Below are 113,227 nucleotides of genomic sequence, written 5' to 3' on the forward strand. Positions count from 1 at the left end.
GCCGCGATCTTCGCGAGCGAGCCGCCGAATTTGCCGACCGCGGTCCGCGCGGCCGATACGATCACTACGTCCGTCATTTCCGTTTCCTCCGGGCCCGCACGACACGGCGCATCGCTACCGGCCCTGTTAAAAAAACTGCGGTGCATCGGACAGCGTGCGCCGCTGTCCGGTTTTCGTCAATCGCGCTGCAATACGTAGCGACCCGGCGCCGGCTCGATCACCGGGAACTGCTCGCTCCCGGGCTTGGCGGGCGGCGCGACCTTGCGGCCGCCGTACTGGTCGAGCCACTCGACCCAGGTCGTCCACCAGCTGCCGGGCTGCTCGGTCGCACCGGCAAACCAGTCGTCCGCCGATGCGGGCAGGTCGCTGTCGTTGACCCAGTAGCTGCGCTTCTTCTTCGCCGGCGGATTGATCACGCCCGCGATGTGACCCGACGCGCCGAGCACGAACTTCAGCGGGCCCGTCAGGATCGACGTCGATGCGTAGGCCGTCTGCCACGGCACGATGTGATCCTCGCGCGACCCGTAGATGAAGGTCGGCACGTCGATGCGCGACAGGTCGACGGATTCGCCGCACACCGTCAGCGCACCGGGCACGCGGAGCTTGTTCTCGAGATAGGTATTGCGCAGGTACCACGCGTACATCGGCCCCGGCAGGCTCGTCGAGTCGCTGTTCCAGTACAGCAGGTCGAACGCGGCGGGCGTGCGGCCCTTCAGGTAGTTGTCGACGACGTAGTTCCACACGAGGTCGTTCGGCCGCAGGAACGAGAACGTGTTCGCGAACTCGACGCCGCGCATCAGCCCCGGCGCGGCGCCGTTCTTGCCGCCGATGGTCTGCTCGCGCATCTGTACGTGCGCCTCGTCGACGAACACGTCGAGGATGCCGGTGTCGGTGAAGTCGAGCATCGCGGTCAGCAGCGTCATCGACGCGGCCGGATGTTCGCCGCGCGCGGCGAGCACCGACAGCGCGGTCGCGAGCATCGTGCCGCCGACGCAGAAGCCGAGCGTGTTGATCTGCTCGCGGCCGCTGACCTGCTGCACGGCGTCGATCGCCGCGAGCAGCCCTTCGTTCATGTAGTCGTCCCACGTCTTGTGCGCGACCGACGCATCGGCGTTGCGCCACGACACGAGGAACACCTGATGGCCGCTCGACAGCGCATGCGCGACGAGCGAATTCTCGGGCTGCAGGTCGAGGATGTAGAACTTGTTGATGCACGGCGGCACGATCAGGAGCGGCCGTTCGAACACCTTGTCCGTCTTCGGCGCGTACTGGATCAGCTGGATCAGGTCGTTCTCGTAGACGACCGCGCCTTCGGTACACCCGAGGTTCTTGCCGACCACGAACTGCGATTCGTCGGTCTGCGAAATTTTGCCGCGCTGCAGGTCGCCGAGCAGGTTCATCATCCCCTGCCGCAGGCTTTCGCCCTGCGTCTCGAGGATCGATTTCTGTGCGTCGGGATTGAGCGCGAGGAAGTTGCTCGGCGCCGCGGCGGCCGTCCATTGCTGAACGGAGAAACGGATGCGTTCGCGCGTCTTCGGGTCGGTCTCGAGCGCGTCGGCCAGCTCCTGCAGGTAGCGCGCGTTGAGCAGGTACCACGCGGCCGCGAATGCATGCGCGGGCGACGCCTTCCAGGCATCCCCGCTGAAGCGGCGGTCCTTCAGTTCAGGCGACTCGAGCTTCGCGGCGGCGGCCTGCTGCATCAGCGTCATGCAGTCGCGCGCATAGTCGGCCTGCAACTTCTGGAGCCGTTCGGGCGGGATCGCGGCTACCGGCAGCTTCAGCCCCGCGAACGGCGAGGCCAGGCCGCCGAAGGCGCCCAGATCGGGCATCGACGGCATCTGGAACGGAACCGATGTCGGGAACTGGAATGCGGCGAATGGATTCGCGGTGGTCGACGCCGTTGCGGCGCGCGCCGGATCGGCGAAACCGCGCCACGCGTTCAGCCATGCCTCGAACATCTGCTGCATCGGCTGGGCAGCCTGGCCGAACCCGGCGTTGCCTGCGGAAGTGCCCGCCTGAGCGGACGTCGACGAATTTTTCGATGCTGTCATTACCTGCCTTACCGGTGATTCGTGAGCGTCAATCGTGAAATCCTGCTCGCGCGCGGCATGCCGGTTGCGAGCCGGGCCGTCATGCTCTGGAGAGGCGTCTCCAGATTCTGCCGCAGTGCGGTATTTTTATCATTATCGTTTTCCCCATGTGAAGCGCTGCATCAAACCGCTGAACATTTCTGCTCGAAGATAATCCGCGCGCAACAGGCGGGACAAGGCTTCCGGCGAAACATAAAACATTTTGATTGACTTGACTTCGCGATTATTCATTCGGTTGTCCATGCAACGCCGCATTGCCTCGCCAATATCGAGATAAGCCGATTTCGCAACGCAACAAACCGCGCGCGCAGACGCACGCGGTCAGCCCTCAGTCGGCTTTCAATCGGCCAGCCAGATCGCCGCCGCCATGCGGCCGGTCACGCGGTCGCGCCGGTACGAATAGAAGCGTGCGGGTTCGTTGACCGTGCACGCGCGCCGGCCGCTCACGTGCGCCACGCCTGCGCGCGCGAGGCGCAGGCGCGCGAGCGCATGGAGATCGGCGAGGTACTTGCCGGGCGCACCGTCGATCGCGACGAACGCTTGCCGCGTCTCATCATGCTCCGACTGCGGAGCGGTGTCGAGAAACGCCTCGCACACGTCGGCGCCGACTTCGAACGCCCGCGGGCCGATCGCGGGCCCGAGGTACGCATGCAGCGCATCCGTCGCGCCGCCGGCGAGCGCCGCGACGCGCGCCGCGGTCTGCTCGACGATGCCGGCCGCGAGCCCGCGCCAGCCTGCGTGCGCGGCGCCCACCGCCCGGCCCTGCGCATCGCACAGCAGCACCGGCAGGCAATCCGCGACCATCACGACGCAGACCGCCCCCGTGCGGTCGGTCACGCTCGCGTCGGCCTGCACGGGCGCCGAGCCAGCCGGCGCGGCCTCGATCACCTCGTCCGCACGCACGACCTGCGCGCCGTGAACCTGCTCGAGCCATGCCGCGCGCGCCTGCCCCGCCAGCGCGAGCAGGCGCGCGCGATTCGCCGCGACATGGGCCGGATCGTCACCGGTATGAAGGCCGAGATTCATCCCGCCCGGCAACGCGGCGCCGTCCTGCCAGCGCCCGTACGGGCCTTCGCTCACGCCGCCGTCGCGCGTCGTGATCAGCGCACGCACGCGCGGCGCCACCTGCCAGTCGGGCTGCACGCAGTCCTGCCACGTCAACGGCGCCAGATTCGTCATCGGCACTCACTCCTCCTCATCGTCGTAATCGTCGTCGTGATCCCGATAATCGCCGGCGAAATCGTCATCGTCGTAGACACCGTCTTCATCGTCGAATTCCTCGTCGCCCTGCCCGAAGCCCAGCGCCGCGACGAGCGCGTTCATGTCGTCCGGCAACGGACAGCGCCACTGCATCGTCTTGCCCGTGACCGGATGCACGAGGCCGAGCCGCCATGCGTGCAGCGCCTGCCGCGCGAACCCGTCCGGCAGCGGCGCGACCGAGCGCTTGCCGCGCGCGCGCCCGTACACCGGATCGCCGAGCAGCGGATGCCCGACATGCGAGCAGTGCACACGGATCTGATGCGTGCGGCCGGTTTCGAGGTCGCACTGGATCGCGGACACCGGCTGACGTTGCCACATGCATGTGTCAACCGTGCGGAAATGCGTGCGCGCGGGCTTGCCCGACGCGCCGGTGACGACGGCCATGCGCGTGCGCTCGCGCGGATCGCGGCCGATCGGCGCGTCGATCGTGCCGTCCTCGGGCATCGTGCCCCACACGAGCGCGAAATAGCGGCGCTTCACCGTACGCGCCTGCAGCTGGCGCACGAGGTCGGTCTGCGCGGCGAGTGTGCGCGCAACCACCATCAGGCCGGACGTCTCCTTGTCGAGCCGGTGCACGATGCCCGCGCGCGGCAGGCCGGCCGCCGCGTCGCCGTAGCGGTGCAGCAGGCCGTTGAGGATCGTGCCGCTCCAGTTGCCGGCGGCCGGGTGGACGACGAGGCCCGCCGGCTTGTTGATGACGACGAGCGCGTCGTCCTCGTAGATCACGTCGAGCGGCACCGGCTCCGGCGTGAACGCCAGCTGCTCCGGCAGCAGGTCGGGCACGAGCTCGATCCTGGCGCCGAGCGGCACCGGCTGGCGGATCTTCGCCGGCGCGCCGTCGACCAGCACGCGTTGCGCCTCGATCCAGCTCTGCAGGCGGCTGCGGGAGAATTCGGGGAACAGTTGGGCGAGCGCCTTGTCGAGGCGTTCACCCGCCAGCGACAGCGGCACTTCGACGACGCGCGGCGCCTCGTCGGCCGCCGCGGACGGCACCACAGGCGGCTGCATCGCGCCTGCAGCCAGATCGTCATCGGGGGAATCCCCCGAGGCAGCGTCGGCGGGCCGATCGCTTGGGCTATAATCTTCGCGATTTGACTTGCCCCGCGGGGCATTCTGCGAACTTGAACGGGTCATTTAGACTGGGTCACCGAGACTTGAAGCTAGGACATGCGAGCATGATGAATTCGACCAAACGTACGGCCAAAACCGTCGCCGCCCGAGCTGCGGTGGTAGCGGCCGCGGCCCTCATCGCCGGCTGCCACGGCTTGCCGCAGAAGCAGGACGAGACGGCTACCTGGTCGAACAACAAATTATACTCAGAGGCCCAGGACGCACTGTCCGGCGGCGACTGGGGCAAGTGCGCGAAATATTTCGAATCGCTGCAAGGCCGCGATCCGTTCGGCCATTTCGCGCAACAGGCGCAGATCAACGTCGCGTACTGCAACTGGAAGGACAACGAAGCGGCAGCCGCCGACCAGGCCGTCGACCGCTTCATCCAGCTGCACCCGGATCACCCGGATATCCCGTACGCGTACTACCTGAAGGGGATGATCCACTTCAACGACGATCTCGGCCTGTTCGGCCGCTTCTCCGGCCAGGACATGAGCGAGCGCGATCCGCAGGCACTGCGCGAATCGTACGACGCGTTCAAGGTCGTCGTCGACCGCTACCCGAAGAGCAAGTACGCGCCGGACGCCGCCGCCCGGATGCGCTACATCGTCAACGCGCTCGCGTCGCACGAAGTGCACGCGGCCGACTACTACTATCGGCGCGGCGCCTATGTCGCGGCGATCAACCGCGCGCAGCTCGCGATCAAGGACTACAAGGGCGCGCCAGCGATCGAGGACGCGCTGCACATCATGATCCTGTCGTACGGCAAGCTGAACCAGCCGGAGCTCGCGGAAGACACGAAGCGCGTGCTCGCGGGGACTTTCCCGGACAGCCCGTACATCACCGGCCACTCGCGCCCCGGCACGAAGAAGTCGTGGTGGCAGTTCTGAGCGACGCCCGTGCATCAATAAAAAACCCGGCCATCGAGCCGGGTTTTTTGTTGATGCCGCCCGTAGCAGGCGGCGGCGCGGTCATGCGCGCTTTTCCGCGCGATGCTCGTCGAAAAAGTCCTGCACGACCGCGATCTCGCGGGTGCGCTTGAACGGCGGCAGGCTCTGCCAGATCCGGCGGCCGTAAGGCTTGTCGACGAGCCGCGTGTCGCAGATCATCAGCACGCCGCGATCGGTCTCCGCGCGAATCAGGCGGCCCGCACCCTGCTTCAGCGTGATCACGGCCTGCGGCAGCTGGTGAACCGCGAACGGGCTCAAGCCCTTCTTGGTCAGCGCGTCGAGCCGCGCGGCCAGCACCGGATCGTCGGGCGGCGCGAACGGCAGCTTGTCGATCACGACGAGCGACAGCGCGTCGCCGCGCACGTCCACGCCTTCCCAGAAGCTCTGGCTGCCGACGAGGATCGCATTGCCGTACGAACGGAAGCGGTCGAGCAGCTCGGTGCGGCTGGCGTCGCCCTGCACCAGCAGCGGCATGTTCCAGCCGCGCGACTCGATCACGTCGCGCAGCTTCGACGCGATCCGGTCGACCGCACGCAGCGTCGTGCACAGCATGAAGACGCCACCGCCCGACGCCTCGATCGCCGGCAGCGCGGCGTCGAATACGGCGTCGGTAAACGCCGGCGACGACGGCTGCGGCAGGTTGCGCGGCACGTACAGCAGGCCCTGCGTCTGATAATCGAACGGGCTCGCGAGCGTCATCGAGCGCCGCGAGCTGAGCCCCATCTGGGCCGCGTAGTGCGTGAAGTCGCCGCGCACCGACAACGTCGCCGACGTAAAGACCCACGCGCGCGGCACGCCGGCGCGCTGCTTCGCGAAAATCGGCGCGACCGACAGCGGCGTTTCGTGCAGCTGGACGGTATGCGCGAACACCTCGACCCAGCGCACTTTCTCGTTCGGGTCGTCGGCGGCAGCCTTGTCGCCGGCTGCGGCGGCATCGGCCTTCGCGGCCGCTTCCGCCGCACCGGGCGCGACCCAACCCGCGAGCAGGTCCTGCAGCTCGCGGGCGCGCCGCAGGCACGCGCCGAGCGATTCCGCCCGCTCGGCCTGGCTCGCGAGCGCCGAGGCAAGCGCATCGAGCGCCACTTCGAGCGCATCGAGCGCGCCGAACATCGGATGATCGTCGCCCAGTTGCGCGAGCGACATGCGCACGATCTGGTCGTTCGCGAACGCGAGGCGCAGGTCGCGCGCCGCACGTTCGAGATCGCCGCCGAGCTTCACCCACTCGACCGCATCGCGCGCATGGCTCAGGCCCTCGGCGACCGTGTCGCGCGCGAGTTCGAGGATTTGCGTGGTCGACAGCGTCTCGCCGAAGAACAGCGTGGCCGTTTCCGGCAGCTGGTGCGCTTCGTCGAAGATCACCGTGTTCGCGTTCGGCAGCAGTTCGGCCATCCCGGTGTCGCGCAGCATGATGTCCGCGAAGAACAGGTGATGGTTGACGACGACGACGTCGGCCTGCTGCGCCTCGCGCCGCGCCTGCATCACGAAGCATTCCTTGTAATGCGGGCACTCCTGGCCGAGGCAGTTGTCGCGCGTCGACGTGACCATCGACCACACGGGCGCCGTCTCCGGCACGCTCGCGAGCTCGGCCTTGTCGCCGCTCTTCGTGATCTTCGCGAACCGGACGATTTCCTGCAGGTACGCGGTGTCCTGCCGCGACGGCAGGCGGCCGTTGTCGGCCGTGCGCTGCAGGTAGTAATGGCACAGATAGTTCGAGCGGCCCTTGAGCATCGCGACCGTCACCGGCACCGCGAGCGCGTTGCGCACCGTCGGGATGTCGCGCTGGAACAGCTGGTCCTGCAGGTGCTTCGTGCCGGTCGACACGATCACCTTGCCGCCCCACAGCATCGCGGGCACCAGGTATGCATAGGTCTTGCCGGTACCGGTGCCGGCCTCGACGATCAGCGTGTTGTCGCCGGCGTCGGTGTCGGCGGCTGCGCCGTCCGCGGCGGACTCGGCCGCCTGGTCGCCTTCGCCGAGGCGGCGCGCCGGCCGCTTGCGGGTCTCGAAGATTTCCGGCTCGGGCATCCGGCGCGCGGAGGCCTCCATCGCGGACGCGACCGCGCGCGCCATTTCGATCTGCGACTGGCGCGGGTGATAGCCGTCCAGCGCGCGCGCGAGCAGTCCGCCTTCACCGAAAATCGTGTCGAGTTCGTCGACGCGCTTGCGGCTCAGCTCGAAGGTGCCTTCGGGCGCACGAACGCGCCCGGCGGACGACGCGTCACGCCGGGCATCGGGGTTGGCTTCAAGCGGTGAATTCAAGGCAAGCGTTCCTGTGTCCAGCGCCCGGGCGGCGCCGGCGCTTGCCAGGCCGCGCTCAGGCGCGCTTATCCGGTTCCAGCTGCGATTGCAGCAAAATGATTTTGTCCTTGGCCGCCAGCTTTTCCTTCTTCAGCCGGTGCAGCGTGATGTCGTCGATGTCGGAGTGTCCTTCCTTCAGCTCGATCTCCCGAGCGAGCTGCTGGTGCTGCTCCTGCAATGCTGCCAAACGGTTGTGCAATTCCTGCTGCTGTTCCGTGGGACGGTTTTGCATATGCGCCTCCTCATCGAAGCAGCGCGCCGACTGGCGTGCCGGCACGCACGAGACTGACTCCGGATCAATCCAACACGTTACTGCCCCTGCTGTTGCTGCTGCTTGGCCTTGTCGGCCGCTTCCTGCTGACGCCGTTCGACATCGGCCTTGTGCTGGGCGGCTTCCTTCTGCTTCTGCTCGTAGCGCGCGGCGTTGTCCGCCCGCTCCTGCGCCTTCTGCGCGCCCTGCTGGCGCGCCTGGTCGAGCTTGTGCTGGAAATCCGCCTGCTTCTGGTCGTATGCCTGCTTGTTCGCGGCGCGCTGCGGCCCTTCCGCGCCACGCTGCGCCCGCTTCAGTGCATTCTGCTCCTGCTTGTCGCGGAACGCAGCCGCGTTCGCCGCATCGTTCGCCGCGCGCTGCGGCGCTTCCGCCGCATTCTGCGCCTGCTTCAACGCCTGCTGCTGGTCGCGCTGCTGCGCCCGCACCGCGCGCTGCTCGTCGTCGAGCGCGAGCTGTTCCTGACGGATGCTCGCCCGCTCCTCGCGCATCCGGTCGCGCGCCACGCCGAGACAGTGATTGACGAAGAACTTGCTGTAGCAATCGTGCTCCGCCACGGCATAACGATAATCGTTTTCCGCGGAACGTTGATTGAGCACTTTTTGACGGGCGTCGAAATCCTGCGTGGCGGAGGCTGCAACGGGCGCGGCGACAGCGGCGTCCGGCGCGGTTGCGCCCGATGCCTGTGCGTACGCGACGGTGGACCCGGCGGACAAAGCCGCGGCAAGCGCTGCGCCGAGCGCGACGAGAGAAATGCGGGAAGTTGGCAACGTCGTAGGAAAGCTGCGGGACATGTGTCAAATTCTATCACCCCCGGCTGGACGCTCCGCCATTTATGGCAAAATGCCCCGCTTCACTCACCCGCGGCATCTGGTCCGGCGGGCCCGTCTCGCAGCCCGCCGCGCGGTCTGCCGGCCCGCGCCGCGATTTCAGCAGGCAGATCATCCACGACATGACGGAAACCGTAGCACTCAAGATCGTACAGCGCATCGCCACCGAACTGTCCGTCCAGCCGCGCCAGGTCGCGGCGGCAGTGCAACTCCTCGACGAAGGCTCGACCGTTCCGTTCATTGCCCGGTACCGCAAGGAAGTGACCGGCAACCTGGACGACACGCAGCTGCGCCAGCTCGAGGAACGCCTCCTGTATCTGCGCGAGCTCGAGGATCGCCGCGCGGCGATCCTGTCGAGCATCGACGAACAGGGCAAGCTGACCGACGAACTGCGCGCCGCGATCGACGCGGCCGACAGCAAGCAGGTGCTCGAAGACCTTTATCTGCCGTACAAGCCGAAGCGCCGCACGCGCGCGCAGATCGCCCGCGAAGCCGGCCTCGAGCCGCTCGCTCAGGCACTGCTCGCGAATCCGCTGCTCGACCCGCAGACGGAAGCCGCCGCCTACGTCGATCCCGACAAGGGCGTCGCCGACGTGAAGGCCGCGCTCGACGGCGCGCGCGACATCCTGTCGGAACAATTCGGCGAAACGGCCGAACTGCTCGGCAAGCTGCGCGACTACCTGCACAGCCAAGGCGTCGTGTCGTCGGCGGTCGTCGAAGGCAAGGAAAACGAGGAAGGCGAGAAGTTCCGCGACTACTACGACTACGCGGAAACGATCCGGACCGTGCCGTCGCACCGCGCGCTCGCGCTGTTCCGCGGCCGCAACGCCGGCGTGCTGACCGTCAAGCTCGGCCTCGGCGAGGAACTCGACGCGCAGGTCCCGCATCCCGGCGAAGCGATGATCGCGCGCCATTTCGGGATCGCGAACCAGGGCCGCCCGGCCGACAAGTGGCTGTCCGACGTGTGCCGCTGGTGCTGGCGCGTGAAGGTGCAGCCGCACATCGAGAACGAACTGCTCACGCAACTGCGCGAAACGGCGGAAGCCGAAGCGATCCGCGTGTTCGCCCGCAACCTGAAGGACCTGCTGCTGGCCGCGCCGGCCGGCCCGAAGGCCGTGATCGGTCTCGACCCCGGCCTGCGCACTGGCGTGAAGGTCGCCGTGGTCGACCGCACCGGCAAGCTGCTCGCGACCGACACGATCTACCCGCACGAGCCGCGCCGCGACTGGGACGGCTCGCTCGCGAAGCTCGCGCGCATCGCCGCGCAGACGCAGGCCGAGCTGATCAGCATCGGCAACGGCACCGCATCGCGCGAAACCGACAAGCTCGCGAGCGAGCTGATCTCGAAGCACCCCGAACTGCGGCTGCAGAAGATCGTCGTGTCGGAGGCCGGCGCGTCGGTCTACTCGGCGTCCGAGCTGGCCGCGAAGGAATTCCCGGAACTCGACGTGTCGCTGCGCGGCGCCGTGTCGATCGCCCGCCGCCTGCAGGACCCGCTCGCCGAGCTCGTGAAGATCGAGCCGAAAGCGATCGGCGTCGGCCAGTACCAGCACGACGTGAACCAGCGCGAACTCGCCCGCTCGCTCGACGCGGTGGTCGAGGATTGCGTGAACGCGGTCGGCGTCGACGCGAACACCGCGTCGGTCGCGCTGCTCGCGCGCGTCTCGGGCCTGAACGCCACGCTCGCCCGCAACATCGTCGACTATCGCGACGCGAACGGGCCGTTCCCGTCGCGCGACCACCTGCGCAAGGTGCCGCGCCTCGGCGACAAGACCTTCGAACAGGCAGCCGGCTTCCTGCGCATCAACGGCGGCGAGAATCCGCTCGATCGCTCGTCGGTCCACCCGGAGGCCTACCCGGTCGTCGAACGCATCCTCGCGAAGATCAGCAAGCGGATCGACGACGTGCTCGGCAGCCGCGACGCGCTGGCCGGCCTGTCGCCGGCCGAATTTGTTGACGAACGTTTCGGCCTGCCGACCGTGCGCGACATCCTGTCCGAACTCGAAAAACCGGGTCGTGACCCGCGCCCCGAATTCAAGACGGCAACGTTCCGCGACGGCGTCGAGAAGGTCTCCGACCTGATGCCGGGCATGCTGCTCGAAGGGGTCGTGACGAACGTCGCGGCATTCGGCGCGTTCGTGGATGTCGGCGTGCATCAGGACGGCCTCGTCCATGTGTCCGCGATGTCAACGAAGTTCATCAAGGATCCGCACGAAGTCGTGAAGGCCGGCCAGGTCGTCAAGGTCAAGGTGCTCGACGTCGACGTGAAGCGTCAGCGCATTGCGCTGACGATGCGCCTCGACGACGAAGCGGCCGCGCCCGGCATGGCGCCGCGCGGCGGCCAGGATCGCAGCAGTGCCGGCCGCGGCGGCAGCGCCCGTCCGCAGCGTTCGCGCGAACCGGAACCGGCCGGCGCGATGGCCGCGGCGTTCGCGAAGCTGAAGCGCTGAGCACGCGAAGGCTGTTGACGTATAAAAAAACCCGCCGAAAGGCGGGTTTTTTTATTGCTTCAGCGAGCGCGCAGCCAGATCGGCATGGGCCGCATGCGCGGCCACTGCGCGCACCGGTCAGATCTCGATCTTGGTCCCGAGCTCGACGACGCGGTTCGCCGGGATCGAGAAGAAGTCGGTCGGCTTCGCCGCGTTCTGGTGCATCCACGCGAACACGCGTTCGCGCCAGATCGACATGCCGGGCAGATGCGTCGGCACGACCGTTTCGCGCGCGAGGAAGAACGACGTGTCCATCAGTTCGAACGTCATGTCGTGCGTGCGGCCGAACTCCTCGAGCACGGCCTTCACGTCCGGCGTCTCGTTGAAGCCGTACTGGGCCTTGACGATGTACAGGCCGCCACCCGCGTCGCGCGAACTCAGGCGCTTGTCGTCGCGCACGTACGGAATGTCGCGTGTGACGAACGTCAGGAAGATGGTCCGCTCGTGCAGCACCTTGTTGTGCTTCAGGTTGTGCAGCAGGCTGACGGGGACGAGCTTGTCGTTGCCGGTCAGGTAGATCGCGGTGCCCGACACGCGGTGCGGCGGATGCGCGAGCAGCCCCTGCAGGAACGGCTCGAGCGGGATACCGTCGGCGGCCGTGCGCTCCTTGACGATATGGCGGCCCTTGTACCAGGTCATCAGCAGGAAGAACAGCAGCGCGCCGATGCCGAGCGGCAGCCAGCCGCCCTGCGCGACCTTCAGCAGGTTCGCACCGAAAAAGCCCAGGTCGACCGCGAGGAACACGGCGATGATCGCGCCGACGAGCAGCCGGTTCCAGTTCCACACCTTCACCATCACGACGGCAGCGAGCACGGTCGTGATCACCATCGTCGCCGTCACCGCGATGCCGTACGCAGCGGCGAGGTTGTCGGAACTCTTGAAGCCGATCACGATGCAGAGGATCACGAACAGCAGCAGCCAGTTCACGACCGGCACGTAGATCTGGCCGATCGCCAGCTCGGACGTATGCAGCACCTTCATGCGCGGCACGTAGCCGAGCTGGATCGCCTGCGACGTCAGCGAATACGCGCCGGAAATCACGGCCTGCGAAGCGATCACGGTCGCGACCGTCGACAGCACGACGAGCGGCAGCAGCGCCCACTCCGGTGCCAGCAGGAAGAACGGGTTCTCGATCGCCTTCGGATTCTCGATCAGCAGCGCGCCCTGGCCGAAGTAGTTCAGCACGAGCGACGGCATCACGAGCCCGTACGCGGCGAGGCGGATCGGCTTCGCGCCGAAATGGCCCATGTCCGCGTAGAGCGCTTCCGCACCGGTCAGCACCAGCACGACCGAACCCAGCACGACGTAGGCCTGCAGCAGGTGGTCCGCCATGAACGACGCCGCGTAATACGGGTTGATCGCCGCGATGATGCCCGGCACGCGCACGATGTGATATACGCCGAGTGCCGCGATCACGACGAACCACAGCACCATGATCGGCCCGAACAGCTTGCCGACCAGCGCGGTGCCGTGACGCTGGATCCAGAACAGCGCGATCAGGATCACGATCGTGATCGGCAGGACCAGGTGGGACAGGTGCGGCGTCGCGATCTCGAGGCCTTCGACCGCCGACATCACGGAGATCGCCGGCGTGATCACGGCGTCGCCGTAGAACATGCAGGCGCCGAAGATCCCGAGCGCCATCAGCGCGCCCGCGACGCGGGTTTTCGAGTCGAGCGGCCGCAGCGACAGCGCCATCAGCGCGAGCACGCCACCCTCGCCGTTGTTGTCGGCCCGCATCACGAACAGCAGATACTTGATGCCGACCACCAGGATGATCGCCCAGAACAGCAGCGAGATCACACCGAGAATCGAGCCTTCCGTGAGCGGAATGCCGTGTGCGGGGCTGAACGCCTCCTTCAGCGAATACAGCGGGCTCGTGCCGATGTCGCCGAACACGACGCCGATGGCCGCTATCGCAAGCGCCCGCATCGAGTGTTGGTGCGTCGAATGCGCATGGGCTGCGTCGGTCGCCTGGATCGTGTCGTTCATATGAAGCGTAATAATCGGGTCCGGTCGGACAAAACGAGCGCTATTCTACTCGCGCCCCCCTGAAAAACCGTCCTGCCTTGTTGCCCTTAAACCACGTGATCCACGCTGCGCATGCAATCCTGCGCAAGCTGTGGCAGGGCTGCCATCATAGCCGGGGCCGCGCCGTCTGCCTACCACGCGCGCGGATCGCCGTGCCCGCCGGCACGGCGCGCCAATAAAAAACGGCGCCGCAAGCGGCGCCGCACAAGGCTTTCCTTCGATCGGCCGGCCGCTTACGCGCCCGAGCCGTCGCGCTGCGCGCGACCGCGCTTGATCCATGCCTCGAGGTTGTGCGGACGAACCGTGTCCCACTCTTCGAACGGCTGATGAATCCACGGATTCGTCGGCAGATACTGTGCGTGATAGTCCGGCTTGACCTTCGAGCAGCCCTTGTACCAGAGCACGGCCGAACGCACGGCCGTGACCGACGGATAGCGCTCCTTCAGGTGCTCCTGCACGCGCGCGAGCGTGACGCCCGAATCGACGAGATCGTCGACCAGCAGCACGTTGCCCGCGAGACTGCCGCGCGTCATCGTGATGTACTGCGCGATGTCGAGCTCGCCCTGCTCGGTGCCGGCCGCTTCGCGGTACGAACTCGTCGCGAGGATCGCGAGCGGGACGTCGTAGATGCGCGACAGCTGGTCGCCGACGCGCAGGCCGCCGCGCGCAAGGCACAGGATCTGGTCGAACTTCCAGCCCGATTCATGCACCTGCAGCGCGAGCAGCTCGATCAGACGATGGTATTCGTCCCAGCCTACCCACAGGTTCTTGTCGTCGTTGCGCGGATCGGTCATCAAGTCTGCCGCCGTCATCGTGATTTGCTGCGTCATGCTGAGAATTACACCTTGAACGGATGGCGAAGCAGGATCGTCTCGTCGCGATCCGGCCCCGTCGAAACCATGTCGACCGGCACGCCGGCCACTTCCTGGACACGGGTCAGGTAGGCCTGCGCATTCGCCGGCAGCGCGTCCCACGTCTTGATGCCGACGGTGCTTTCCTTCCAGCCGGCGAACGTTTCGTACACGGGCTCGCAACGCGCGACGTCGGCCGCACCGCGCGGCAGGATGTCCACGTCCTTGCCGTCGATCTTGTAGCCGACGCACAGCTTGACTTCATCGAGGCCGTCGAGCACGTCGAGCTTCGTCATGCACAGGCCCGACACGCCGTTGATCTGGATCGAGCGGCGCAGTGCCGCTGCGTCGAGCCAGCCGGTGCGGCGCGGACGGCCGGTGACCGAGCCGAATTCCTTGCCGACGTTCGCGAGCGTGACGCCGACCTGGTCCTGGCGCTGCGGGTTGTCCGCGTCGTACAGTTCGCTCGGGAACGGGCCCGAGCCGACGCGCGTGCAGTACGCCTTCGTGATGCCGAGGATGTAGTTCAGCTTCTGCGGACCGACGCCGGCGCCGGCCGATGCCGCACCCGCAACGCAGTTGCTCGACGTGACGAACGGATAGGTGCCGTGGTCGATGTCGAGCAGCGTGCCTTGCGCGCCTTCGAACAGCAGGTTCTGACCGGCGTTGTTCGCGTCGTACAGGCGGCGCGACACGTCGGCCACCATCGGCTTCAGGCGATCGGCATAGCCGAGCATCGTGTCGAGCGTGGCCTGGAAATCGACGGCCGCGCCACCCAGGTACTGGGTCAGCACGAAGTTGTGGAAATCGAGGTTTTCGCGCAGGCGGTCGGCGAAGGTCTTCGCGTCGAACAGGTCCTGCACGCGCAGCGCGCGGCGGCCGACCTTGTCCTCGTACGCCGGGCCGATGCCGCGGCCGGTCGTACCGATCTTGCCCGCGCCCTTGCGCGCTTCGCGCGCCTGGTCGATCGCGATGTGGTACGGCAGGATCAGCGTCGTGGCTTCAGAGATGAACAGGCGATCGCGCACGTTCACGCCGGCCTCTTCCAGCTCGCCGATTTCCTTGAACAGTGCCTCGGGGGACAGGACGACGCCGTTGCCGATGTAGCAGGCGACGCCTTCACGCATGATGCCCGACGGAATCAGGCGCAAGATGGTTTTCTTGCCGCCGATGATGAGGGTGTGGCCGGCGTTGTGACCGCCCTGGAAACGCACGACGCCCTGAGCGTGGTCCGTCAGCCAGTCGACGATCTTGCCCTTGCCTTCATCACCCCATTGCGTTCCCACGACGACGACATTGCGCCCGGGAGTCACGTTCACTGCGCTGGCAGACATGTTGATTCGTTAGCTGGTTAAAAACGTATTCTACCTATGTTCGCGGGCGATTCCGAATTTTTCCGTTTCGCTTCAACGATATGCACGCCGAACGACGGCCCGCGAACGCCTGTTTAACGGGGTTCGACCACCCACGCGCCGTCACGCTCGACGAGCGAACGGTCGCAGGCGAACTCGTCGAGCACGTGGTCGTGTCCCGGCAAGGCCTGGATCACGACCTCGCCCGCGTCGCGCAGCGCCGCCACCGCCGCGCTCAGCGCGTCGTCCTGCGCCCAAGGCGCCAAAATCGCCGTGCCGCGCGCCTCGACCGGCGAAATCCGCGCAAGCTCGCGCAGGTCGAGCGAGAAGCCCGTCGCCGGGCGGGCGCGGCCGTAGGCCTGGCCCACGTGGTCGTACCGGCCGCCGCGCGCGATCGCGTTCGGCACGCCGTCGATGTACGCCGTAAACATCGCGCCGCTGTGGTACGCGTAGCCGCGCAGGTCGGCGAGATCGATCGCCACCTCGACGCCCTTCGCCTGCGCCGCAAGCTGCGCAAGATCGTCGAGCGCACGCGTGATCTCGGGCAGCACCGGCAGACGCACACGCGCCTCGTCGAGCACGCTCGCGTCGCCGTACAGATGCGGCAGCGCACGCAGCGCCGCGCGCGTGTCGGCGCCGAGATCGTCGGTGAGTTCGTTCAGCAGCGGCACGTCCTTGCCCGACAGCGCGTCGTACAGCGCCTCGCCGCGCTCGGCAGCCTGCGCATCGCGCGCGAGCAACGCCGCGAGCACGCCCGCGTGGCACAGGTCCAGGCGGATCCGCGACAACCCCGCGAGGTGTAGCGCGTCGAGCATCAGCTGCTGGATCTCGAGATCGGCTTCCAGCCCGGCGTGCCCGTAGATTTCGGCGCCGATCTGGATCTGTTCGCGCGTCGCGTGCAGCCCGCGAGGACGCGTATGCATCACGTGGCCGGCATAGCAGAGGCGCGTCACGCCCTGGCGGTTCAGCAGGTGCGCGTCGATGCGCGCGACTTGCGGCGTGATGTCCGCGCGCAGGCCGAGCGTGCGGCCCGACAACTGGTCGACCAGCTTGAAGGTGCGCAGGCGCAGGTCGTTGCCGCCGCTCGTCAGCAGCGATTCGAGGTATTCGAGCAACGGCGGCATCACCATTTCGTAGCCGTACGAACGGAAGCGGTCGAGCAGCCTGCGGCGCAGCTCCTCGATCTTGCGCGCTTCCGACGGCAGCACGTCGGCGATATTCTCGGGAAGTAACCAGGTCGACATCGGTACGGTCCTACGACGGGAAACAGGGCGCGACATGCGCGCCGCGAAATGAATCGGAAATCGGCAATCGGGCGGAACGAACGGCGGGTGCGCCGTCCGGATCAGGTGGCGAGCAGCAGCAGGACGAGCCCGAGCGCCATCACGATGAGCCCGCCGATCCGGATATGATGCGGCGGCCGCTCCGCTATTCTACGAAACGTGTCGCGCCAGGCGACGGGAAACACGAAGGGGAACGCCCCCTCGATGATCAGCATCAGTGCTACCGCGAGCAACAACGAGCCAGCCAGGTCCATGCGAGCGACGGCGCCGCTCGACGCGGCGCCCCAAGGTCAGTGTTTGCGGGGAGCGGGTGCCGCCGGTGCGGCACCGCCCGTCGGGCTGCGCATGAAACGGAAAAACTCGCTGTCGGGGTCGACGACGATGATGTCGTTGCGCTTGAAGGTATTCCGGTAAGCCTGCAGGCTCGCGTAGAACTGGTAGAACTGCGGATCGCGGCCGAACGCATCGGCGGCGATCGACGCGGCCTTCGCGTCGCCCTCGCCCTTGATCGTCTGCGCGGACTTGTACGCATTCGCGAGCACCGCCTGCTGTTCGCGTTCCGCGTCGGCCTTGATCTGCTCGACATCGGCGGCGCCATCCGCGCGCACCTGTGCGGCCTGGTCGCGCAGCGCGGCAATCATCCGCTGATAGACGGCATCCGTCTGCGCAGCCGGCAAGTCGACACGCGTCAACTGCACGTCGACCACGTCGACGCCGAAGCCCGATGCCGTCGCCCGCACCGCGTCGCGCGCCGCATTGGCGATCTCGCGCTGCCCGCCGAGCGCGTCGTCGAGCGCGCGCTTGCCGAACGCGTCGCCGAGTGCGCTCTTCAGCGCGCCGGCCAGGCGGTCGGCGGCCGCCGCCGGGTCACCGCCCGTCGCCGCGAAATACTTCATCGGATCGCTGATCCGATACTTGACCGCATACGCGACGAGCAGGTCGTGCTTGTCTTCGGTCGCCAGTTGCAGCGGATCCGACGACTCGAGGGATTGCAGGCGCGTGTCGATCAGCGTCGCCGTCTGCAGCGGCGGCGGCAGCTTGAAATGGATGCCGGGGCCCGCGAGTTCGGGTTGCGCGCCGTCGCGGCCCGACAGCACGGCCGCATGGCGCGGATCGACGGTGAGGACGGTCGACGACGCCGCGAAAGCGGCGATCACGATTGCGACGACGAGCGCAATGATTCGGTTCATGTTCTGCGCTCCCCGTTACTTCGTATCGTCTTCACGCGAGCGGCTGCGGAACGCTTCGCGCGACCGCAGCACGTCGCTGCCCGGTGCGGGCGCCGCCGCGGCCGAAGCCGCGCTCGCGGGTGCGCTCGCCGCGGCGGCGGCCGGCGCCGACGTCGCGTCGGGCGCGGATGCGCCGGCGGGCGTCGCGGCATTCGTCGCATTCGCGGCGTTTTGTCGCCCCTGCTCGACGAGCTTGTCGAGCGGAAGGTACACGACGCTGTTGCCGCCCTTGTTGCCGACGAACACCTTCGTCGCGTTCGAATAGATTTCCTGCATCGTCTCGAGATACATCCGCTCGCGGATCACCGTGGGCGCCTTCGAATACTGTGCATAGACCTGCTTGAACCGGTCGGCGTCGCCTTCGGCCTGCGTGACCACGCGATCGGCATACGCCTTCGCTTCATCGGCAAGTTTCGCGGCGTCGCCCTGCGCCTTCGGCAGCAGATCGTTCGCGTAGGTCTGCGCGGCACGCTTCGCGGCTTCGCGATCATCGCGCGCCTTCGCGACTTCGGCGTACGCAGCCTGCGTCTGCTCGGGCGCCGCGACGCTCTGCATCGTGACGGCCGTCACCTCGAGCCCCGACTGATAGCGATCGAGATCGCGCTGGATCGCGGCGGACAGCTGCGCGCGCAGCGCGTCGCGGTCCTGGTTCAGCATGTCGGCCGCGCTACGCGTGCCGACGATCGCGCGCACCGCGGCCTGGGCGGCCTGCGACACGCTGCGCTCGGGATCGACGCTGCGGAACAGGTAATCGGTTGCCGAACGGATCCGGTACTGGACGACGAAACGCACGTCGACGATGTCGGCATCGCGCGTCAGCATCGCCGCTTCCTTCACGTTCGCGAGACGCACGACGTTGTTGCGGCCGATCTCGATCGAACGGACCTGCGACGTGTCGACGATCTCATGCGACGCGAACGGATACGGCGCGCGCCAGTGCACGCCCTGTCCGACCGTGCCGGACAGCTTGCCGAACTGCAGCACGACGCCCGTCTGGCCTTCCTGCACGACGAACAGCCCGCTGCCCGCGTAGACCGCGACCAGCACGCCGATCACGATGCCGACGCCGACACGCGCGGCCCGGCCGTTGTCGGGCCGGAAGCCGTTGCCGCCCTTGCCGCCGAACAGGCCGCTCAGACGCCGGTTGAAGTTGCGCCACATCTCGTCGAGATCGGGCGGACCGTCACCGTCGCCACCGGGCGGACGCTTCGATTCGTTCACACGCGGACGGGATCCGTCGTTGCCCTTGCCTTCGCCGCGTCCCCAGCGGGGATCGTTGATCGACAGCAAGGCGCGCATCCGCCGCCAGGTACTCCGCTCGTTGTATTCGTTCACCAGAGTTTGTTCACCAGATTAGACGCCGGCGAACCGGCCGGGACCGGTTAGCGCCCGTGTTCGGAAATCGTGTGGTCTTCGTGTGGTTCAGCGGGTGCGCCGTCGAGCGCGACGTTGGGTAACGTCGCGCCGGTAAGGTGTTCCGCGGAGGCGATCTCGGCGATGGCGGCACGCAACGCGTCAAGACCCTGACCGGTGCGTGCGCTCAAAAAGACGCGCGAAATATTACCATACTCGTCCCGCTCGACCGCGTCGCCGCGGGCCGCCAGCTCAGGCACCGCATCGATCTTGTTGAACACCAGCACCTGCCGGATCGTGTCCGCGCCGATCTCGTGCAGCACGCCGTTCACCTGCTCGATCTGTTCGAGCCGCACCGCGCTCGATGCGTCGACCACGTGCAGCAGCAGATCCGCATGAATCGTTTCCTCGAGGGTCGCGCGGAACGCTGCAACCAGCTGGTGAGGCAGTTCGCGAATGAATCCGACCGTATCGGACACGACGATCTGACCGGCCTCGTCGCCGAGGTACACGCGTCGCGACGTCGTATCGAGCGTGGCGAACAGCTGGTCGGCCGCATAAGCCTGCGCTTTCGTCAGCGCATTGAACAGCGTCGACTTGCCCGCGTTCGTATAGCCGACGAGCGACACCGACATCGTGCCGCTGCGTGCGCGCTGGCGACGCTGCGTGCTGTGCTGCCGGCGCAGCCGGTCGAGCCGCGACTTCAGCATCTTGATGCGCTCGCCGATCAGCCGGCGGTCGGTTTCGAGCTGGGTTTCGCCGGGGCCGCGCAGGCCGATACCGCCCTTTTGCCGCTCCAGGTGGGTCCACGCGCGAATCAGCCGGGTCGACAGGTATTGCAACTGCGCGAGCTCGACCTGCAGCTTGCCTTCGTGACTGCGGGCGCGCTGCGCGAAGATGTCGAGGATGAGGCTCGTGCGATCGACCACCCGCCTGTTAAGCGCCTGCTCCAGATTGCGTTGCTGGGCCGGTGCCAGTGCGTGGTTGAAGATGACGATTTCGACGTTGTGCGCGTCGCAGGCAAGCCGCAATTCTTCGGCTTTGCCGCTGCCGATGAACATCTTGGCATCGGGGCTGGCGCGACGACCTGTGAGGGTGACGGCGGGACGGGCCCCCGCACTGGAGGCGAGAAGACTGAGTTCTTCGAGACTGGCTTCGAAATCGGTCTTGCCGAAGTCGATGCCGACGAGCGCTGCGTTGATCAAATTATCGGGTGTCAAGATAAGGCGGCTGGCATCGGTCGCTCGCGGCGACCGGATGCCGGCCGCTGCGATGGGTTAGGACGAGGCTTCCGCGTCCGGGTGGAAATTCACCGGGCGCGCCGGCACGACCGTCGAGATGGCGTGCTTGTAGACCATCTGGGTCACCGTATTACGGAGCAACACGACGTACTGGTCGAACGATTCAATGTTCCCTTGCAGCTTGATGCCGTTGACGAGATAGATCGAAACGGGAACGTGCTCTTTGCGCAGTGCGTTCAAAAACGGGTCTTGTAACAATTGCCCTTTGTTGCTCATGGCGTACTCCATCTTTTTTTGCAGGTTGATCTGGATTGGCGACGAAGAAAAAGAGATCCGGCGCCAATCGCTACACTATAGCTGATTTTGCCTGCCCCGCCCGGGCGTAGGCCATGCGGCCTATCCCTTGCAGGACCTGCTTCAGCCCTTGTCCGCGTACGGGTTGTTCGACGAACGGAACTCTATGCGCAATGGAGTCCCGGTCAGTGAGAAAGTTTCGCGGAATCGGTTTTCGAGGTAACGCTTGTAGGTTTCCGTCACCGCGTCGAGCGCGTTGCCGTGGATGACGATCAGCGGCGGATTCTGGCCGCCCTGGTGCGCGTAGCGCAGCTTCGGACGCACCGGGCCGCGACGACGCGGCTGCTGGAACTCGACGGCCTCGATCAGCGCGCGCGTGAGCTTCGGCGTCGGCAGCTTCGCCATCGCCGCCGCGTACGCGTCGTCGACCGAACGCATCAGCGCGCCGATGCCGGTCTTCTTCGCGGCCGAAATGTAGTGCGACTTCGCGAAGTCGAGGAATTTCAGCTTGCGGGTCAAATCCGCTTTCGCGCGATCGCGCGCGTGGTCGTCGAGACCGTCCCACTTGTTGACGCCGATCACGAGCGCGCGGCCCTGCTCGACGACGAAGCCGGCGATGTGCGCGTCCTGGTCGGAAATGTCCTGCTGCGCATCCAGCAGAAGAATGACGACGTTCGCGTCGGAGATCGACTGCAGCGTCTTCACGACCGAGAACTTCTCGATCGCCTCGAACACCTTGCCGCGGCGTCGCAGGCCCGCGGTATCGATCAGCGTGTATTTCTTGCCGTTACGCTCGAAGTCGACGTAGATCGAATCGCGCGTCGTGCCCGGCATGTCGAACGCGATCACACGGTCCTCGCCGATCAGCGCGTTCACGAGCGTCGACTTGCCGACGTTCGGGCGGCCGACGATCGCGATCTTGATGCCGCGCGACGGGTCATCCTCGTCCGCTTCCTCGGGCTGGCCCGCGTACGCGACTTCCAGCGCCTCGTTGATCATGTCGGTCACGCCGTCGCCGTGCGCGGCCGAGATCGCGCGCGGATCGCCGAGGCCGAGCTCGTAGAAGTCGGTCGCGACCGCCGTGTACTTCATCCCCTCGGCCTTGTTGACGACCAGGAAGATCGGCCGGCCGGTCTTGCGCAGGTAGTCGGCGATCGACTTGTCCTGCGGCGCGAGCCCGTTACGACCGTCGACGATGAACACGACGACGTCGGCTTCCTCGACGGCCTGCCGCGTCTGGCGCGCCATCTCGTGCAGGATGCCGTCCTTCGCGACGGGCTCGAAGCCGCCGGTATCGACGACCAGGTACGGCCGTGCGCCGACGCGCCCTTCGCCGTAATGGCGATCGCGCGTCAGGCCCGGCAAGTCGGCGACCAGCGCATCGCGCGAGCGCGTGAGCCGGTTGAACAGCGTGGATTTCCCCACATTGGGGCGCCCAACGAGGGCAATGACCGGTTTCATCTGTGTTTTCTACGGTGATGCGCAGCAGCGGGAGGCCCGCTGCTGCGGGCGGCTGCGCTGAATGAAAATATCACGAATTCGCGCCGCGCCGGATGCGCGCGCCGGGCGCGCGGTGCGCGCCGTCGTCTTTCGTTGCGAACTGCCTTTCAAATACCGAGCGGCCGGGGACACCGGCCGCCTTCATGTCGCGCGACCGCAGCGCGGGGCAGGCCCGCCGCGCCGCGATTGCGCTTGTTGCGTGCGCGTCAGCGCGGACGGAATCCGTACAGGCCACCGTCCTTGGTCTGCACGACGAGCGTATTGCCCGCCAGGACCGGCGCCGCGGTAATCGCGCTGCCGTCCGTCTTCATCCGGGCGATGAAGCTGCCGTCCTCGCGCGACAGGAAGTGCACGAAGCCCTTGTAGTCGCCCATCACGACCGCATGGCCGAGCAGGTACGGCACGCCGACGTCGCGGCTCTTCAGCTTGTCGTTGCGCCAGAGCGGGTTGCCGCTCGCCGCGTCGTAGGCCGTGACGACCGACCAGTCGTCGCCGCCGGCGACGACCGAATCGTCCTGCGCGAGACCGCTGCGGCTCGAGAACGCCTTTTCCCACAGCGGACGGCCCGAGTTCGCGTCGAAGCAGCCGAGCTGGCCCTGGAACGTGACCGCGCACGCCTGGGCACCCACGAGCGTCGGCGGACCGCTGACGTCGTTGATGCGCTCGACTTCGGTCACGCCCTTCGGGAACGACACGGGCGTCTGCCAGAACGGCTCGCCCGTCTGCAGGTTGATCGCGACCAGACCGCCGCCGGGGAAGCCCGCCAGCACGGCCGCATCGCCCGCGAACGTCATGCCGGCCGACACGCGCAGGTTCAGCGGCACCGCGCGGTTGCGGTAGTTCCACTTCTGCTCGCCCGTCTGCCCGTTGAACGCGATCACCTGACCGTCGATCGTGCGCACGATCACGAGGCCGTTGCCGACCAGCGGCGGCGAGAAGATCTCGCCCTGCACGCTCGTCTTCCACAGCTGCTTGCCGTCCGGGCCGAGGACGAACACACCGCCCTTGAGCGCGCCGACGGCAGTCAGGTTGCCGTCGCTGCCGACCCCGGCCGACAGGTCCGAACCGACCTTCGAGCGCCACAGCGTCTGGCCCGTCTTCGCGTCGATCTTCTCGACCGAACCGTTCTCGCCCGCCGCGTAGACGGCGTCGCCCACGGCCACCGGCGAGAACAGGTAGCGCCCGCCCTTGCCGACGCTCGCCTTCCAGACCTGTTGCACGTCCAAGACGGGCTTGAACTCGGTGAGCGGCGTCGGCACGCGGCGCACGTCCTTCGACGACGAGCAGGCCGCCAATGCCAGGACAGCCGCCGCGCAGGCTACGGGCACAGCGTAACGTTTCAGCAAATTCATCGGTTAGCGAAGCAGAGTTAAGAGGTTGAGGGGGCCGCGATCAGCCGCCGAGCGCATCGAGCTTGAACTGCACGAGCTGGCGCGCGGACTGGTCGTCCTGCGACAGGCCGGCGAGCGCGAGCTTGTACGCGGCGCGCGCATCGTCGGTCTTGCCTTGCGCCGCGAGCAGATCGCCGCGGCGATCGGCCACGAGGCCCTTGAATGCATCCACCGGCGTGCCGGACAGCAGCGCGAGGCCCGCGTCGTACGCCTTCTCGTCGAGCAGCAGCGACGCGAGACGCAGCTTCGCGATCTGCTTGTACTCGTCATCCTTGGCGTGATCGGCGGCCCATTGCAGCTGCGCCTTCGCGCCGGCGGCATCGCCGGCCGCGTACAACGTCTTCGCCGCCGTGAGCGCGGTCATCTGCGCATACGGCGTGCTGCCGAACTTGTCTTCCATGTCGGCGGCCGCACGGGCCATCGTCGCCTTGTCGTTCGCGGCAGCGGCCTTCTGCACCTGCTCGTACAACCCGGAAGCCTCGGCGGCCTGACGGCGCTGCCAGTAATTCCAGCCGTTGAAACCGGCCGCGACGACCAGCGCCGCGAGCACGATCCACGTCGTGAGGTTACCCCAGCGGGCCCACCACGCCTTCAGACTTTCAATCGATTCTTGTTCGTCGTGATAACTCATCGGCGAGCGATTCCTTCCATTTCAGGCTTTTCTTGTCGAGCGAATGCCAGCGCGATCAGTCGTCGCCGTCTTCGGCGGATGCAACCATCGCATTGATTAGGAATTCGGTCAAGCTTTCGACCGGTACGGTCTGCTGAACGTTCTTTTCCCCGTCCTCGCCCGCGCCGCGCAGCGCTTTCACGCCCACCGTGCCGTTCGCGACCTCTTCTTCGCCGAAGATCACCGCGAACGCGGCACCGCTCGCATCGGCCCGCTTCATCTGCGACTTGAAGCTTGCCGGGCCGCCGTCGGCGCTGCAGTGGAAAATCACGTCGAGGCCCGTATCGCGCAGACGCTCGGCCGCGATGAACGCCTGTTCGCGCGCCGTCTCGCCCTGGTGCACCACGTACACGTCGACACCTTCCTGCTCGGGCGCGAGATCCTCTTCCTTCAGCAGTTCGAGAATGCGCTCGATGCCCATCGCCCAGCCGCACGCGGCGGTCGGCTTGCCGCCGAGCTGCTCGATCAGCGGATCGTAGCGGCCGCCGGCCGCGACCGTGCCCTGCGCGCCGAGCTTGTCGGTCACCCACTCGAACACGGTCAGGTTGTAGTAGTCGAGGCCGCGCACGAGACGCGGGTTGATCTTGAACGGGATGTTGTTCGCGAGCAGCAGGCGCTGCAGCCCTTCGAAGTGGGCTCGCGACTCGTCGCCGAGGAAGTCGATCAGCTTCGGCGCGTTCTGCGCGATTTCCTGCAGCGCCGGGTTCTTCGTGTCGAGCACGCGCAGCGGGTTCGTATACAGGCGACGCTTCGCGTCCTCATCCAGCACGTCGGCGAACCGCTCGAGATACTTGATCAGTTCGACGCGGTGCGCGGCACGCTCTTCGGCGAGGCCGAGCGAGTTGATCTCGAGCTTGATGCCGGTCAGGCCGAGGTCGTCCCACAGGCGCTGGCACATCATGATGATCTCGGCATCCGCATCCGGGCCCGCGAAGCCGAGCGCCTCGACGCCGACCTGGTGGAACTGGCGGTAGCGACCGCGCTGCGGACGCTCGTGACGGAACATCGGGCCGATGTACCACAGGCGCTTCGGGCCGTCGTACAGCATGTTGTGCTCGATCGACGCGCGCACGACCGCCGCGGTGTTCTCCGGGCGCATCGTCAGGTTCTCGCCGTTCAGCGCATCGGTGAAGCTGTACATCTCCTTCTCGACGATGTCCGTGACTTCGCCGATGCCGCGCGTGAAGAGCTGCGTGTGTTCGACGATCGGCGTGCGGATGTTCTGGTAGCCGTACGCGCGCAGCAGCGATTTCACGGTAGCTTCGAAGAACTCCCAGAGGCCGGCATCCTGCGGGAGGATGTCGTTCATGCCCTTGACGCCGGTGAGCTTCTCGATCTTGCGTTTCTGTTCAGTCATCGTTCGTGTGTGTGGACGAATTTAGTTCAGGGCCTCGGTACGGCCGTAATTGCGTGCGACGTAGTCGCTGACGATCTGCTGGAATTCCTCGGCGATCCGCTCGCCGCGCAGCGTCTTGACCTTCTCGCCGTCGATGAAGACGGGCGCGGCCGGGTTCTCGCCCGAACCCGGCAGGCTGATGCCGATGTTCGCGTGCTTCGATTCGCCCGGGCCGTTGACGATGCAGCCCATCACCGCGACGTTCATCTTCTCGACGCCCGGATACTCCTTGCGCCAGACCGGCATCTGCTCGCGCAGGTAGGTCTGGATCTGCATCGCGAGTTCCTGGAACAGCGTGCTCGTGGTGCGTCCGCAACCCGGGCACGCGATCACCATCGGCGCGAACGAGCGCAGGCCCATCGTCTGCAGGATTTCCTGGCCGACGATCACTTCGCCCGTGCGCGACGCACCCGGTTCCGGCGTCAGCGAAATGCGGATCGTGTCGCCGATCCCTTCCTGCAGCAGCACGCCGAGCGCGGCCGTCGACGCGACGATGCCCTTCGAGCCCATGCCGGCCTCGGTCAGCCCGAGATGCAGCGCGAAGCCGCAGCGGCGGCCGAGTTCGCGGTACACGGCGATCAGGTCCTGCACGCCGCTGACCTTGCACGACAGCACGATGCGATCGCGGCCGAGGCCCAGTTCGACCGCGCGCTCGGCCGAGCCGATCGCCGACTGGATCAGCGCTTCGTACATCACGCTCTGCGCATCCCACGGCTGCGAGCGCGCGCCGTTCTCGTCCATCATGCGCGCAAGCAGGTCCTGGTCGAGGCTGCCCCAGTTCACGCCGATCCGCACCGGCTTGTCGTACTTCGCCGCGGCTTCGATCATCTGCGCGAACTGCGTGTCGCGCTTCGCGCCCTGGCCGACGTTGCCCGGGTTGATCCGGTACTTCGACAGCGACTCCGCGCAGCCCGGGTAGTCGCGCAGCAGCAGGTGGCCGTTGTAGTGGAAATCGCCGACGAGCGGGACGGTCACGCCCATCCGGTCGAGCTGCTCGCGGATCGCCGGCACGGCGGCCGCGGCCTCCGGCGTATTGACCGTGATGCGCACCAGTTCGGAGCCCGCGTTCGCGAGTTCCTTGATCTGGATCGCCGTGCCGATCGCGTCGGCCGTGTCGGTATTCGTCATCGACTGCACGCGCACCGGCGCATCACCGCCGATCGTCACGAGCTGCCCGCCCCAACGAACATCCACCGCATGCGACACGCGACGCGGCTGATGCCCGCCGAACACCGGCTCGGTTGAACAAATCTGACTGCTGCGTGGGGATTGAGCTTCGGATTGCATCGATAGATCCATTTACGCGGAATGCGCCGCGAGGCGGCGCATGAATTGAAAAAGCGCCGTGCCCTCGCGGCCTGTCCAGGACAGGCCTGCGCCACGGCGCTTGACGTCAGGGCAGCGTGAACCGCGCCACGTTACCCCGCGCTGCCGAATATTTTGCCGGATCGACCGACTTTCCGTCGAACGCGACCGTATCAAGGCCTGCCTTGTTGCCGATCGTGACCTTGAACGGACCGTCGCCGGCGACCTGCTTCGTCTCGCCGGCCCGCACCAGCGCCGAGAACAGTTCCTTGCCGCTCTTGTCGCGCACGCTGAACCAGCAATCCTGCTTGACCTTCAGTTCGACCATCGACTGGCCTGCCGCGACCACGACGCTCGCGGGCTGGGCCGGCACGGCCGCGCTGCTCGCCGCGGCCGGCGCGACGACCGGCTGCGACGCGGGCACGGCGGCCGTGGGGGCCGAGGCCGGAGCCGGAGCCGGAGCAGCCGACGCAACGGCCTGCGGCGCCACGGCGGATGCCGCAACCTGCGCCGGGGCTTCGTTGACGGCTGCCGCCGACGCGCCGCCCGCGGCTGCCGCTTCGACGGAAGACGCCGCCGGCGCGCTGGCCGCCGACGCGTGTTCGGCACCGCCGCCCTTGAAGCGCGCGAGCCAGCTCGACGAATCGCCGCCAGTGTGCCACATGAGTACCGCGATCACCGCGACGACGACGATCGCCGTCCCCCACAGCCACGGATGATGGTGCGACGACCCGCCAAGCGGAATCGACACGCGGCCGCGCGGCAGATCCGTCCCCGACGACGCGGGCATCGACAGATCGACTTCCTGCACGCCACGCTCGCGGCGCAATGCATGGGCGAACGGCTCCGGATCGACGCCGAGCATCTTCGCGTAGCTGCGCACGACGCCGAGCGCGAACGTCACGCCGGGCAAATGGCTGATGTCGCCAGCCTCGAGCGCACGCAGCTTCTGCGGAGCGACCTTGAGCCGCGCCGACACGTCGTCGACCGTCCAGCCCTTCGCCTCCCGGAGCTGCGCCAGCCGGCTGCCGACGGCCGCCAGCGTTTCAAGCCCCGCCGGTGCCGGCTTCGCGGCATTCGTCTCTGCGCCGTTGGTCGGCTGCGGCTCACTCATCCTTGTCCTCGCGTCGATTCTTCTTCACTGGCGGGCGCCGCCGGCTCCCGCAACTGTCCACATCATGCGCGGCGCCGAGGCGCCGCGACCGATCGCTATTCGCGTGTTGTACCGCAAGAAGTCCAGGCATCCGCACCCATGCGGCCCCGACCAGGCGTCCCCGTCAGATCGCCCGAACTTCGATGATTTTTGCTGCTGCGCCCGTTCGCTCCGCCAGGCGCGTGCGGTCCTTCACGGCGCCGGCCAGCTGGCCGCACGCGGCGTCGATGTCGTCGCCGCGCGTCTTGCGCACGGTCGTGACGACACCCGCGTCGATGAGGACCTGTGCAAAGCGCTTGATCTGCTCCGGCTTCGAGCGGATGAGGCCCGATTCCGGAAACGGATTGAACGGGATCAGGTTGAACTTGCAGGGCACGTCACGCGTGACGGCCAGCAGTTCGCGCGCATGCGCTTCGGTGTCGTTGACGCCGTCGAGCATGCAGTATTCGAAAGTAATGAAGTCGCGCGGTGCGACTTTCAGATAGCGCTGGCACGCGGCCATCAGCTCGCGAAGCGGATGCTTCTTGTTGAGCGGCACCAGTTCGTCGCGCAGCGCATCGTTCGGCGCGTGCAGCGAAACGGCGAGCGCGACCGGCAATTCGGCGCCGAGGCGGTCCATCATCGGCACCACGCCGGACGTCGACAACGTGACGCGGCGGCGCGACAGGCCGTACGCGTTGTCGTCGAGCATCAGCCGCATCGCGGGCACGACCGCGCTGTAATTCAGCAGCGGCTCGCCCATGCCCATCATCACCACGTTGGTGACGACCCGTTCGGCCTTGCCGTTCGGACCGGGTGCGCGACCCAGCGACGCACGCAGCGCAAACTCGGCCATCCGGAGCTGACCGATGATTTCGGCTGTCGACAGGTTGCGGGAGAAGCCCTGCTTGCCCGTCGAGCAGAAGCGGCAGTTGACCGCACACCCGGCCTGCGACGACACGCACAGCGTGCCGCGCGTCTCTTCCGGGATGAAAACGGTTTCGACCGCATTGCCGTTTCCGACGTCGATCAGCCACTTGCGCGTGCCGTCGGTGGAAACGTGATCGCTGACGATATCGGGCATCACGATCGACGCGCGGCCCTTGAGCTTTTCTCTCAGGGACTTCGCGAGATCGGTCATGCCGTCGAAATCGCCGGCGTTGTACTGATGGATCCAGCGCTGCAACTGCTTGGCGCGGAACGGCTTCTCGCCGAGGCTGCCGCAGTACGCGACAAGACCCTCGGCATCGAAGTCGAGAAGATTGACGGAAGTTTCGCTCGTCATGATGTGCTGCCTTGCCGCGTGCGCTGAATCCTGCCTACTTGTTGCCAGCCAGGGCTTAGCGCGAGTAGACGTTCATTTCCGGGAAGAAGAACGCGATTTCGACCGCGGCCGTTTCGGCAGCGTCCGAGCCGTGCACGGCGTTCGCGTCGATGCTGTCGGCGAAGTCGGCGCGGATCGTGCCCTTTTCCGCCTTCTTCGGATCCGTCGCGCCCATCAGGTCGCGGTTCTTCAGGATCGCGCCTTCACCTTCCAGAACCTGGATCATCACCGGGCCCGAGATCATGAAATCGACGAGGTCCTTGAAGAACGGACGTGCTGCGTGAACTGCGTAGAACTTCTCTGCGTCCGCACGCGACAGGTGTGCCATGCGCGATGCGACGATCTTCAGGCCGGCGCCTTCGAAACGGCTGTAGATCTGGCCGATCACGTTCTTTGCCACCGCATCCGGCTTGATGATCGACAGGGTGCGCTCGATTGCCATAAAAACTCCAAGAAATTAAGAAGTTACAGGTTCAAATGAATCCGCTATTGTAGCACGATCCCGTGTATCATTGCGATTGAACCCTTACACGAGTGAAAGGTTCCAAATCCATATGTTTTTTGCGCCGCCCGGCATTGAAACCTCGCGGCACGGAACGTATCTTAGCCATAGCTGCTCCGGTTTGCTGCGCCGCACACCGCGCGCGCCGAACCGGCCCCGGACGCCCATGCGTTCAATGTTAGGAGAAACCATGAACGACTATCCGTACAATTTCGGCCGCGGCGGCTCCGTCAGCACCGCGGAGGTTCGCAATCGCGTGCTGCGGAACACGTACTGGCTGCTCGCGCTGTCGATGGTGCCGACGGTGCTGGGGGCATGGGTCGGCGTCGCGACGGGATTCTCGCTGTTCGCGGCCACGAGCCCGATGATGAGCCTGCTCGCGTTCTTCGCAATCGCGTTCGGCTTCATGTTCGCGATCGAGCGGACGAAAAACAGCGCGGCCGGCGTGTTCGTGCTGCTCGGCTTCACGTTCTTCATGGGCCTGATGCTGTCGCGCCTGCTGAGCTTCATCCTCGGCTTCTCGAACGGCCCGTCGCTGATCATGCTCGCGTTCGGCGGCACCGGCATCATCTTCGCCGCGATGGCGACGATCGCCACGGTCAGCAAGCGCGACTTCTCCGGGCTCGGCAAATGGCTGTTCATGGGCGTGATCGTGATCCTGCTGGCGTCGGTCGCGAACATCTTCCTGCAACTGCCGGCGCTGATGCTCACCGTGTCGGTGCTCGCGATCGCGATCTTCTCGGCCTACATGCTGTTCGACGTCCAGCGTGTCGTGAACGGCGGCGAGACGAACTACATCTCGGCCACGCTCGCGATCTACCTCGACCTGTACAACGTGTTCACGAACCTGCTCGCGCTGCTCGGCATCTTCGGCGGCAACCGCAACTGACGATCGCCGTACCCGATGAAAAAACCGGCCCTCGGGCCGGTTTTTTTACGTCCGCCGCCGCTCAGTCGCGCTCGAACAGCGCGATTGATTCGACGTGCGACGTATTCGGGAACATGTTCACGACGCCGGCGCCCTTCAGCCGGTAGGCGGCCTCGTGCACGAGCAGGCCTGCGTCGCGCGCGAGCGTCGACGGGTTGCACGACACGTAGACGATGCGCTTCGGCAGCGGGCCTTCGCCGCTCTGCGCGATTTCGGCCAGCGCCTTCGACACCGCGAGCGCGCCTTCGCGCGGCGGGTCGATCAGGAACTTGTCGAAGGCGCCGAGCGCACGCAGGTCGTCGCCCGTCACCTCGAACAGGTTCCGGCACGCGAACGTCGTATGGCCGTCGACGCCGTTCTCGCGCGCATTCGCGAGCGCGCGAGTCGTCAACGTCTCGCTGCCTTCGATGCCCATCACCTCGCGCGACAGCCGCGCGAGCGGCAGCGTGAAGTTGCCGATCCCGCAGAACAGGTCGAGCACGCGATCGTCGCGCGACGGCGCGAGCAGGCGCAGCGCGCGACCCACCAGCACGCGGTTGATCTGATGGTTGACCTGCGTGAAGTCGGTCGGCTTGAACGGCATGCGGATGCCGAACTCCGGCAGCGTATAGTCGAGCGGCACGTCGAGCGGATAGAACGGCGTCACCGTGTCCGGGCCCTTCGGCTGCAGCCAGAACTGCACCTTGTGCTCGTCGGCGAACGCGCGCAGCAGCGCTTCGTCGTCCGCATTGATCGGCTCCAGCACGCGCAGCACCAGTGCCGTGACTTGCGAACCGACCGCGAGCTCGATCTGCGGCATCCGGTCACGGATCGACAGCCCCTCGACCAGCCGGCGCAGCGGCACGAGCATCGCCGACACGTGCGGCGGCAGCACTTCGCAGCTCGTCATGTCGGCGACATAGCTGCTCTTCTTTTCATGGAACCCGACCAGCACGCCGCCCTTCTTCGCGACGTTGCGCACGGTCAGGCGCGCACGGTACCGGTAGCCCCACGACGGGCCGTGGATCGGCGCGAACATCGTCTCGGCGCGCAGCTTCGACAGGTGCCACAGGTTGTCCTCGAGCACGCGCTGCTTGATCGCGACCTGCGCGCGCATGTCGAGGTGCTGCATCGAGCAGCCGCCGCAGGTGCCGAAGAATTTGCATTTCGGCTCCGTGCGCAGCACGCTCGGGCGCAGAATGTCGACAACGGTCGCCTGCTCGTAGCTCGGCTTGCGACGGTAGCTCGAATAGGTCACGCGCTCGCCGGGCAGCGCACCCTCGACGAAGATGACCTTGCCCGGCGTGCCGTCCTCGGTCGCCGTGCGGCCGACACCGCGCGCTTCCATGTCGAGCGATTCGATCTCGAGAACCGGGGCAGGCCCGGGCGCGACGGGCGCATTTTTCGATTTGCGCGCAGAAGTGGGGACGGCTTCGGACACCAGCTTTTCCTGACAAAACGTTGAAGAAGGCGAGATTGTAGACGACGAAAGCCCGCGTCGCCCGCTTTCGTGGCGCAAGCGTCAATACTGACGCCTCTGCCGCGCCGCGTCATGCGGGAACGACCTGCAGGCAGCCCGCCGCCGGCCCGCATGCGCGGCCTCTCGCGAGCTCAGCCGGCGGCACACGTTCTGCTCACAACAGACTCAGGAGACTCGGGAGAATCGACCATGCGACTGATCGACTGGAACATCCAATGGGGTCGGGACGCGGACGGCGTCGTCGACCTGCCGCGCACGATCGCCGCCGCTCGCCGGCTCGGCGACTTCGACGTGCTGTGCCTGCAGGAAGTCACGCGCGGTTTCGGCGCACTGCCCGGCCAGCCCGGCCCCGACCAGTTCGCCGAACTGGCGGCGTTGCTGCCCGGTTATACGATCGTCGAAGCGGTCGGCGCCGACCTGCCGCCGCTCGAACCCGGCGCACCGCGCCGCCAGTTCGGCAATGCGGTCGCGACCCGGCTGCCGATCGCGCGCGTGCTGCGCCAATTGCTGCCGTGGCCGGCAGACGCCGACGCGCCTTCCATGCCGCGCGTCGCGCTCGACGTCGAACTGGTGTTACCGTCGGGTCGGCTGCGGGTCGTCACGACGCATCTGGAATTCTATTCGGCGCGCCAGCGACTCGCGCAGGTCGACGCATTGCGCGCCCGGCACCGCGAAGCGTGTGCGCATGCCGACCAGCCTGCGCCGGCCGAAAATGCCACGGGGCCGTTCAGCGAGACCGGCCAACCGCGTGATGCCATCCTCTGCGGCGACTTCAACAGCGCGTTCGGCAGCGACGCGTACCGGCGCATGCTCGAGCCGATCGCCGACGCACCGTCGTTCGTCGATGCGTGGATCGCCCGGCACCCGGGCCGCACGCCGCCGCCGACCGCCGGCGTCTACGACACTGCGCAATGGTCCGACGGGCCGCTCGCATGCGACTTCGTGTTCGTGACCGATACGCTGCTGCCGCACGTCACGCGCTGCGAAATCGACGGCGACGCGCGCGAATCGGATCACCAGCCGGTCGTGCTCGAACTCGATCGAAATTGATCGCGGCCGCCATGCGGGCCGCCCGCGTCACGCGTCGAAACCGGCCAGGTATTCGGCCCAGTGCGACGCGGGCTCCTGCGCGAGCGAATTCTTCACGAGCAGGATCTCGTCCGCATATTCGCTCGGCGTCAGGCCGCCGCGCATCAGCTGGAACCGGCAATACAGCAGGTAGGTATTGACGACGTCGGTTTCGCAATAGTGGCGGATTTCCTCGATCCGGCCATCCTGGAACGCCGGCCACACCTGGCTACCGTCCATTCCGAGCTTGCCCGGGAAGCCGCACAGCTTCGCGAGCGCGTCGAGCGGCGCATTCGCGCGCGCCTGATACATCGCGAGCACGTCCATCAGGTCGGTGTGCCGCGAGTGATAACGCGAGATGTAGTTGTTCCACTTGAACTCGCGGTCGTCCTCGCCCAGATCCCAGTAGCGCGTCGCGGGGATCCCGTGTACGAGCGCTCGGTAATGGAGCACCGGCAGATCGAAGCCGCCGCCGTTCCACGACACGAGCTGCGGCGTGTATTTCTCGATCACGCGATAGAACGACTGGACCAGCGTCGCCTCATTGTCCTGCGGCGTGCCCAGCGACCGAACGCGGAAACCGTTGTTGTCGCGGAACACGCAGGAGATCGCCGCGATACGCTGCAGGTGATGCGGCAGGAAATCGCTGCCGGTCTTCTCGCGGCGCGCGGCGAACGCATGTTCGGCCACCGCGGCATCGTCCAGCGTCGCGGGCAGGTCTTCAAGACGGCGAATGCCGTCGACATCGGGAATGGTCTCGATGTCAAAAACGAGAATCGGTGTCATCAGTTACAGAACGGCGTCCTTGCGCACGCCATTGGAGGCAAAGAACCGCTTGAGGCGCACCAGCGCTTCCTGCTGGATCTGCCGCACGCGCTCGCGCGTGAGCCCCATCTCGTCGGCCAGCTCCTCGAGCGTGGCCGGTTCGATGTGGTTCAGGCCGAAGCGGCGCTCGATCACGTGCCGATGCTTGTCGGACAGCCGCGACAGCCATGCGCGCGTGAGCGTCTCGAGTTCGCGGTGCTGCACCTCCGCGTCGGGCGACTGGCTCTGGTCGTCGGGCAGCAGATCGAGCAGGCTGCTCGCGGGATCGAGATCGAGCGGCGCGTCGAGCGACGCGGTGTGCTCGTTGAGCGCGAGGATGTCGGTGACTTCCTCGGCGGTCTTGCCGGTGAGATAGGCGATGTCGTCGATGCTGGCTTCACGGCGCTCGGCCGCCTCGCCCGTCGACATCGAATTCTTTTCGAGGTGGCGCTTCGCGCGCAGCACCTGGTTCAGTTCGCGGATCACGTGCACGGGCAGACGCACGGTGCGAGCCTGGTTCATGATCGCCCGTTCGATGCTCTGCCGGATCCACCACGTCGCGTAGGTCGAGAACCGAAAGCCACGCGTCGGATCGAATTTCTCGATCGCGTGCATCAAGCCGAGGTTGCCCTCCTCGATCAGGTCGAGCAGCGGCACGCCGCGGTTCAGGTAACCCTTCGCGATACTGACGACGAGACGCAGGTTGCGCTCGATCATCACCTGCCGCGCCTCGAATTCGCCGGCCTTCGCAAGACGCGAATAGCGCTGCTCCTCCTCGACGGTCAGGAGCGGCTTCACGCTGATACGGTTCAGGTAATGCTGGATCGTGTCGGCCGTGAGTTCGGCCTGCAGCAATGCGCGGAAATCGTCGACGTCGGGCGCGGCTTCCGCCCGGCCTTCGTGCTCGTCGTCGCCGTCCGCTTCGGCGTCGCGTGCCTCGAGATCACGTTCGTTTTCCGCGACGTCGTCTTCGTCGTCCGTCGAAGCGCCAGCTCGCTCCACCGATGCTTGCGTGGCACGACTGATCTTCTCAGATTCGGCTTGCGGCTCGTGGCGCTTCGATTTCGGCATGGTCGTCTCGGTTATTGAGGCGGCAAATACTTCAGCGGATCGACAGGTTTACCCTGCCGGCGAACCTCGAAATGCAGCATCACGCGGTCGGCATCGCTATTACCCATCTCGGCGATCTTCTGCCCCTTCGTTACCGCGTCCCCCTCTTTTACCATCAAAGCGCGATTGTGTGCATACGCCGTGAGGTAAGTTGCATCGTGTTTGATGATAATGAGGTTGCCATAGCCACGCAGGCCGTTGCCCGAGTAGACGACGCGGCCGTCGGCCGCCGCCTTCACGGCCTCGCCGGACGTGCCGCCGATATTGACGCCCTTGTTCTTCGCGTCGTCGAAACCGTTCAGCACCGGACCGCGCACGGGCCATGCGAACGTCACGGGGCCGCTCGGCGCGGCTGCCGTGTCGCTCGATGCGGCGGCAGCCGGCGGCGTGCTCGCGGACGACGAGCCCGCGGCCGGCGTCGCGGGACCGCTGCTGAGCGGCGCGGTCGCGACGGCGGCGCCGGTGATCGGTGCGGCAGCCGGCGAGCCGGCAAGCGCGGCACCGCCCGGCGGCGCGACACGCAGCAGCTGGTCGACTTCGATCTGATTCGGGTTCGCCAGGTTGTTCCAGGTGGCGATGTCGCGATAGTTCTGCCCGTTCTCGAGCGCGATCCGGTACAGCGTATCGCCCGGTTTCACACGGTAGAAGCCGGGCGGCGGCGGGCCGAGCGGCACTGCCGGCTGCGCGGCGGCGGTCGTGCCGAGCGATCCGGAGCGGTCGACGACGGGCGCGTTGTCGAGCCGCGTCGCACAGGCGGCCAGCAGCGTGGAGAACGCAGCCACACAGATCGCGCGCTGGGCGAACGTGAGCGGTTCCCTGATTCGGTTGTTTTGCATCGCGCGCAACATACTCATCGGTTTCAAATCACTCCGGATTTTAAAGGGACAAAGAAAACGCGATCAAGCCGGGACTCCCGCCATTGCGCGTGCGCGACGCGCTCGACGAGCGTGAGCACCTGGGGCTGCCCGCTCTGCGCGCCGACCGGCGCGACGAGCCGCCCGCCGATCGCGAGCTGCTCGAGCAGCGCCTGCGGCACGTCGAGCCCCGCCGCCGCGATCACGATCGCGTCGAACGGGCCCGCGGACGGCAGGCCGACACGCCCGTCGCCGTAATGCAGACGGATGTTCGGCACGCGCAGCGGCCGCAGGTTCAGCTTCGCGCGCTCGTAGAGCGGCTTGATGCGTTCAATCGAATACACGTCGCGTGCCACGTGACTCAGCACCGCGGCCTGGTAGCCGCAACCGGTGCCGATCTCGAGGACGCGCTCGAGCGTGCGGCCGGCCATCGCGAGCTCGATCATGCGCGCGACGACCGACGGCTTTGAAATCGTTTGCTGGTGGCCGATCGGCAACGCGGCATCCTCGTACGCCTGCGTCGCGAGCCCGGGATCCACGAACAGGTGGCGCGGCACCGCGGCCATCGCATCCAGCACGCGCGCGTCGGTCACGCCGTTCGCGCGCAGGCGTTCGACCATGCGCTCGCGCACACGTTCCGACGTCAGCGCGAATGCACCGGCCGGCGCGACGCTCGGCGCCGCCGGCTTCGGCATCGCGGGCTTCAGCGCGGTCGGCTTCGGTGCGCTCGCCGGCTTCGCGGCGGCCGCACCGGGCACCGTGCGGGCGACGCCCGCCTTCACCGCCACCGGCTTCAGCACGGCAGCGGGCTTGTCGACGGCCTTCGGCACCGCGCTCGCCGCATGGCGTTCACCGGCCCGGCCCTCCGATTTGCGTGGCGCTCGCTTGAGATCTTCGAGCGCGAGCGGGAACCGCTTCGCGCGCTCGCCGCTCATGAAGCCCGCCCTCCTGCGCGCGCCCATTCGCGCGTTGCAGGCAGCATTTGCGTATGCGTGAGATCGAGCTGCAGCGGCGTGATCGAGACGAAACCGTTTGCGACGGCGTGGAAATCGGTGCCTTCGCTCGCGTCGAGCGCCGCACCCGCGGCGCCGATCCAGTAGACCGGCTCGCCGCGCGGGTCGGTCTGGCGAATCACCGGCTGGGACGGGTGACGCTTGCCGAGGCGCGTGACCTGCCAGCCTTTCAGTTCGTCGTACGGCAAATTCGGAATATTGACGTTCAGCAGCGGCTGACCGGGCAGCGGATGCGCGAGAAAGTGCTCGACGATTTCCGCGGCGACGCGCGCCGCATCCGCCAGATGCGCCCAGCCCTTGTCGGCCAGCGAAAACGCGATGGCCGGCACGCCGAACATGATGCCTTCGGTGGCGGCCGCAACTGTCCCTGAATAGAGCGTGTCTTCGCCCATGTTCTGGCCGTTGTTGATCCCGGACACGACGAGGTCGGGCCGCGCGTCGGCCATCCCGGTCAGCGCGACGTGCACCGAATCGGTCGGTGTGCCGTTCACGTAGAAGAAACCCGTATTCGTCGCGCGCTGCACCGACAGCGGCCGCGACAGCGTCAGGGAATTCGACGCGCCGCTGCAATTCTGCTCGGGCGCGATCACCGTGAGGTCGGCAAGCGGCTGCAGCGCGTCGCTGAGCGCGGCGAGACCGGGGGCGAGATAGCCGTCGTCGTTGCTGAGTAGGATTCGCATCCGGCGATTGTAACCGAGGAAAGATGGCGCGAGAGCGACAGTCCGGCGGGTGCGGACAGGCCCGCACGCACGACGCGCGCGCGGTGCGCCGTCGCATCGCGCGGCGGCGTTTGCAGGTTCGGGAAAACGCGGTGCCGCCCGGGTTTTCCCCTCGAAGGGCCGCCGTGACGAGATGCCCGTTCGGCAAACCTGACGCGCAGCGTCGAGTGCGCGGCGCTCAGATCGCGCCGGCCTCGCGCAGCGCGGCGATCGCCTGCGCGTCGTAGCCGAGACTGTGCAGCACCTCGTCCGTATGCTCGCCGAGTTCCGGCCCGAGCCAGCGTGTTTCGCCCGGCGTGCCGGATAGCTTCGGCGTGATGTTCGGCAGCGGAATGTCGGTGCCGTCGGCCAGCTTGAAACGCTGGATCATCTGCCGCGCGATGAACTGCGGATCGGTGAACATGTCGGCGGCGCTGTAGATGCGCCCGGCCGGCACGTCGGCCGCGTTGAGCACCGCCAGCGCGTCGTCGATCGTGCGCGGCGCGAGCCAAGCGGCGATCGCGTCGTCGATCTCCTGCGTGCGCGGCACGCGGCCGTCGTTGCGAGCGAGCGCGGGATCGTCGGCGAGGTCGTCGCGTTCGATCGCCTTCATCAGCCGCTTGAAGATCGGGTCGCTGTTGCCGCCGATCACGATGCTGCCGTCGCGGCACGCGTAGGTGTTCGACGGCACGATGCCCGGCAGCGACGCGCCGGTGCGCTCGCGCACCATCCCGTACACGCCGTACTCGGGCACCACGCTTTCCATCATGTTGAACACCGCTTCGTACAGCGCAACGTCGACCACCTGCCCCGCACCGCCGTTCACGTTGCGGTGGTGGAGCGCCATCATCGCACCGATCACGCCGTGCAGCGCGGCGATCGAGTCGCCGATCGAGATGCCGATGCGCGGCGGCGGCAAATCGGGATAGCCGGTGATGTGGCGCAAGCCGCCCATCGATTCGGCGATCGCGCCGAAGCCGGGCCGGTCGCGGTACGGGCCGGTCTGCCCGTAACCGGACAGGCGCACCATCACGAGCCCGGGGTTGTCAGCCGACAGCACGTCGTAGCCGAGCCCGAGCTTCTCGAGCAGGCCCGGGCGGAAGTTTTCGATCACGATGTCGGCCTCGCGCGCGAGTTGCCGCGCGATCGTCTTGCCGGCATCGGATTTCAGGTTGAGGGTGACCGATTTCTTGTTGCGTGCCTGGACCGACCACCACAGCGACGTGCCGCCCTGCTCCGGATGCAGCTTGCGCCACTTGCGCAGCGGGTCGCCGCCGTTCGGATCCTCGATCTTGATCACTTCCGCGCCGAATTCGGCAAAGAGGCGCGACGCGAACGGCCCCGCGATCAGCGTCCCGAATTCGAGCACTTTGACGCCCGCGAGCGGGCCCTGGCTGGTGCTCATGTGTCTCCCTGGCATGAGGAACGGCGCCGCCGGCCGGCGGCGCCCGGCTTACATCGTGCGGCGGTCGAGCATCGCGCGGGCGATGGTGCCCGCGTCGACGTATTCGAGTTCGCCACCCACCGGCACGCCGCGCGCGAGGCGCGTGACCGCGAGCCCGCGTGCCTTCAGCGTCTGGCCGAGGTAGTGCGCGGTGGCTTCGCCCTCGTTCGTGAAGTTGGTCGCGAGCACGACCTCCTTGACGACACCGTCGGACGCACGCCGCACGAGGCGGTCGAAATGGATTTCCTTCGGGCCGATCCCGTCGAGCGGGCTCAGCCGCCCCATCAGCACGAAATACAGCCCGCGGTACGTCATCGTCTGCTCGAGCATGATCTGGTCGGCCGGCGTCTCGACGACGCACAGCAGCGTCGGATCACGCTCCTCGTCGCTGCACACCTCGCAGATCTGCGCCTCCGTGAAGGTATTGCACTTCTCGCAGTGCTGCAGGTGCTCGGTCGCGAACAGCAACGACCGGCCGAGCCGTTCCGCGCCCTCCCGATCGTGCTGCATCAGGTGGTACGCCATGCGTTGCGCGGATTTCGGCCCGACGCCGGGCAATACGCGCAACGCTTCGACGAGCGCGGACAGGGCGGACGGCTGTTTCATACGGCGGCTGAAAGCTGAACGGAGGCTGCGCTCAGAACGGCAGCTTGAAACCCGGGGGCAGCGGCAGGCCCGACGTCATGCCGCTCATCTTTTCCTGCGACGTCGCTTCGGCCTTGCGCACCGCATCGTTGAACGCGGCCGCGACCAGATCCTCGAGCATGTCCTTGTCGTCCGCGAGCAGGCTCGGGTCGATCGCCACGCGACGCACTTCGTTGCGGCAGGTCATCGTCACCTTGACGAGGCCGGCACCCGACTGCCCTTCGACTTCGATCTGCGCAAGCTGCTCCTGCATCTTCTTCATGTTTTCCTGCATTTGCTGCGCTTGCTTCATCAGTCCGGCGAGGTTGCCTTTCAACATGGGAATACTCCTTCTTGATCGTGTGAAAACCGGCACGCGGCGCGTGCCGGTCAATGTGTGCGGGCGTGATTGTGCCTGTCGCAGGGCGATTCGTTCAATGCAGCGTCGGCGGCGTGCCGTCCGGCGCCGGATCGGCGAGCGGCCGCACCGAGCCTTCGACGATACGCGCGCCGAAGTCACGCACGAGCTGCTGGACGAACGGATCGCCATGGATGTCCTGCTCTGCCTCGCGCTGGCGTGCCGCACGTGCAGCCGCATCGAGTGCCGCCGCGGTGCGCCGCGCGGGCCCGACCTCGACCGCGACCTCGACGGCCTTGCCGAGCGCATCGGCCAGGGCCGCCTTCAGTTTCGCGACCTGGGCGGCATCCGCATACTGCGGCACCGGCACGGACAGTTTCAACGTCGTCGCGTCGACGGCCGTCAGCTCGCTGTTGAATGCAAGCTGATACGCGACGCCCTTCAGCGGCAACCGCGCGGCCAGCGCCGGCCATTCGCCGTCGAAGCCGACCGGGTCGAGCGCGATCGCGGGCGGCAGCGGGCGCGTGTCGACCGGCGCGGACGGACGGGCCTCCACTGCCTTCGGCGCAATGCGCACGTCGTCGGGGCCGCTGTCGAACACCGGCACGAAGCCGTCGTCCGCCGCACCGCCGAACATCTCGTCGGCGCTGAGCGGCACATATTCGTCCGGCGGAATGTCTTCCCACGGCGGCGGGGCCTGGCGCGTGTCGGCAACCTGCGGCGCGCGGGCCGCCGCGCGCGGCGTCGGTACCTGCACGGCAGGACGCGATGCCGCCGGCTTTTCGACGGCCGGCTGGGCCGCCGCCGGCTTGGGCGCGGCGCCCGCACGCGCGCGGTCGGACGACACGCGCATGCCGGCGTTGCGCAGCACGTCGAGTGCGGCAGCTGCACCGCCGCGGGCAGACGGGCGCGCGGCGGGTTCGGCCGGCGCAGCACGCGGCGCCGGTTCGGCAGGCAGCGCAGGTTCGTCGTTGCGCTTGGCGGCGGCAACCGGCGGTTCAGGTTCGTTGCGGACAGCCGGCGGTGCATCGCTCGGCGGTACCGCCTGAGGTGCCGGGATCGCTTGCGGCTGCGGTGCGGCCGGCGCTGCGGCCGCAGCCGATGTTGCCGCGGATGCAGATTCAGATGCCGGCGTCGAAACAGCCTTCACTGCCGGCGCAATCGCCGCATCGTCGGACTGGACCGCTGCCGGACGCGCAGCGGGCGCAGCCGCTTGCGGACGTGCGGCCGCCACGGCTGCCGGCTGCGGCGCCGACGACTTGGGTGCCGCAGCCGACGCAACGGCAGCGGCCGCACGCGGCGCGGATGCTGGTGCAGGCACGGCACGCGGCACGGCAGGCTGACCTCCCGGCGCACTGCCGGCGCCGACGGCCGGCTCGAACGCGAGCATCCGCAGCAACGTCATGGTGAAGCCGGCGTATTCGTCCGGCGCAAGGCCGAGCTCCACGCGCCCGACCGTCGCGATCTGGTAGAACAGCTGAACCTGCTCGGGGCTCAGCGTCTCCGCGAAGCGGCGCAGATCGGCCGCTTCCGGCCATTCGTCGAGCACCGACCCCGGCGCGAACTGCGCCCAGGCGATCCGGTGCAGCAGGCTGGCGAGATCCTGCAGCGCGGTGGAAAAGGACAGGCTGCGCAGCGACATCTCGTCGGCGATCGCGAGGATCTCGGGGCCGGCGCCGGCCGCGAGCGCATCGAGCAGGCGCACCATGTAAGTCTGGTCGAGCGCGCCGAGCATGCCCGACACCGCCGATTCGGTCACTTCGTTCGCCGAGTACGCGATCGCCTGGTCGGTCAGCGACAGCGCATCGCGCATGCTGCCCTGCGCGGCGCGCGCGAGCAGACGCAGCGCCTGCTGCTCGAACGAGATCTGCTCTTCGCCGAGGATCCGTTCGAGGTGCGACACGATGTGCCCGGCCGGCATCTGCTTCAGGTTGAACTGCAGGCAGCGCGACAGCACGGTGACGGGAATCTTTTGCGGATCGGTGGTCGCGAGGATGAACTTGACGTGCGGCGGCGGCTCCTCGAGCGTCTTCAGCATCGCGTTGAACGCGTGGTTCGTCAGCATGTGCACTTCGTCGATCATGTAGACCTTGAAGCGCGCATCGACGGGCGCGTACACCGCGCGCTCGAGCAGCGCGGCCATTTCGTCGACGCCGCGGTTGCTCGCGGCATCCATTTCGACGTAGTCGACGAAGCGGCCTTCGTCGATCTCGCGGCACGCGCGGCACACGCCGCACGGCTGCGACGTGACGCCGGTTTCACAGTTGAGCGCCTTCGCGAAGATCCGCGACAGCGTCGTCTTGCCGACGCCGCGGGTTCCGGTAAACAGATAGGCGTGATGGAGACGCCCGCCGTCGAGCGCGTGCGTGAGCGCCCTGACGACGTGCTCCTGGCCGACGAGCGAAGCGAAATCCTTCGGACGCCACTTGCGTGCGAGAACTTGATAGGTCATCGGGAAATTGTATCAGTAACGCTGCGTCGCGCCGACACGCGAAACGGTGCGGAAAACGGGCAAGACGCAGGTAAAGCGGAGAATGACGCAGAAATAAAAAACGCCCGGCGAACGGGGCGAGAGGAAAGGTGACGAGCCCGACCCTCGGCACTGGCAGAAAACGATTGTGGCTGCTTCGTTCCCGACCTGACCAGGTTCACCGCCCCACCATGCGAGGAGGCCCGTCACGGCATATTCTATCACCGCTTCCGGCCAAATGCGACCGTTTGTTCGCAACAATGCGCACGATCGAGCGAACCGGCGCGCGTACGGGCTTGTCGATCCGGCGCGAACAGGTGGACAGAATCCGCGATGGAGACCGTGACTCTTGTATTTTGCGAGGCGGCCTCCACGTTCGGATCACAACGGTCGAACGGCGCGTCGTACCCCTACTCGCGTAGCGGCTACTATCGCCGCCCGCAGCAGATAGCAATTTAGGCTAATATGACGCCCGAACGACCCGCGAGCCGCGCCAAGCAGCGCTTACGCCCCTCCTTCCGGGGAGCGGAGTGACCTGCCGCAGCGGCCGGCAGCCGACAGGCCGCCGGAGCGCCGCAACGCGCCAAGCAGGCAGTCCCCGAACCGTAAGAGGTATTGACCCAATGAGCGAACAGATCAAACACATCAGCGACGCATCGTTCGAACAGGACGTCGTCAAATCCGACAAGCCCGTGCTCGTCGACTTCTGGGCCGAATGGTGCGGCCCGTGCAAGATGATCGCCCCGATCCTCGACGAAGTCGCGAAGGACTACGGCGACAAGCTGCAGATCGCGAAGATCAACGTCGACGACAACCAGGCAACGCCTGCGAAGTTCGGCGTGCGCGGCATCCCGACGCTGATCCTGTTCAAGAACGGCGCGGCGGCCGCACAGAAGGTCGGTGCGCTGTCGAAGTCGCAACTCACCGCATTCCTGGACAGCCACCTGTAATACCGGCCGTTCCGCGGACGTGTTGTCAACCGACAACACGTCCCCCGTCAAGCCGCCGATCGGCCGCTCAGGCGCGAATCGGCGTATGCTAGAATCAAAAAACGTCTACAAGACGCATTAAGTCTCAGAGCGCCTCCGCTCGCCCCTCCTCCCTTATTTCTTTTCGTCGCTTCTCCTCCCTGGCGGGTTCTCCGTATGCATTTATCCGAGCTCAAGTCTCTGCACGTGTCCGAACTGATCGAAATGGCCAATGGCCTGGAGATCGAAAACGCGAACCGCCTGCGCAAGCAGGAGCTGATGTTCGCCATTCTCAAAAAGCGCGCCAAGACGGGAGAGACGATCTTCGGCGACGGTACGCTCGAAGTGCTGCCGGACGGCTTCGGCTTCCTGCGCTCGCCGGAAATGTCGTACCTCGCGAGCACCGACGACATCTACATCAGCCCGTCGCAGATCCGCCGCTTCAACCTGCACACCGGCGACACCATCGAAGGTGAAGTCCGCACGCCGAAGGATGGCGAGCGCTACTTCGCGCTGGTGAAGGTCGACAAAGTCAACGGGCAGCCGCCCGAGGCCTCGAAACACAAGATCATGTTCGAGAACCTCACGCCGCTGCACCCGAACAAGCCGCTGTCGCTCGAACGCGAAATGCGCGGCGAAGAAAACGTCACGGGCCGCATCATCGACATGATCGCGCCGATCGGCAAGGGCCAGCGCGGCCTGCTCGTCGCGTCGCCGAAGTCGGGCAAGACCGTGATGCTCCAGCACATCGCACACGCGATCAAGCAGAACCATCCGGACGTCATCCTGTTCGTGCTGCTGATCGACGAGCGCCCCGAAGAAGTGACCGAAATGCAGCGCTCGGTCGCCGGCGAAGTGATCGCATCGACCTTCGACGAACCGGCCACGCGTCACGTGCAGGTCGCCGAAATGGTGATCGAGAAGGCCAAGCGCCTCGTCGAAATGAAGCACGACGTCGTGATCCTGCTCGACTCGATCACGCGTCTCGCCCGCGCCTACAACACCGTGATCCCGGCGTCGGGCAAGGTGCTGACGGGCGGTGTCGACGCGAACGCGCTGCAGCGCCCGAAGCGCTTCTTCGGTGCCGCGCGCAACATCGAGGAAGGCGGCTCGCTGACGATCATCGGCACCGCGCTGATCGAGACCGGCAGCCGCATGGACGACGTGATCTACGAAGAGTTCAAGGGCACCGGCAACATGGAAGTGCACCTCGAGCGCCGTCTCGCGGAAAAGCGCGTCTATCCGTCGATCAACCTGAACAAGTCGGGCACGCGCCGCGAAGAAATGCTGATAAAGCCCGAGATCCTGCAAAAGATCTGGGTGCTGCGCAAGTTCATCCACGACATGGACGAAGTCGAGGCGATGGAGTTCCTGCTCGACAAGATCCGCCAGACGAAGAGCAATTCCGAGTTCTTCGACCTGATGCGCCGCGGCGGCTGATCGCCCTCGCCCCGCACCGAACGGCCGCCCGCGCGTTTCGCCCGGCGGCCGTTTTTTCGCGTCAACCTGTACGTGAACGTACAGGTTGATCTATAATCGCGCCATCGTCCCGACCGAAGCCCCTGCCATCCCGATGCCGAACGACGCCTCCCCCTCGTTGCTGACCGTGAGCGACGCCGCGTCGCGGCTCGGCGTCACGCCGCGCACGCTGAAGTACTACGAAGAGCGCGGACTCGTCACGCCGTCGCGCAGCGGCGGCCGCTATCGCCTGTACGACGAAGCCGATCTCGAACGCTTCGCCCGCATCCTGCGGCTGCGCGCGCTCGGCTTTTCGCTGCACGGCATCACCGAGATGCTCAAGCGCCCGCTGGAAGAAACGGGCGATGGTCGGCGCCGCTATTCGGACGCATCGTTGCGCGAGATCCGCTCGGGGCTCGCCGAACAGATCGACACGCTCGACCAGCGGATCGCGGCCGTCCAGCGCGAGTTGAAGGAAGCGGTCGCGCTGCGCAAGGAACTGCAGCACGACATCGACTACGTCGAACGGCGTCTCGCCGGCGAAAACCCCGACGCGCTGATCGCGCAACGGCAGGCCGAGGCCGGCGCGCGGCGTACGCGCAAGGACCGGGAATGAACGTCGCGCCGGGTCGCTCGCCGCTATGGAGCCGCGCGAACCTGCGCGCGGACCTGTTCCCGTGGGCGCTCGCGCTCGTCACCGGCATCGACTATTTCGACAACGCGGCCTTCTCGTTCTTCGCGAGCTACATCGCGGGCGGCGTCAACGCATCGCCCGACGAACTCGTGTGGTCGTCGAGCGCGTATGCGGTCACGGCCGTGCTCGGCATCCTTCAGCAGCAATGGTGGGTCGACCGGCTCGGGCATCGCCGCTACGTCGCCGGCTGCATGCTGATGTTCTCGTTCGGCGCGATCGCGGCCGCGCTCGCCGACACGTCGCTCGAACTCGCGTTCGCGCGCGGCTTCCAGGGCTATTTCATCGGCCCGATGATGGGTGCCTGCCGGATCCTGATCCAGGTCAGCTTCAAGCCGCAGGAGCGGCCGCCCGCCACGCGCGCGTTCCTGATCATGATCCTGCTCGGCAGCGCGCTCGCGCCGATCGCCGGCGGGCTGCTCGTCGCGCATTCGACGTGGCGCGCGCTGTTCGCCTGCACCGCGCCCGCGGGCATCGCGTTCGCGATCCTCGCGCTGCTCACGCTCCCCGATTCCGGCAGGACGCCCGACGACGAACGCGGCTCCGGGCATTTCTGGCCATACGTCGTGTTCGCGCTCGCGCAAGGCGCGCTGCAGATCGTGCTGCAGCAGGTGCACTACCAGCTCTACAGCGGCTCGCCGATGCTGATCCTGCTGACGATCGCCGGCCTCGGCGCGCTCGCGTGGTTCGCCCATCACCAGTGGAACCATCCGACGCCGCTCGTGCGGCTGCACGCGTTTCGCGAGCGCACGTTCCAGGTCGGGCTGCTGCTGTACATGTTCTATTACTACGAGTCGACGGGCTTCAGCTACCTGACGTCCCGCCTGCTCGAAGGCGGGCTCGGCTATCCGGTCGAGAACGCCGGGCGCCTGGTCGGCACGATGTCGCTGATCTCGGCCACCGCGCTGTTCGCCTACCTGCGCCATGCGAAGCGCGTCACGCACAAGAAGTGGTTCGTCGTGCCGGGGTTCGCGATCGCGGTCACGGCCGCGCTGTGGATGACGCGGATGACGCCCCAGGTCGGCGAGGCCGCGCTGATCGTCCCGCTGCTGCTGCGCGGGCTGTTGCTGCTGTTCATCGTGCTGCCCGTCGCGAACCTGACGTTCCGCATCTTCGCGATCGACGAATACACGCACGGCTATCGGCTGAAGAACATCGTGCGGCAATTGACGATCTCGTTCGCGACGTCGTCGGTGATCATCGTCGAGCAACACCGGCTGGCCCTGCACCAGACGCGGCTCGTCGAGCGCGCGAACGTGTTCGATCCGCTGTTCCAGCAGACCGTCGACGCCCTCACGCGCGGTTATGCGGCCGCCGGCCATGCGCTGAACGAGGCGCACGCCCTCGCGATCGCATCGATCGCGCGGATGGTCGCGCAACAGGCGTCGTTCCTCGCGTCGCTCGACGGTTTCTATTTCCTCGCGGGTGTCGCGCTGGTCGGCGGCCTGTTCGCGGCATGGCAAAAAGAGATCGATTGAGTTAAAAGACAGGCTTTGGATTTCCCCGCGCTGCTTCCATGCTCTCGAAACTGACCCGCTGGTTCGACGACCGCCGCCGCGACCGCGCGCTGCGCAGCCACCCGATTCCCGATGCACTGTGGCAGGACACCGTCGCACGCCTGCCGTTCCTCGATGCGCTGACGCCCGGCGACCTGGGCCGCCTGCGCGAGCTGACGAGCCTGTTCATCGCGAAGAAATCGTTTTCGACCGCGCACGGGCTCGAGCTGACCGACGAGATGATCGTCGCGATCGCCGCGCAGGCGTGCCTGCCCGTGCTGAATCTCGATCTGTCGTTGTACGACGGCTGGGTCGGCGTCGTCGTGTATCCGGGCGAATTCGTGATCCGCAAGACCGTGCAGGACGAGGACGGAGTCGTCCATGAAGTCGAACAGGACGCGAGCGGCGAAGCGTGGGAAGGCGGGCCGGTGATCCTGTCGTGGGAAGACGCGCAGATGACGGACGGCCGCGACGCGTACAACGTCGTGATCCACGAGTTCGCGCACAAGATCGACATGGTCAACGGCGAGGCCGACGGCTATCCGCCCCTCTTTCGCCGCTGGCACGCGCCGCACCTCGACGCGCAGGCGTGGGCCGACGTGTTCGAGCACGCGTACGACCAGTTCTGCGCGCGCGTCGATGCGGTGCCGGATCGCGCGTGGGCGCGCTTCGAGCGCGACTCGCTGATCGATCCCTATGCGGCCGATCACCCGTCGGAGTTCTTCGCGGTGTGCAGCGAGGCGCTGTTCGTGCGACCGCGCGCGTTCGAGTCCGAATTTCCGGAGCTCTACCGGCTGCTCGCCCGCTATTACCGGCAGGATCCGGCCCACACGGGCGCCCTCGACGCGTGATGAAAATTATTCGTCAACCGTCTGATTTTCTGGCATAATCGCCGTTTTTCGACCTTAGGCAAGTGGCTCGCGCCGGGCTTGACGTCGGCTGAAATCGCGCAAATGTGTGCGGTCCGGCACGGCAAGCGGCGGGTTGGCTACCGCTCTCACCAAGGAACATCATGAAACCTGGCATTCACCCGGACTACCGCGAAGTCGTCTTCCAAGACATGTCGAACGGCTTCAAGTTCATCACGCGCTCGACGATCCAGACGCGTGAAACCATCGAACACGAAGGCAAGACCTACCCGCTCGCCAAGATCGAAGTGTCGTCGGAATCGCACTCGTTCTACACGGGTCAACAAAAGATCATGGACACGGCAGGCCGTGTCGAGAAGTTCAAGAACAAGTTCGGCGTTCGCGCCAACGGCAAGGCGAAGTAAGCTTCGCACCGTTCCGGTGGTTGCAATGCACCGGTACCGCACGAAAGGGCAGCCCAGGCTGCCCTTTTTTGTCGCCGCTCGCCGGGAAACGCCGCACGGCGGCCGGGGCCGGGCAATCGTCTGACGCGCAACGGCCGGCGCGTCTACAATGCCGGATGCTCGAATCCGCACCGTCGGCGCATGACCGCACCGGCCGCCCGCCCATAACAAATCGCTCATCTGCATGAAGCCTGTCGTTCGCCTCACCGCCTCCGCCACGCGCGCGCTGCCGCGCTGGCTGCTGCTCACGCTCTGCCTCGTCTACGCGGCGTTCGGCCTGTTCGGCCGCGACCCGTGGAAGAACGAGGACGCGGCGGGCTTCGGCGTGATGTGGACGATGGCCACCGGCGGCTGGCACGACTGGCTGCTGCCGAATCTCGTCGGCAAGTTCATCACGACCGACGGGCCGCTCGCCTACTGGCTCGGCGCGCTGTCGATCCGCGCGCTGGCGCCGTGGGTCGACGCGAGCAACGCGTCGCGCGTCGACACGGGCGTGCTGTTCTGCGTCGCGTGCGCGTTCGTCTGGTACGCGGCCTATCTGCTCGGCCGGCGTGCGGAGGTCCAGCCGTTCAAGTACGCATTCGGCGGCGAGCCGGAGCCGCGCGACTACGGCCGCACGCTCGCCGACGGCGCGCTGCTGGTCCTCGTCGCATGCTTCGGGCTCGCGGAGCGCGGCCACGAAACGACGCCGCAACTCGCGCAGTTCGCGTGGATCGCGATGTTCGTGTACGGCATCGTGCGCGGCATCGACAAGCCGCTGCAAGGTGCGCTGTGGTGGGGCGCCGCGATCGGCCTGGTCGCACTGTCCGGCAACCCGGTGCTGGTCGTCGCGCTGCTCGCCGGCACGGCCGCGCTGTGGCTCGTCACGCCGGAGATGCGCAACCTGCGCCTGCCGCTGATCGGCCTGCCGCTCGCGGCCGCGATCTTCGCGCTGTGGCCGCTCGCCGCCTTCCAGGCAGCGCCGGACGACGCCGCGTGGTTCTTCAACCAGTGGATCCACGGCAGCCTAATGCGCTTCTCGGGCCCGCCGACCGCGGTGCTCGCCTATGCGGCGAAGAACCTGCCGCTGTTCACGTGGCCCGCGTGGCCGCTCGCGATCTGGGCCTGGTGGAGCTGGGCCGGCATGCGCCGCCGCGCGCACATCGCGATTCCACTGTCGGTCGTGGTGCCGCTCGTCGCGCTCGTGATCCTGCAGAGCCAGCAGTCGAACCGCATGTACATGCTGTTGCTGCCGCCGCTCGCGGTGCTCGCCACCTTCGCGCTGCCGACCCTCAAGCGCGGCGCGATCAACGCGTTCGACTGGTTCGCGGTGCTGAGCTTCACGATCCTCGGCACCTTCGTGTGGCTCGTGTGGCTCGCGTCGCTCACCGGCTTCCCGCATCCGCTCGCGCGCAACCTCGCGCGCCTCGTGCCGGGCTACGTACCGCACTTCAAGATCCTGTCGTTCGTCTGCGCGGTGATCGTCACCGTGTGCTGGTGCCTGCTCGCGCGCTGGCGCGTCTCGCGCCAGCCGAAGGTGCTGTGGCGCAGCGTCGTGCTGTCGGGTGCGGGCACCACGCTGATGTGGGTGCTGCTGATGACGCTGTGGCTGCCGATCGTCAACTACGGCCGGACCTACAGCGACGTCGCGCAACAGATCGCGTCGCACCTGCCGAAAGACTATGAGTGCATCTCGCCCGTGCGGCTCGGCGATGCGCAGATCGCGACCTTCGCGTATTTCGGCGACATGCACTTCGAATTCTCGGGCGACTGCGACGTGATCCTGCGCCAGGACCGCGCCGACTTCGGCGAGCCGAGCGCGATGTCGCAATACGTGTGGCGTCTCGTATGGGAAGGCCGCCGCGTGGCCGACCGCGACGAGCGCTTCCGCCTGTACGAGCGCATCGAGCGGCCGGCGGCGCCCGTCAAGCGCCGTGGCCCACGCCACCGGGCGGTCGATTGACGATGTTCGCCGACATCCGCCGGATCGTCGGCCTCGCGTGGCCGGTGCTCGTCGGCCAGCTCGCGATCATCGCGTTCGGCGTGATCGACACGGCGATGGTCGGCCGCTACTCTGCCATCGACCTCGCCGCGCTCGGGCTCGGTTCGTCGATCTACGTGTCGGTCTACATCGGGTTGACGGGCATCCTGTCCGCGCTGCAGCCGATCACCGGGCAGCTGTACGGCGCGCGGCGTTACGCCGAGATCGGCGAGGAAGTCCGCCAGGCGCTGTGGCTCGCGCTGATGCTCGCGGTGCCCGGCTTCCTGCTGCTGCATTTTCCCGAACCGCTGCTGCACATCGCCCACGCGCCGCCCGCGTTGCACGACCGCACGGTCGATTACCTGCGAATCCTGTCGTACGGCCTGCCGGCGAGCCTCGTGTTCCGGATCTACAACGCGCTGACCAACGCGGCCGGCAAGCCGCGCCTCGCGATGATCCTGCAGGTCGGCGCGCTGCTGCTCAAGTTTCCGCTCAACGTGTGGTTCATCTTCGGCGGGCTCGGCGTGCCGGCCCTCGGCGGCCCCGGTTGCGGGCTCGCCAGTACGCTGATCAACTGGGCGCTCGCGCTGATCGGCTTCACGCTGCTCGCGAAGCTCGACGTGTTCTCGCCGCTTTCGATCTTCTCGCGCTTTTGCTGGCCCGTCTGGGCGCGCCAGAAGGCGATCCTGAAGCTCGGCGTGCCGATGGGCCTGTCGTACCTGATCGAGGTCACGTCGTACACGTGCATGGCGCTCTTCATCGCGCAGTTCGGTACGACGACGCTCGCCGGCCACCAGATCGCCGGCAACATCGGCGCGGTGCTGTACATGACGCCACTGTCGATCGGGGTCGCGGCGTCGACGCTGGTGGCCCGCGCGCTCGGTGCCGGCCGCCCGGACGAGGCGCGGCTGCTCGGCCGGCACAGCGTGATGCTCGCGTGCGGGATCGCGGCCGCGTACGGCGTGCTCGTGTTCACGCTGCGTCCGCTGATCGTCAGCGGCTACACGCCGAATCCGGCCGTGGCCGCCGCCGCGCTGCCGCTGGTCGCGATCGTCACCTGCTACCACTTCTTCGACGCGCTGCAGATCACGTCCGCCTTCGTGCTGCGCGCGTACAAGGTCGCGATCGTCCCGACCGTGATCTATGCGGTCGCGCTGTGGGGCGTCGGACTCGGCGGCGGCTACGTGCTCGGCTTCGACGTCGGCGGCCTCGCCCCCGCCTGGCTGACCGGCGCGCGCGGCTTCTGGTTCGCGAACACGATCAGCCTGATGCTGGCGGGCGCGGGCCTCGCGCTCTACCTGCGCCACGTCAGCCGCGCGCAACCGGCCGTCGGCGCATACGGCGCATGACGCACGGCGTGCGGCCTACGCGTCCTCCAGCACGTCGGCCGCGTGGTACGAGGACCGCACGAGCGGTCCGGCAACGACTTCCCTGAAACCGAGCGCCAGCCCCTCGTCGCGCCACGCGGCGAACGCCTCGGGGCTCACGTAGCGTCGCACCGGCAGATGGTGCGCGGACGGCGCGAGATACTGGCCGAGCGTCAGCACGTCGACCTCGTGCGCGCGCAGGTCGCGCAGCGTGTCCCGCACCTCGTCGTCGCACTCGCCGAGCCCGAGCATCAAGCCCGATTTCGTCACGAGCGTCGGCCGCGCGGCCTTCGCGTGCGCGAGCAGTTCGAGCGAGCCGCGATAGTCGGCGCCCGGCCGCGCCGCCCGATACAGCGACGGCACCGTCTCGATGTTGTGATTGAACACGTCCGGCCACGCCGACGACAACGCATCGAGCGCACGCGCGACGCGGCCGCGGAAATCGGGCGTCAGCACCTCGACGCCGATGCCCGGCACGCTCGCGCGCACCGCCGCGATGCAGGCGGCGAAATGCGCGGCGCCGCCGTCGCGCAGGTCGTCGCGATCGACCGACGTGATCACGACGTAGCGCAGCCCGAGCGCCGCGACCGCGGCCGCGAGCCGCGCGGGCTCGTCGGCATCGAGCGGCTCGGGACGGCCGTGCGCGACGTCACAGAACGGGCAGCGCCGCGTGCACAGCCCGCCCATGATCATGAAGGTCGCGGTGCGCTGCGCGAAGCATTCGCCGATGTTCGGGCACATCGCCTCCTCGCAGACGGAATGCAGCCGATGCTCGCGCAGCACGGCCGCCATGTCGGCGACCGCCCCGCTCATCATCGGCCGCGCCCGCAGCCACGGCGGCTTCGGCAGCGCCGCGCCGCCCGCGGGCTCGACGCGCACCGGAATGCGCGCGAGCTTGTCGCGCCTGCGCGCGCCCGGCTGGCCGAGCGCGGTGAGGCTGGGTCGTTCGAGCGCGGCGGTCATCGTCAGTCTCCGAGGAACGCGACGATCAGGCGGTTCACGTCGGCAGCCGCCTCCATCTGCACCATGTGGCCGCTGCCGGCGATCACCTCGGCACGCACGCCGTCCGGCAAGCCCTGCGCGTGCTGCGCCGGAATGACCTGGTCGCGCTCGCCCCAGATCACGAGCGTGCGCGGCGCGAGCGACCCGACGCGGTCGCGGAACACGCGCCGCTGGGCCGCACCGTCGAACGCGGCGCTCGCGATCTTCTCCAGCGCGGCCTGCACGCCTTCGAGCCGCTTGTACTTGACGAGATCCTCGACCAGTTGCCGCGTGACGAGCGCGTGGTCCGCGAACAGCGCGCCGAGGTGCGGCTTCAGCGTGTTGCGGCTGTTGCCGGCGACGAAGCCGTCGATGTAATCGCGGTTGATGTCGGCGCCGAGCCCAGCACTCGCGATCAGCGTCAGCGATGCGACGCGCTCCGGCGCGCTGTCGGCCAACGTCATCGCCACCGCGCCGCCCATCGAATGGCCGATCAGGTGCGCGCGCTCGATGTGCTGCGCATCGAGCAGCGCGAGCACCGCATCGGCCAGTTCGTCGAGGCTGCCGGTGTCGACTGCCTTGCCCGACTCGCCATGCCCCGGCAGATCGAGCGCCCAGACGGGCCGGTGCGCGGCGAGCTCCGCGTGGTTGAACAGCCAGTTGTTGAGGTCGCCGCCGAAGCCGTGGATCAGCACGGCGGGCGTGCCCGAGCCGTCGCCGAGCTTCAGGAACCGGACCGTGCGTCCGCCGATCTGCGCCTTCTCGGGCTGCGGGCCGGCCGCATCGTCGGCGGCCGCGGCCGGCACGAAATCGCGCTGGAATTCGGCGATCGCCGCGTCGATGTCGGCATCGCTCGCCTCGGCCGCGGCCACCACGCCGAGCAGCGCGCCGACGGGCAGCGTCTCGCCCTCCTGCGCGACCTGCCGGCGCAGCGTGCCGTCGAACGCGCACTCGACGCCCGACGAGATCTTGTCGGTCTCGACGTCGAGCACTTCGTCGCCCTTCGTCACGCGCTCGCCGATCGCCTTCAGCCAGCCGTTGACCTGCCCCTGCTCCATCGACAGCCCCCACTTGGGCATCGTGATCATGTGAATCGACATCGTGTCAGCTCCTGGTCTTGAGTACCGCCTGCGCGATCGCGTCGGCGGACGGGATGTAAAGGTCTTCCAGCACGCCGGCGAACGGCGCGGGCGTATGCGGCGCGGTGACGAGCTCGATCGGCGCCTTGAGCGTCCGGAACGCGCGCTGTGCGACGAGCGCGGCGATGTCGGTCGCGATCGAGCAGCGCGGGTTCGCTTCATCGACCACCACCACGCGCCCGGTGCGCGCCGCGCTTTCGAGGATCGTTTCCTCGTCGAGCGGCGACGTCGTACGCAGGTCGATCACGTCGACGTGAATGCCGTCCTTCGCGAGCTTCGCGGCCGCGTCGGTCGCGAGATGCACCATCCGGCCGTACGTGACGATCGTCGCGTCGTCGCCTTCGCGCACGACGTTCGCCTCGCCGAACGGAATCGCATAGGACTCCTCAGGTACATCGCCTTCGCGCGTGTAGAGAAGCTTGTGTTCGAGGAAGATCACGGGATCGTTGTCGCGGATCGACTGGATCAGCAGCCCCTTCGCGTCGTAAGGCGTCGACGGGCACACGACCTTCAGCCCCGGAATGTGCGTAAACAGCGACGTGAGCATCTGCGAATGCTGCGCGGCCGCGCGCAGGCCCGCGCCGTACATCGCGCGGATCACGACCGGCGTCACGGCCTTGCCGCCGAACATGTAGCGGAATTTCGCGGCCTGGTTGAAGATCTGGTCGAAGCACACGCCCATGAAATCGATGAACATCAGCTCCGCGACGGGCCGCATCCCGCATGCGGCCGCGCCGACCGCCGCGCCGATGTAGCCGCCTTCCGACAGCGGCGTATCGAGCACGCGGCCCGGAAACTTGTGAAACAGCCCCTTCGTCACGCCGAGCACGCCGCCCCATGCGTCGTCCTCGCCCGGCGCGCCCGCGCCGCCCGCATTGTCCTCGCCCATCACGATCACGCTGTCGTCGCGCGCCATTTCCTGCGCGAGCGCCTCGTTGATCGCCTGCGAATAAGTGATCTTCCTTGCCATGTCTGTCTCCTGGGATATTCGGTTCGCCGTGCCGGCCGCGCCGGCCGCCGGCAGCTGTGTCAGATCGCGCTCACGGGTACGACACGTACACGTCGGTCAGCAGGTCGGCCGCGTCGGGCAGCGGCGCGGCCTTCGCCTGCGCGACCGCATCGTCGATCAGCGCCTTCACCTGCGCATCGACCGCGCGCAGATCGTCGGTCGTCAGCACCTCGGCACGCACGACGCGCGCTTCGAAATGCTTCAGGCAGTCCTTCTCGTCGCGCAGCTTCTGCACTTCGCCCGGCGCGCGGTAGGTCTGCGCATCGCCTTCGAAATGGCCGAAGTAGCGCGTGAACTTCACCTCGACGAGCGTCGGGCCGCCGCCGTTGCGCGCGCGCGCGACGGCCTCGCCGAGCGCCTCGTGCACCGCGAAGAAGTCGAAGCCGTCGACGATCACGCCCGGCATCCCGAAGCCGTTCGCGCGGTCGGCGATGTTGTCCGTCGCGACCGACCAGCTCGACGACGTCGCTTCCGCATAGCCGTTGTTCTCGGCCACGAAGATCGCCGGCAGGCGCCACACCGACGCGAGGTTCATCGATTCGAAGATCACGCCCTGGTTCGACGCGCCGTCGCCGAAGAAGCACACGCCGACGCCGCCGGTCTTCTTGTGCTTGGCCGCGAGCGCCGCGCCGCACACGAGCGGGCCGCCCGCGCCGACGATCCCGTTCGCGCCGAGCATCCCCATCGCCAGGTCGGCGATGTGCATCGAGCCGCCCTTGCCGTGGCAGACGCCCGTTTTCTTGCCGTAGATCTCGGCCATCATCCCGTGCACGTCGACGCCTTTCGCGATGCAGTGGCCGTGCCCGCGGTGCGTGGTGGCGACGTAGTCCGCAAGTCCGAGATGCAGCATCGTGCCGACCGCGGAAGCCTCCTCGCCCGCGTACAGGTGAACGAAGCCGGGGATTTCGCCGGTCGCGAACTCGACGTGCAGGCGCTCCTCGAATTCGCGGATCGTGCGCATCAGCCGGTAGGCGTCCAGCAGCGTGTCCCTGCTGAGCTGTGTCGAAACGGTCATGTGTGTCTCCTGGATAGGTCTGACTGCGAATGCCGCCGCGGCAATGCTGCGGCGACGGATTGCATGGCGGCCCTGCGGCCGTCAGTGAAACGTGACGCGCCCGTCGACGCGCGCGGCCCGCATGCGCGCGATGGCGACCGGTTCGTCGAAACGGGCTGTCATGGCGAAGTCTCCTTGTAGAAGGTTCGGAATCCGATCGAGATGCCGTCGCGAAGCCGCGATCAGAAGCGCCACGCGCCGGCATCGCGCAACAGCTGCCGCGACGACGCGTAACGCAGCGTGCGGCCGACATCGACCGTCAACGGCCCGCGCCAGTCGAGCGCGATCTCGTAGCGCTCGCCGCGCGCGACCTCGATCTCGCGCTCGCCGTCGAACGCGAGCGTGCCGTGCTCGAACGGGATCGTCTGCCACGCATTCGGCTCGAGCCGCTCGCAGCTGCGCATCACGACACGATCGACGCGGCCGGGCGCGATCGGCGCGACGAGCGGCGTGCCGGCGGTCTTGCCGTCGGCGGCGAAGCGCATCGCGAGCCCGTGCGGTGCGCTGCGCTCGAGCGGGGCCCACGCGCCGCCGAGCGCCGACAGGCCGATGCCGTCCGGCTCCGCAAACGTCAGGTAGAGCGTGTCGATGTCGTCGGGCCCCGAGATCGCGCGCGCACCGATGAAGCGCTGGCGGGCCGCGCATACGTCGACGAGCGCGATCTCCTCGCGCCCCGCGTTCGCGCCCGCCGCGCAGCGCACGACGAGCCGCTTGTTGCGCATGAACGCGACCTCCGCCGGCACGGCGCCGGTCGCGGCAAGTCCTGCCGCGACGCCCGCGACGGTCGCTTCGCGATGTTCGGGAAACGCATTGTTGGTGCCGGTGGACAGCGCGACGAGCGGCGTCGCGCCGCAATGCGCGGCGACCGCGCGATGCGTGCCGTCGCCGCCGAGCACGACGATCAACGCGACTTCCATCCGTCGCATGTAGGCGGCACCGGCCTGCGTGTCGGCGACGGTGTCCGAGATCGGCAGGTCGACGAATTCGACGTCGGGCCAGCGCTCGTGCGGCGCGACCGCGCGATGCGTATCGAGCGCACGCATCAGCAGCGTCGCGATGCCCGTCTTGTCGCGCAAGGTCAGCACGCGCTCGACGCCCATCGCACCGAGGCCGGCGAGCAGGCGCACGACCATGTTGGCCTTTTCCGCCGTCGGGAATACGGATGCATGCGTCGTCAGGCGGCGAATGTCGCGCCCCGATGCGGGGTTCGCGATCACGCCGACGGTCACGGGCGTCGTCACGGGCTTGTCTCCATCCAGTGGGCCGGCGCTCGCGCGCCGGCCTTGCATGTGTCGTCCGCCGTCATCGAGGGCAGCGGATCGTCGTCGCCGACGCGATTGCGCCGGCTTGCCCGTGACATCTGCAAGCGGCGTGCCACCGTGTGTGCAATGACCGCGAAACCCGCGTGTGGACTGGCTCGGCCGGTACGCCAGGCATCGGCATCTGCTGCCGCGAGCGCCCGACGCCCTGCGAAACCGCCCGTGTGTCTCACGCGGTCGATCTCCTGGCGCGCCGGTTTCGGCGCCTTCATCCGGACCGCAATTTCGCCGGCAAGCCACGCGGCTCGCGGCGCGGCGCGCACCGCCGTGCGCCGGCCCACCGTTGCGCGCGGCCTGCCCGCGCGTCTCAGCCGCGCGAGACCGGCTGAGATACCGCTGAGACGACCGTCTCACGCCGCGCGCGTGCTGCGATGCAATGTGATCCGCGCAAGCGGATGTGCTACAAGAACATCGAATTCCCCGCCGTACGGAACCGGAGCCGATCATGCCCTACGCAGTCCCCCAGGCCCAGCACGCCGACCGTGTGCTCGGCGCGCTCGCCGGGCGCCTGCCCGCGCCGGCCGATTCCGCGCGTCTCGTGTCGTCGTGGCAGCGCTCGCTCGAGCGCTACGCGCTCGACCCGGCGTCGTCGATCGGCCCGCGCGTGCTGACCGCGGCCGAGCTGCGCGAGGTGCGCGACAAGGAGGAGGCCTTCCTGCGCGCATCGGGCCAGTGCCTGACACGCCTGCACGACATGATTCGCGTCGCCGACTACTGCGTGATGCTGACCGACGCGCACGGCGTGACGATCGATTACCGGATCGACCGCGAACGCCGCAACGACTTCCGTCATGCGGGGCTGCACATCGGCTCGTGCTGGTCGGAAAGCGAGGAAGGCACCTGCGGCGTCGCGAGCGTGCTGACCGATCTCGCGCCGATCACCGTGCACAAGACCGACCACTTCCGCGCGGCGTTCACCACGCTCACCTGCAGCGCGGCCCCGATCTTCGCGCCGGGCGGCGAACTGATCGGCGTGCTCGATGCGTCGGCCGTCCAGTCGCCGGACGGCCGCGACAGCCAGCGTCTCGTGTACCAGCTCGTGCGGCAGAGCGCGGCGCTGATCGAGGATGGCTACTTCGTGCACAGCACCGCGCAGCACTGGATATTGTTCGGGCATCCGAATCGTCACTACGTCGAGGCGCAACCCGAATGGCTGATCGCGTTCGACGAATGCGGCAATATCGTCGCCGCGAACCGGACGGCGCGCGACGCGCTGCCGGCGCTGCGCGAACCGCGCCATATCGACGAGATCTTCGATGCGACCGAGATGCCGCTGCGCGACGCCGCGCGGCTCGATGCGATCGTCGCGCTGCGGCTGCGCGCGACCGGCGCCCCGCTCTACGCACGGCTGCGCGCGCCGCTACGGCGCGCCGGCCGCGAAACCGGCACGGCACGGGCCGCCCCGGCATCGCGCCGCCCCGGCACCGCGCAGCGCCACGTCGGCGCGCTGACGCCGTTCCTGCACAGCAGCGACGCGCGGGTCGCGCAGCAGGCCGAACTCGCGCTGCGTGTCGTGAGCAAGCGGCTGCCGATTCTCGTGCTTGGCGAAACCGGCGCGGGCAAGGAAGTGTTCGCCCGCGCGATCCACGACGCCGGTGCGCGACGCACACGGCCGTTCGTCGCGGTCAACTGCGGCGCGCTGCCCGAGGCGCTGATCGAAAGCGAGCTGTTCGGCTATGCGGCCGGTGCGTTCACCGGTGCGCGCAAGCACGGCGCGCGCGGCAAGATCGCGCTCGCCGACGGCGGCACGCTGTTCCTCGACGAAATCGGCGACATGCCGCTCACGCTGCAGACGCGCCTGCTGCGCGTGCTCGCCGACGGCGAGGTCGTCCCGCTCGGCAGCGATACGCCGGTGCGCGTCGATCTCGACGTGATCTGCGCGACGCACCGCGATCTCGCGCGGATGGTGGCCGACGGCACGTTCCGCGAGGATCTGTATTACCGGCTGAGCGGCGCGACGTTCGAACTGCCGCCGCTGCGCGAGCGCGCGGACGTGCGCGACGTGATCGCCGCGGTGTTCGCCGAGGAAGCGCAGGCGACCGGCCATGTGCTCACGCTCGACGCGACGCTCGCCGAGCAGCTCGCCGCGTATCCGTGGCCCGGCAACGTGCGGCAGCTGCGCAACGTGCTGCGCTATGCGTGCGCGGTGTGCGACGCCGCACGCGTGACGCGGCGCGACCTGCCCGCCGATCTCGCCGCGCAGCTCGGTGCGGGCCCGGCCGGCGCGCTGCCGGACGACGAACGCGGCCGCATCGTCGCGGCGCTCACCGCGCATCGCTGGCGGCCGGACGCTGCCGCGCAGGCGCTCGGCATCTCGCGCGCGACGTTGTACCGGCGGATCGCGAAACACCGGATCGTCGCGCCGCACCGCCTCTGAAGCATTGGGCTCGCGCGATGCGTCGGCACGCGTCGCATCACGCGGCGTGCGCGACCGCTTCGGTCGTGCCGGCGTCCCGACCGGCCGCTTCATCGCGCCGCGTGAACACCTCGTGCGCGGCGAACAACGCGTTGAGGGCGGCCGGAAAACCCGCGTAGACGGCCATCTGCATGAACACCTCGACGATCTCGTCGCGCGTGCAGCCGACGTTCAGCGCCGCCTCGACATGCACCTTCAGTTGCGGCTGCGCGTTGCCGAGCGCGGCCAGCGCGGCGATCGTCGCGATCTCGCGCGCTTTCAGGTCGAGCTGCGGCCGGCTGTAGATGTCGCCGAAACCGAATTCGACGATCAGCCGCCCGAAGTCCGGCGCGATCGGCGCAAGCGACGCGATCACGCGTTCGCCTACTTCGCCGTCGATTTCCTTCAGCTTGTTCCAGCCGCGCGCATAGCGATCTTCAACGAGTCGTTCCATGGTGTCCGTCCTGTTCCGAGAATGAGTGAGTAGGGTTCGCCCGTCGTTCCGTCTCGCGTTCCTGCGTCTCGTAGTACGTGATCTTGTCGCCGATCGCGTCGAGGCTCGCCTGCAGCTCCGCGATATGTGCGCGCACCGCGTCGCGATGCGCGACCAGCAAGTCCCGCCGCGCACCGAACGTCGACTCGCCTTGCGCACGCAGCGCCGCGAACTGCTGCATCTGCGCGATCGGCATGCCGGTCGCCTTCAGGCGCATCACGAAGCCCAGCCAGTCAAGATCGGCCGGCGCGTAGAGCCGGTGCCCGGCCGCCGTGCGCGAAATCGCGCGCAGCAGGCCGGCCTGCTCGTAATACCGCAGCGTATGCGTCGACACGCCGGTCAGTTCGGCGACTTGCCCGATCGTGAGCGGACCGGCGGTGGAGGATCTGGATACGGTTTTCGACATGGCAGGAACAAGGTTAGGAGTTAGAGTTCACTCTAAGTCAAGCGTTGTCGCACGGCCAAGTACAACAATTTGGAATCACCGCCGCGGACACCGTAAAGAATGGTCAAAACGGCCACCCGACGCGGCTTTCCGTCTTTACAGCGACGCAAGCCTTCAGCAAGATTCGGTCAGCCTGTCTCAAAAAGGGCACGCATTTGTCCTATGCTTAACGGCGACGCCCGGCCAGGCCTCGCCCCGCCGTCCGTTGCAACAGCCATTCATCCGTCAGAACCAGGGAGCCTTTGCCATGCTGAAAAAGCTGCTGATGCTGTTCGTCGCGCTATCGCTGTCGCTTGCCGCCGGCCTCGCCGCGGCCGTCGAAGTCAACACGGCCGACCAGGCCGCGCTCGAATCGGTGAAGGGCCTCGGCCCCGTGAAGTCGAAGGCGATCATCGACGAACGCACCAAGAACGGCCCGTTCAAGGACGCGGACGATCTCGCGAACCGCGTGAAGGGTCTCGGCACGAAGTCGGTCGGGCATCTGGAGGAAAACGGCCTGACGATCGGCGGCTCGTCGACGCCGCCGAAGGGCGTGAAGCTGTCGAAGCCGGCCGCGACGACCTCGTCGACCACGTCGGCCACGACGTCGGCAGGCACCGCTCCGACGTCGACGACCGCGACGGCCGGCACGACGGCTGCGGCACCTGCACCGGCCGCGAGCGCTCCGGAAGCGGCGACCAAGCCGGCCAAGGGCAAGCGCGCCTCGAAGAAGGAGAAGGCGGCCGCAGCCGCGGCGGCCTCCGCCGACGCGGGCGCGAGCGCGCCGGCCGCAGCGTCGTCCACGAAGGCGACGAAGGGTTCGAAGAAGAAGAGCAAGAAGGACAAGGCAGCCTCCGCCGCCGCGGCGTCGGGCGCCTGATGTGCGCCGCGTGCGCGATGGCGTGCGCGCGGCATTCGATCAACGGGCGCCGTCGTCACGGCGCCCTTTTCAGTAAAGGTGAAGAACCATGGGTCTCCTCGATATCGTTGGCGGTCTGCTCGGCGGCCAGGCCGGCGGCAACTCGCAAAGCGCGCTGATCGCGACCGCGCTCGAATTCATCAACAACCAGCCGGGCGGGCTGAACGGCCTGATCGAGAAGTTCCAGAAAGGCGGCGCCGGCGACGTGATCGGCTCGTGGGTCGGCACCGGCGAAAACCAGCCGATCTCGCCCGACACGCTGCAGAACGTGCTCGGCTCGGACGTCGTCGGTTCGCTCGCCAGCAAGATCGGCATCGATCCGGGCCAGGCCTCGTCGATCCTCGCGCAGGTGCTGCCGCACGTCGTCAACAGCGCGACGCCGAACGGCGAAGTGCCGGCCGGCGGCCAGATCGACACGTCGAACGTGCTGGGCACGCTCACGCAGCTCGCCGGCATGTTCGGCGGCAACAAGCAGGCCTGAGCCGCGCCGGCTGACGGCCTCGGCGGCGGTTTCGGCCGCCCCATATGCAAACACCCCGCCTGAGCGGGGTGTTTGTTTTTGCGTGCCCGGCGCGAACCGGACACGCGGCCGATTGCCGGCGATCAGTGCACGACGCGGTCGAACACGAACTGGCCGTCGTTGACGTCGACCGGGATCACGTCCTTCGGACCGAAGCGGCCCGCGAGGATCAGCTTCGCGACCGGGTTCTCGATCTCCTGCTGGATCGCGCGCTTCAGCGGCCGCGCGCCGAACACCGGATCGTAGCCGACCTTCGCGATCTGCTCGAGCGCCGCCGGCGACACGTCGAGCGCCATGTCGAGCTTCGCGAGCCGGTCGTGCAGGCGCGCGAGCTGGATCTTCGCGATCGACTCGATGTTGCTGCGATCGAGCGCGTGGAACACGACGACGTCGTCGATCCGGTTCAGGAACTCCGGACGGAAGTGCTGCTTCACTTCGAGCCACACGGCGTCCTTGATCTCTTCCTGCGGCGAACCCGTCATCGCCTGGATCACCTGCGAGCCGAGGTTCGACGTCATCACGATCACCGTGTTCTTGAAGTCGACCGTACGCCCCTGCCCGTCGGTCATGCGGCCGTCGTCGAGCACCTGCAGCAGCACGTTGAACACGTCCGGATGCGCCTTCTCGATCTCGTCGAGCAGGATCACGCTGTACGGCTTGCGGCGCACGGCTTCCGTCAGGTAGCCGCCTTCCTCGTAGCCGACGTAGCCCGGCGGCGCGCCGATCAGCCGCGCGACGCTGTGCTTCTCCATGAACTCGCTCATGTCGATGCGGATCAGGTGCTCTTCGGAATCGAACAGGAACGACGCCAGCGCCTTGCACAGCTCGGTCTTGCCGACCCCCGTCGGGCCGAGAAACAGGAACGAGCCGTACGGACGGTTCGGATCGGCGAGACCCGCGCGCGAACGACGGATCGCATCCGCGACCGCGCTGATCGCCTCGTCCTGGCCGACCACGCGCTCGTGCAGCTTCTCCTCGATGTGCAGCAGCTTCTCGCGTTCGCCCTGCATCATCCGCGACACCGGAATCCCGGTTGCGCGCGACACGACTTCCGCGATTTCTTCGGCGCCGACCTGCGTGCGGAGCAGCCGCGGACGCGTCGGGTTGTGCTGCTCCTGCTCTTCGGCCTGCGTGACCTGCTTCAGTTGCGACTCGAGTTGCGGCAGCTTGCCGTACTGCAGTTCGGCGACCTTCTCCAGCTTGCCTTCCCGCTGCAGACGCGCGATGTCGGCGCGCACCTTCTCGATCTCTTCCTTGAGCTGCGCGCTGCCCTGCACCGCGGCCTTCTCGGCGGTCCAGATCTCTTCCAGGTCAGCATATTCGCGGCCGAGCCGCTCGATCTCTTCCTCGATCAGCTGCAGGCGCTTCTGCGACGCTTCGTCCTGCTCCTTCTTCACGGCCTCGCGCTCGATCTTCAGCTGGATCAGCCGGCGATCGAGCTTGTCCATCTCTTCGGGCTTCGAATCGATTTCCATCTTGATCTTCGACGCAGCCTCGTCGATCAGGTCGATTGCCTTGTCCGGCAGGAAACGATCGGTGATGTAGCGATGCGACAGCTCGGCCGCGGCGACGATCGCCGGGTCGGTGATGTCGACGCCGTGGTGCAGTTCGTACTTCTCCTGCAGCCCGCGCAGGATCGCGATCGTCGCCTCGACGCTCGGCTCGTCGACGAGCACCTTCTGGAAGCGGCGCTCGAGCGCGGCATCCTTCTCGATGTACTTGCGGTATTCGTCGAGCGTGGTCGCGCCGATGCAGTGCAGCTCGCCGCGCGACAGCGCCGGCTTCAGCATGTTGCCCGCGTCCATCGCGCCTTCGGCCTTGCCGGCACCGACCATCGTGTGAATCTCGTCGATGAACACGATCGTCTGGCCTTCGTCCTTCGCGATGTCGTTGAGCACGGCCTTCAGGCGCTCCTCGAACTCGCCGCGGTACTTCGCGCCGGCGAGCAGCGCGGCCATGTCGAGCGACAGCACGCGCTTGCCCTTCAGCGTCTCCGGCACTTCGCCGTTGACGATCCGCTGCGCGAGCCCTTCGACGATCGCGGTCTTGCCGACGCCCGGCTCGCCGATCAGCACCGGGTTGTTCTTGGTGCGGCGCTGCAGGATCTGGATCGAACGGCGGATTTCGTCGTCGCGGCCGATCACCGGATCGAGCTTGCCCGCGCGGGCGCGCTCGGTCAGGTCGACCGTGTATTTCTTCAGCGCCTCGCGCTGGCTTTCCGCGTCCTGGCTGTGCACCTGCGAGCCGCCGCGCACCGCGGCGATCGCGGCTTCGAGCGCCTTGCGCGTGAGGCCGTGCTGGCGGGCCAGCTTGCCGGCTTCGCCCTTGTCGTCGGACACGGCGAGCAGGAACATCTCGCTCGCGATGAACGTGTCGTTGAGCTTCTGCGCTTCCTTGTCGGCCTGGTTCAGCAGCCCGGCCAGCTCCCGGCCGATCTGGATGTCGCCGCCCGTGCCCGTCACTTGCGGCAGGCGCGAAATGGCTTCGTTCAGCGCGCCTTGCAGCGCCTGCACGTGAACGCCCGCGCGCGACATCAGCGAGCGGGCGGAGCCGTCCTGCTGCGCGACCAGCGCCGCCAGCACGTGAACGGGTTCGATGTATTGATTGTCGCGGCCTGCCGCGAGGCTTTGCGCGTCAGAGAGTGCTTCCTGGAACTTGGTGGTGAGCTTGTCGATTCTCATTTGGTGAGACCTCCAATTTTCGATTAACACCAAGATGAGGATGGTTATACGGGTTTCAAGCGGAATTCGGGTTGATTCAACGCAAAAATCGCCGGGCGGCGACCCGCCGGCCTGTGGGCGGCCCGCAGCGCGGACGGCGGGGATGGCGCCGGCGTGTCAGTCGCCCCTCGACGACGATTCGGCGGCCGCCGGCGCGTCATCCCCGGACGGTTCGGCGCGCACCCGCGCGATCGGACGAATGCCCAGCAGCGCGGCGAGCGGCGACGCGGGCACGCTCAGCTCGCCGAGCGTGTGGCGGTCGAGCTCGGCGAAGAATGCGTCGCGCGCGGCCGCCAGCACACCTTTCAGGCGGCACTGCGGCTCGATCACGCAGCCGCGCGCCTCGTCGCCGTCGGCCACGAAGCAGCCGACCAGCGCGAAATCGTTTTCGGTCGCGCGCACCACCTGGCCGACCGTCAGCTTCAGCGATTCGGGGAACAGCCGCAGCCCGCCGTTGCGGCCGCGCACGGTGTCGACCCAGCCGAGCTCGCCGAGCTGCTGCACGACTTTCATCAGATGGTTCTTCGAGATGCCGTAGGCGTCCGAGATCTGCTGGATCGTCGCGAGCCCCTCGCCGCGCACGGCGAGATACAACATGACGCGCAGCGAGTAGTCGGTGTAGTCGGTGAGTCTCATGAGCAGATACGGAAAATCGTCGATCGTGCCCCGCTCGGGCGAAGCGGGTCGATCGGAACGCGCGCGGGGGCGGCTGTCGAGGCCACCCACGACGCCGGGTTGCCGGGACGGCCTGCGCGCAATAAGATGCATGAAATTTGCGCATTTTTCAGGCAGGGGTGGACGCTATTTTGCGTCAAAATCCCGTCGGCGTCCTGCGCGTTGCCCGCGCCATCGTTCCGCCGACACGTCACCGATACCCTGAATTTCCCGGCCCTTTTTTGCCATGACCGCCCTGCCCGCCACGCCCGATACCGCTCCGGCCCGCCTGCGCGACGCCGAACCGACCGAAGACAACATCCGCGACCTCGTGTACGCGTTCTACGACCGCGTGCGCGCCGATCCGCTGCTGGGCCCCGTGTTCGACGCGACGCTGGACGGCCGCTGGGACGACCATCTGCCGAAGATGGTGAGCTTCTGGTCGAGCCTCGTGCTCGGCACCAAGAGCTATCGCGGCAACGTGCAGCAGGCGCACCAGCCGCTCGACGGGATCGAGCCCGCGCATTTCAGCCGCTGGCTGTCGCTGTTCCTGAAGACCGTCGAGGGGCGCTACACGCCGCCCGCGGCCATCCGCTTCATGGAGCCCGCGCTGCGGATCGCGCAGAGCCTGCAGTTGAGCCGCTTCGGCTGGGATTACCCGATTCCGCCCGAGCAGCAGGCGCTGCTCGACGCGATCGCGCCGCGCCGCCGCGACACGGGCGACGATCCGCATGCGCTGCCGTCACGCGCCCGCGGCGAGCCGTTTCCGACGAGGATCATCGGACGCGGCACGGATCCGGACGCCTGACACGACGATTCGCTGCGCTCGAACCCTCGAGCGCCTGCGGCACATCGCCGCACGACGCGCTCAACGCGGCGTGTTGCCCGATTCGACGCCCCAGCGCGCGAGCGCCGCATCGTCGGTACTGCGGGCATCGACCCAGCGCTCGCCGTCCGGCGTCGTTTCCTTCTTCCAGAACGGTGCCTCGGTCTTCAGGTAGTCCATCACGAATTCGCACGACGCGAACGCGTCGCCGCGATGCGACGCGACCGTCGCGACCATCACGATCTGGTCGAGCGGCAGCAGCCGGCCGACGCGGTGCACGATCGCGACGTCGATCCCGGGCCAGCGCCGGCCGGCCTCGGCGGCGATCTTCTCGAGCGCCTTCTCGGTCATCCCCGGATAGTGCTCGAGTTCCATCGCGGCGACCGAATCGCCTTCGTTCAGGTCGCGCACGGTGCCGACGAAGCATGCGACCGCGCCGATCTTCGGGTTGCGCGCGCGCAGTGCCGCGACTTCGGTGTTCAGGTCGAAGTCGTCGGTCTGGATTCGTATCGTTGCCATCATCTGCCTCTGTCGACCAGAGTTGGCGCTTTAGCGCTTACTCGGGTCCCATGCTTCGCGGTCGACCAGAGTTAGCGCTTTAGCGCCTACTCTGCTCCCATCCAAAGCTCAACCGCCCGTCACCGGCGGAAAGAACGCGACCTCGCAACCGTCGGTGAGCCGCGTATCGGGATCGGTCATCTCGTGATTGCATGCCATGCGCAACGCGCGCCCTTCGGCGAGCGTTTCGGCCCACGCGCCGCCGCGCAGGCGCAGCCACGCGCGCACGTCGCCGACGGTCGTCACGCCGTCCGGCACGTCGGCCTGCTCGTCGGACACGCCCAGCGCCTCGCGCACGCTTGCAAAGAATTTCAGCTGAATCTTCATAAGTCGGGAAGCCGTCGTATTACGACAGCAATTCGGAAAACGGAATGAAACGCACGGTCTCGCCCGCGCTGATCGCGTGCTGCGGCGGATTGTCGATCAGTCCGTCGCCCCAGACCGTCGACGTCAGCACCGCCGAGCTCTGGTTCGGGAACAGGTCGAGGCCGCCGGCCGCGTTGACGCGCGCGCGCAGGAATTCGTTGCGCCGGTCGCCCTTGCCTTGCGAGAAGTCCGCGCGCAGCGACAGCGCGCGCGGCGCGACGTCGCGCACGCCGGACAGGCGCAGCAGGAACGGCCGCACGAACAGCAGAAACGTGACGAAGCTCGACACGGGGTTGCCCGGCAGCCCGATGAAATGGGCGTCGGGACGCGCGTCGCCGCGGCGCACCGCGCCGAACGCGAGCGGCTTGCCCGGCTTCATCGCGATCTGCCACAGCGCGAGCCGCCCTTCGGCCTCGACGGCCGGCTTCACGTGATCCTCGTCGCCGACCGATACGCCGCCGCTCGTCAGGATCACGTCGTGATCGCGCGCGGCTTCGCGCAGCGTGTCGCGGGTCGCCGCGAGCGAGTCGGGCACGATCCCGTAATCGGTCACGTGGCAACCGAGCCGCTCGAGCAGCCCGCGCAGCGTGAAGCGGTTCGAGTTGTAGATCGCGCCGGGCTTCAGCGGCTCGCCCGGCATCGTCAGTTCGTCGCCGGTGAAGAACACCGCGACGCGAATCCGCCGCGCGACCGACAGCTGCGCGCAGCCGACCGACGCGGCCAGCCCGAGCGCCTGCGGCGTGAGCCGCGTGCCGGACGGCAGGATCACCGAACCCTGGCGGATGTCCGCGCCCTGCGCGGTGATCCATTCACCGGCCTTCGGCGTGTGCAGGATCTCGACCGCATCGCCGTCGGCCGACGTCTGTTCCTGCATCACGACGGCGTCGGCGCCGGGCGGCACCGTCGCGCCGGTGAAGATCCGCGCGGCCGTGCCCGCCGCGAGCGGCGCAGCCGGATGGCCGGCAGGAATCCGCTGCGACACCGGCAGGCGCCGCTCGCCGTGCAGCAGGTCGGCGACGCGCACCGCGTAGCCGTCCATCGCGCTCGTATGCATCGGCGGCACGTCGAGCGGCGAACTCACGTCGGCCGCCAGCACGCGGCCGAGCGCGTCGAGCGTGGCGACGGTTTCGGCGCCGGGCAACGGCTTCGCGGCTTCGAGCAGCGCGGCGAGCGCCTCGGCGGTCGACAGCATCGGCGCGCGCGGCGCCGCGGGATTCGGATTCGACATCGATGGAATCGGGGAAACGTTGGAGTCAATACGTCATTGTAGCGACGCCGTCGCGCCCACGCGCGATATGCCGGACATGCGGCAACTGTGATCGGCGCGAACACGCGGCACTGGCACTCGTTGCGATTTGCTTGTTTCGATTCGCGCGCCGGCGGACGGCGCGCCCGTGCGCGGCCGCCGCCCAACCCAAACAAAACGGCCGGAACCCCGATCCGTGCGACGAATCGGCATTCCGGCCGTGCTGCGCCGCCGGGCTTGCGACCCCGCGGCACGGTGCTACCCCGGTGCTACGTCATGCGCCCGTATGCGCGACGATGAAGTCCTTCACCTGCTGCGCGTCGGCCTTCACGACCTCGAAACGCTGCGGCAGCGCCTCGAGCCCGTCGAATGCAGCCGGCCGCTCGGCCTCGCGATCGAGCGCTTCGCGGATCGTCTCGCCGAACTTGATCGGCTGGGCCGTCTCGAGCACGACCATCGGCACGCCCGCGTCGAGATGCTCGCGCGCGACCTTCACGCCGTCGGCCGTGTGCGTATCGATCATCGTGTCGTAGCGCGAGAACACGTCGCGGATCGTCGCGATACGGTCCGTGTGGCTGCTGCGGCCCGACACGAAGCCGAACTCGGCGACGCGCGCGAAATCGCCGCTCGCCGCGAGATCGAAACCACCCTTCTCCTCGACGTCGCGGAACAGCTGCATCACGCGGGCCGGATCGCGGCCGAGCAGGTCGAACACGAAGCGCTCGAAGTTCGATGCCTTCGAGATGTCCATGCTCGGGCTGCTCGTGTGATAGGTGTTTTCCGCGCTGCGCACGCGGTATGCGCCGGTGCGGAAGAACTCGTCGAGCACGTCGTTCTCGTTGGTCGCGACCACGAGCTTCGCGATGGGCAGGCCCATCATCCGCGCGATGTGACCCGCGCAGACGTTGCCGAAGTTACCCGACGGCACCGTAAACGACACGCGCTCGTCGTTCGACGTCGTCGCCGCGAAATAGCCCTTGAAGTAGTACACGACCTGCGCGACGACGCGCGCCCAGTTGATCGAGTTGACCGTGCCGATCTTCTGCTGCGCCTTGAACGCGTGATCGTTCGAGACAGCCTTCACGATGTCCTGGCAGTCGTCGAACACGCCTTCGACCGCGAGGTTGAAGATGTTCGGATCCTGCAGGCTGAACATCTGGGCGGTCTGGAACGCGCTCATCTTCTTGTGCGGCGACAGCATGAACACGCGCACGCCTGCCTTGCCGCGCATCGCGTACTCGGCCGCGCTGCCGGTGTCGCCCGACGTCGCGCCGAGGATGTTCAGCGCTTCGCCGTGCTTCGCGAGCGTGTACTCGAACAGGTTGCCGAGCAGCTGCATCGCCATGTCCTTGAACGCGAGCGTCGGGCCGTTCGACAGTTCGAGCAGCGACAGCGCCGCGCCGTTCTCGGTGCCGAGCGTCTTCAGCGGCGTGATGTCGGACGCATTCTCGCCGTGGCGCGTGTTGCTGTATACGGCGGCCGTATAGGTGCGGCGCGTGATCGCGCGCAGGTCGTCGGCCGGCACGTCGTCGCAGAACTTCGACAGGATCTCGAACGCGAGATCCGCGTACGGCAGCGTGCGCCAGCGCGCGAGTTCGTCGGCCGACACCTGCGGGTATTCGGCCGGCAGGTACAGCCCGCCGTCCTTCGCAAGGCCGCCGAGCAGGATGTCGGAGAACGTGTGGCGCTCGCCGATGCCGGCGCCGCGCGTGGAGATGTAGTTCATGTCGTTCCTGGTCCTCAGTTCAGCGCTTCCATGCGCAGCTTCGTCACCTTCGAGACCACCGTCGCGAGGCTCTCGATCTGCGCGATCGCCGCGTTCACGTGCTTCTCGAGCGTCTCGTGCGTGATCAGGATGATGTCGGTTTCGCCGTTCGCGTCGTCGACCTGCTCCGATTCCTTCTGCAGCAGCGCGTCGATCGAGATGCCCGTGGCGGCGAGGATGCGCGTGATGTCCGCGAGCACGCCGGTCTGGTCGGCCACGCGCAGGCGCAGGTAGTAGCCGCTCGTCACTTCCTCGATCGGCAGGATCGGCGTGTTCGACAGGCTGTCCGGCTGGAACGCGAGATGCGGCACGCGATGCTCTGGGTCGGCCGTGTGCAGGCGCGTGACGTCGACGAGATCCGCGACGACCGCCGACGCGGTCGGTTCCGCGCCCGCGCCCTTGCCGTAGTACAGCGTCGTGCCGACCGCGTCGCCGTGCACGACGACCGCGTTCATCGCGCCCTCGACGTTCGCGAGCAGGCGCTTCTCCGGAATCAGCGTCGGGTGCACGCGCAGCTCGATGCCGTTTTCGGCGCGGCGCGCGATGCCGAGCAGCTTGATCCGGTAGCCGAGCTCTTCCGCGTAGCGGATGTCGGTCGCGTCGAGCTTGCTGATGCCTTCGACGTAGGCACGGTCGAACTGGACCGGCACGCCGAACGCGATCGCGCTCATGATGGTCGCCTTGTGCGCGGCGTCGACGCCTTCGATGTCGAAGGTCGGATCGGCTTCCGCATAGCCGAGCTCCTGCGCGGCCTTCAGCGCGGTCGCGAAGTCGAGGCCGCGGTCGCGCATTTCCGACAGGATGTAGTTCGTCGTGCCGTTGATGATGCCGGCGATGTACTGGATGCGGTTCGCGGTCAGGCCTTCGCGCAGCGCCTTGATGATCGGGATGCCGCCGGCGACGGCCGCCTCGAACGCGACCATCACGCCCTTCTCGCGCGCGGCCTCGAAGATCTCGGTGCCGTGTACCGCGAGCAGCGCCTTGTTCGCCGTCACGACGTGCTTGCCGTTCGCGATCGCGCGCAGCACGAGCTCGCGTGCGATGCCCGTGCCGCCGATCATCTCGGCGATGATCGAGATCGACGGATCGTCGACGACCGCGTTGAAATCGTCGGTGATCTGCGCGGCGCCGGCGTTACCGCCGAGCGCGGCCTGCGCCTTGGCCGGATTGCGCACGGCAATGCGCGCGATCTCGATGCCGCGCCCCGCGCGTCGCTTGATTTCTTCCTGGTTGCGGTGCAGCACCGTGAAGGTGCCGCTGCCGACGGTGCCGAAGCCCAACAGGCCAACTTTGATCGGTTCCATGCTGCGTGTGATCGATGAGTAAGAATTGAATGAATGCCGGGGGACGCTGTCCGCTCAGACCGAATGACGCTTGCGGTAGCCGTCGAGGAAGCGCGCGATCCGGTTGATCGAATCGGTCAGGTCGTCGAGGTTCGGCAGGAAGACCACGCGGAAGTGATCCGGCGCCGCCCAGTTGAAGCCCGTCCCCTGCACGAGCAGCACGCGTTCCTCGAGCAACAGGTCGAGGATGAACTGCTGGTCGTTCTGGATCGGATAAAGCTTCGGATCGAGGCGCGGGAACATGTACAGCGCGGCCTGCGGCTTCACGCAGGTCACGCCGGGAATCGACGTGAGCATGTCGTACGCGAGCTCGCGCTGCTTGAAGAGGCGCCCGCTCGGCACGATCAGCTCGTTGATGCTCTGGTAGCCGCCGAGCGCGGTCTGGATCGCGAACTGCCCGGGCACGTTCGCGCACAGGCGCATCGACGACAGGATCCCGAGGCCTTCCAGGTAATCCTTCGCGCGCCGGCGGTTGTCGCCGCCGAGGCCCGACACGGCCATCCAGCCCGCGCGGTAGCCGCACGAGCGATAGCTTTTCGACAGGCTGTTGAACGTGACGGTGATCACGTCTTCCGACAGCGAGCCCAGCGCCGTGTGCTCGAGCCCGTCGTAGACGATCTTGTCGTAGACCTCGTCGGCGAACACGATCAGCCCGTGCTGACGTGCGATCTCGAGCAATTCGAGCAGCAATTCGTCGGAATAAAGCGCGCCGGTCGGGTTGTTCGGGTTGATCACGACGATCGCCTTGGTGTTCGGCGTGATCTTGCGGCGGATGTCGTCGAGGTCGGGCATCCACGCGTTCTGCTCGTCGCACACGTAGTGCACGGGCGTGCCGCCCGACAGGCTCACGGCGGCCGTCCACAGCGGGTAGTCGGGCGCCGGCAGCAGCACTTCGTCGCCGTCGTTCAGCAGCGCCTGGGTCGCCATCACGATCAGCTCGGACGCGCCGTTGCCGATGTAGATGTCGTCGAGGCCGACACCGACGACGCCCTTTTGCTGCGTGTAGTGCATCACGGCCTTGCGGGCCGAGAACACGCCCTTCGAATCCGAATAGCCGGACGACGCCGGCAGGTTGCGGATCATGTCCTGGATGATTTCGTCCGGCGCGTCGAAACCGAACGGCGCGAGGTTGCCGATGTTCAGCTTGATGATCCGGTGGCCTTCTTCCTCGAGGCGCTTCGCGTGCTCGAGCACGGGGCCACGGATGTCGTAGCAGACGTTGAGCAGCTTGTTCGACTTCTGAATCGGTTTCACGACGACACGGTTCCTGGGTTGGCCTTGCGGCCGGGGACGGGATCAAAACTGGAGAGCGGCTGGTCTATGCGCGCTGTCTAGACTGGGGAAAATGCGGGCAGTCGGACGCGGCTTGTGGCGACGCACGATGCAAGTGGCGCCCGGGGGCGACCAAAAAGTTATAATTTAGCGGATTTTGGCCAACTTTCGCAATGCACCATGGCCGCTCCGGGCCCGCGCCGTCAGGCGTCCCGCGTGCGCCGGTCGCGAAACGGCCGCCCGGGCCCGTGCGGCCCTTGCCAGACCTTCCCTCCACGGAACCGCGGAATACCGATTTGAAACTGCACCAGGACACGAGCGGCGCGCTCAACACCGTCACCGGCTACGGCCCCGATTATGTCGACGTCAACCTCCAACGCCACGAAGGGAGCGTCATCGTGCTGCCCGGCGCGCCGGTGCGGGACTGGCCCGTGTCGTCGTTCGACGCGCTTGCGCCCGAGCATTTCGCGATGCTGCTCGACCCGGCCCCCGAACTCGTGATCTTCGGCAGCGGCGCGCGGCTGCGCTTCCCGCACCCGCGCCTCGTGGCCGCGCTGACGGCCAAGCGGATCGGCGTCGAGACGATGGATTTCCAGGCCGCCTGCCGGACCTACAACATCCTGATGGCCGAGGGCCGCAAAGTGGCCGCCGCGCTCTTAATTGAACGTTAATCCCCGATGCGGTAAAACTCGGGCCGGCACACCGGGTCGATCCCCGGATCATCACGCGGATCGGCAACCGGCAAGCCGGCCGCCGCCGGCGCGACCCGCCGGCGGCGCTTACAACAACCAACAGGCTGAAAATTCATGAACGATACGCCGTCGAGGCTACCGCTCAATCGCATCACGCTCGTCCTCCTGCTCGTCGCGCTCGCGATCGTCTGGTTCGCGCCGCTCGGGCTGCGCCACCTGATCCCGAGCGACGAAGGCCGCTACGCGGAAATGGCGCGGGAAATGTTCGTCACCGGCGACTGGATCACGCCGCGCTACAACGGCTACAAGTATTTCGAGAAGCCGCCGCTGCAGACCTGGCTGAACGCGCTGACGTTCGCCTGGTTCGGCATCGGCGAATGGCAGGCGCGCCTGTACACGGGCCTCGCCAGCTTCGCCGGCGTGCTGCTGGTCGGCTTCACGGGCGCGCGCCTGTTCAACCCGTTGTCCGGCTTGCTCGCGGCCGTCGTGCTCGCGTGCTCGCCGTACTGGAACCTGATGGGCCACTTCAACGCCCTCGACATGGGGCTCGCGTTCTGGATGGCGCTGTCGCTCTGCTCGCTGCTGCTCGCGCAGCGGCCCGGGCTGCCGGCGGGCGCGGTGCGCGGCTGGATGTGGGCGTGCTGGGCCGCGATGGCGTTCGCCGTGCTGTCCAAGGGCCTCGTCGGCCTGATCCTGCCCGGCGCCGTGCTCGTGCTCTACACGCTGATCGCCCGGGACTGGGCACTGTGGAAGCGGCTGTATCTGGTGAGCGGCCTCGTGATCTTCTTCGCGATCGTCACGCCGTGGTTCGTGCTCGTCCAGCAGCGCAACCCCGAGTTCTTCAACTTCTTCTTCATTGTCCAGCAGTTCCGCCGTTACCTGACCCCGGAACAGAACCGCCCGGGCCCGTTCTACTATTTCGTGCCGGTGCTGCTGGTCGGCTTCCTGCCGTGGCTGTCGGTCGCGTGGCAGAGCATCCGCCATGCGCTGCGGATGCCGCGCCAGCCGAACGGCTTCTCGCCGATGCTCGTGCTGCTGATCTGGAGCGCGTTCATCTTCCTGTTCTTCAGCACGTCGCACTCGAAGCTGATCTCGTACGTGCTGCCGGTCGCGCCGGCGCTCGCGCTGATCATCGGCGCGTACCTGCCGCTGATGAGCGCCGACCGGTTCCGCCGCCACCTGCTCGGCTACCTCGTGTTCTTCGTCGTCGCGGCGTTCGGGATCATCTTCCTCGCGTATCAGGGCGACGCCCGCACGCCGAACGCGCTGTATCGTGCGTTCCAGGTGTGGCTGTACGCGGGCCTCGCGGTCGCGGGCGCGCTGACGCTCGCGGCCGCCTGGCTGAACCGCCGCGTGGGCGTCGCGGCCGCGATCACCGCGTTCGGCGCCGCGTGGCTCGCGTTCGGCACGATCGGCGGCACCGGTCACGACGAATTCGGCCGCTACAGCTCGGGCGCGCTGCTCGCGCCCGCCGTGCGCGCCGAACTGGCGAAGCTGCCGCCCGACACGCCGTTCTACTCGATCGAGATGCTCGATCACACGTTCCCGTTCTATATGGGCCACACGACGATCATGGTCCAGCGCCAGGACGAGCTCGCATTCGGGATCTCGGTCGAGCCGGACAAGTGGATCCCGACCGTCGACCAATGGATCGAACGCTGGAAGCAGGACACCCATGCGCTCGCGATCATGCCGCCCGGCCAGTACGACACGCTGGTCAGGCAAGGCGTGCCGATGCGCGTGATCGCGCGCGACAACCGCCGCGTGATCGTCGAGAAACCGCAATCGTAAGGACGCCCGCCGCATGAATCCCGTTTCGTTCGTCTGCATCATCACCGGCGTGATGCTCAACGCCTGTGCGCAACTTCTGCTGAAAGCCGGCGTCAACGCCGTTGGACACTTCGAATTCAGCCGTGCGAACATCCTGCCGGTCGGCCTGAAGATCGCGACCCAGCTGCCGATCATCGGCGGCCTCGGCTGCTACGTGCTGAGCGTCGTCGTCTGGATTGTCGGGCTGTCGCGGGTCGACGTGTCGATCGCCTACCCGATGCTGTCGCTCGGCTACGTGGTCAACGCGTTCGCCGCCTGGTACCTGTTCGGCGAGGTGCTGTCGGTCCAGCGGCTGGTCGGCATCGGCATCATCCTGATCGGCGTGCTCGTGCTCGCGCGCAGTTGAGCGCGCCCCGCCGGCCCGGCGGGCATTAAGCGTCCGCCTACAAAAAATCACGGTACGAATCCGGCAACCGGTGTTTAATGCCGGTTTCGGGCCGGACCGCCCGACCCCTTTATTACACGCCATTACAGGCAAAGTGTTCATGAGCCAGACTACCGCTCCGTTCCTGCCGTTCACCCGCCCCGAGATCGACGAGGAAACCATCCAGGGCGTCGTCGACGTGCTGCGCTCGGGCTGGATCACCACCGGCCCGCAGAGCCAGAAGTTCGAAGCCGCGCTGTCCGAGTACTGCGGCGGCCGTCCGGTCCGCGCGTTCAATTCGGGCACCTGCACGCTCGAGATCGGCCTGCGCATCGCGGGCGTCGGCCCCGGCGACGAGGTGATCACGACGCCGGCGTCGTGGGTGTCGACCAGCAACGTGATCCTCGAGACGGGCGCGACGCCCGTGTTCGCCGACATCGACCCCGTCACGCGCAACATCGACCTCGACAAGCTCGAGCAGGCGATCACGCCGCGCACGAAGGCGCTCATCCCGGTCTACCTGGCCGGCCTGCCGGTCGACATGGACCGCCTGTACGCGATTGCGCGCGCACACAACCTGCGCGTGATCGAGGACGCCGCGCAGGCGCTCGGCTCGACGTGGCAAGGCAAGCGCATCGGCGCGATCGGCGACATCGTGTCGTTCAGCTTCCACGCGAACAAGAACCTGACGACGATCGAAGGCGGCGCGCTCGTGCTGAACAACGAGGACGAGGCGACGCTCGCGCAGAAGTACCGGCTGCAGGGCATCACGCGCACCGGCTTCGACGGGATGGACTGCGACGTGCTCGGCGGCAAGTACAACCTGACCGACGTCGCCGCGCGCGTCGGCCTCGGCCAGCTGCCGCACCTCGAGCGCTTCACCGCGCAGCGCCGCGCACTCGCGCGCGCGTATTTCGCCGCGCTCGACGGCGGTGCGGCCGTGCAGCTCGGGCTCGGCCTGCCCGTCGCCGATTTCGAGAACAGCAACTGGCACATGTTCCAGGTCACGCTGCCGCTCGACCGGCTGTCGATCTCGCGCGCCGATTTCATGGCGCAGATGAAGGAGCGCGGCATCGGCACGGGCGTCCACTATCCGGCCATCCATCTTTTCACGCTGTATCGTGCGCGCGGCTTCAAGGAGGGCATGTTCCCCCACGCCGAACGATACGGCGCATCGACCGTCACGCTGCCGCTCTTCACGCAGATGACGGAAGACGACGTGCGTCGCGTGGCCGACGCCATCAACCAGATTTGCGAACAATACGGAAAATAAGCGTACATGAATCACCTTGAAGCACGCGCCGGGCATCCGGGCGCCGCGAACCCGGAGGTATCGGTCATCATCCCCGTGTACAACGAGGAAGACGGCCTGGCCGCGCTGTTCGCGCGGCTCTACCCGGCACTCGACGCACTCGGCACGTCGTACGAAGTGATCCTGATCAACGACGGCAGCCGCGACCGCTCGGCCGCGATGCTGGCGGACCAGTTCCACGTGCGCCCCGACACGACGCGTGTCGTGCTGCTCAACGGCAACTACGGCCAGCACATGGCGATCCTCGCCGGCTTCGCGCAGTCGCGCGGCGAGATCGTCATCACGCTCGACGCCGACCTGCAGAACCCGCCCGAGGAAATCGGCAAGCTGATCGCGAAGATGCGCGAAGGCTACGACTACGTCGGCTCGATCCGCAAGCAGCGTCAGGACAGCCTGTGGCGCCGCAAGGCGTCGCAGATGATGAACCGGCTGCGCGAGCGCATCACCCGGATCAAGATGACCGACCAGGGCTGCATGCTGCGTGCGTACAGCCGCCGCATCATCGACACGATCAACGTGTGCGGCGAAGTCAACACGTTCATCCCCGCGCTGGCCTACACGTTCGCGCAGAAACCGACCGAAATCGAGGTCGCGCACGAGGAACGCTTCGCGGGCGAGTCGAAGTACTCGCTGTACAGCCTGATCCGGCTGAACTTCGACCTCGTGACGGGCTTCTCGGTCGTGCCGCTGCAGTGGCTGTCGTTCATCGGCGTGATCCTGTCGCTCGGCTCCGCCGCGCTGTTCGTGCTGCTGCTCGTGCGCCGCTTCATCGTCGGCGCGGAAGTGCAAGGCGTGTTCACGCTGTTCGCGATCACGTTCTTCCTGCTCGGCGTGATCATCTTCGCGCTCGGCCTGCTCGGCGAATACGTCGGCCGCATCTACCAGCAGGTGCGTGCACGGCCGCGCTACCTGATCCAGGCCGTGCTCGAACAGCACGACGGCATGCCGGCAGTGCCGGCCCCCGCGAGCCGCACGGGGACGTCGCAATGAAGCCGCGCGCCGTCGTCTTCGCGTATCACAACGTCGGCGTGCGCTGCCTGCAGGTGCTGCTGGCACGCGGCGTCGACGTCGCGCTCGTCGTCACGCACGAGGACAACCCGAACGAGAACATCTGGTTCGGCAGCGTCGCATCGGTGGCCGCCGAGCACGGGATCCCGGTCGTCACGCCGGCCGACCCCGCCGATCCGGCACTGCGCCGCGCGGTATCCGACGCGCGGCCCGAGTTCATCTTCTCGTTCTACTACCGCCACATGCTGCCGGTGGACCTGCTCGCGATCGCTCCGCGCGGCGCGTACAACATGCACGGTTCGCTGCTGCCGAAATACCGGGGTCGGGTACCGACCAACTGGGCCGTGCTGAACGGCGAAACGGAAACCGGCGCGACGCTGCACGAGATGGCCGCGAAGCCCGATGCGGGCGCGATCATCGGCCAGACCGCCGTGCCGATCCTGCCGGACGACACGGCCGCGCAGGTGTTCGACAAGGTGACGGTCGCCGCCGAGCAGACGCTCTGGCGCGTGCTGCCCGCGCTGCTCGCGGGCGAGGCGCCGCACCTGCCGAACGATCTCGCGAACGGCAGCTACTACGGCGGGCGCAAGCCGGAGGACGGCCGCGTCGACTGGTCGAAGCCGGCCGCGCAGGTCTACAACCTGGTACGCGCGGTCGCGCCCCCGTATCCGGGCGCGTTCACCGACGTCGCCGGCACGCGTTTCGTGATCGCCCGCGCGCGCCTCGCGGCGCCCGGCAGCGCCGCCGCCGCGGCCGCAGCGGATTTGCCGCCCGGCCTGCACGTAAGCGATAATGCGCTATTCGGCGTCTGCGGCGACAGCCGCGCCCTATCCATTCTCGAGCTGTGGCAGCAGCGCGACGGCAGCGAAACCGTCGTGACGCCCGCGGAATTCGCGCAGTTCATTCATTCTTCCCGTCATTCATGAAAGCAAAAAAAGTCCTGATCCTGGGTGTGAACGGCTTCATCGGCCATCACCTGTCGAAGCGCATTCTTGAAACCACCGATTGGGAAGTGTTCGGCATGGACATGCAGACCGATCGGCTGGGCGACCTCGTCAACCACGAGCGGATGCACTTCTTCGAAGGCGACATCACGATCAACAAGGAGTGGGTCGAGTATCACGTGAAGAAGTGCGACGTGATCCTGCCGCTCGTCGCGATCGCGACGCCCGCGACCTACGTCCAGCAGCCGCTGCGCGTGTTCGAGCTCGACTTCGAGGCGAACCTGCCGATCGTGCGTTCGGCCGTCAAGTACGGCAAGCACCTCGTGTTCCCGTCGACCTCCGAGGTCTACGGCATGTGCTCGGACGAGCAGTTCGACCCGGATGCATCGGCGCTCACGTACGGCCCGATCAACAAGCCGCGCTGGATCTACGCCTGCTCGAAGCAGCTGATGGACCGCGTGATCTGGGGCTACGGGATGGAAGGCCTGAACTTCACGCTGTTCCGTCCGTTCAACTGGATCGGCCCGGGCCTCGACTCGATCTACACGCCGAAGGAAGGCAGCTCGCGCGTCGTCACGCAGTTCCTCGGCCACATCGTGCGCGGCGAGAACATCAGCCTCGTCGACGGCGGCTCGCAGAAGCGCGCGTTCACCGACATCGACGACGGCATCAGCGCGCTGATGAAGATCATCGACAACAAGAACGGCGTCGCATCGGGCAAGATCTACAACATCGGGAATCCGAAGAATAATTTCTCGGTTCGCGAACTCGCGCACAAGATGCTCGAACTGGCCGCCGAATACCCGGAATACGCCGGCTCCGCGAAGCAGGTGCAACTCGTCGAAACGACGTCGGGCGCCTACTACGGCAATGGCTACCAGGACGTGCAGAACCGCGTGCCGAAGATCGACAACACGATGCAGGAGCTCGCCTGGGCGCCGCAATCGACGTTCGACGACGCGCTGCGCAAGATCTTCGAAGCGTATCGCGGCCATGTCGCCGATGCGCGCGCGCTGGTCGAGCAGCAGAACTGACGGGACGCTCGCTTGGCTCGTATCGTCCTCAAGATCGACGTCGACACGCTGCGCGGCACGCGCGAAGGCGTGCCGAACCTCGCGCGCATCTTCGACCGCTTCAGCGCGCGCGCGACCTTCCTCTTCAGCCTCGGGCCCGATCACACGGGCTGGGCGCTGCGGCGCGTGTTCCGCCCTGGCTTCCTGAAGAAGGTGTCGCGCACGTCGGTGGTCGAGCACTACGGCGTGAAGCAGCTGATGTACGGGGTGCTGCTGCCGGGCCCCGACATCGGCCGCCGCGCGATCGCCGACATGCGCGCGATCCACGAGGCCGGCTTCGAATGCGGGATCCATACGTGGGATCACGTGTACTGGCAGGACAACGTGCGCGTGCGCGATCGCGACTGGACCGCGCGTGAAATGCAGAAGAGCCATGCGCGCTTCGTCGACGTCTTCGGCGCGCCGCCCGCAACGCACGGCGCGGCCGGCTGGCAGATGAACGACGCGGCGTTCGAGCAGATCGACGCGTGGGGGATGCGCTACGCATCCGACGGCCGCGGCCATTCGCCGTATCTGCCCGTGGTCGGCGGCCGCACGCTGTCGCACGTGCAGATGCCGACCACGCTGCCGACCCTCGACGAAGTGCTCGGCATCGACGGCATCGACACGCACAACGTCGCCGCGCACATCCTGAAGTTCACGGAAACCAATCCGCACGACCAGGTGTTCACGCTGCATGCGGAACTGGAAGGCCAGAAGCTCGCGCCGGTATTCGAGCAGCTGCTCGCCGGCTGGCGCGCACAGGGCCATACGTTTGCGACGATGGGCGACTACCACGCGACGCTGGACCGCGACTCGCTGCCATCGTACCCTGTCACGTGGGGCGAGATTCCCGGCCGCTCCGGCGAGCTGATCGTCCAGCCCGACTGAGTTCGCGCGCACCCGCGCCGCCTGCCCTGCCCTTGCGGCGTGCCGCCGCGACGCCCCGCCGAACCGCGCCGCCCGAGCGGCGCCTTTCCATAACAACAGGAGAAACTCGTGTCCGTCGAAGTTGACCGTCAAGTTCCCGATTTCACCGCACCGGCGACGGGCGGCGACATTTCGCTGTCCGACCTCAAGGGCAAGAAGCTCGTCCTGTATTTCTATCCGAAGGACAACACGCCGGGCTGCACCACCGAAGGCCTGCAGTTCCGCGATCTCTATCCGAAGTTCAAGAAGGCCGGCGCCGAAGTGATCGGCGTGTCGCGCGACAGCCTGCGCTCGCATGACAATTTCAAGGCGAAGCTCGAACTGCCGTTCCCGCTGATTTCCGATGCCGACGAGGCGCTGTGCGCGCTGTTCGATGTCATCAAGATGAAGAAAATGTATGGCAAGGAAGTGCGCGGAATCGAGCGTTCAACGTTCCTGATCGACGCCGACGGCGTACTTCGCCAGGCATGGCGCGGCATCAAGGTGCCCGGTCACGTGGACGACGTGCTAAGTGCTGTACAAGCGCTTTGAGCCGCGTTATATTGGGCCGCAATGAATGCCAGTTCGCCCCATATTTCTCGTAGCTGCGCCGGTGCCCGTTGCGATGCTTTCCGGCACCTGACGCGCATCACGACGGTATCAGCCGAGCCGCATGTCCCGGTCCCCGGGGCAGCGGCTTTTTTTATGGACTGCGCGCCGGCTCTCGGTCCGGCCCCTCACCCCGTCAAGGAGCTGATCGACACTTAGGCGAACCGGCTAGACGAATTTCCTGTGCGCCACCGCGCGCAAACTGCATGCACCTTCCACGTCACGCAGGATGCGATCAGCGGCGCACGCCATGCGACACGATTCCTCCCGAGGGACACCATGCCTTTGCCTACTGCCCCCAGCAAGCTCGGCAGCCTGCTGCCGCCCGATGAATACAAGGCGAAAGCGCGGCCCGCGAAAGCCGCGAAGAAATCCGCCGAAGGGGACGCCTCCACAGCCGGAGAATATGGCCCGGCCAGCGTGGCCCAACCGATGACCGAAGCCGCGAACACGGCCGCGCCGCTGCGCGCCGTCGCGGCGTCGACGCAAGAAGCCGCGGGCACGCCCGCCCGCGGTCGCAAAACCAGACAGACGGCCGCGCTGCTGCAGCCGATGCCGGCGCCGGTCGAACCGGCGGCCCCCGCCGCCCCCGCCGCGCCGGTCGTCGCACGCAACGACAAGCCCGCGGCCGGCAAGCCGACCACCGCGAGCGCACGCGATGCCGGTGCCGCGACGAAGTCGCGCAGCCGCAAGGCGGCCGAGGCCGAATTGCAGAAGCTGTTCGTGCTCGACACGAACGTGCTGATGCACGACCCGAGCAGCCTCTTCCGCTTCGAGGAACACGACGTCTATCTGCCGATGATGACGCTCGAGGAACTCGACAACCACAAGAAGGGGATGTCCGAAGTCGCGCGCAACGCGCGCCAGGTGAGCCGCACGCTCGACGCGCTGGTCGCCGACGGCGGCCCGATCTCCGACGGCATTCCGCTGTCGCGTCTCGGCAGCCGCGAGGCGCTCGGCCGCCTCTACTTCCAGACCAGGCTCGCGGACATCGCACCGGTCGAAGGCCTGCCCGCAGGCAAGGCCGACAACCAGATCCTCGGCGTCGTGCGCGCGCTGCAGCGCGACCGGCCGGACCGCCAGGTCGTGCTGGTGTCGAAAGACATCAACATGCGCATCAAGGCGCATGCGCTCGGCCTGCCCGCGGAAGACTACTTCAACGACCAGGTCCTCGAGGACAAGGATCTCCTCTATAGCGGCGTGCGCGAATTGCCGCAGGACTTCTGGACGAAACACGCGAAGGGGATGGAGAGCTGGCAGGACACGAAGACGGGCACCACGTACTACCGCGTGACGGGCCCGCTCTGCGGGTCGATGCTCGTCAACGAGTTCGTCTATCTCGAGCCGCAGAACGGCGAGCCGACGTTCCACGCGATCGTGCGCGAGCTGAACGGCAAGACGGCGCTGCTGCAGACGCTGCGCGACTACAGCCACCACAAGAACAACGTGTGGGGCATCACCGCGCGCAACCGCGAGCAGAACTTCGCGCTGAACCTGCTGATGAACCCCGAGATCGACTTCGTCACGCTGCTCGGCCAGGCCGGCACCGGCAAGACGCTAGTCGCGCTCGCGGCCGGCCTCGCGCAGGTGCTCGACGACAAGCGCTACAACGAGATCATCGTGACGCGCGCGACCGTGCCCGTCGGCGAGGACATCGGTTTCCTGCCCGGCACCGAGGAAGAGAAGATGCAGCCGTGGATGGGTGCATTCGACGACAACCTCGAAGTGCTGCAGAAGACCGACGACGCAGCCGGCGAATGGGGCCGTGCGGCGACGCAGGAGCTGATCCGTTCGCGCCTGAAGGTGAAGAGCATGAACTTCATGCGCGGCCGCACGTTCGTCGACAAGTACCTGATCATCGACGAAGCGCAGAACCTGACGCCGAAGCAGATGAAGACGCTCGTGACGCGCGCGGGCCCGGGCACGAAGATCGTGTGCCTCGGCAACATCGCGCAGATCGACACGCCTTACCTGACCGAAGGCAGCTCGGGCCTGACCTACGTCGTCGACCGCTTCAAGGGCTGGGGCCACAGCGGCCACGTGACGCTCGCGCGCGGCGAACGCTCGCGGCTCGCCGACTACGCGTCGGACATCCTGTAACGCGATACGCCGGCTGCCCGCCGGCCTCCGACGCCACGCGGCGCTCCGGTTTCCGGAGCGCCGTTTTCATTTTTGGGGTCGAAAACGTTGGTCATGCTTCGTTACGCAACAACCTCACTTACACGCGAAACTTCAAGTAAATTCTCAGGAATGGTTGCCTAAGCCCCGCCGGAACGTCTACCATCGGGTCTGTCTGTTGTCATACGATTCGCGAGCGCGCCGCGCTCGTCCGCCTTGTCATGCTTCGAATCTGGGTTCCCGTCGCCGTCGTTTCACTGCTCGCGGCCTGCTCCAGCGTGCCGCCGCAGTCGGCCTCGCGCACCTCCGGCATGAAGATCACGACGCCGCGCGCCTTCCCGGCACCCGCCAATTTCCCGAAATTCGTCGACCACAGCGTCGGCCAGGAAGAGATCTCGATCCAGGCGATGAGCCTCGTCGGCGTGCCGTACCGCTGGGGCGGCAACACGCCGACGAGCGGCTTCGACTGCAGCGGCCTGGTGCGTTACGTGATCGGCCGCGCGGCCGACGTGGACCTGCCGCGCACGACCGCCGACATGAGCAGCCGCGGCGTGTCGATCGACCCCGACCAGGTCGCGCCGGGCGACCTGATCTTCTTCAATACGACCGGCCGCCCGCATTCGCACGTCGGCATCTATGTCGGCAAGCTGCGTTTCGTCAACGCGCCGTCGACCGGCGGCACCGTGCGGCTCGACTACCTGACGAACCCGTACTGGGCCAAGCGCTTCGACGGCATTCGCCGCGTCGCGCCGCCGCGCGGTGCGCCCGGGCCGTTCGATGCGCCGACCTACGAGGCGCGGCGCGATGTGCCGGCGGCAGCGCCTGTCGTCGCGGCAGCCGCGTCGCGACGGCCTGCCTCTGCGTATGCCGCGTCTCAGGCGGGCGTCGCGCCGTCGCCCGCGCCGGTCACGCAAGCCGCTCCGGTCGTGTCGACCGCGGCAGTTGCCCCGACGGCCGCGGCAATCGCCCCCGCCGCCGATCCGTACGAACCGCCGCCGCGCGTGCTGACCGCGCAGCAGCAGGCAACGTCCGTGAATGGCGACATGATCGCTACGACGGCGAATCCGGGGCCGGCAGGCCCCACCGAGACCGGCACGCAGATTCCGACCACCGCGCTGACGGCCGCCCAGGCTGCCGCGTTCGACGCGGAACCGCCGCCCGCGGCCGCCGCGCCGTCGCTGCGCGACACCGAGCCCGTGCAGGTGCTGCGGGCGTCGACGCAATCCGCACCGATCAGCCCGCGCACCGCCACCGCCGACGATCCGATCGCCCGCTTCGCGAACGGCAGTTACTGATCCGCGTCATCCGCCGCAGCGCCGCCGCCCGTCGTCGCACTTTCCCGACCGCGCAAAGAAAATGCGCCGCAACCTTTCGGTGTGCGGCGCATTGCGCGTATCGATCCGGCAGCGTCGATATCAGAAGATCTGGTGCCCGAGCCACCATCCGCCGGCCGCGAACAGCGCGGCCGCCGGCAGCGTCAGCACCCACGCCCAGACGATGTTGCCGGCGACGCCCCAGCGGACGGCCGACAGCTTCTGCGTGGCGCCGACACCGACGATCGCACCGGTGATCGTGTGCGTGGTCGACACCGGAATGCCGAGGAACGACGCGATGAACAGCGTGATCGCCCCGCCGCTTTCGGCACAGAAACCGCCGACCGGCTTGAGCTTCGTGATCTTCTGGCCCATCGTGCGCACGATGCGCCAGCCGCCGAACAGCGTGCCGAGCCCCATCGACAGGTAGCACGCGCCGATCACCCACGCGGGCGGCGCATCGGACGTCGCCGACGCATAGCCCGACGCGATCAGCAGCATCCAGATGATGCCGATCGTCTTCTGTGCGTCGTTGCCGCCGTGGCCCAGGCTGTACAGGCCGGCCGACAGCAGCTGGAGCCGCCGGAAGCGCCGGTCGACCTTGCTGGGTGCGGTGCGGAAATACAGCCACGACACGCCGAGCATGAACAGCGAGCCGAGGATGAAGCCGAGCAGCGGCGAAATGAAGATGAACGCGATCGTCTTCAGCAGCCCGTCGATGTTCAGCGAGCTCCAGCCCGACTTCGCGAGCGCCGCGCCGACGAGGCCGCCGATCAGCGCGTGCGACGAGCTCGACGGAATCCCGTAGTACCACGTGATCACGTTCCAGCCGATCGCACCGACCAGCGCGCCGAACACGACATAGTGGTCGACGATCTCGGGATCGATCGTGCCTTTACCGACAGTCTGGGCGACTTTCAGGTGGAAGATGAAATACGCGATGACGTTGAACGCGGCCGCGAATACCACGGCCTGCTGGGGCTTCAGCACCCCGGTCGACACGACGGTGGCGATCGAGTTCGCCGCGTCGTGGAAGCCGTTCATGAAGTCGAATACGAGCGCGACGAGCACCAGCGTCGCGACCATCCATAGGGCGAGTTGTATCGAATGCATCGTGGTCCGCTCAGGCGTTTTCCAGCACGATGCCTTCGATGATGTTCGCGACGTCCTCGCACTTGTCGGTGATCTCTTCGAGCAGTTCGTAGATCGCCTTCAGCTTGATGAGCGTCTTCACGTCGCCTTCCTCGCGGAACAGCTTCGACATCGCCGCGCGCAGCACGCGATCGGCCTCCGACTCCCAGCGGTCGATCTCCTCGCACTGCTTGAGGATCTGCGCAGACTGCTTCATGTCGGACAGCAATCCGACGGCCTGCTGCACGTGCTGCGCCGACTGCGTGACGATGTGCGCGAGCTGGCTCGCCTCGGACGTGACGGACTGCACGTCGTACAGCGACACGGCCGTCGCGACGTCTTCCATCAGGTCGAGGATGTCGTCCATCGTCGTGATCAGCTTGTGGATCTCGTCGCGATCGAGCGGCGTGATGAAGGTCTTGTGCAGCAGATCGATCGCTTCATGCGTCAGCTTGTCAGCGGCCTTCTCGGCGGTCTGCACGTTTTGCTTGTGAATCTCGGCGTCGGCGAGATTGTCGATCAGCAGTTCGAGCTCGCGGCCACCGGAAACGATGTGCTTCGCGTGCGCGTTGAAGAGTTCAAAGAACTTGCCCTCGGTGGGCATGAATCGACCGAACATGGGATTCCTGAGAGATTGTCAAACGACTGTCACGAAAACGGGCGATATTGTACCGTTTTCGGTTGCGCCGCGACGCGCGCATATGCGCGCGCCGGGATTGGATACAACGCTTGGCGAAATAAGGGTTTACAACCGGCGTAGAAGTGTTACTCGCCGTAGAAGTTCTGCGCCCCCGCAAAGTTGTCGAACTTCGTGTATTGGCCCAGAAACGTGAGCCGAACGGGTCCGATCGGGCCGTTACGCTGCTTGCCGATGATGATTTCGGCCGTGCCCTTGTCCGGGCTGTCCGGGTTGTAGACCTCGTCACGGTAGATGAACAGGATCACGTCCGCATCCTGTTCGATTGCGCCCGATTCACGCAAATCCGACATCACCGGACGCTTGTTCGGACGCTGCTCCAGCCCGCGATTCAGCTGTGACAGCGCGATCACCGGCACGTCCAGCTCCTTTGCCAGACTCTTCAGCGATCGCGAGATTTCGGAAATTTCGGTCGCACGGTTCTCGCCCTGCGACGAACCCGACATCAGCTGCAGGTAGTCGACGATGATCAGGCCGAGCTTGCCGCACTGACGTGCGAGACGCCGCGCGCGCGAGCGCAATTCCATCGGGTTCAGGCCGCCCGTCTCGTCGATGAAGAGCTGCGCCTCGCTCATCTTCTGCACCGCGTGCGTCAGCTTCGGCCAGTCCTCGTCCGTCAGCCGGCCGGTACGCATCCGGTGCTGGTCGAGCCGGCCGATCGAGCCGAGCATACGCATCACGAGCTGGGTGCCCGGCATTTCCATCGAGAACACCGCGACCGGCAGCCCGTACTCGACGGCGACGTATTCGCCGATGTTCATGGAAAAGGCCGTTTTCCCCATTGACGGTCTTCCGGCCACGATGATCAGTTCGCCGCCGTGCATCCCGGACGTCATCCGGTCGAGGTCGACGAAGCCCGTCGGCGTGCCCGTGACGTCACTCGGGTTCGCGGTGTGATACAGCGTGTCGATGCGCTCGACGACCTGCGTGAGCAGCGGCCCGATCTCGAGGAAGCCCTGGTTGCCGCGCGCGCCCTCTTCGGCGATCGAGAACACCTTCGACTCGGCCTCGTCGAGCAGCTGGCGAACTTCCTTGCCCTGCGGATTGAACGCGTCGGCCGAGATTTCGTCCGCGACCGACACGAGCCGGCGCAGCACCGCGCGGTCGCGCACGATTTCCGCGTAGCGGCGAATGTTCGCGGCGCTCGGCGTGTTCTGCGCGAGGGCGTTCAGGTACGCGAGGCCGCCGACGTCGTCGGCCTTGCCGGACGTGGTCAGCGCTTCGTACACAGTCACGACGTCGGCCGGGCGCGTCGACGCGATCAGCCGGCCGATGTGCTCGTAGATGATCCGGTGGTCGTAGCGATAGAAGTCGCCCTGCGACAGGAAGTCGGCAATCCGGTCCCATGCCGCGTTGTCGAGCAACAGGCCGCCGAGCACCGACTGCTCGGCTTCGACCGAATGCGGCGGGACTTTCAGCGATTCGATTTGAGGATCTTGCGGCGCGTTCATGGGTTGGGATTATCGCGAATAGATCGCAGCAGCGCTACCGCTCCGGCGATCGGGCAATAAAAAAGGCAGGCCCCGGTTGCCCGGGCGCCTGCCCTTGTCCGGACGGCGGAAGCCGCCCGGAAAGCTTGCATACGCTTACGCGTGGTCGCCGATCACGTTGATCGTGACGTCGACGACGACGTCCGTGTGCAGCGCGATCTGAACGACGTGCTCGCCGATCATCTTCAGCGGGCCTTCCGGCATGCGAACTTGCAGCTTCTCGACTTCGAAACCTGCCTTCTTCAGCAGTTCCGCGACGTCGCCGTTCGTGACCGAGCCGAACAGACGGCCGTCGACGCCCGACTTCTGCGTGATTTCGAACGACTGGCCGTTCAGCTTCTCGCCGACTGCCTGCGATGCTGCCAGCTTTTCAGCGGCGATCTTTTCGAGTTCAGCGCGGCGAACTTCGAATTCGGCGATCGCTTCCTTCGTTGCACGGCGAGCCTTGCGGTTCGGGATCAGGAAGTTGCGAGCGTAACCGTCCTTGACCTTGACGATATCGCCGAGGTTGCCCAGATTGGCGACTTTTTCCAACAGAATGATTTGCATTCGAATTCTCCTTATGGCGTCGCCGAGTTACGCCTTGTGCTGATCGGTGTACGGCAGCAGCGCGAGGAAACGCGCACGCTTGATTGCCGTGTCGAGCTGACGCTGATAGTGCGCCTTCGTACCCGTCAGACGAGCCGGCGTGATCTTGCCGTTTTCGCCGATGAAGTCCTTCAGCGTTTCCGTGTCCTTGTAGTCGATCTGCTCGACGCCGGCAGCCGTGAAACGGCAGAACTTCTTGCGCTTGAAGAGCGGGTTTTGTTGCTGACGACGCTTGTCGAATTTCTTACCAGTCGGGCGGGCCATGATTTCAGTCCTTTCCTATGTCCTGCAATGCAGTGATGTGAAACACCAAGGTTCTCGCGTTGCGGCTCTTCTTTGCCAGGAAGCCCGTGAACAGCGTTTCGACGCCCATTTCACGACGCTCCAGCTTGCCGCTCGCCTCACCGGCCGCCACCGCCTCGATCGTCATTTCGACCTGACGGGGAATGCCTGCTTCGACGACTTCCGTGCGGTGATGCAACGTGGCGCTTGCGATCGGAACACCCGCCGGCGTATATCGCACCGGTGCGCGTTCGACGACGCTCGCCGTCAATTGCAACCTGTTCACGTGAGTGACGCGCTCCTTGATGGCTTAATGAGTGACGAACTTAAGCCTGCGCTTCGGTCGGCTGAGCTGCAGCCGCCTTCTTGGCTTCTTCGCGCTGAACTTCCTTCATCATCGGCGACGGGCCGGTCTCGGCCTTCTTCATCTTGACGATGAGGTGGCGCAGCACGGCGTCGTTGAACTTGAACGCGTGTTCGAGTTCGTCGAGCGTCGTCTGGTCGCACTCGATGTTCATGCAGACGTAGTGAGCCTTCGCGAGTTTCTCGATCATGTAGGCCAGCTGGCGACGGCCCCAGTCTTCGACACGGTGGATCTGGCCGCCGTGCGTCGTGATCGTGGTCTTGTAACGCTCGATCATCGCGGGCACTTGCTCGCTCTGATCGGGGTGCACGATGAATACGATTTCGTAATGACGCATTACACACTCCTTGTGGATTAAAGCCACCCGGGCGTCTGAACCGGTGTGGCAAGTGAGAAGCCGAAGATTCTAACCCGGATACGGGGCGCATGCAACACCGATCGACGATTCCCGACCGGATTCGGCCATGTTTTCAACGACTTGAATGGCGCCGGCAGCTGAAGCCGCTGTCGGCGCGACCGTTCTGAAATGGGGGCGGAGTGTCGGGCGCGTGCTTGCGGGCCGGCGACGCGGCCCGCCGTCACTCGCCGCGCGCCCCGCCCAGCCGCGCGTCGAGCGCCGTCCTGAACGCGGCCAGCGCCGACGGCTCGGCGTCGGTCACGGCCCACCACGTCATCCCGGCCGCCTCCCAGCGGTCGAGCGCGTAGCCCTGCGACACGGTCGCGTACGGCGCGGCCTCCCGCCCGACGCCTGCCGGCTGCACGTACACGTCGATCACGTGCTGACGATAGCGGTACACGAGCACCGCGACGCGGCGCCGCCCGACGTAGTCGAGCCGGCCGCCTGCGAGCGGGAAGCCGCTCGCCGACAGGTCCTCGACCGGCGGCGCATAGTCGAGCCGGCCGTTGAACCACGGCTTGACCGTATGCCGGTCGGTCGAGATCACGTCGATGTCGCGCGCCGACAGGCCGGCCCGCACGTGGCTCGCGACCAGTTCGTCGACCGTCTGGTCGGTTGCGGCGTGGCGGGCGGACAGCGCCATCCCGGCCGCCGCCGCGAGCGCGACCAGCAGCGCGACGCCCCAGCCGAGCCCGGGCAGCGCGGCGACGCCCGCCCCCGGTCCGGTCGACGCCGGGCGAGCCGCTGCGCCGCGCCCGCCCAGCCACGCGAACCAGCGGCGACCGGTCGGCCGAGGCTGGGCCCGCGGCCGCGCCGCCGCGTCGTCCGGCGCCGGTTCCACGCGGGCCTGGCCGCGCGCGTTCGCGCCGGCCGCCGCCGGCAGCGCCGCGAGGATGCTCGCGCGCAGCGCCTCCGGCGCGCGGTGATAATCGGCCTGCCGCACGGCGCGCCCGAGCGCGACGATCCGCTCGCGTTCGCGGCGGCACGCGTCGCACCCTTCGACATGCCGCTGGACGCGCAACGCATCGGGCGCCGACAGCTCGCGGTCGACGTCCGAGTCCAGCAATGCGCGCGCTTCGTTACAGTCCATCGATCGCCTCCGATGCGGTTCCGCTTGCCGACGCACGTCCCGGCGCGGGTTCGGGTGCCGGCGCCTGCGTGCCGGCCAGCAGCGCGGCGAGCCGACGCCGGCCGCGCGCAAGTCGCGACATCACGGTGCCGACCGGTACGTCGGCGATCGCCGCGATCTCGCGATAGCTCAGATCCTCCATCTCGCGCAGCACCAGCACCTCGCGGTATTCGGGCGGCAGCTTCGCGAGCGCCGCGTTCACCAGCCGCACGTTCTCGCCGCGCAACAGGTGCGTGAGCGGATCCTCCGTCGCCGGCTGCCAGTCGTCCGGCACCTCCGTGTCGTCGAGCGTGTCGGGCAGCGCGACCTCGTGCGCGTGGGCGCGGCGGCGCCACTCGGTGTACCAGGTGTGGCGCACGATCGTCAGCAGCCACGGCCGCGCGTTGTCGCCGCGGCACGAGTCGACGAAGCGCAGCGCGCGCATGCACGCGTCCTGGACGACATCGTCCGCGTCGCCCGCATTGCCGCTCAGCCAGCGTGCGAGGTTGTACGCGGCGTCGAGATGCGGCAGCACGAGCACGCGAAACCGTTCGCCGCGCGCGACCGCGTCGTCCTCCGCCCGTTCGTCGACCGCCTGTCCGGCTTGCCCCACATGACCTCCCTGGTCCCGGCGGCCGAAGCCGCGCCCGTTCCGCGTCCGGTGCCCGGACAGACCGGCAGCGGGCGCTCTCGATCACCTTACCGCCGCTGCGTCGAGTTTATTCCCGCACGAAGCCGATGATGCGCAAAAAAATGCCGGAAACCGCCGCGCCCGTTACGGCGTGCTGTTCCAGTAGCCGGGGCGCGCATACGCTTCGCGCAGGTAGTCGATGAAGTAGCGCACGCGCGCGGGCACGTAGCGCTGCTGCGGATAGACCGCGAGGATGTCGTAGTCCGGCAGCGCGAATTCGTCGAGCACGGTTTCGAGTTCGCCCGTTTCGAGTTGCGCGGCGATTTCCCAGGTCGAGCGCCAGCCGAGCCCCAGGCTTTCCGCGACCCAGCGATGCAGCAGCTCGCCGTCGTTGCAGTCGAGATTGCCGGCCACCCGCATCGTCACGATCTTGCCGTGGCGCTGGAAATACCAGCCGCGGTTCTGGCCGCCCTGCAGGTTGAACGCGAGACAGTTGTGCTTCAGCAGGTCGTCGAGCGACTTCGGCCGGCCGTGCTTGCGGAAATACGCGGGCGTGCCGCACACGACGCGCCGGTTCGACGCGAGCTTCACCGCGACGAAGTTCGGATCGACCGAGCCGCCGATCCGGATCGACAGGTCATAGCCTTCGCGCACGAGATCCACGACGCGGTCGGTCAGGTTGAACGACAGCTGCATTTCCGGCTTGTCGACGAGGAAACCGGGCGCGTGCGGCGCGACGTGCTTGCGGCCGAACGCGGCCGGCGCGGACACGATCAGGTGCCCGCTGACCGCGCGCCGGCCGGCGGCCAGCTCGTTCTCGGCCTGGTCCCATTCGGACAGCAGCCCGCGGCAGCGCTCGAGGAACGCGGCACCCTCCTCGCTGACCACCAGCCGGCGCGTCGAGCGATACATCAGCTTCACGCCGAGGCGCTTCTCGAGCGCGTCGATGCGCCGCCCGAGCACCACCGGCGACACGCCCTCCTCGAGCGCGGCCGCCGCGAGGCTGCCCGCGTCCGCGACCCGCACGAACGTCTCGATCTGCTTGAAACGATCCATTTCCCGTCTCCGTCCCGGCTCCGACACCGGCGGGAAGCCCCGTCCGGCCGTCATTCCATACTTTTAGTTTCGAAATAAGCGACTTCGGCTGATCTTATCAAACCTTTCTTGCGTCCCTAAAGTGTTCCCAACAGACCGATTCGCAAGATCCAACTATCCAAGGAGACATTCATGGCCAAGATGAGAGCCGTCGACGCAGCCGTACTCGTGCTCGAGAAGGAAGGCATCCAGACCGCGTTCGGCGTGCCGGGCGCAGCAATCAACCCGTTCTATTCCGCGATGCGCAAGTCGGGCGGCATCAGCCACGTGCTGGCGCGCCACGTCGAAGGCGCGTCGCACATGGCCGAAGGCTTCACGCGTGCCGCACCGGGCAACATCGGCGTGTGCATCGGCACGTCGGGCCCCGCCGGCACCGACATGATCACCGGCCTCTACTCGGCATCGGCCGACTCGATTCCGATCCTCGCGATCACGGGCCAGGCACCGCGTGCGCGCCTGTACAAGGAAGACTTCCAGGCCGTCGACATCGAGTCGATCGCGAAGCCCGTCACCAAGTGGGCCGTCACCGTGCGCGAGCCGGCGCTCGTGCCGCGCGTGTTCCAGCAGGCGTTCCACCTGATGCGCTCGGGCCGTCCGGGCCCGGTGCTGGTCGACCTGCCGATCGACGTGCAGCTCGCCGAAATCGAGTTCGACATCGACACGTACGAACCGCTGCCGGTCTACAAGCCCGCGGCGACCCGCGCGCAGATCGAGAAGGCGCTCGCGATGCTCAACGACGCGGACAAGCCGCTGATCGTGTCGGGCGGCGGCGTGCTCAACGCAGCGGCCGAAGACCTGCTCGTGCAATTCGCCGAAACGATCGGCGTGCCGGTGATCCCGACGCTGATGTCGTGGGGCGCGATTCCGGACGACCACCCGCTGATGGCCGGCATGGTCGGCCTGCAGACGTCGCATCGCTACGGCAACGCGACGATGCTCGCGTCCGACTTCGTGCTCGGCATCGGCAACCGCTGGGCGAACCGCCACACGGGCAGCGTCGAGGTCTACACGAAGGGCCGCAAGTTCGTGCACGTCGACATCGAACCGACGCAGATCGGCCGCGTGTTCGGCCCGGATCTCGGCATCGTGTCCGACGCGAAGGCCGCACTCGAGCTGTTCGTCGCGGTCGCGCAGGAATGGAAGGCCGCCGGCAAGCTGAAGGACCGCAGCGCGTGGGTGTCCGAGTGCCAGGAACGCAAGCGCACGCTGCAGCGCAAGACCCATTTCGACAACGTGCCGGTCAAGCCGCAGCGCGTGTACGAAGAGATGAACAAGGTGTTCGGCCGCGATACCTGCTACGTCAGCACGATCGGCCTGTCGCAGATCGCCGCCGCGCAGTTCCTGCACGTGTTCAAGGCACGCAACTGGATCAACTGCGGCCAGGCCGGCCCGCTCGGCTGGACGATCCCCGCCGCGCTCGGCGTGCGTGCGGCCGACCCGCGCCGTCCGATCGTCGCGCTGTCCGGCGACTACGACTTCCAGTTCATGATCGAGGAACTGGCCGCCGGCGCGCAATTCAAGCTGCCGTACGTGCACGTCGTCGTGAACAACTCGTACCTCGGCCTGATCCGCCAGGCCCAGCGCGCGTTCGACATGGACTACTGCGTGCAGCTCGCGTTCGACAACGTCAACGCACCGGAGCTGAACGGCTATGGCGTCGATCACGTGGCGGTGGCCGAAGGCCTCGGCTGCAAGGCGCTGCGCGTGTTCAAGCCGGAAGAGATCGAGCCGGCGCTGCGCCAGGCGCAAACGCTCGCGGAAGAATTCAGCGTGCCGGTCGTCGTCGAAGTGATCCTCGAGCGCGTGACGAACATCTCGATGGGCACCGAAATCGACGCGATCAACGAATTCGAGGAACTCGCCGAGAAGGCCGAGCACGCGCCGACCGCGATCTCGATGCTCGACTGATCCGCACGCCATTTTTTGACTGACCGACCGAAGAGGCTTAGCTCATGCCGAAGTTTGCTGCAAACCTGACCATGCTGTTCAACGAAGTGCCGTTCCTCGACCGCTTCAAGGCGGCCGCGGACGCGGGCTTCGACGCCGTCGAGTTCCTGTTCCCGTACCCGTACGCGAAAGAGGAACTCGCCGAGCGGCTCGAGACGCACCGCCTGCGCCTCGTGCTGCACAACCTGCCGGCCGGCAACTGGGACCAGGGCGAGCGCGGCATCGCGTGCCTGCCCGATCGTGTCGGCGAGTTCCAGGAAGGTGTCGGCCGTGCGATCGAGTACGCGAAGGCGCTCAAGGTGCCGCAACTGAACTGCCTCGTCGGCATCCCGTCGGCGAGCACCGCGCGCGACAAGACCTTCGTCACGATCGTCGACAACCTGCGCTTCGCCGCCGATGCGCTGAAGCGCGAAGGCATCCGCCTGCTGGTCGAGCCGTGCAACGGCTTCGACATCCCGGGCTTCGCGCTGAACCGCTCGTCCGAAGGGCTCGACGTGATCCGCGCGGTCGGCTCGGACAACCTGTTCCTGCAGTACGACATCTATCACATGCAGCGCATGGAAGGCGAACTGGCCGCGACGATCGAACGCAACCTCGCCTCGATCGGCCACGTCCAGCTCGCGGACAACCCGGGCCGCAACGAGCCGGGCACGGGCGAGATCAACTACGCGTTCCTGTTCGCGCTGCTCGACCGGCTCGGCTATGCCGGCTACGTCGGCTGCGAATACAAGCCCCGCACCACCACGACGGAAGGGCTCGGCTGGCTGCAAAGCGTCGCCGGCTGCGCACCGGGCTCGGCGCGTCGCGCCGCCTGAGATCCGCTCTTCCCTTTCGCCCCTATAGGAGACTTTCACATGGCAACCATCGGTTTCATCGGCCTCGGCATCATGGGCGCGCACATGGCGCGCAACCTGCTCAAGGGCGATCATCAGCTCGTCGTGAACGGTGCGTTCCCGATTCCCGACGACCTGCGCGCGAGCGCGAAGGTCGTCGCGAACTCGACCGAAGTCGCGCAGCACGCCGACATCATCATCTCGATGGTGCCGGACACGCCCGACGTGCGTAACGTGCTGTTCGCCGACGACGGCGTCGCGAAGGGCCTGAGCGCCGGCAAGCTCGTGATCGACATGAGCTCGATCTCGCCGCTCGACACGCAGGAGTTCGCAAAGCAGATCAATGCGCTCGGCTGCGACTACCTCGACGCGCCGGTGTCCGGCGGCGAAGTCGGCGCGCGCGAAGCGACGCTGACGATCATGGTCGGCGGCCCGGAGAAGGCGTTCGAACGCGCGAAGCCGCTGTTCGAGAAGATGGGCAAGAACATCACGCTCGTCGGCGAGAACGGCGCGGGCCAGACCTGCAAGGTCGCGAACCAGATCATCGTCGCGCTGAACATCGAGGCGGTCGGCGAAGCGCTGCTGTTCGCCGCACGCTCGGGCGCCGATCCGGAGCGCGTGCGCCAGGCGCTGATGGGCGGCTTCGCCGCCTCGCGCATCCTCGAAGTGCACGGCGCGCGCATGACCAAGCGGACGTTCGATCCCGGCTTTCGCATCGAGCTGCACCAGAAGGACCTGAACCTCGCGCTCGACGGCGCGCGCAAGCTCGGCCTCGCGCTGCCGCACACGGCGAGCGCGCAGCAGCTGTTCAGCGTGTGCGCCTCGCACGGCGGCAAGGCATGGGATCACTCGGCACTCGTGCGTGCGCTCGAGATCATGTCGAACTTCGAGATCGGCCAGACGCCGGCCGCGTAACGCGGACGCAACGACGCGCGTTTCGCTGCAACGGCGGAACGCGCGCGACGAATACAAGCGATCCGGTCACGGCCGGTCGCATCGATGCGCGACGATGCGCGCATCACGGTGGGGCGCCCCGCCGCGTATCGCCGAAACGCGTGCGCGACGGGGCGAAAAACGCCGCTCTGGGCTGAGAGCGGCGTGGTGGGGTCCGCAGCGGCACCCGGCGGCGCCGGGGAAGCCTTGGTCGGTCAGACGTCGTCGTCGGGTGTCCGCCTGTCGGATTTCGCGTATTACATTTCTTTACGTTCACGCGTGCGATTTTTCATGCAATCGTCGCGTTGAACGCCTACACTTTCGCCACGCCTTTCGAGAAAACCGCCGCGCTTGGCGCTCGCTCCGGTGAGCGCGCCCAGCGCGGTGTTTTTTTCGCCACTTCACGGCGCGTTTTCTTTTCAACCACCTAGGGAGTGCAGCGATGGGTCTTCTTTCGTTTATCAAAGAGGCGGGTGAAAAACTGCTGGGTCACGCCGATGCGCAAGCAGCGGAAGATCCGAATGCCGCGAACCAGACCGCGGCCGACGCGATCAAGAACTACATCAGCACGCAAGGTCTCGACACGTCGAACCTGAGCGTCGCGTTCGACGGCGCGTCGCGCACCGTCACGCTGTCGGGCAGCGTCGCCGATCTCGACACGAAGGCGAAGGTCAAGGTCGCGGCCGGCAACGTGCAAGGCGTCGCGGGCGTCAACGACGACGACCTGCAGCCGGACGATCAGGAAGTTCAGTACCACGACGTGAAGCCGGGCGACACGCTGTCGGCGATCGCCAAGGAAGTGTACGGCGACGCGAACAAGTACCCGGCGATCTTCGAGGCGAACAAGCCGATGCTGTCGAGCCCGGACCGGATCTATCCGGGCCAGAAGCTCGTGATTCCGCCGCAGTCCTGAGCATTCGCGCGGCACTGACGCAAAAAAGGCAGGCCAATGGCCTGCCCGGACTGCTGACGAACCCCACGTTTTTCGGAGCGTGGGGTTTCGTCTTTTTGGCATCAGGGTTGCAGGCTCGCCGCGGGCGAGCAGTCGAATCTGCTGCGCAAACCGTTCACGAGGCGCTGTTTTTTCATCCACGCCGCGCGCCGCCCGATCGGTGGCCAGCGGTCACAGCGTGTCGAATGCGCGTTGCAGCGCGTCGCGCTCGTGAATCCCGTTCGCGAGCGCGAGCATCAGGAGCACGCGTGCCTTGAACGGGCTCAGCGACCCGGCGCTCACGAAACCGAGCGCGTCGTCGTTCGCGGCGCCGTTGCGCATCACGTGCCCCGAGCCAACGCGCGACGCACGCACCACGGCGACGCCCGCCTTCACCGCATCGGCGAGCGCCGCCTGCAGCGTCGCATGGATCGACCCGTTGCCGGTGCCCGCGACGACGAGGCCGCGCACGCCGGCCGCGACGAGCGCATCGACGGCCGTGCGCGTCACGCCCGCATAGCTCGCGACGACTTCGACCGGCGGCCACGCCGCGGCGATCGCCAGTCGCGCATCGCGCGAGCGCGTCACGCGGCGCGCGAATTCGACGCGGCCGTCCTGCACCCAGCCGAGCGCGCCCAGTTCCGGCGACTGGAACGCATCGACCGCGTAGGTGCTCGTCTTCACGACGTCGCGCGCGCCGTGGATCCGGTTGTTGAATGCGACGAGCACGCCCTGGCCGCGCGCGGCCGGGTGAGCGGCGACGGTCACCGCGTTCAGCAGGTTCAGCGGGCCGTCGGACGACAGCGCGGTGGCCGGCCGCATCGCGGCCGTCAGCACGACCGGCTTGTCGCCGGTCACGACCAGATGCAGCGCGTAGGCGGTTTCCTCGAGCGTGTCGGTGCCGTGGGTGATCACGATGCCGTCGATCGCCGGATCGGCCATCAGCGCGTCGATGCGCGCGGCGAGCGTATTCCACAGCGGCAGCGCGAGATCCTTGCTGTCGATGCTGGCGACCTGCTCGGCATCGATGCGTGCGACCGACGCGAGCGCCGGCACCGCGTCGAGCAGGAAATTGACGCCGAGCGCGCCGGCCTGATAGCCGGCCGTGCTGGCGGCGTCGGGCGCGGCGCCGGCGATCGTGCCGCCGGTGGCAAGTACGGCGATGCGCGGCAGGGCCGGCGCGGACGAAGGGGATGCGGAGTTCGGAGTATTCATGGCCGCGATTGTAATGGCTCGCGGCCGGCATCCGGTAGATACGGCCGCCGCCGGCCGCCGCGCATCATGGTTAGTCCCGATCGCCGCGCGACGCACGCCGTCAACGGCCACGTCGCCCGCCGCGTTATAGGAATGCCGTTTTGGTGTTTTCACATTGATTTGCCATAATCGGAGCGCGCGGCGTGATGTGGCCCTGTTCCCGTTGCGCCGGGCTTCGTGACGGCGTCGATATAAAACGCAATTCACCCCATGGGAGTGTCGAAATGAAAATCCAATCGCTCGTAGCCGCAGTGCTTCTCGGCGGCATGCTGGCTTCCCCCGCTTTCGCGGCGAACAGCCAGCAGGACAAGATGAAGGCCTGTAACACGCAGGCCGCCGGCAAGACGGGCGATGAACGCAAGGCGTTCATGAAGGACTGCCTGTCGGCCAAGCCCGCGAAGAAGATGTCGCAGCAGGAAAAGATGAAGGCGTGCAACACGCAGGCCGCCGACAAGAAGGGCGACGACCGCAAGGCGTTCATGAAGAGCTGCCTGAGCAGCCAGCCGGCCGCCTGAGTTCCGGCGCTCCCGCACGAATGCCGCGCACCGCTTCGGCGGGCGCGGCATTTTTGTTTTCGTTGCACGCGCATCGACGCACGCGATGACGTGGAACGCGTCGCCGCACCCGCCGGCGGCACCGTCGCTGCCATCGTCGCGACCTGCTGCGCCGCCTGCCCGTCGCGCTTCCCCAGCACGCCGTACAAATGCCGCCACATGGTGCGGCAATTCGCCGCGATTTCTTCTATGATGGCTGCAACGCGGCCCACCCAAGTACAAGAAGCGCCATCGGGCCGCCCTCGAGACGGACGCGCACACCGCGTCGAACGGAGGCATGGATGGCATGGAGACAACACCGCTGGTTCCGCCGCTGGCTGATCGTGATCGTGTTCTGGGCCGTGCCCGTCGCGATCGTCGCCGTGCGCGAGATCCGCGAGGAAATGGCGTACAACGAGGCCGACCTGCAACTCGCGCTGACCACCTGGCAGCTCACCGATGCGCAGCAGGCGGCCGGCGCCGCCACGAAGTGCCACGGCGATCCTGACGCGGCGCGCGCGGCCGGCTGCCCGGCCGACGTGCTGGCCGCCAACGCGGCACGCCAGCAGGCGGCCCGCGACGAATACGTCGTGCGCCGCAACACGCTCGCCGGCTATCTGTGGCACGCGTTCGTCGGCTACTGGGTCGTGCCGGCCGCGTTCCTGTTCGCGTGCGGGGTCGTGATCGCGCTGATCCGCCGCGCGTTGCGGCGCCCGCCGATCAAGCCGCCGACCCCGCCGGCGCCGCCCGTCACGCACTGACCTGCACCTGCCGGCCCCGCCGTTCCCGCCCGCCCCGGCCGTCGCGCGATGTAGCGACATATCGCCGTGCGCGCGCCGGTCCGTCCGTTGGTGCGCCGCGACACCGCAAACCGATTCGGCGCCTTTTCATGCGCGCACGAAATGGGGTTGTAATCCGTTGTGATATAACTGCCGACGTGATCCGCTCCGTGAGCGAGACTCACTCCGAACGTCATCCGATGGAGAAGAACGATGCAAAAACGGAACCTCGTGCTGAAAGCCGCCGCTGCGCTCGTCGTCGGCAGCCTTGCGCTCACCGGTTGCACCACTACCCCCGACAAGCCCGACAACGCCGCGACCAACGCGTCGAAGCGTCAGGCGATCGATTCCAGCGTCGACGCCACGCTGTCGCGCATGTATTCCACGGTCAAGGGTTCGCGTGAACTCGTCGCGAAGTCGCGCGGCGTGCTCGTGTTCCCGGACGTGCTGCAGGCCGGCTTCATCGTCGGCGGCCAGTCGGGCAACGGCGCGCTGCGCGTCGGCGGCAGCACCGTCGGCTACTACAACACGTCGTCGCTGTCGGTCGGCCTGCAGGCCGGTGCGCAGTCGAAGGCGATCGTGTTCCTGTTCATGACGCAGGAAGCGCTCGACGAATTCCGCGGCTCGGACGGCTGGGCTGCCGGCGCCGGCGCATCGGTCGCGCTCGTGAAGATGGGCGCGAACGGCGCGGTCGACACGACCACGGCCACCGCGCCGGTCCAGGTCATCGTGCTGACCAACGCCGGCCTGATGGGCGACGTGTCGATCAACGGCACGAAGGTCACGAAGCTGAAGATCTGACGCCGCGGCGTCCTCGTCCGTGCGCACCGCGCGCGGGCGATGTGCAAACGGCGATGTCCTTGCGGACATCGCCGTTCTTTTATCCGCACCCGCCGCGCGTCAGGTCGTCGAATCGATCACCTTGAAGCGCGAGCGCTTTTGCGCACGAATCAGCGACTGGTACACGTCGACGTACTGCTGCGCCATCCGCCGCGACGTGAAGCGCTCCTCGAAGCGCCGCCGCACGCGTGCGCGCGGCAGCAGGTGCAGCCGGTTCACGGCGGCCACCGCGCTGATCTCGTCCTCGACGATGAAGCCCGACACGCCCTCGTCCACCACCTCCGGCACCGCGCCGCGATTGAACGCGATCACCGGCGTGCCGCACGACATCGCCTCGATCATCACCAGCCCGAACGGCTCCGGCCAGTCGATCGGAAACAGCAGCGCATGCGCGCCCGACAGGAATTCTGCCTTCTCGTGGTCGGCGATCTCGCCGATGTATTCTACGTGCGGCAGTGCGAACAGCGGCTTGATCTCCCGTTCGAAGTACTCCTGGTCCGCCGCGTCGATCTTCGCGGCGATCCTGATCGGCAGCCCGCACTGGTGCGCGATGCGGATCGCGGTGTCGACCCGCTTCTCCGGCGAGATGCGGCCGAGGAACGCGAGATAGCGCGGCTCGACGGGTTGCGGCAGGTACAGCGTGTCGGGCAGCCCGTGGTACACGGTCGTCTGCCATTTCGCCTGCGGCAGCGGCTGGCGCTGCGAATTCGAGATCGAGATCACCGGCGCGGTGTTGAACGTGTCGAACACCGGCTGCTGCTCGGGCAGGTCGAGCCGGCCGTGCAGCGTCGTCACGAACGGCGTGTCCTGCCGGTTGAAGACCGAAAACGAGTAGTAGTCCATGTGGAAATGGAGCACGTCGAAGTCCTTCGCGCGGCGCGCGACCGTCTCCATCAGCAGCATGTGCGGTGCGACGCGGTCGCGGATCGACGCATCGAGCCGCAGCGCGCGCGGCCATACCGGTTCGAGCCTGGCCCGGGTCGTCGAATCGCCGCTGGCGAACAGCGTCACGTCATGGCCGAGGTCGACGAGCGCCTCGGTGATGTAGGACACGACGCGCTCCGTGCCGCCGTACAGCTTCGGCGGCACGGATTCGGTCAGCGGGGCGATCTGGGCAATTCTCATGGTCCACGTCTCCTGTGTCCTCGGTCGGCCGGCACGGGGGCTGGCGCACAATCCCCTCCGTGCAGCACACGGCCAGCATCGCGCCGGCCGGATATCTCATTATTATTCGCGATCCCGATGCCCGGAAGCACCGGGCTTTCATTTTATGGGTGTTGTTACAGACAGGATACATTCGCGCCGCCGGCCGCCGGTCCTGCATCGGCGCGGCCGGACCGGCGCCGCGGGCCCGACGGCGGGCTGCCGGTGGCATGCCGCCGACGCGGCCGCGCGCGCACCGCTTTGCCCGTCAGCGCGACGGCCACTTCCACGGCGGCAGGTCGCGCGTGTCCGCATCGACGAGCACGGTCGCGCCGAGCTGCTTGTCGAGCACCAGCGACTCGCAGCCGGCCTCGCGTTCGAGCGTCGCGATGAGCCGCGCCGCATGCGACACGACCAGCACCTGCGAACGCTGCGCAGCCTGCGCGATCAGGCGGCCGAGCGCCGGCAGCAGATCGGGGTGGAGGCTCGTTTCCGGTTCGTTCAGCACCATCAGTGCGGGCGGCCGCGGCGTCAGCAGCGCGGCCGCGAGCAGCAGGTAGCGCAGCGTGCCGTCCGACAGCTCGGCCGCCGACAACGGCCGCAGCAGCCCCGGCTGGCGCATCAGCACGTCGAAGCGGCCGCGCCCGCCCGGATTGTCGATGTCGATCGATGCGCCGGGGAACGCGTCGTCGATCGCGGCATCGAGCGCGGCGGCATCCCCGATTTCGCGGATCGTCTGCAGCGCGGCGGCCAGGTCGGCGCCGTCGTCCGCCAGCACCGGCGTGTGGGTGCCGATCTGCGACTGCCGGGCCGGCGCCTGCGCATCGGTCCGGAAATGATCGTAGAAGCGCCACGAGCGGATCCGCTCGCGCACCGCGATCATCTCCGGCGCGCCGACCGGATCGGCGAACTCGGTCATCATGCTGTCGAAGCTCGCGACCGGCTGCGGCACCGTGTGCCAGTCGCCCGACCCGCTGCGCGCGCGAATCTGCGCGCCCTGGCGGTCGACCAGCAGCGTCGACGGCCGCAGCAGCGCGCCGCCCCAGATGCATTCGCGCTTCACGACCGGATCGAGACGAAACATCGACGCATCGTTCTTGACCGGCAGGCCGAGATCGATCGCGTAACCGAAATCGTCGCCGACGAAACCGAGCTTGAGGCTCACCGGTCCGTTGCGCACCGTGCCGGTCACCGGCGTGTCGCCGCTCAGCATCGCGCGCGAAAAGCGCTCGGGGCCGGCCCACAGCGTCGACGGCAGCCCGCCTTCGCGCGCGAGCGACGGAATCACGCGGCCCTGCGCGGTGTCGGCAAGCAGCCGCAGCGCGCGGTACACGCTCGACTTGCCGCTGCCGTTCGGCCCGGTGACGACGGTGAGCGCCGCGAGCGGCACGATCAGCTCGCGCAGCGAGCGGTAGTTGGCGATGGCAAGCGTCTTCAGCGCGGTCATGGAGGGGATGGCAGCAGGTACCGGCGCGCGTTCAGCGGCCTTCGGATCGGCCGCGGTGTTGGCCGCCGTGCTGGCGGCGGGCGGCCGCGCGTGCGGCCGTTCGGGGCTCGGCTCGCCCGGCGCCGAATCGTGCGGATACAGTTCCATCCGGCTGCGCGGCAGGCATTGCGGGAAACGCGCCTGCAGGTACGCGATCAAGCCCTCGCGCACGCGGCAACGCAGATCCCAGCACGCCGACGAGTCGGCCGCGCTGACGAGCGCGCGCAACTGCATCGTGCGCTCGGTGGCATCGGTCACCTGCAGCACCTGCACGCGGCCGTCCCACTCGGGCGCCGCATGGACGAGCCGCGCGAGTTCCTCGCGCAGCGGCGCGAGCGGCGTGCGGTAGTCGACCGACAGGTAGACCGTGCCGATGATCTCCGAGCTGTGGCGCGTCCAGTTCGTGAACGGGTTTTCGATGATCCACTGCAACGGGACGACCAGCCTGCGCTGGTCCCACAGCCGCACCGACACGAACGAGCCGGTGATTTCCTCGATGCGGCCCCACTCGCCCTGGATCACGACGACGTCGTCGAGCCGGATCGGCTGCGTGAGCGCGATCTGCAGCCCGGCGATCAGGTTGCCGAGCACCGGCCGCGCGGCGATACCGGCGACGAGGCCGGCGACGCCGGCCGACGCCAGCAGGCTCGCGCCGACCTGGCGCACGTTCGGGAACGTCATCAGCGCGGCGCCCGTGCCGATGATCACGATCAGCACCATGACGGTCCGCACGAGCACCTTGGCCTGCGTGTGGACGCGCCGCGCGTGGAGGTTGTCGGCCGCATCCATCGGATGGGCCTGGATGATCGCGTCGCCGACGCCGGCCGCGAGCCGCACCAGCAGCCAGGTCAGCGATACGATGGAGCCGACCGCGGCCGCGGCGCGCATCCCGCCCACGAACGACATGCCTTCGTCCGTCTGGATCCACAGGAATTCGAGCGCAAGCAGCGCGAGCGTGACGAGCGAAGGTTTGTCGATGTAGCGCAGGATCACGCTCATCAGCGGATACGGCTGCGCGATGCGCTTGACGATGCGTGCGCCGAGACGGTGCACGATCACGACGACCAGCACGACCATGACCGACACGATCAGCGTGCCGGACCACGAATGCAACGGCGCATCGGCGATGCGCTGCAGTTCCTCGATTGAAATCATCGGCGCCCGGGATGCTTCGGTTATGAGGCGCGGCGGCCTCGTCCTGGATGCGTCGGCGACGTCCGGGCAGCGCGCGCCCGGACCCGGTGTCAGATCAACTGCCGCCCTTGCACGGGAATGCCTTGCCGAGACCGAGCGACACCGCGGTGCTCGCGTTGTAGTCGGCCAGCTTCGGGTTCTCCGCGATGTACTTGCGCACCGCGTCGGTCATCTGCTGCGCCCGGATGTCGGGCGGCAGGCAGAAATACTGCCCGACGCGCGGCCCGGTGGTGCCGCCGATCGCGTCGATCGTGTTGTAGACGCCATCGGCAGCGCCTTCGATGTAGGCCGCGCACGACGCCCGCGACTTGACGTCCGTCTTCGCGCACAGCCGGTCGAGATCCGCGCCCGTGAAAGCCGCCGCCGACAACGGCACGGCAAACGCCGCGGCACAAAACATAGCCCGCAACATGGTGTTCCTTATGTCAATGCGGCCTCGGGCCGCTTGCTGCGCTGACCGGCGCGGCGGCCGGACGCCCGCTGCCGGCCGGATTCCGGCCGGCCGGGCGCTGCGCCACCGCGCCGAAACCGTCATTTTGCACTCTTTTGCGCATCTGCCGGCGCCGATGCACCGACGCGCACCGTCCGCTTGCTCAGGATGTCGATCGCATCCGGCGCCTTGTAGTGCTGCGCGAACTCGAGCGCGGTGATGCCGAGCTGGTTCTTCACCTGCGGATCGGCGCCCTGGTCGAGCAGCAGGTTGACCGTCGACGCGTGGTTGCCGCGCGCGGCCATCATCAGCGGCGTCGTGCCGTTCGGCGACGCGGTGTCGATATACGCGTCATGGTCGAGCAGGACCTTGACGACCTCGTCCTGGCCGTTGGTGGCCGCGTAGTGCAGCGGCGCCCAGCCCTTCTTGCTGACTTCCGCACCCTTGTCGATCAGCAGCTTGACGAGCCCGACGTCGCCGTTCAGCGACGCGAGCATCAGCGCGTTCTCGCCGGCCTTGTCTTCCTTCTCGAGGTCGATGTTCGGCGTCGTGGCGAGCGCCGCGGCGACCTTGTCGGACTTCTCGCGCGCGGCGATCACGATCAGCGGGTCGCCGTTCGGCGCGATCGTGTTCGGATCGAGCTTGCCGCTCTTGAGCTGCTTGCCGATGTCGGCGATGTCGTCGAACTTGACCGCCTTGACGACCGCGTCGAGCGACTCGGCATGCGCGCCGGCGGCGGCAAACAGGCCGCTCGCGACGAGCGCGGCGGCGACGAGGGCGCGCTTGGGCAGGTATGTGGTCGGCTTCGTCATTGTTGTGGGCTCCTTCCCTGGGTGGTCGGCTGGGCGCGCGTCGTTAGCGGGCGATCTTGAACAGCCGGAAAAAGTTCTGGGTCGTCGCATCGGCCAGCGCCTCGACGGGGATGCCGCGCTCGGATGCGATAAAGCGTCCGACATGGCTGACGTACGCAGGTTCATTCGGCTTGCCGCGATACGGCACCGGCGCGAGGTACGGCGAGTCGGTCTCGATCAGCAGCCGCTCGAGCGGCACCCGCCGCGCGACGTCCTGCACGTCGGTCGCGTTCTTGAACGTGACGATCCCCGACAGCGAGATATGGAAGTTCTGCGCGAGCGCCTGCTCGGCGACGGGCCAAGGCTCGGTGAAGCAGTGCATCACGCCGCCCGGCACGTCCGCGCGTTCCTCGGCCATGATCCGCAGCGTGTCTTCCGACGACGAGCGCGTATGGATGATCAGCGGCTTCATCGTCGCGGTCGCCGCGCGGATATGCGTGCGAAAGCGTTCGCGCTGCCATTCCATGTCAGCGATCGAGCGGCCTTCGAGGCGGTAGTAGTCGAGGCCCGTCTCGCCGATCGCGACGACTTTCGGGTGCGCGGCCAGCTCGATCAGTTCCGCGAGCGTCGGCTCCCGTGCGTCCTCGTGATCCGGATGCACGCCGACCGACGCGTACACGTTGTCGTGCGCCTGCGCGATCGCGAGCACGTCGGGCAGCGTCTCGAAGTCGACCGACACGCACAGCGCATGCGTGACGTCGTGCTCGCGCATGTTCTCCAGCACGGCCGGCAGGCGGTCGGCGAGACCCTTGAAATTGATGTGGCAGTGAGAATCGACGAACATCGTGTTTCCTGAATACGTAAGGCGGGCGCTCATGCGCTCGCCGGCAGCCGTTTCCCCTCTTCAAGGAAACAATACGCGCTCACGCGAAAATTTCCCGATAACCGAGAAACAGTTCCTCGAAGACGAGCCGGGCGTTGAGCGGATGGTTCTCGACCGTCCGCTGGCGCGTCACGGCCTTCATGAAGCGTGCGAACGCATTCGCGTCGACGGCTTCCGCGCAACGCGCGAGCGCGGCCGCCTGCATCGGGAAGTAGCGCGGCGCGCCCGCCATCCGCTGCGCGAGCAGATCGTACAGCCAGCGCTGCAGCCAGCCGAGCACCAGCGGCACCGGCAGCTTCTGCAGCGTCTCGCCGCACGCGAACGGATCGCACGCGGCGCCGGCGGCGAGCTGGCCGAGCGTGAAATCGCGCAGCGGGCGGTTCTCGTCGCTCGCGAGCGCCAGCGCGGCGAGCGGCGCGCCGCCGGCTTCGGCGAGCAGCGCGCGCGCATCGTCGACGCCCTGCGCCGCCAGCCACGCCGCGGCCGCGTCGGGCGCCGGCACGGTCATCGGCCACTGCCGGCAGCGGCTGATGATGGTCGGCAGCAGCCGGTCGATGCGCGCCGACACCAGCAGGAACACGACGCCTGACGGCGGCTCCTCCAGCGTCTTCAGCAGCGCGTTCGACGCGGCGACGTTCAGCGCCTCGGCCGGATACAGCACGACGACGCGCGCGCCGCCGCGGTGCGAACCGACCCCGCAGAAGTCGAGCAGCGCACGCACCTGCTCGATCTTGATTTCCTTGCTCGGCGCGCGCGTCTTCTTGCCGCCGTCGTCCGCGTCGGCCGGCTTCGCGTCGTCGGCGGCGCCCGGCGCTTCGCCCGCGAGCGCCTCGGGCAGCACGATCCGGTAGTCCGGATGGTTGCCCTGCGCGAACCACGTGCAGGCCGCGCAGGTGCCGCACGGCTCGCCGTTCGGCTGCGGCGCCTCGCACAGGAAGCCCTGCGCGAGATGCTGCGCGAACTGCAGCTTGCCGATCCCGGCCTGGCCGTGCAGCAGCAGCGCATGCGGCCACTGCGCGCGCAGTTGCTGCAGGCGGTTCCAGTCGTCGGTCTGCCACGGATAGATCATGTGGTGCGTTCCTTCGTGTTACAGCGCGGCCAGCACGCGTTCGAGCTGCTGGCGGATCTCGGGAATCGTCTGCGTCGCGTCGACGATCGCGAAGCGGTGCGGCGCCTCTTCCGCGCGCCGCAGGTATTCGCCGCGGGTACGCGAGAAAAACGCGTCCGATTCGCTTTCGAACTTGTCGGGCATGCGCGCGGCGCCGCGGCGCTCGCTCGCCACCTGCGGCGCGACGTCGAACAGCACCGTCAGGTCGGGCTGGAAACCGCCCTGCACCCAGCGCTCGAGCGTCTCGAGCTTGTCGCGCGGCAGCCCGCGGCCGCCGCCCTGGTAGGCGAAGGTCGCGTCGGTGAAGCGGTCGGACACGACCCAGTCGCCGCGCGCGAGCGCCGGCTCGATCACGAGCGCGAGATGCTCGCGACGCGCGGCGAACATCAGCAGCGCCTCCGTCTCGAGATCCATCGGCTGGTTCAGCAGGATCTCGCGCAGCTTCTCGCCGAGCTGAGTGCCGCCCGGCTCGCGGGTGACGACGACCTGCCGGCCGCTCGCGGCCAGCCTCGCCTGGAGGCGTTCGCAGAACCATTGCAGGTGGGTGGTCTTCCCCGCCCCGTCGATGCCTTCGAAGGTGATGAATTTACCGCTCGGCATTATTGACCTCGTATGTACTTGTCCACGGCCTTGTTGTGATCGCCGAGCGTGTCCGAGAACACGCTCGTGCCATCGCCCTTCGCGACGAAATAGAGCGCGCTCGTCGGCGCCGGATTGATCGCCGCCTGCAGCGAGGCGACGCCCGGCAGCGCGATCGGTGTCGGCGGCAGGCCGCGGCGCGTATAGGTATTGTAAGGAGTGTCGGCCTGCAGGTCCCGCTTGCGCAGGCGGCCGTCGTACGCGTCGCCGAGCCCGTAGATCACCGATGGATCGGTCTGCAGCGGCATCCCGATGCGCAGCCGGTTCGCGAACACCGCCGCGACGAACGCGCGGTCGGCCGCATGGCCCGTTTCCTTTTCGACGATCGACGCGATCGTCAGCGCTTCGTAAGGCGTCTTGTACGGCAGCCCCGGCGCGCGCGCGGCCCATGCTTCGTCGAGGCGCGTCTGCATCAGGTGGTAGGCACGCCGGTAGATGTTCAGGTCGCTCGTGCCCTTGTCGAACAGGTAGGTGTCGGGGAAGAACAGCCCCTCGCCGCTGCCGCGCTGGATCGCGTTGTCGGGGGCGCCGATCGCGCGCAGCAGCTCGGCGTCGCTCATGCCGGCCGTCGCGTGCGCGAGATCGGGATTGCCGTCGAGTTCCGCGCGCATCCGCTTGAAGGTCCAGCCCTCGATCACCGTCGCGACGTACTCGTTCACGTCGCCGCGCGCGATCTTCTGCAGCACGTCGTACGGCGTGATGCCGGTCTTGAATTCGTAGTTGCCGGACTTCAGCCGGCTCGACAGCCCGAGCAGGCGCGTCATCGCGACGAAGCCGAACGGCTCGACCGGCACGCCGCCGTGCTTGAGCTGCAGTGCGACGCTCTTCACGCTGCTGCGCGGCTTGATCGTGACGTCGAGCGTTGCGGCGCCCAGCAGCAGCGGCCGGGTCGCCCAGTAATACCCGCCGCCCGCGCCGGCAGCGGCCACAACGACGGCCAGCGCCACGACCGTCGCGGCGCATTTCTTCAGTAGGGACATGGAAACGAGACTCAGGTAAGACCCATATAATACTTGCTCGCCTCCGTCAAAGTCAGGGTTGACTGTTCCCTCATTCCATGAGCACACCATTCGCTTCACCGGCTGCCCAGCCCGCACCCGTCTCGCTCCCCGTTTTCCCCCGCCCGTCCACCGCCGATTTCGACGCGCCGGGCGCCTGCATGCCGCTTGCGCAGTTCGGCGTGATCGACGTGGCCGGCGACGACGCCGCGACGTTCCTGCACAGCCAGCTCACCAACGACATCGAGCATCTCGATGCCGCGAGCGCGCGCCTGTCCGGCTATTGCTCGGCGAAGGGCCGCCTGCTCGCGTCGTTCCTCGCCTGGCGCGCCGGTCACGGCGTGCGCCTGCTCGTCTCGAAGGACGTCCAGGCCGCCGTGCAGAAACGGCTGTCGATGTTCGTGCTGCGCGCGAAGGCGAAACTGACGGACGCGAGCGACACGCTCGCGGTGGTCGGCTTCGCGGGCGACGTGCGCGAAGCGCTGTCGGGCATCTTCGACGCGCTGCCGGACGGCGTGCACGTGAAGGTCGACGGCCCGGCCGGGGCGCTGATCCGCGTCCCGGACGCGGCCGGCCGCAAGCGCTACCTGTGGATCGGGCCGCGCGCGGAAGTCGACGCGCGTCTCGCCGCGCTCGCCGGCAGGCTGCCGGTCGTGTCGCCGGCCGTATGGGACTGGCTCGACGTGCGCGCGGGCGAGCCGCGCATCACGCAGCCTGCCGTCGAACAGTTCGTGCCGCAAATGGTCAACTTCGACGTGATCGGCGCCGTTAACTTCAGGAAGGGGTGCTACCCGGGCCAGGAAATCGTCGCGCGCAGCCAGTACCGCGGCACGATCAAGCGCCGTACCGCGCTCGCGCACGTCGCCGGCGAGACCGACACCGTGCATGCCGGCGTCGAGCTGTTCCACAGCGACGACCCGGGCCAGCCGTGCGGGATGATCGTCAACGCGGCGGCCGCGCCCGCGGGCGGCGTCGACGCGCTGGTCGAGATCAAGCTGGCCGCGCTCGACAGCGGCACCGTGCACCTCGGTTCGGCCGACGGTCCGGCACTCGCGTTCGACGCGCTGCCGTACGCGTGGCCGACGGAAGCGTGACGCACTGACAACCCGGTCGCACGCCGGCTCGCACGATGCAGCCGGCGCCCGATGTTTCCTGCGAGAGATTCCCCCGATGTGTCTGATTGCCTTCGACTGGCAGCCCGATGCCGCCGCCGGTCCCGTCTTTACCCTGACCGCCAACCGCGATGAATTCTTTCGCCGTACGAGTGCGCCGCTTTCGTGGTGGGAGGATGTGCCGGGCGTGCTGGCCGGCCGCGATCTCGAAGCGGGCGGCACGTGGCTCGGCGTATCGCGCGACGGCCGCTTCGCGGCGCTGACCAATTACCGCGCGCCGTTCGACATTCGCGCGGGCGCGCCGACCCGCGGCAAACTCGTGTCCGATTTCCTCCGCGGCCCGTCCGTCGCGCCGCTCGACTATCTCGGCGAGCTGGCCGAGCACGCGGCCGTGTACAACGGCTTCAACCTGCTGGTCGGCGACTGGAAGCGGCGCGAGCTCGCGTGGTTCTGCAACCGCGCGGCCGAAGGCGAAACCCGCGTCGCCGCGCCGGTCGCGATCGGCGCCGGCGTTCATGCGCTGTCGAATGCCCGGCTCGATACGCCCTGGCCCAAAGTCGTGCGCAAGCGCGCGGAACTCGGCACGCTGCTGACCGACAACCCGGCCCCGTCGCTCGACGAGCTGATCGAGCTGATGCGCGATCCGCATGTCGCGGACGACGACGCGCTGCCGCACACCGGCATTCCGATCGAGCGCGAGCGTGCGCTGTCGGCCGCGTTCATCGAGACACCCGAATACGGCACGCGCGGCACGACCGCGCTGCGCGTGACGATGAAGGAAGGCGTGCGCTTGACGGTCGACATCAAGGAACGCTGCGACGACGACGGCTCGCACCGCACCGTTCGCCCGGGCAGTTTCGAGCGCGCGTTCACGTTCGACATCGACGCGACGCCCCCGCGCTGAGCCAGCGGCGGGGGCGGCGGGGGCGGCGCTACGGCGCGCGCGCCATCTCGACGTGCGGCACGCCGATTTCGACGAACGGTTCTCCGATCGCCGCGAAGCCGTGCCGCACGTAGAACGACACCGCGGCATCCTGCGCGTAAAGCCGCACGACCGGCTCGCCGCGATGCCGCGCCGCGTCCAGCAACGCATGCAGCACGGCCGATCCGGCGCCCTGCCCGCGCGCGTCGGCCAGCACCGCGACGCGGCCGATCGTGCCGGTGCGCAGCAACCGTCCCGTCGCGACCGCGCGGCGTGAGCCGGTCGCCGCATCGACCCGGTAGGCAACCGCGTGCAACGACAGCGGATCCTCGTCGTCCAGTTCCCATTCCGGCGGAATCCGCTGCTCGCGCACGAACACCGCATCGCGAATCCGTGCGGCATCGCCACCCAGCACGGCCCAGTCGCCCGTTTCCACCCAGCCGTCGGTCATCGCTTCCTCCGCGCGGCGCCGGGCGCCGCCGCCGTCAAACGTCGTCGAATGCGGCCCTGAGCGCCGCCACCGCGTCGGCATGCGCGGCCCGCACCTCCGGCACGTAGCCGCCCATCTTGAAGAACTCGTGGATCATCCCCGGATAGCAGACCAGCGTAACCGTATTGCCGGCCGCGCGCAGCTTGTCCGCGTACGCGGCGCCCTCGTCGCTCAGCGGATCGTATTCGGCCGTCGCGATCCAGGCCGGCGCGACACCGGCGAACGACGGCGCGTCGCGCGTGCCGTCGAGCGGCGCGAAGCGCCAGTCGTCGCGGTCGGACCGATCGCGCAAGTATTGCGTGAAGAACCACTGGATCGTGTCCTGCGTCAGCAGGTAGCCGTTCGCGAGCCGTCCGTGGGATTCGGTGTCCTGGTGACCCGTCACGCCCGGATAGATCAGCAGTTGCAGCGCAAGCCCGATACCCGCGTCGCGCGCGAGCACCGCGCAGACCGTCGCGAGCGTGCCGCCCGCGCTGTCGCCGCCGACCGCGAGCCGCGTCGCATCGATGCCGAATGCGGCGGCCTCGCGATGCAGCCAGCGCAATGCGTCGTCGGCGTCGTTCACCGCGGTCGGGAACCGGTGTTCGGGCGCAAGCCGGTAGTCGACCGACAGCACCGCGCATTGCGCGTCGCGCGCGAACATCCGGCACAGCGCGTCGTGCGTATCGACGCTGCCGACCGTGAAGCCGCCGCCGTGGTAATAGACGAGCGCCGGCAGCGGTTCGGCGAGGCTCGGCTCGACCGGAAGGTACAGCCGCGCGCCGATCGAGCGGCCGTCGCGCGTCGGCACGACGCAGGCCTCGACCGAATGCA

Annotated in this window: 108 protein-coding genes, 1 other RNA gene and 2 pseudogenes (1 of these 111 cut by a window edge); 37 read left to right on the forward strand and 74 right to left on the reverse strand. The window is 67.4% G+C overall.

Features of this window, described 5'->3' with window-relative positions:
* Window positions 1-198: hypothetical protein (locus DID98_RS36055; protein WP_221621952.1), on the forward strand; the 198-nt coding region annotated here is incomplete at its 5' end.
* On the opposite strand, the gene phaC is transcribed toward DID98_RS36055, so the two are convergent.
* The 4 genes from phaC to DID98_RS02055 form a co-directional block, all read right to left on the reverse strand.
* Complete coding sequence (gene phaC, locus DID98_RS02045) at window positions 177-2,051, reverse strand: class I poly(R)-hydroxyalkanoic acid synthase (protein WP_124570094.1); 1,875 nt, start codon at window positions 2,049-2,051, stop codon at window positions 177-179. The two genes, DID98_RS36055 and phaC, sit on opposite strands and share 22 nt — an antisense overlap.
* Window positions 2,052-2,183: 132 nt before the next feature.
* Window positions 2,184-2,321 carry a hypothetical protein gene (locus DID98_RS35685; protein WP_185500397.1) on the reverse strand — a complete coding sequence of 46 codons (138 nt, stop codon included), beginning with the start codon at window positions 2,319-2,321 and terminating at the stop codon, window positions 2,184-2,186.
* Window positions 2,322-2,429: 108 nt separating this feature from the next.
* Window positions 2,430-3,269 (reverse strand): peptidoglycan editing factor PgeF, encoded by an 840-nt coding sequence (pgeF, locus tag DID98_RS02050; RefSeq protein ID WP_124570096.1) that lies wholly within the window; start codon window positions 3,267-3,269, stop codon window positions 2,430-2,432.
* A gap of 6 nt (window positions 3,270-3,275) precedes the next feature.
* Complete coding sequence (locus DID98_RS02055; protein WP_124570098.1) at window positions 3,276-4,484, reverse strand: RluA family pseudouridine synthase; 1,209 nt, start codon at window positions 4,482-4,484, stop codon at window positions 3,276-3,278.
* Between the two features lie 41 nt (window positions 4,485-4,525).
* Here DID98_RS02055 and DID98_RS02060 point away from each other — a divergent pair, with 41 nt between their 5' ends.
* Window positions 4,526-5,350 (forward strand): outer membrane protein assembly factor BamD, encoded by an 825-nt coding sequence (locus DID98_RS02060; protein ID WP_044848889.1) that lies wholly within the window; start codon window positions 4,526-4,528, stop codon window positions 5,348-5,350.
* 81 nt (window positions 5,351-5,431) lie between these two features.
* Here the strand turns inward: DID98_RS02060 and DID98_RS02065 are convergent, their stop codons facing one another.
* The 3 genes from DID98_RS02065 to DID98_RS02075 all read right to left on the reverse strand — a co-directional run bounded on the left by DID98_RS02065 (window position 5,432) and on the right by DID98_RS02075 (window position 8,770).
* On the reverse strand, window positions 5,432-7,669 hold the full coding sequence (locus DID98_RS02065) for an ATP-dependent DNA helicase (protein WP_124486309.1): 2,238 nt from the start codon (window positions 7,667-7,669) through the stop codon (window positions 5,432-5,434).
* A 55-nt stretch (window positions 7,670-7,724) separates the two neighbouring features.
* Window positions 7,725-7,940, reverse strand: a complete 216-nt coding sequence (locus tag DID98_RS02070; RefSeq protein ID WP_006755091.1) for a YdcH family protein — start codon at window positions 7,938-7,940, stop codon at window positions 7,725-7,727.
* 77 nt (window positions 7,941-8,017) lie between these two features.
* Window positions 8,018-8,770 carry a hypothetical protein gene (locus tag DID98_RS02075; protein WP_044848887.1) on the reverse strand — a complete coding sequence of 251 codons (753 nt, stop codon included), beginning with the start codon at window positions 8,768-8,770 and terminating at the stop codon, window positions 8,018-8,020.
* A gap of 158 nt (window positions 8,771-8,928) precedes the next feature.
* Between DID98_RS02075 and DID98_RS02080 the strand changes: the two genes are divergently transcribed.
* Entirely contained in the window at window positions 8,929-11,256 is a 2,328-nt protein-coding gene (locus DID98_RS02080) for a Tex family protein (RefSeq protein ID WP_124570100.1), read from the forward strand.
* 117 nt (window positions 11,257-11,373) lie between these two features.
* On the opposite strand, the gene DID98_RS02085 is transcribed toward DID98_RS02080, so the two are convergent.
* The 17 genes from DID98_RS02085 to ndk all read right to left on the reverse strand — a co-directional run bounded on the left by DID98_RS02085 (window position 11,374) and on the right by ndk (window position 30,089).
* Complete coding sequence (locus DID98_RS02085) at window positions 11,374-13,287, reverse strand: potassium transporter Kup (RefSeq protein WP_124486307.1); 1,914 nt, start codon at window positions 13,285-13,287, stop codon at window positions 11,374-11,376.
* 272 nt (window positions 13,288-13,559) lie between these two features.
* Window positions 13,560-14,156, reverse strand: coding sequence for a phosphoribosyltransferase (locus DID98_RS02095; RefSeq protein ID WP_044848884.1), 597 nt, complete (start codon window positions 14,154-14,156; stop codon window positions 13,560-13,562).
* A gap of 8 nt (window positions 14,157-14,164) precedes the next feature.
* On the reverse strand, window positions 14,165-15,511 hold the full coding sequence (locus DID98_RS02100) for an adenylosuccinate synthase (RefSeq protein WP_044848883.1): 1,347 nt from the start codon (window positions 15,509-15,511) through the stop codon (window positions 14,165-14,167).
* 113 nt (window positions 15,512-15,624) lie between these two features.
* A complete protein-coding gene (locus tag DID98_RS02105) occupies window positions 15,625-16,773 on the reverse strand; it encodes an ATP phosphoribosyltransferase regulatory subunit (RefSeq protein WP_124486305.1) in 1,149 nt (382 codons plus the stop codon).
* Between the two features lie 101 nt (window positions 16,774-16,874).
* The gene (locus DID98_RS02110; protein ID WP_009687995.1) at window positions 16,875-17,066 is read right to left on the reverse strand and encodes a DUF2065 domain-containing protein; all 192 of its coding nucleotides are present in this window, start codon (window positions 17,064-17,066) and stop codon (window positions 16,875-16,877) included.
* Window positions 17,067-17,102: 36 nt separating this feature from the next.
* Window positions 17,103-18,002 (reverse strand): protease modulator HflC, encoded by a 900-nt coding sequence (hflC, locus tag DID98_RS02115; protein ID WP_044848881.1) that lies wholly within the window; start codon window positions 18,000-18,002, stop codon window positions 17,103-17,105.
* A 15-nt stretch (window positions 18,003-18,017) separates the two neighbouring features.
* Complete coding sequence (gene hflK / locus DID98_RS02120) at window positions 18,018-19,376, reverse strand: FtsH protease activity modulator HflK (RefSeq protein WP_124570102.1); 1,359 nt, start codon at window positions 19,374-19,376, stop codon at window positions 18,018-18,020.
* A 47-nt stretch (window positions 19,377-19,423) separates the two neighbouring features.
* The gene (gene hflX, locus DID98_RS02125) at window positions 19,424-20,599 is read right to left on the reverse strand and encodes a GTPase HflX (protein ID WP_185500398.1); all 1,176 of its coding nucleotides are present in this window, start codon (window positions 20,597-20,599) and stop codon (window positions 19,424-19,426) included.
* 72 nt (window positions 20,600-20,671) lie between these two features.
* Window positions 20,672-20,911 carry an RNA chaperone Hfq gene (hfq, locus tag DID98_RS02130; protein WP_006399927.1) on the reverse strand — a complete coding sequence of 80 codons (240 nt, stop codon included), beginning with the start codon at window positions 20,909-20,911 and terminating at the stop codon, window positions 20,672-20,674.
* 141 nt (window positions 20,912-21,052) lie between these two features.
* The gene (gene der, locus DID98_RS02135; protein ID WP_044848985.1) at window positions 21,053-22,390 is read right to left on the reverse strand and encodes a ribosome biogenesis GTPase Der; all 1,338 of its coding nucleotides are present in this window, start codon (window positions 22,388-22,390) and stop codon (window positions 21,053-21,055) included.
* A 245-nt stretch (window positions 22,391-22,635) separates the two neighbouring features.
* Window positions 22,636-23,781: an outer membrane protein assembly factor BamB gene (gene bamB, locus DID98_RS02145; protein ID WP_124486302.1), complete on the reverse strand. Its 1,146-nt coding sequence runs from the start codon at window positions 23,779-23,781 to the stop codon at window positions 22,636-22,638.
* A 40-nt stretch (window positions 23,782-23,821) separates the two neighbouring features.
* Complete coding sequence (locus DID98_RS02150; RefSeq protein WP_044848983.1) at window positions 23,822-24,451, reverse strand: tetratricopeptide repeat protein; 630 nt, start codon at window positions 24,449-24,451, stop codon at window positions 23,822-23,824.
* A gap of 55 nt (window positions 24,452-24,506) precedes the next feature.
* Window positions 24,507-25,847, reverse strand: coding sequence for a histidine--tRNA ligase (gene hisS, locus DID98_RS02155; protein ID WP_124570104.1), 1,341 nt, complete (start codon window positions 25,845-25,847; stop codon window positions 24,507-24,509).
* 21 nt (window positions 25,848-25,868) lie between these two features.
* The gene (ispG, locus tag DID98_RS02160; protein ID WP_027787235.1) at window positions 25,869-27,173 is read right to left on the reverse strand and encodes a flavodoxin-dependent (E)-4-hydroxy-3-methylbut-2-enyl-diphosphate synthase; all 1,305 of its coding nucleotides are present in this window, start codon (window positions 27,171-27,173) and stop codon (window positions 25,869-25,871) included.
* A 106-nt stretch (window positions 27,174-27,279) separates the two neighbouring features.
* Entirely contained in the window at window positions 27,280-28,305 is a 1,026-nt protein-coding gene (locus tag DID98_RS02165; protein ID WP_124570106.1) for a helix-turn-helix domain-containing protein, read from the reverse strand.
* Between the two features lie 163 nt (window positions 28,306-28,468).
* Window positions 28,469-29,608 carry a 23S rRNA (adenine(2503)-C(2))-methyltransferase RlmN gene (rlmN, locus tag DID98_RS02170; protein ID WP_044848980.1) on the reverse strand — a complete coding sequence of 380 codons (1,140 nt, stop codon included), beginning with the start codon at window positions 29,606-29,608 and terminating at the stop codon, window positions 28,469-28,471.
* A 55-nt stretch (window positions 29,609-29,663) separates the two neighbouring features.
* On the reverse strand, window positions 29,664-30,089 hold the full coding sequence (gene ndk, locus DID98_RS02175) for a nucleoside-diphosphate kinase (RefSeq protein ID WP_006478674.1): 426 nt from the start codon (window positions 30,087-30,089) through the stop codon (window positions 29,664-29,666).
* A 250-nt stretch (window positions 30,090-30,339) separates the two neighbouring features.
* Between ndk and DID98_RS02180 the strand changes: the two genes are divergently transcribed.
* The gene (locus DID98_RS02180) at window positions 30,340-31,038 is read left to right on the forward strand and encodes a Bax inhibitor-1/YccA family protein (RefSeq protein ID WP_006761414.1); all 699 of its coding nucleotides are present in this window, start codon (window positions 30,340-30,342) and stop codon (window positions 31,036-31,038) included.
* Between the two features lie 61 nt (window positions 31,039-31,099).
* Here DID98_RS02180 and rlmD read toward each other — a convergent pair whose 3' ends face one another.
* Window positions 31,100-32,497, reverse strand: coding sequence for a 23S rRNA (uracil(1939)-C(5))-methyltransferase RlmD (rlmD, locus tag DID98_RS02185; protein WP_124570108.1), 1,398 nt, complete (start codon window positions 32,495-32,497; stop codon window positions 31,100-31,102).
* Window positions 32,498-32,725: 228 nt separating this feature from the next.
* Between rlmD and DID98_RS02190 the strand changes: the two genes are divergently transcribed.
* Window positions 32,726-33,586 carry an endonuclease/exonuclease/phosphatase family protein gene (locus tag DID98_RS02190; protein WP_124570110.1) on the forward strand — a complete coding sequence of 287 codons (861 nt, stop codon included), beginning with the start codon at window positions 32,726-32,728 and terminating at the stop codon, window positions 33,584-33,586.
* Window positions 33,587-33,613: 27 nt separating this feature from the next.
* Here the strand turns inward: DID98_RS02190 and DID98_RS02195 are convergent, their stop codons facing one another.
* From DID98_RS02195 to ffs, 10 genes are all read right to left on the reverse strand, one after another.
* Window positions 33,614-34,390: a 3'-5' exonuclease gene (locus DID98_RS02195; protein WP_124570112.1), complete on the reverse strand. Its 777-nt coding sequence runs from the start codon at window positions 34,388-34,390 to the stop codon at window positions 33,614-33,616.
* 3 nt (window positions 34,391-34,393) lie between these two features.
* On the reverse strand, window positions 34,394-35,479 hold the full coding sequence (rpoS, locus tag DID98_RS02200) for an RNA polymerase sigma factor RpoS (RefSeq protein WP_040144287.1): 1,086 nt from the start codon (window positions 35,477-35,479) through the stop codon (window positions 34,394-34,396).
* A gap of 11 nt (window positions 35,480-35,490) precedes the next feature.
* The gene (locus tag DID98_RS02205; protein ID WP_124570114.1) at window positions 35,491-36,372 is read right to left on the reverse strand and encodes a peptidoglycan DD-metalloendopeptidase family protein; all 882 of its coding nucleotides are present in this window, start codon (window positions 36,370-36,372) and stop codon (window positions 35,491-35,493) included.
* Between the two features lie 5 nt (window positions 36,373-36,377).
* Window positions 36,378-37,307 (reverse strand): protein-L-isoaspartate(D-aspartate) O-methyltransferase, encoded by a 930-nt coding sequence (locus DID98_RS02210; RefSeq protein WP_044848975.1) that lies wholly within the window; start codon window positions 37,305-37,307, stop codon window positions 36,378-36,380.
* Complete coding sequence (surE, locus tag DID98_RS02215; protein ID WP_124486298.1) at window positions 37,304-38,065, reverse strand: 5'/3'-nucleotidase SurE; 762 nt, start codon at window positions 38,063-38,065, stop codon at window positions 37,304-37,306. The genes DID98_RS02210 and surE overlap by 4 nt, the downstream gene beginning before the upstream one ends.
* 217 nt (window positions 38,066-38,282) lie before the next feature.
* Window positions 38,283-39,488, reverse strand: a complete 1,206-nt coding sequence (locus DID98_RS02220; RefSeq protein ID WP_124520219.1) for a CaiB/BaiF CoA-transferase family protein — start codon at window positions 39,486-39,488, stop codon at window positions 38,283-38,285.
* A gap of 48 nt (window positions 39,489-39,536) precedes the next feature.
* Window positions 39,537-40,133, reverse strand: a complete 597-nt coding sequence (gene recR / locus DID98_RS02225; protein WP_044847271.1) for a recombination mediator RecR — start codon at window positions 40,131-40,133, stop codon at window positions 39,537-39,539.
* Window positions 40,134-40,164: 31 nt separating this feature from the next.
* Entirely contained in the window at window positions 40,165-40,491 is a 327-nt protein-coding gene (locus DID98_RS02230; protein WP_006755698.1) for a YbaB/EbfC family nucleoid-associated protein, read from the reverse strand.
* Between the two features lie 94 nt (window positions 40,492-40,585).
* Window positions 40,586-42,961 (reverse strand): DNA polymerase III subunit gamma/tau, encoded by a 2,376-nt coding sequence (locus DID98_RS02235; RefSeq protein ID WP_124570116.1) that lies wholly within the window; start codon window positions 42,959-42,961, stop codon window positions 40,586-40,588.
* 127 nt (window positions 42,962-43,088) lie between these two features.
* An RNA gene (gene ffs / locus DID98_RS02240) (signal recognition particle sRNA small type) lies at window positions 43,089-43,187 on the reverse strand.
* Between the two features lie 415 nt (window positions 43,188-43,602).
* Here ffs and trxA point away from each other — a divergent pair.
* The 8 genes from trxA (at window position 43,603) to DID98_RS02285 (ending at window position 52,213) form a co-directional block, all read left to right on the forward strand.
* A complete protein-coding gene (trxA, locus tag DID98_RS02245) occupies window positions 43,603-43,929 on the forward strand; it encodes a thioredoxin TrxA (protein WP_006402348.1) in 327 nt (108 codons plus the stop codon).
* 195 nt (window positions 43,930-44,124) lie between these two features.
* Window positions 44,125-45,387: a transcription termination factor Rho gene (gene rho, locus DID98_RS02250; protein WP_006478662.1), complete on the forward strand. Its 1,263-nt coding sequence runs from the start codon at window positions 44,125-44,127 to the stop codon at window positions 45,385-45,387.
* A gap of 133 nt (window positions 45,388-45,520) precedes the next feature.
* Window positions 45,521-46,021 carry a MerR family transcriptional regulator gene (locus DID98_RS02255; protein ID WP_124486295.1) on the forward strand — a complete coding sequence of 167 codons (501 nt, stop codon included), beginning with the start codon at window positions 45,521-45,523 and terminating at the stop codon, window positions 46,019-46,021.
* A complete protein-coding gene (locus DID98_RS02260; RefSeq protein WP_124570118.1) occupies window positions 46,018-47,574 on the forward strand; it encodes an MFS transporter in 1,557 nt (518 codons plus the stop codon). The genes DID98_RS02255 and DID98_RS02260 overlap by 4 nt, the downstream gene beginning before the upstream one ends.
* A gap of 38 nt (window positions 47,575-47,612) precedes the next feature.
* On the forward strand, window positions 47,613-48,443 hold the full coding sequence (locus DID98_RS02265) for a zinc-dependent peptidase (RefSeq protein ID WP_124486293.1): 831 nt from the start codon (window positions 47,613-47,615) through the stop codon (window positions 48,441-48,443).
* 161 nt (window positions 48,444-48,604) lie between these two features.
* The gene (locus DID98_RS02270) at window positions 48,605-48,865 is read left to right on the forward strand and encodes a type B 50S ribosomal protein L31 (RefSeq protein WP_044847266.1); all 261 of its coding nucleotides are present in this window, start codon (window positions 48,605-48,607) and stop codon (window positions 48,863-48,865) included.
* Window positions 48,866-49,088: 223 nt separating this feature from the next.
* Complete coding sequence (locus DID98_RS02280; RefSeq protein WP_124570120.1) at window positions 49,089-50,846, forward strand: glycosyltransferase family 39 protein; 1,758 nt, start codon at window positions 49,089-49,091, stop codon at window positions 50,844-50,846.
* Window positions 50,847-50,848: 2 nt separating this feature from the next.
* On the forward strand, window positions 50,849-52,213 hold the full coding sequence (locus tag DID98_RS02285; protein WP_124570122.1) for an MATE family efflux transporter: 1,365 nt from the start codon (window positions 50,849-50,851) through the stop codon (window positions 52,211-52,213).
* A gap of 15 nt (window positions 52,214-52,228) precedes the next feature.
* Here the strand turns inward: DID98_RS02285 and lipA are convergent, their stop codons facing one another.
* The 6 genes from lipA to DID98_RS02310 all read right to left on the reverse strand — a co-directional run bounded on the left by lipA (window position 52,229) and on the right by DID98_RS02310 (window position 57,655).
* A complete protein-coding gene (lipA, locus tag DID98_RS02290; RefSeq protein ID WP_124570124.1) occupies window positions 52,229-53,194 on the reverse strand; it encodes a lipoyl synthase in 966 nt (321 codons plus the stop codon).
* Between the two features lie 2 nt (window positions 53,195-53,196).
* Entirely contained in the window at window positions 53,197-54,312 is a 1,116-nt protein-coding gene (locus tag DID98_RS02295; protein WP_124570126.1) for an acetoin dehydrogenase dihydrolipoyllysine-residue acetyltransferase subunit, read from the reverse strand.
* A 4-nt stretch (window positions 54,313-54,316) separates the two neighbouring features.
* Complete coding sequence (locus DID98_RS02300) at window positions 54,317-55,321, reverse strand: alpha-ketoacid dehydrogenase subunit beta (protein WP_044847261.1); 1,005 nt, start codon at window positions 55,319-55,321, stop codon at window positions 54,317-54,319.
* A gap of 70 nt (window positions 55,322-55,391) precedes the next feature.
* The gene (locus tag DID98_RS02305) at window positions 55,392-56,375 is read right to left on the reverse strand and encodes a thiamine pyrophosphate-dependent dehydrogenase E1 component subunit alpha (protein ID WP_044847260.1); all 984 of its coding nucleotides are present in this window, start codon (window positions 56,373-56,375) and stop codon (window positions 55,392-55,394) included.
* A gap of 81 nt (window positions 56,376-56,456) precedes the next feature.
* Window positions 56,457-56,609, reverse strand: coding sequence for a hypothetical protein (locus DID98_RS35690; protein ID WP_185500396.1), 153 nt, complete (start codon window positions 56,607-56,609; stop codon window positions 56,457-56,459).
* A complete protein-coding gene (locus DID98_RS02310) occupies window positions 56,597-57,655 on the reverse strand; it encodes an ATP-NAD kinase family protein (RefSeq protein WP_124570128.1) in 1,059 nt (352 codons plus the stop codon). The genes DID98_RS35690 and DID98_RS02310 overlap by 13 nt, the downstream gene beginning before the upstream one ends.
* A 523-nt stretch (window positions 57,656-58,178) precedes the next feature.
* Between DID98_RS02310 and DID98_RS02315 the strand changes: the two genes are divergently transcribed.
* Window positions 58,179-60,110 (forward strand): sigma-54-dependent Fis family transcriptional regulator, encoded by a 1,932-nt coding sequence (locus DID98_RS02315; RefSeq protein ID WP_124570130.1) that lies wholly within the window; start codon window positions 58,179-58,181, stop codon window positions 60,108-60,110.
* A 37-nt stretch (window positions 60,111-60,147) separates the two neighbouring features.
* Here the strand turns inward: DID98_RS02315 and DID98_RS02320 are convergent, their stop codons facing one another.
* Window positions 60,148-60,582: a carboxymuconolactone decarboxylase family protein gene (locus tag DID98_RS02320; RefSeq protein WP_124570132.1), complete on the reverse strand. Its 435-nt coding sequence runs from the start codon at window positions 60,580-60,582 to the stop codon at window positions 60,148-60,150.
* Window positions 60,566-61,027 (reverse strand): MerR family transcriptional regulator, encoded by a 462-nt coding sequence (locus DID98_RS02325; protein ID WP_124520211.1) that lies wholly within the window; start codon window positions 61,025-61,027, stop codon window positions 60,566-60,568. Before DID98_RS02325 ends, DID98_RS02320 begins: the two co-directional genes overlap by 17 nt.
* A 286-nt stretch (window positions 61,028-61,313) precedes the next feature.
* Here DID98_RS02325 and DID98_RS02330 point away from each other — a divergent pair, with 286 nt between their 5' ends.
* Both DID98_RS02330 and DID98_RS02335 read left to right on the forward strand, forming a co-directional pair.
* A complete protein-coding gene (locus DID98_RS02330; RefSeq protein ID WP_124570134.1) occupies window positions 61,314-61,925 on the forward strand; it encodes a helix-hairpin-helix domain-containing protein in 612 nt (203 codons plus the stop codon).
* A gap of 88 nt (window positions 61,926-62,013) precedes the next feature.
* On the forward strand, window positions 62,014-62,445 hold the full coding sequence (locus DID98_RS02335; RefSeq protein WP_124486282.1) for a YidB family protein: 432 nt from the start codon (window positions 62,014-62,016) through the stop codon (window positions 62,443-62,445).
* A 122-nt stretch (window positions 62,446-62,567) separates the two neighbouring features.
* Here DID98_RS02335 and clpB read toward each other — a convergent pair whose 3' ends face one another.
* Both clpB and DID98_RS02345 read right to left on the reverse strand, forming a co-directional pair.
* Window positions 62,568-65,165: an ATP-dependent chaperone ClpB gene (gene clpB / locus DID98_RS02340; protein ID WP_124570136.1), complete on the reverse strand. Its 2,598-nt coding sequence runs from the start codon at window positions 65,163-65,165 to the stop codon at window positions 62,568-62,570.
* Between the two features lie 156 nt (window positions 65,166-65,321).
* Window positions 65,322-65,840 carry an Rrf2 family transcriptional regulator gene (locus DID98_RS02345; RefSeq protein WP_124570138.1) on the reverse strand — a complete coding sequence of 173 codons (519 nt, stop codon included), beginning with the start codon at window positions 65,838-65,840 and terminating at the stop codon, window positions 65,322-65,324.
* A gap of 265 nt (window positions 65,841-66,105) precedes the next feature.
* On the opposite strand from DID98_RS02345, the gene DID98_RS02350 reads away from it, so the two are divergent.
* The gene (locus DID98_RS02350; RefSeq protein WP_124570140.1) at window positions 66,106-66,666 is read left to right on the forward strand and encodes a group III truncated hemoglobin; all 561 of its coding nucleotides are present in this window, start codon (window positions 66,106-66,108) and stop codon (window positions 66,664-66,666) included.
* Between the two features lie 60 nt (window positions 66,667-66,726).
* Here DID98_RS02350 and DID98_RS02355 read toward each other — a convergent pair whose 3' ends face one another.
* The 6 genes from DID98_RS02355 to DID98_RS02380 all read right to left on the reverse strand — a co-directional run bounded on the left by DID98_RS02355 (window position 66,727) and on the right by DID98_RS02380 (window position 73,216).
* Window positions 66,727-67,203, reverse strand: coding sequence for a molybdenum cofactor biosynthesis protein MoaE (locus DID98_RS02355; RefSeq protein WP_124486280.1), 477 nt, complete (start codon window positions 67,201-67,203; stop codon window positions 66,727-66,729).
* Window positions 67,204-67,311: 108 nt separating this feature from the next.
* A complete protein-coding gene (gene moaD / locus DID98_RS02360; protein WP_006758354.1) occupies window positions 67,312-67,569 on the reverse strand; it encodes a molybdopterin converting factor subunit 1 in 258 nt (85 codons plus the stop codon).
* A gap of 19 nt (window positions 67,570-67,588) precedes the next feature.
* A complete protein-coding gene (gene glp / locus DID98_RS02365; protein WP_124486279.1) occupies window positions 67,589-68,836 on the reverse strand; it encodes a gephyrin-like molybdotransferase Glp in 1,248 nt (415 codons plus the stop codon).
* 292 nt (window positions 68,837-69,128) lie between these two features.
* Complete coding sequence (gene thrC / locus DID98_RS02370) at window positions 69,129-70,580, reverse strand: threonine synthase (RefSeq protein WP_044847246.1); 1,452 nt, start codon at window positions 70,578-70,580, stop codon at window positions 69,129-69,131.
* A gap of 14 nt (window positions 70,581-70,594) precedes the next feature.
* Window positions 70,595-71,923: a homoserine dehydrogenase gene (locus tag DID98_RS02375; RefSeq protein ID WP_124486278.1), complete on the reverse strand. Its 1,329-nt coding sequence runs from the start codon at window positions 71,921-71,923 to the stop codon at window positions 70,595-70,597.
* A 54-nt stretch (window positions 71,924-71,977) separates the two neighbouring features.
* Window positions 71,978-73,216 carry a pyridoxal phosphate-dependent aminotransferase gene (locus DID98_RS02380; RefSeq protein ID WP_124486277.1) on the reverse strand — a complete coding sequence of 413 codons (1,239 nt, stop codon included), beginning with the start codon at window positions 73,214-73,216 and terminating at the stop codon, window positions 71,978-71,980.
* A 314-nt stretch (window positions 73,217-73,530) separates the two neighbouring features.
* Between DID98_RS02380 and DID98_RS02385 the strand changes: the two genes are divergently transcribed.
* From DID98_RS02385 to DID98_RS02425, 9 genes are all read left to right on the forward strand, one after another.
* On the forward strand, window positions 73,531-73,905 hold the full coding sequence (locus DID98_RS02385; protein ID WP_006754746.1) for an Mth938-like domain-containing protein: 375 nt from the start codon (window positions 73,531-73,533) through the stop codon (window positions 73,903-73,905).
* 135 nt (window positions 73,906-74,040) lie between these two features.
* Entirely contained in the window at window positions 74,041-75,717 is a 1,677-nt protein-coding gene (locus DID98_RS02390) for a glycosyltransferase family 39 protein (protein ID WP_124520207.1), read from the forward strand.
* Between the two features lie 13 nt (window positions 75,718-75,730).
* The gene (locus DID98_RS02395) at window positions 75,731-76,102 is read left to right on the forward strand and encodes an EamA family transporter (protein WP_044847242.1); all 372 of its coding nucleotides are present in this window, start codon (window positions 75,731-75,733) and stop codon (window positions 76,100-76,102) included.
* 139 nt (window positions 76,103-76,241) lie between these two features.
* Window positions 76,242-77,393, forward strand: a complete 1,152-nt coding sequence (locus tag DID98_RS02400) for a DegT/DnrJ/EryC1/StrS aminotransferase family protein (protein WP_044847241.1) — start codon at window positions 76,242-76,244, stop codon at window positions 77,391-77,393.
* Window positions 77,394-77,399: 6 nt separating this feature from the next.
* Complete coding sequence (locus DID98_RS02405; RefSeq protein ID WP_044847240.1) at window positions 77,400-78,422, forward strand: glycosyltransferase; 1,023 nt, start codon at window positions 77,400-77,402, stop codon at window positions 78,420-78,422.
* Window positions 78,419-79,366: a formyltransferase gene (locus DID98_RS02410; protein WP_124570141.1), complete on the forward strand. Its 948-nt coding sequence runs from the start codon at window positions 78,419-78,421 to the stop codon at window positions 79,364-79,366. Before DID98_RS02405 ends, DID98_RS02410 begins: the two co-directional genes overlap by 4 nt.
* Window positions 79,363-80,418, forward strand: coding sequence for a bifunctional UDP-4-keto-pentose/UDP-xylose synthase (locus DID98_RS02415; RefSeq protein WP_124486274.1), 1,056 nt, complete (start codon window positions 79,363-79,365; stop codon window positions 80,416-80,418). The genes DID98_RS02410 and DID98_RS02415 overlap by 4 nt, the downstream gene beginning before the upstream one ends.
* 12 nt (window positions 80,419-80,430) lie before the next feature.
* Window positions 80,431-81,327 (forward strand): polysaccharide deacetylase family protein, encoded by an 897-nt coding sequence (locus tag DID98_RS02420; RefSeq protein ID WP_124486273.1) that lies wholly within the window; start codon window positions 80,431-80,433, stop codon window positions 81,325-81,327.
* Between the two features lie 108 nt (window positions 81,328-81,435).
* Window positions 81,436-81,897: a peroxiredoxin gene (locus DID98_RS02425; protein WP_006756046.1), complete on the forward strand. Its 462-nt coding sequence runs from the start codon at window positions 81,436-81,438 to the stop codon at window positions 81,895-81,897.
* 193 nt (window positions 81,898-82,090) lie between these two features.
* Here DID98_RS02425 and DID98_RS36500 read toward each other — a convergent pair.
* Window positions 82,091-82,284, reverse strand: a pseudogene (locus DID98_RS36500) (hypothetical protein).
* Between DID98_RS36500 and DID98_RS02435 the strand changes: the two are divergent.
* Window positions 82,234-84,054: a PhoH family protein gene (locus tag DID98_RS02435; RefSeq protein WP_124570142.1), complete on the forward strand. Its 1,821-nt coding sequence runs from the start codon at window positions 82,234-82,236 to the stop codon at window positions 84,052-84,054. The pseudogene DID98_RS36500 and the gene DID98_RS02435 sit on opposite strands and share 51 nt — an antisense overlap.
* 239 nt (window positions 84,055-84,293) lie before the next feature.
* Window positions 84,294-85,367 (forward strand): C40 family peptidase, encoded by a 1,074-nt coding sequence (locus tag DID98_RS02440; protein WP_124570143.1) that lies wholly within the window; start codon window positions 84,294-84,296, stop codon window positions 85,365-85,367.
* Between the two features lie 120 nt (window positions 85,368-85,487).
* Here DID98_RS02440 and DID98_RS02445 read toward each other — a convergent pair whose 3' ends face one another.
* From DID98_RS02445 to DID98_RS02490, 10 genes are all read right to left on the reverse strand, one after another.
* A complete protein-coding gene (locus DID98_RS02445) occupies window positions 85,488-86,498 on the reverse strand; it encodes an inorganic phosphate transporter (RefSeq protein ID WP_044847235.1) in 1,011 nt (336 codons plus the stop codon).
* 10 nt (window positions 86,499-86,508) lie between these two features.
* Entirely contained in the window at window positions 86,509-87,135 is a 627-nt protein-coding gene (locus DID98_RS02450; RefSeq protein WP_124570144.1) for a DUF47 domain-containing protein, read from the reverse strand.
* A gap of 146 nt (window positions 87,136-87,281) precedes the next feature.
* Window positions 87,282-88,664 (reverse strand): replicative DNA helicase, encoded by a 1,383-nt coding sequence (locus DID98_RS02455; RefSeq protein ID WP_044847233.1) that lies wholly within the window; start codon window positions 88,662-88,664, stop codon window positions 87,282-87,284.
* Between the two features lie 135 nt (window positions 88,665-88,799).
* On the reverse strand, window positions 88,800-89,252 hold the full coding sequence (rplI, locus tag DID98_RS02460) for a 50S ribosomal protein L9 (protein ID WP_059449913.1): 453 nt from the start codon (window positions 89,250-89,252) through the stop codon (window positions 88,800-88,802).
* A 27-nt stretch (window positions 89,253-89,279) separates the two neighbouring features.
* Window positions 89,280-89,555 (reverse strand): 30S ribosomal protein S18, encoded by a 276-nt coding sequence (gene rpsR / locus DID98_RS02465; protein WP_004193360.1) that lies wholly within the window; start codon window positions 89,553-89,555, stop codon window positions 89,280-89,282.
* A gap of 4 nt (window positions 89,556-89,559) precedes the next feature.
* Window positions 89,560-89,859: a primosomal replication protein N gene (gene priB / locus DID98_RS02470; RefSeq protein ID WP_031399239.1), complete on the reverse strand. Its 300-nt coding sequence runs from the start codon at window positions 89,857-89,859 to the stop codon at window positions 89,560-89,562.
* A 40-nt stretch (window positions 89,860-89,899) separates the two neighbouring features.
* Complete coding sequence (rpsF, locus tag DID98_RS02475) at window positions 89,900-90,274, reverse strand: 30S ribosomal protein S6 (RefSeq protein WP_006755436.1); 375 nt, start codon at window positions 90,272-90,274, stop codon at window positions 89,900-89,902.
* A gap of 241 nt (window positions 90,275-90,515) precedes the next feature.
* Window positions 90,516-91,424, reverse strand: a complete 909-nt coding sequence (locus DID98_RS02480; RefSeq protein WP_124570145.1) for a zf-HC2 domain-containing protein — start codon at window positions 91,422-91,424, stop codon at window positions 90,516-90,518.
* Window positions 91,414-92,055, reverse strand: a complete 642-nt coding sequence (locus DID98_RS02485; RefSeq protein ID WP_044843634.1) for an RNA polymerase sigma factor — start codon at window positions 92,053-92,055, stop codon at window positions 91,414-91,416. The genes DID98_RS02480 and DID98_RS02485 overlap by 11 nt, the downstream gene beginning before the upstream one ends.
* A 162-nt stretch (window positions 92,056-92,217) precedes the next feature.
* Window positions 92,218-93,129, reverse strand: a complete 912-nt coding sequence (locus tag DID98_RS02490) for a LysR family transcriptional regulator (RefSeq protein ID WP_044843635.1) — start codon at window positions 93,127-93,129, stop codon at window positions 92,218-92,220.
* 171 nt (window positions 93,130-93,300) lie between these two features.
* On the opposite strand from DID98_RS02490, the gene gcl reads away from it, so the two are divergent.
* From gcl to lysM, 4 genes are all read left to right on the forward strand, one after another.
* Complete coding sequence (gcl, locus tag DID98_RS02495; RefSeq protein ID WP_044843636.1) at window positions 93,301-95,076, forward strand: glyoxylate carboligase; 1,776 nt, start codon at window positions 93,301-93,303, stop codon at window positions 95,074-95,076.
* A gap of 44 nt (window positions 95,077-95,120) precedes the next feature.
* The gene (gene hyi, locus DID98_RS02500; protein WP_124520198.1) at window positions 95,121-95,930 is read left to right on the forward strand and encodes a hydroxypyruvate isomerase; all 810 of its coding nucleotides are present in this window, start codon (window positions 95,121-95,123) and stop codon (window positions 95,928-95,930) included.
* 39 nt (window positions 95,931-95,969) lie between these two features.
* Window positions 95,970-96,863 carry a 2-hydroxy-3-oxopropionate reductase gene (locus tag DID98_RS02505; protein ID WP_124486267.1) on the forward strand — a complete coding sequence of 298 codons (894 nt, stop codon included), beginning with the start codon at window positions 95,970-95,972 and terminating at the stop codon, window positions 96,861-96,863.
* Window positions 96,864-97,323: 460 nt separating this feature from the next.
* Entirely contained in the window at window positions 97,324-97,794 is a 471-nt protein-coding gene (lysM, locus tag DID98_RS02510; protein WP_124570146.1) for a peptidoglycan-binding protein LysM, read from the forward strand.
* Window positions 97,795-98,004: 210 nt separating this feature from the next.
* Here lysM and DID98_RS02515 read toward each other — a convergent pair whose 3' ends face one another.
* A complete protein-coding gene (locus DID98_RS02515; protein ID WP_124520196.1) occupies window positions 98,005-99,027 on the reverse strand; it encodes an asparaginase in 1,023 nt (340 codons plus the stop codon).
* A gap of 263 nt (window positions 99,028-99,290) precedes the next feature.
* On the opposite strand from DID98_RS02515, the gene DID98_RS02520 reads away from it, so the two are divergent.
* The 3 genes from DID98_RS02520 (at window position 99,291) to DID98_RS02530 (ending at window position 101,179) form a co-directional block, all read left to right on the forward strand.
* Window positions 99,291-99,581 carry a PsiF family protein gene (locus tag DID98_RS02520; RefSeq protein WP_044843641.1) on the forward strand — a complete coding sequence of 97 codons (291 nt, stop codon included), beginning with the start codon at window positions 99,291-99,293 and terminating at the stop codon, window positions 99,579-99,581.
* Window positions 99,582-99,901: 320 nt separating this feature from the next.
* Window positions 99,902-100,360 (forward strand): hypothetical protein, encoded by a 459-nt coding sequence (locus tag DID98_RS02525; RefSeq protein WP_124570147.1) that lies wholly within the window; start codon window positions 99,902-99,904, stop codon window positions 100,358-100,360.
* Window positions 100,361-100,591: 231 nt separating this feature from the next.
* A complete protein-coding gene (locus DID98_RS02530) occupies window positions 100,592-101,179 on the forward strand; it encodes a YSC84-related protein (protein WP_124570148.1) in 588 nt (195 codons plus the stop codon).
* 99 nt (window positions 101,180-101,278) lie between these two features.
* On the opposite strand, the gene DID98_RS02535 is transcribed toward DID98_RS02530, so the two are convergent.
* From DID98_RS02535 to mltG, 9 genes and pseudogenes are all read right to left on the reverse strand, one after another.
* Window positions 101,279-102,343, reverse strand: a complete 1,065-nt coding sequence (locus DID98_RS02535) for a glycosyltransferase family 4 protein (protein ID WP_044843644.1) — start codon at window positions 102,341-102,343, stop codon at window positions 101,279-101,281.
* A gap of 286 nt (window positions 102,344-102,629) precedes the next feature.
* Window positions 102,630-103,808, reverse strand: coding sequence for an AAA family ATPase (locus DID98_RS02540; protein WP_124570279.1), 1,179 nt, complete (start codon window positions 103,806-103,808; stop codon window positions 102,630-102,632).
* A 30-nt stretch (window positions 103,809-103,838) separates the two neighbouring features.
* Window positions 103,839-105,002: pseudogene (locus DID98_RS02545) on the reverse strand (mechanosensitive ion channel family protein); the annotation flags it as partial.
* A 94-nt stretch (window positions 105,003-105,096) separates the two neighbouring features.
* On the reverse strand, window positions 105,097-105,453 hold the full coding sequence (locus DID98_RS02550; protein WP_044843647.1) for a Rap1a/Tai family immunity protein: 357 nt from the start codon (window positions 105,451-105,453) through the stop codon (window positions 105,097-105,099).
* 119 nt (window positions 105,454-105,572) lie between these two features.
* Window positions 105,573-106,283, reverse strand: coding sequence for an ankyrin repeat domain-containing protein (locus DID98_RS02555; protein WP_124486263.1), 711 nt, complete (start codon window positions 106,281-106,283; stop codon window positions 105,573-105,575).
* Window positions 106,284-106,326: 43 nt separating this feature from the next.
* Window positions 106,327-107,106, reverse strand: coding sequence for a TatD family hydrolase (locus DID98_RS02560; RefSeq protein WP_124486262.1), 780 nt, complete (start codon window positions 107,104-107,106; stop codon window positions 106,327-106,329).
* Between the two features lie 79 nt (window positions 107,107-107,185).
* Entirely contained in the window at window positions 107,186-108,214 is a 1,029-nt protein-coding gene (locus DID98_RS02565) for a DNA polymerase III subunit delta' (protein ID WP_124570149.1), read from the reverse strand.
* Between the two features lie 18 nt (window positions 108,215-108,232).
* On the reverse strand, window positions 108,233-108,853 hold the full coding sequence (gene tmk / locus DID98_RS02570) for a dTMP kinase (RefSeq protein WP_044843651.1): 621 nt from the start codon (window positions 108,851-108,853) through the stop codon (window positions 108,233-108,235).
* The gene (gene mltG / locus DID98_RS02575; protein ID WP_044843652.1) at window positions 108,853-109,872 is read right to left on the reverse strand and encodes an endolytic transglycosylase MltG; all 1,020 of its coding nucleotides are present in this window, start codon (window positions 109,870-109,872) and stop codon (window positions 108,853-108,855) included. Before mltG ends, tmk begins: the two co-directional genes overlap by 1 nt.
* 77 nt (window positions 109,873-109,949) lie before the next feature.
* Between mltG and DID98_RS02580 the strand changes: the two genes are divergently transcribed.
* The gene (locus DID98_RS02580) at window positions 109,950-110,984 is read left to right on the forward strand and encodes a folate-binding protein YgfZ (RefSeq protein ID WP_124570150.1); all 1,035 of its coding nucleotides are present in this window, start codon (window positions 109,950-109,952) and stop codon (window positions 110,982-110,984) included.
* A gap of 76 nt (window positions 110,985-111,060) precedes the next feature.
* Window positions 111,061-111,906 carry an NRDE family protein gene (locus DID98_RS02585; RefSeq protein ID WP_124486259.1) on the forward strand — a complete coding sequence of 282 codons (846 nt, stop codon included), beginning with the start codon at window positions 111,061-111,063 and terminating at the stop codon, window positions 111,904-111,906.
* 28 nt (window positions 111,907-111,934) lie between these two features.
* Here DID98_RS02585 and DID98_RS02590 read toward each other — a convergent pair whose 3' ends face one another.
* Together DID98_RS02590 and DID98_RS02595 are read right to left on the reverse strand one after the other, a co-directional pair.
* Window positions 111,935-112,375 carry a GNAT family N-acetyltransferase gene (locus DID98_RS02590; RefSeq protein WP_124520187.1) on the reverse strand — a complete coding sequence of 147 codons (441 nt, stop codon included), beginning with the start codon at window positions 112,373-112,375 and terminating at the stop codon, window positions 111,935-111,937.
* Window positions 112,376-112,409: 34 nt separating this feature from the next.
* Window positions 112,410-113,227: the 3' portion of an alpha/beta hydrolase gene (locus DID98_RS02595; RefSeq protein ID WP_044843656.1), read on the reverse strand. The gene runs 142 nt beyond the window's last position; 818 of the gene's 960 nt are visible here — the last part of the coding sequence; the start codon falls outside the window, past its right edge — the gene reads right to left on this strand; it ends in the stop codon at window positions 112,410-112,412.

Source organism: Burkholderia sp. Bp8984 (assembly GCF_003853755.1).
Taxonomy (GTDB): domain Bacteria; phylum Pseudomonadota; class Gammaproteobacteria; order Burkholderiales; family Burkholderiaceae; genus Burkholderia.

Coding starts and splice junctions, on each gene's coding strand:
- DID98_RS02455 (WP_044847233.1), bottom strand. CDS start 88,664: ATGAACGCGCCGCAAGATCCTCAAATCGAATCGCTGAAAGTCCCGCCG.
- DID98_RS02325 (WP_124520211.1), bottom strand. CDS start 61,027: ATGTCGAAAACCGTATCCAGATCCTCCACCGCCGGTCCGCTCACGATC.
- DID98_RS02070 (WP_006755091.1), bottom strand. CDS start 7,940: ATGCAAAACCGTCCCACGGAACAGCAGCAGGAATTGCACAACCGTTTG.
- ispG (WP_027787235.1), bottom strand. CDS start 27,173: ATGCAATCCGAAGCTCAATCCCCACGCAGCAGTCAGATTTGTTCAACC.
- DID98_RS02205 (WP_124570114.1), bottom strand. CDS start 36,372: ATGAGTATGTTGCGCGCGATGCAAAACAACCGAATCAGGGAACCGCTC.
- DID98_RS02270 (WP_044847266.1), top strand. CDS start 48,605: ATGAAACCTGGCATTCACCCGGACTACCGCGAAGTCGTCTTCCAAGAC.
- rho (WP_006478662.1), top strand. CDS start 44,125: ATGCATTTATCCGAGCTCAAGTCTCTGCACGTGTCCGAACTGATCGAA.
- DID98_RS02285 (WP_124570122.1), top strand. CDS start 50,849: ATGTTCGCCGACATCCGCCGGATCGTCGGCCTCGCGTGGCCGGTGCTC.
- lysM (WP_124570146.1), top strand. CDS start 97,324: ATGGGTCTTCTTTCGTTTATCAAAGAGGCGGGTGAAAAACTGCTGGGT.
- hisS (WP_124570104.1), bottom strand. CDS start 25,847: ATGACTGAACAGAAACGCAAGATCGAGAAGCTCACCGGCGTCAAGGGC.
- hyi (WP_124520198.1), top strand. CDS start 95,121: ATGCCGAAGTTTGCTGCAAACCTGACCATGCTGTTCAACGAAGTGCCG.
- DID98_RS02220 (WP_124520219.1), bottom strand. CDS start 39,488: ATGAGCACCAGCCAGGGCCCGCTCGCGGGCGTCAAAGTGCTCGAATTC.
- DID98_RS02395 (WP_044847242.1), top strand. CDS start 75,731: ATGAATCCCGTTTCGTTCGTCTGCATCATCACCGGCGTGATGCTCAAC.
- moaD (WP_006758354.1), bottom strand. CDS start 67,569: ATGAAGATTCAGCTGAAATTCTTTGCAAGCGTGCGCGAGGCGCTGGGC.
- pgeF (WP_124570096.1), bottom strand. CDS start 3,269: ATGACGAATCTGGCGCCGTTGACGTGGCAGGACTGCGTGCAGCCCGAC.
- DID98_RS02555 (WP_124486263.1), bottom strand. CDS start 106,283: ATGACGAAGCCGACCACATACCTGCCCAAGCGCGCCCTCGTCGCCGCC.
- thrC (WP_044847246.1), bottom strand. CDS start 70,580: ATGAACTACATCTCCACGCGCGGCGCCGGCATCGGCGAGCGCCACACG.
- DID98_RS02515 (WP_124520196.1), bottom strand. CDS start 99,027: ATGAATACTCCGAACTCCGCATCCCCTTCGTCCGCGCCGGCCCTGCCG.
- DID98_RS02550 (WP_044843647.1), bottom strand. CDS start 105,453: ATGTTGCGGGCTATGTTTTGTGCCGCGGCGTTTGCCGTGCCGTTGTCG.
- DID98_RS02440 (WP_124570143.1), top strand. CDS start 84,294: ATGCTTCGAATCTGGGTTCCCGTCGCCGTCGTTTCACTGCTCGCGGCC.
- DID98_RS02295 (WP_124570126.1), bottom strand. CDS start 54,312: ATGTCGATTCACATGATCACGATGCCCAAGTGGGGGCTGTCGATGGAG.
- clpB (WP_124570136.1), bottom strand. CDS start 65,165: ATGAGAATCGACAAGCTCACCACCAAGTTCCAGGAAGCACTCTCTGAC.
- DID98_RS02405 (WP_044847240.1), top strand. CDS start 77,400: ATGAATCACCTTGAAGCACGCGCCGGGCATCCGGGCGCCGCGAACCCG.
- bamB (WP_124486302.1), bottom strand. CDS start 23,781: ATGAATTTGCTGAAACGTTACGCTGTGCCCGTAGCCTGCGCGGCGGCT.
- glp (WP_124486279.1), bottom strand. CDS start 68,836: ATGTCGAATCCGAATCCCGCGGCGCCGCGCGCGCCGATGCTGTCGACC.
- DID98_RS02520 (WP_044843641.1), top strand. CDS start 99,291: ATGAAAATCCAATCGCTCGTAGCCGCAGTGCTTCTCGGCGGCATGCTG.
- DID98_RS02190 (WP_124570110.1), top strand. CDS start 32,726: ATGCGACTGATCGACTGGAACATCCAATGGGGTCGGGACGCGGACGGC.
- DID98_RS02580 (WP_124570150.1), top strand. CDS start 109,950: ATGAGCACACCATTCGCTTCACCGGCTGCCCAGCCCGCACCCGTCTCG.
- DID98_RS02590 (WP_124520187.1), bottom strand. CDS start 112,375: ATGACCGACGGCTGGGTGGAAACGGGCGACTGGGCCGTGCTGGGTGGC.
- DID98_RS02565 (WP_124570149.1), bottom strand. CDS start 108,214: ATGATCTATCCGTGGCAGACCGACGACTGGAACCGCCTGCAGCAACTG.
- DID98_RS02060 (WP_044848889.1), top strand. CDS start 4,526: ATGATGAATTCGACCAAACGTACGGCCAAAACCGTCGCCGCCCGAGCT.
- DID98_RS02410 (WP_124570141.1), top strand. CDS start 78,419: ATGAAGCCGCGCGCCGTCGTCTTCGCGTATCACAACGTCGGCGTGCGC.
- DID98_RS02375 (WP_124486278.1), bottom strand. CDS start 71,923: ATGGAACCGATCAAAGTTGGCCTGTTGGGCTTCGGCACCGTCGGCAGC.
- hflC (WP_044848881.1), bottom strand. CDS start 18,002: ATGAACCGAATCATTGCGCTCGTCGTCGCAATCGTGATCGCCGCTTTC.
- trxA (WP_006402348.1), top strand. CDS start 43,603: ATGAGCGAACAGATCAAACACATCAGCGACGCATCGTTCGAACAGGAC.
- surE (WP_124486298.1), bottom strand. CDS start 38,065: ATGCGAATCCTACTCAGCAACGACGACGGCTATCTCGCCCCCGGTCTC.
- DID98_RS02260 (WP_124570118.1), top strand. CDS start 46,018: ATGAACGTCGCGCCGGGTCGCTCGCCGCTATGGAGCCGCGCGAACCTG.
- DID98_RS02315 (WP_124570130.1), top strand. CDS start 58,179: ATGCCCTACGCAGTCCCCCAGGCCCAGCACGCCGACCGTGTGCTCGGC.
- DID98_RS02525 (WP_124570147.1), top strand. CDS start 99,902: ATGGCATGGAGACAACACCGCTGGTTCCGCCGCTGGCTGATCGTGATC.
- rpsF (WP_006755436.1), bottom strand. CDS start 90,274: ATGCGTCATTACGAAATCGTATTCATCGTGCACCCCGATCAGAGCGAG.
- DID98_RS02330 (WP_124570134.1), top strand. CDS start 61,314: ATGCTGAAAAAGCTGCTGATGCTGTTCGTCGCGCTATCGCTGTCGCTT.
- rlmN (WP_044848980.1), bottom strand. CDS start 29,608: ATGACGAGCGAAACTTCCGTCAATCTTCTCGACTTCGATGCCGAGGGT.
- DID98_RS02400 (WP_044847241.1), top strand. CDS start 76,242: ATGAGCCAGACTACCGCTCCGTTCCTGCCGTTCACCCGCCCCGAGATC.
- DID98_RS02300 (WP_044847261.1), bottom strand. CDS start 55,321: ATGGCAAGGAAGATCACTTATTCGCAGGCGATCAACGAGGCGCTCGCG.
- DID98_RS02560 (WP_124486262.1), bottom strand. CDS start 107,106: ATGTTCGTCGATTCTCACTGCCACATCAATTTCAAGGGTCTCGCCGAC.
- DID98_RS02585 (WP_124486259.1), top strand. CDS start 111,061: ATGTGTCTGATTGCCTTCGACTGGCAGCCCGATGCCGCCGCCGGTCCC.
- der (WP_044848985.1), bottom strand. CDS start 22,390: ATGAAACCGGTCATTGCCCTCGTTGGGCGCCCCAATGTGGGGAAATCC.
- DID98_RS02390 (WP_124520207.1), top strand. CDS start 74,041: ATGAACGATACGCCGTCGAGGCTACCGCTCAATCGCATCACGCTCGTC.
- DID98_RS02415 (WP_124486274.1), top strand. CDS start 79,363: ATGAAAGCAAAAAAAGTCCTGATCCTGGGTGTGAACGGCTTCATCGGC.
- DID98_RS02100 (WP_044848883.1), bottom strand. CDS start 15,511: ATGTCTGCCAGCGCAGTGAACGTGACTCCCGGGCGCAATGTCGTCGTC.
- DID98_RS02505 (WP_124486267.1), top strand. CDS start 95,970: ATGGCAACCATCGGTTTCATCGGCCTCGGCATCATGGGCGCGCACATG.
- DID98_RS02480 (WP_124570145.1), bottom strand. CDS start 91,424: ATGGACTGTAACGAAGCGCGCGCATTGCTGGACTCGGACGTCGACCGC.
- DID98_RS02195 (WP_124570112.1), bottom strand. CDS start 34,390: ATGACACCGATTCTCGTTTTTGACATCGAGACCATTCCCGATGTCGAC.
- DID98_RS02265 (WP_124486293.1), top strand. CDS start 47,613: ATGCTCTCGAAACTGACCCGCTGGTTCGACGACCGCCGCCGCGACCGC.
- DID98_RS02110 (WP_009687995.1), bottom strand. CDS start 17,066: ATGGACCTGGCTGGCTCGTTGTTGCTCGCGGTAGCACTGATGCTGATC.
- DID98_RS02165 (WP_124570106.1), bottom strand. CDS start 28,305: ATGAGTGAGCCGCAGCCGACCAACGGCGCAGAGACGAATGCCGCGAAG.
- DID98_RS02535 (WP_044843644.1), bottom strand. CDS start 102,343: ATGAGAATTGCCCAGATCGCCCCGCTGACCGAATCCGTGCCGCCGAAG.
- DID98_RS02355 (WP_124486280.1), bottom strand. CDS start 67,203: ATGGCAACGATACGAATCCAGACCGACGACTTCGACCTGAACACCGAA.
- DID98_RS02280 (WP_124570120.1), top strand. CDS start 49,089: ATGAAGCCTGTCGTTCGCCTCACCGCCTCCGCCACGCGCGCGCTGCCG.
- DID98_RS02445 (WP_044847235.1), bottom strand. CDS start 86,498: ATGCATTCGATACAACTCGCCCTATGGATGGTCGCGACGCTGGTGCTC.
- rpsR (WP_004193360.1), bottom strand. CDS start 89,555: ATGGCCCGCCCGACTGGTAAGAAATTCGACAAGCGTCGTCAGCAACAA.
- DID98_RS02450 (WP_124570144.1), bottom strand. CDS start 87,135: ATGTTCGGTCGATTCATGCCCACCGAGGGCAAGTTCTTTGAACTCTTC.
- DID98_RS02255 (WP_124486295.1), top strand. CDS start 45,521: ATGCCGAACGACGCCTCCCCCTCGTTGCTGACCGTGAGCGACGCCGCG.
- mltG (WP_044843652.1), bottom strand. CDS start 109,872: ATGTCCCTACTGAAGAAATGCGCCGCGACGGTCGTGGCGCTGGCCGTC.
- recR (WP_044847271.1), bottom strand. CDS start 40,133: ATGAAACAGCCGTCCGCCCTGTCCGCGCTCGTCGAAGCGTTGCGCGTA.
- DID98_RS02075 (WP_044848887.1), bottom strand. CDS start 8,770: ATGTCCCGCAGCTTTCCTACGACGTTGCCAACTTCCCGCATTTCTCTC.
- DID98_RS02435 (WP_124570142.1), top strand. CDS start 82,234: ATGCCTTTGCCTACTGCCCCCAGCAAGCTCGGCAGCCTGCTGCCGCCC.
- DID98_RS02055 (WP_124570098.1), bottom strand. CDS start 4,484: ATGACCCGTTCAAGTTCGCAGAATGCCCCGCGGGGCAAGTCAAATCGC.
- rpoS (WP_040144287.1), bottom strand. CDS start 35,479: ATGCCGAAATCGAAGCGCCACGAGCCGCAAGCCGAATCTGAGAAGATC.
- DID98_RS02105 (WP_124486305.1), bottom strand. CDS start 16,773: ATGTCGACCTGGTTACTTCCCGAGAATATCGCCGACGTGCTGCCGTCG.
- gcl (WP_044843636.1), top strand. CDS start 93,301: ATGGCCAAGATGAGAGCCGTCGACGCAGCCGTACTCGTGCTCGAGAAG.
- DID98_RS02350 (WP_124570140.1), top strand. CDS start 66,106: ATGACCGCCCTGCCCGCCACGCCCGATACCGCTCCGGCCCGCCTGCGC.
- DID98_RS02320 (WP_124570132.1), bottom strand. CDS start 60,582: ATGGAACGACTCGTTGAAGATCGCTATGCGCGCGGCTGGAACAAGCTG.
- DID98_RS02150 (WP_044848983.1), bottom strand. CDS start 24,451: ATGAGTTATCACGACGAACAAGAATCGATTGAAAGTCTGAAGGCGTGG.
- DID98_RS02530 (WP_124570148.1), top strand. CDS start 100,592: ATGCAAAAACGGAACCTCGTGCTGAAAGCCGCCGCTGCGCTCGTCGTC.
- DID98_RS02305 (WP_044847260.1), bottom strand. CDS start 56,375: ATGACCGTTTCGACACAGCTCAGCAGGGACACGCTGCTGGACGCCTAC.
- tmk (WP_044843651.1), bottom strand. CDS start 108,853: ATGCCGAGCGGTAAATTCATCACCTTCGAAGGCATCGACGGGGCGGGG.
- DID98_RS02210 (WP_044848975.1), bottom strand. CDS start 37,307: ATGAGCGGCGAGCGCGCGAAGCGGTTCCCGCTCGCGCTCGAAGATCTC.
- DID98_RS02490 (WP_044843635.1), bottom strand. CDS start 93,129: ATGGATCGTTTCAAGCAGATCGAGACGTTCGTGCGGGTCGCGGACGCG.
- DID98_RS02085 (WP_124486307.1), bottom strand. CDS start 13,287: ATGAACGACACGATCCAGGCGACCGACGCAGCCCATGCGCATTCGACG.
- DID98_RS35685 (WP_185500397.1), bottom strand. CDS start 2,321: ATGAATAATCGCGAAGTCAAGTCAATCAAAATGTTTTATGTTTCGCCG.
- DID98_RS02540 (WP_124570279.1), bottom strand. CDS start 103,808: ATGACCGCGCTGAAGACGCTTGCCATCGCCAACTACCGCTCGCTGCGC.
- hfq (WP_006399927.1), bottom strand. CDS start 20,911: ATGAGCAACAAAGGGCAATTGTTACAAGACCCGTTTTTGAACGCACTG.
- phaC (WP_124570094.1), bottom strand. CDS start 2,051: ATGACAGCATCGAAAAATTCGTCGACGTCCGCTCAGGCGGGCACTTCC.
- lipA (WP_124570124.1), bottom strand. CDS start 53,194: ATGACCGCCGCGCTCGAACGACCCAGCCTCACCGCGCTCGGCCAGCCG.
- DID98_RS02080 (WP_124570100.1), top strand. CDS start 8,929: ATGACGGAAACCGTAGCACTCAAGATCGTACAGCGCATCGCCACCGAA.
- DID98_RS02095 (WP_044848884.1), bottom strand. CDS start 14,156: ATGACGCAGCAAATCACGATGACGGCGGCAGACTTGATGACCGATCCG.
- rplI (WP_059449913.1), bottom strand. CDS start 89,252: ATGCAAATCATTCTGTTGGAAAAAGTCGCCAATCTGGGCAACCTCGGC.
- DID98_RS02180 (WP_006761414.1), top strand. CDS start 30,340: ATGAACGACTATCCGTACAATTTCGGCCGCGGCGGCTCCGTCAGCACC.
- ndk (WP_006478674.1), bottom strand. CDS start 30,089: ATGGCAATCGAGCGCACCCTGTCGATCATCAAGCCGGATGCGGTGGCA.
- DID98_RS02235 (WP_124570116.1), bottom strand. CDS start 42,961: ATGACCTATCAAGTTCTCGCACGCAAGTGGCGTCCGAAGGATTTCGCT.
- DID98_RS02335 (WP_124486282.1), top strand. CDS start 62,014: ATGGGTCTCCTCGATATCGTTGGCGGTCTGCTCGGCGGCCAGGCCGGC.
- DID98_RS02345 (WP_124570138.1), bottom strand. CDS start 65,840: ATGAGACTCACCGACTACACCGACTACTCGCTGCGCGTCATGTTGTAT.
- DID98_RS02230 (WP_006755698.1), bottom strand. CDS start 40,491: ATGTTGAAAGGCAACCTCGCCGGACTGATGAAGCAAGCGCAGCAAATG.